At 67.2% G+C, this 111,244-nt stretch carries 112 protein-coding genes and 2 tRNA genes (2 of these 114 running past the window's edge); 79 read left to right on the forward strand and 35 right to left on the reverse strand.

The annotated features are described in order from the left end of the window. Positions 1–1,090, reverse strand: partial view of a nitrite/sulfite reductase gene (locus IQ782_RS00810; protein WP_194132715.1) — the 5' portion only. 575 nt of this gene lie to the left of the window's left edge; the window shows 1,090 of its 1,665 coding nt (coding positions 1–1,090); the start codon lies at positions 1,088–1,090; its stop codon lies off the left edge, out of view. A gap of 50 nt (positions 1,091–1,140) precedes the next feature. After that, positions 1,141–1,446 carry a DUF2849 domain-containing protein gene (locus IQ782_RS00815; protein ID WP_194132716.1) on the reverse strand — a complete coding sequence of 102 codons (306 nt, stop codon included), beginning with the start codon at positions 1,444–1,446 and terminating at the stop codon, positions 1,141–1,143. A gap of 152 nt (positions 1,447–1,598) precedes the next feature. Here IQ782_RS00815 and IQ782_RS00820 point away from each other — a divergent pair, with 152 nt between their 5' ends. The 3 genes from IQ782_RS00820 (at position 1,599) to IQ782_RS00830 (ending at position 2,887) form a co-directional block, all read left to right on the forward strand. Next, entirely contained in the window at positions 1,599–2,054 is a 456-nt protein-coding gene (locus IQ782_RS00820) for an Lrp/AsnC family transcriptional regulator (protein ID WP_194132717.1), read from the forward strand. Positions 2,055–2,062: 8 nt separating this feature from the next. Further along, positions 2,063–2,374, forward strand: coding sequence for an Rdx family protein (locus tag IQ782_RS00825; RefSeq protein WP_194132718.1), 312 nt, complete (start codon positions 2,063–2,065; stop codon positions 2,372–2,374). An 87-nt stretch (positions 2,375–2,461) separates the two neighbouring features. Further along, the gene (locus IQ782_RS00830) at positions 2,462–2,887 is read left to right on the forward strand and encodes an OsmC family protein (protein ID WP_194132719.1); all 426 of its coding nucleotides are present in this window, start codon (positions 2,462–2,464) and stop codon (positions 2,885–2,887) included. A 256-nt stretch (positions 2,888–3,143) separates the two neighbouring features. Here the strand turns inward: IQ782_RS00830 and IQ782_RS00835 are convergent, their stop codons facing one another. Both IQ782_RS00835 and IQ782_RS00840 read right to left on the reverse strand, forming a co-directional pair. Further along, entirely contained in the window at positions 3,144–4,619 is a 1,476-nt protein-coding gene (locus IQ782_RS00835) for a DEAD/DEAH box helicase (protein WP_194132720.1), read from the reverse strand. Between the two features lie 258 nt (positions 4,620–4,877). Then, positions 4,878–5,717, reverse strand: a complete 840-nt coding sequence (locus IQ782_RS00840) for an AAA family ATPase (RefSeq protein ID WP_194133187.1) — start codon at positions 5,715–5,717, stop codon at positions 4,878–4,880. A 269-nt stretch (positions 5,718–5,986) separates the two neighbouring features. Between IQ782_RS00840 and dksA the strand changes: the two genes are divergently transcribed. Next, positions 5,987–6,409, forward strand: coding sequence for an RNA polymerase-binding protein DksA (gene dksA, locus IQ782_RS00845; protein WP_092426498.1), 423 nt, complete (start codon positions 5,987–5,989; stop codon positions 6,407–6,409). Between the two features lie 106 nt (positions 6,410–6,515). Continuing rightward, positions 6,516–7,685: an FAD-dependent monooxygenase gene (locus IQ782_RS00850; RefSeq protein ID WP_194132721.1), complete on the forward strand. Its 1,170-nt coding sequence runs from the start codon at positions 6,516–6,518 to the stop codon at positions 7,683–7,685. Positions 7,686–7,689: 4 nt separating this feature from the next. Here IQ782_RS00850 and IQ782_RS00855 read toward each other — a convergent pair whose 3' ends face one another. Continuing rightward, a complete protein-coding gene (locus IQ782_RS00855; RefSeq protein WP_194132722.1) occupies positions 7,690–8,157 on the reverse strand; it encodes a CreA family protein in 468 nt (155 codons plus the stop codon). Between the two features lie 20 nt (positions 8,158–8,177). Beyond that, positions 8,178–8,660: a pyridoxamine 5'-phosphate oxidase family protein gene (locus IQ782_RS00860; protein WP_240989015.1), complete on the reverse strand. Its 483-nt coding sequence runs from the start codon at positions 8,658–8,660 to the stop codon at positions 8,178–8,180. Positions 8,661–8,820: 160 nt separating this feature from the next. Here IQ782_RS00860 and IQ782_RS00865 point away from each other — a divergent pair, with 160 nt between their 5' ends. The 33 genes from IQ782_RS00865 (at position 8,821) to IQ782_RS01025 (ending at position 40,612) form a co-directional block, all read left to right on the forward strand. After that, complete coding sequence (locus tag IQ782_RS00865) at positions 8,821–9,984, forward strand: isovaleryl-CoA dehydrogenase (protein WP_194132723.1); 1,164 nt, start codon at positions 8,821–8,823, stop codon at positions 9,982–9,984. 2 nt (positions 9,985–9,986) lie between these two features. Continuing rightward, entirely contained in the window at positions 9,987–10,292 is a 306-nt protein-coding gene (locus IQ782_RS00870; protein WP_194132724.1) for a hypothetical protein, read from the forward strand. A gap of 5 nt (positions 10,293–10,297) precedes the next feature. Further along, positions 10,298–11,899, forward strand: coding sequence for an AMP-binding protein (locus IQ782_RS00875; RefSeq protein WP_194133189.1), 1,602 nt, complete (start codon positions 10,298–10,300; stop codon positions 11,897–11,899). Continuing rightward, the gene (locus tag IQ782_RS00880; RefSeq protein ID WP_194132725.1) at positions 11,896–13,500 is read left to right on the forward strand and encodes a carboxyl transferase domain-containing protein; all 1,605 of its coding nucleotides are present in this window, start codon (positions 11,896–11,898) and stop codon (positions 13,498–13,500) included. Before IQ782_RS00875 ends, IQ782_RS00880 begins: the two co-directional genes overlap by 4 nt. A 156-nt stretch (positions 13,501–13,656) precedes the next feature. After that, the gene (locus IQ782_RS00885; protein WP_194132726.1) at positions 13,657–15,597 is read left to right on the forward strand and encodes an acetyl/propionyl/methylcrotonyl-CoA carboxylase subunit alpha; all 1,941 of its coding nucleotides are present in this window, start codon (positions 13,657–13,659) and stop codon (positions 15,595–15,597) included. After that, positions 15,594–16,256, forward strand: a complete 663-nt coding sequence (locus IQ782_RS00890) for a glutathione S-transferase family protein (protein ID WP_194132727.1) — start codon at positions 15,594–15,596, stop codon at positions 16,254–16,256. The genes IQ782_RS00885 and IQ782_RS00890 overlap by 4 nt, the downstream gene beginning before the upstream one ends. 75 nt (positions 16,257–16,331) lie before the next feature. Further along, the gene (locus IQ782_RS00895; protein WP_194132728.1) at positions 16,332–17,186 is read left to right on the forward strand and encodes a hydroxymethylglutaryl-CoA lyase; all 855 of its coding nucleotides are present in this window, start codon (positions 16,332–16,334) and stop codon (positions 17,184–17,186) included. A gap of 51 nt (positions 17,187–17,237) precedes the next feature. Then, positions 17,238–18,029 carry a crotonase/enoyl-CoA hydratase family protein gene (locus IQ782_RS00900; protein ID WP_194132729.1) on the forward strand — a complete coding sequence of 264 codons (792 nt, stop codon included), beginning with the start codon at positions 17,238–17,240 and terminating at the stop codon, positions 18,027–18,029. A 387-nt stretch (positions 18,030–18,416) separates the two neighbouring features. Then, the gene (locus IQ782_RS00905; protein WP_194132730.1) at positions 18,417–18,782 is read left to right on the forward strand and encodes an NADH-quinone oxidoreductase subunit A; all 366 of its coding nucleotides are present in this window, start codon (positions 18,417–18,419) and stop codon (positions 18,780–18,782) included. Further along, positions 18,773–19,306, forward strand: a complete 534-nt coding sequence (locus IQ782_RS00910; RefSeq protein WP_194132731.1) for a NuoB/complex I 20 kDa subunit family protein — start codon at positions 18,773–18,775, stop codon at positions 19,304–19,306. The genes IQ782_RS00905 and IQ782_RS00910 overlap by 10 nt, the downstream gene beginning before the upstream one ends. Positions 19,307–19,323: 17 nt before the next feature. Beyond that, complete coding sequence (locus IQ782_RS00915; protein ID WP_194132732.1) at positions 19,324–19,935, forward strand: NADH-quinone oxidoreductase subunit C; 612 nt, start codon at positions 19,324–19,326, stop codon at positions 19,933–19,935. Then, entirely contained in the window at positions 19,935–21,155 is a 1,221-nt protein-coding gene (locus IQ782_RS00920; protein ID WP_194132733.1) for an NADH-quinone oxidoreductase subunit D, read from the forward strand. Before IQ782_RS00915 ends, IQ782_RS00920 begins: the two co-directional genes overlap by 1 nt. Then, positions 21,152–21,499, forward strand: a complete 348-nt coding sequence (locus IQ782_RS00925) for a hypothetical protein (RefSeq protein WP_240989016.1) — start codon at positions 21,152–21,154, stop codon at positions 21,497–21,499. The genes IQ782_RS00920 and IQ782_RS00925 overlap by 4 nt, the downstream gene beginning before the upstream one ends. 93 nt (positions 21,500–21,592) lie before the next feature. Beyond that, on the forward strand, positions 21,593–22,741 hold the full coding sequence (gene nuoE, locus IQ782_RS00930; RefSeq protein ID WP_194132734.1) for an NADH-quinone oxidoreductase subunit NuoE: 1,149 nt from the start codon (positions 21,593–21,595) through the stop codon (positions 22,739–22,741). 27 nt (positions 22,742–22,768) lie between these two features. Then, complete coding sequence (locus tag IQ782_RS00935; RefSeq protein ID WP_194132735.1) at positions 22,769–23,491, forward strand: endonuclease; 723 nt, start codon at positions 22,769–22,771, stop codon at positions 23,489–23,491. 67 nt (positions 23,492–23,558) lie between these two features. After that, complete coding sequence (locus IQ782_RS00940) at positions 23,559–23,777, forward strand: DUF5337 domain-containing protein (RefSeq protein ID WP_194132736.1); 219 nt, start codon at positions 23,559–23,561, stop codon at positions 23,775–23,777. Between the two features lie 3 nt (positions 23,778–23,780). Then, a complete protein-coding gene (gene nuoF / locus IQ782_RS00945; RefSeq protein WP_194132737.1) occupies positions 23,781–25,076 on the forward strand; it encodes an NADH-quinone oxidoreductase subunit NuoF in 1,296 nt (431 codons plus the stop codon). Positions 25,077–25,089: 13 nt separating this feature from the next. Continuing rightward, positions 25,090–25,509 (forward strand): DUF5333 family protein, encoded by a 420-nt coding sequence (locus IQ782_RS00950; RefSeq protein ID WP_194132738.1) that lies wholly within the window; start codon positions 25,090–25,092, stop codon positions 25,507–25,509. 31 nt (positions 25,510–25,540) lie between these two features. After that, positions 25,541–25,864 (forward strand): hypothetical protein, encoded by a 324-nt coding sequence (locus tag IQ782_RS00955; RefSeq protein ID WP_194132739.1) that lies wholly within the window; start codon positions 25,541–25,543, stop codon positions 25,862–25,864. A 128-nt stretch (positions 25,865–25,992) separates the two neighbouring features. Further along, positions 25,993–26,406 (forward strand): DUF5333 domain-containing protein, encoded by a 414-nt coding sequence (locus IQ782_RS00960; RefSeq protein WP_194132740.1) that lies wholly within the window; start codon positions 25,993–25,995, stop codon positions 26,404–26,406. A gap of 85 nt (positions 26,407–26,491) precedes the next feature. Further along, positions 26,492–28,480, forward strand: coding sequence for an NADH-quinone oxidoreductase subunit NuoG (gene nuoG / locus IQ782_RS00965; protein ID WP_194132741.1), 1,989 nt, complete (start codon positions 26,492–26,494; stop codon positions 28,478–28,480). A gap of 3 nt (positions 28,481–28,483) precedes the next feature. Next, on the forward strand, positions 28,484–28,876 hold the full coding sequence (locus IQ782_RS00970; RefSeq protein ID WP_194132742.1) for a hypothetical protein: 393 nt from the start codon (positions 28,484–28,486) through the stop codon (positions 28,874–28,876). Between the two features lie 10 nt (positions 28,877–28,886). Continuing rightward, positions 28,887–29,924 (forward strand): NADH-quinone oxidoreductase subunit NuoH, encoded by a 1,038-nt coding sequence (gene nuoH / locus IQ782_RS00975; protein WP_194132743.1) that lies wholly within the window; start codon positions 28,887–28,889, stop codon positions 29,922–29,924. A 6-nt stretch (positions 29,925–29,930) separates the two neighbouring features. Next, the gene (gene nuoI, locus IQ782_RS00980) at positions 29,931–30,425 is read left to right on the forward strand and encodes an NADH-quinone oxidoreductase subunit NuoI (RefSeq protein ID WP_092426435.1); all 495 of its coding nucleotides are present in this window, start codon (positions 29,931–29,933) and stop codon (positions 30,423–30,425) included. A 112-nt stretch (positions 30,426–30,537) separates the two neighbouring features. Then, complete coding sequence (locus tag IQ782_RS00985) at positions 30,538–30,960, forward strand: carboxymuconolactone decarboxylase family protein (RefSeq protein ID WP_240989017.1); 423 nt, start codon at positions 30,538–30,540, stop codon at positions 30,958–30,960. Beyond that, the gene (locus tag IQ782_RS00990) at positions 30,957–31,565 is read left to right on the forward strand and encodes an NADH-quinone oxidoreductase subunit J (RefSeq protein ID WP_194132744.1); all 609 of its coding nucleotides are present in this window, start codon (positions 30,957–30,959) and stop codon (positions 31,563–31,565) included. The genes IQ782_RS00985 and IQ782_RS00990 overlap by 4 nt, the downstream gene beginning before the upstream one ends. A gap of 246 nt (positions 31,566–31,811) precedes the next feature. Continuing rightward, positions 31,812–32,117 (forward strand): NADH-quinone oxidoreductase subunit NuoK, encoded by a 306-nt coding sequence (gene nuoK / locus IQ782_RS00995; RefSeq protein ID WP_066100814.1) that lies wholly within the window; start codon positions 31,812–31,814, stop codon positions 32,115–32,117. 6 nt (positions 32,118–32,123) lie between these two features. Further along, positions 32,124–34,292, forward strand: coding sequence for an NADH-quinone oxidoreductase subunit L (gene nuoL / locus IQ782_RS01000; protein WP_194132745.1), 2,169 nt, complete (start codon positions 32,124–32,126; stop codon positions 34,290–34,292). Beyond that, positions 34,292–35,842 carry an NADH-quinone oxidoreductase subunit M gene (locus IQ782_RS01005; protein ID WP_194132746.1) on the forward strand — a complete coding sequence of 517 codons (1,551 nt, stop codon included), beginning with the start codon at positions 34,292–34,294 and terminating at the stop codon, positions 35,840–35,842. Before nuoL ends, IQ782_RS01005 begins: the two co-directional genes overlap by 1 nt. Positions 35,843–35,853: 11 nt before the next feature. After that, the gene (nuoN, locus tag IQ782_RS01010) at positions 35,854–37,296 is read left to right on the forward strand and encodes an NADH-quinone oxidoreductase subunit NuoN (protein WP_194132747.1); all 1,443 of its coding nucleotides are present in this window, start codon (positions 35,854–35,856) and stop codon (positions 37,294–37,296) included. A gap of 114 nt (positions 37,297–37,410) precedes the next feature. Then, positions 37,411–38,154, forward strand: a complete 744-nt coding sequence (locus IQ782_RS01015) for a biotin--[acetyl-CoA-carboxylase] ligase (protein WP_194132748.1) — start codon at positions 37,411–37,413, stop codon at positions 38,152–38,154. 11 nt (positions 38,155–38,165) lie between these two features. After that, positions 38,166–38,948 carry a type III pantothenate kinase gene (locus IQ782_RS01020; protein ID WP_095881222.1) on the forward strand — a complete coding sequence of 261 codons (783 nt, stop codon included), beginning with the start codon at positions 38,166–38,168 and terminating at the stop codon, positions 38,946–38,948. Then, positions 38,945–40,612: a ribonuclease J gene (locus IQ782_RS01025; RefSeq protein ID WP_194132749.1), complete on the forward strand. Its 1,668-nt coding sequence runs from the start codon at positions 38,945–38,947 to the stop codon at positions 40,610–40,612. The genes IQ782_RS01020 and IQ782_RS01025 overlap by 4 nt, the downstream gene beginning before the upstream one ends. 78 nt (positions 40,613–40,690) lie before the next feature. On the opposite strand, the gene IQ782_RS01030 is transcribed toward IQ782_RS01025, so the two are convergent. Further along, positions 40,691–41,866 (reverse strand): cytochrome P450, encoded by a 1,176-nt coding sequence (locus IQ782_RS01030; RefSeq protein ID WP_194133191.1) that lies wholly within the window; start codon positions 41,864–41,866, stop codon positions 40,691–40,693. Between the two features lie 78 nt (positions 41,867–41,944). On the opposite strand from IQ782_RS01030, the gene IQ782_RS01035 reads away from it, so the two are divergent. The 5 genes from IQ782_RS01035 (at position 41,945) to IQ782_RS01055 (ending at position 48,419) form a co-directional block, all read left to right on the forward strand. Further along, positions 41,945–43,723 carry a sensor histidine kinase gene (locus IQ782_RS01035; protein ID WP_194132750.1) on the forward strand — a complete coding sequence of 593 codons (1,779 nt, stop codon included), beginning with the start codon at positions 41,945–41,947 and terminating at the stop codon, positions 43,721–43,723. After that, positions 43,720–44,943, forward strand: a complete 1,224-nt coding sequence (locus IQ782_RS01040) for a sigma-54-dependent transcriptional regulator (protein WP_194132751.1) — start codon at positions 43,720–43,722, stop codon at positions 44,941–44,943. The genes IQ782_RS01035 and IQ782_RS01040 overlap by 4 nt, the downstream gene beginning before the upstream one ends. A gap of 294 nt (positions 44,944–45,237) precedes the next feature. After that, positions 45,238–46,242: a TRAP transporter substrate-binding protein gene (locus tag IQ782_RS01045; protein WP_194132752.1), complete on the forward strand. Its 1,005-nt coding sequence runs from the start codon at positions 45,238–45,240 to the stop codon at positions 46,240–46,242. Positions 46,243–46,347: 105 nt separating this feature from the next. Beyond that, the gene (locus tag IQ782_RS01050; protein WP_194132753.1) at positions 46,348–47,037 is read left to right on the forward strand and encodes a TRAP transporter small permease; all 690 of its coding nucleotides are present in this window, start codon (positions 46,348–46,350) and stop codon (positions 47,035–47,037) included. 5 nt (positions 47,038–47,042) lie between these two features. After that, positions 47,043–48,419, forward strand: a complete 1,377-nt coding sequence (locus IQ782_RS01055; RefSeq protein ID WP_194132754.1) for a TRAP transporter large permease — start codon at positions 47,043–47,045, stop codon at positions 48,417–48,419. A gap of 170 nt (positions 48,420–48,589) precedes the next feature. Here IQ782_RS01055 and tpiA read toward each other — a convergent pair whose 3' ends face one another. The 5 genes from tpiA to IQ782_RS01080 form a co-directional block, all read right to left on the reverse strand. Then, on the reverse strand, positions 48,590–49,330 hold the full coding sequence (tpiA, locus tag IQ782_RS01060) for a triose-phosphate isomerase (protein WP_194132755.1): 741 nt from the start codon (positions 49,328–49,330) through the stop codon (positions 48,590–48,592). A 142-nt stretch (positions 49,331–49,472) separates the two neighbouring features. Continuing rightward, positions 49,473–49,856 carry a HesB/IscA family protein gene (locus tag IQ782_RS01065; RefSeq protein ID WP_194132756.1) on the reverse strand — a complete coding sequence of 128 codons (384 nt, stop codon included), beginning with the start codon at positions 49,854–49,856 and terminating at the stop codon, positions 49,473–49,475. A 65-nt stretch (positions 49,857–49,921) separates the two neighbouring features. Continuing rightward, positions 49,922–51,583: a mechanosensitive ion channel family protein gene (locus IQ782_RS01070; RefSeq protein WP_194132757.1), complete on the reverse strand. Its 1,662-nt coding sequence runs from the start codon at positions 51,581–51,583 to the stop codon at positions 49,922–49,924. A 112-nt stretch (positions 51,584–51,695) separates the two neighbouring features. Then, on the reverse strand, positions 51,696–52,052 hold the full coding sequence (locus IQ782_RS01075) for an SUF system Fe-S cluster assembly protein (RefSeq protein WP_194132758.1): 357 nt from the start codon (positions 52,050–52,052) through the stop codon (positions 51,696–51,698). A gap of 85 nt (positions 52,053–52,137) precedes the next feature. Beyond that, on the reverse strand, positions 52,138–52,995 hold the full coding sequence (locus IQ782_RS01080; RefSeq protein WP_194132759.1) for a LytTR family DNA-binding domain-containing protein: 858 nt from the start codon (positions 52,993–52,995) through the stop codon (positions 52,138–52,140). Positions 52,996–53,545: 550 nt separating this feature from the next. On the opposite strand from IQ782_RS01080, the gene IQ782_RS01085 reads away from it, so the two are divergent. From IQ782_RS01085 to IQ782_RS01110, 6 genes are all read left to right on the forward strand, one after another. After that, positions 53,546–53,740 carry a hypothetical protein gene (locus IQ782_RS01085; protein WP_194132760.1) on the forward strand — a complete coding sequence of 65 codons (195 nt, stop codon included), beginning with the start codon at positions 53,546–53,548 and terminating at the stop codon, positions 53,738–53,740. A gap of 225 nt (positions 53,741–53,965) precedes the next feature. After that, positions 53,966–54,042, forward strand: a tRNA-Asp gene (locus IQ782_RS01090). A 34-nt stretch (positions 54,043–54,076) separates the two neighbouring features. After that, positions 54,077–54,153 (forward strand) — tRNA-Asp (locus IQ782_RS01095). Positions 54,154–54,415: 262 nt separating this feature from the next. Continuing rightward, the gene (gene obgE, locus IQ782_RS01100; RefSeq protein ID WP_194132761.1) at positions 54,416–55,447 is read left to right on the forward strand and encodes a GTPase ObgE; all 1,032 of its coding nucleotides are present in this window, start codon (positions 54,416–54,418) and stop codon (positions 55,445–55,447) included. Beyond that, positions 55,435–56,541 (forward strand): glutamate 5-kinase, encoded by a 1,107-nt coding sequence (proB, locus tag IQ782_RS01105; RefSeq protein ID WP_194132762.1) that lies wholly within the window; start codon positions 55,435–55,437, stop codon positions 56,539–56,541. The genes obgE and proB overlap by 13 nt, the downstream gene beginning before the upstream one ends. 203 nt (positions 56,542–56,744) lie before the next feature. After that, complete coding sequence (locus IQ782_RS01110; RefSeq protein ID WP_194132763.1) at positions 56,745–58,010, forward strand: glutamate-5-semialdehyde dehydrogenase; 1,266 nt, start codon at positions 56,745–56,747, stop codon at positions 58,008–58,010. Positions 58,011–58,013: 3 nt separating this feature from the next. Here IQ782_RS01110 and IQ782_RS01115 read toward each other — a convergent pair whose 3' ends face one another. Then, positions 58,014–58,619, reverse strand: coding sequence for a histidine phosphotransferase family protein (locus IQ782_RS01115; RefSeq protein WP_194132764.1), 606 nt, complete (start codon positions 58,617–58,619; stop codon positions 58,014–58,016). A 25-nt stretch (positions 58,620–58,644) separates the two neighbouring features. On the opposite strand from IQ782_RS01115, the gene IQ782_RS01120 reads away from it, so the two are divergent. The 3 genes from IQ782_RS01120 to olsA all read left to right on the forward strand — a co-directional run bounded on the left by IQ782_RS01120 (position 58,645) and on the right by olsA (position 60,553). Continuing rightward, on the forward strand, positions 58,645–58,827 hold the full coding sequence (locus IQ782_RS01120; RefSeq protein WP_194132765.1) for a DUF3553 domain-containing protein: 183 nt from the start codon (positions 58,645–58,647) through the stop codon (positions 58,825–58,827). Positions 58,828–58,958: 131 nt separating this feature from the next. After that, complete coding sequence (gene olsB / locus IQ782_RS01125) at positions 58,959–59,717, forward strand: L-ornithine N(alpha)-acyltransferase (RefSeq protein WP_194132766.1); 759 nt, start codon at positions 58,959–58,961, stop codon at positions 59,715–59,717. Beyond that, entirely contained in the window at positions 59,714–60,553 is an 840-nt protein-coding gene (gene olsA, locus IQ782_RS01130) for a lyso-ornithine lipid O-acyltransferase (protein WP_194132767.1), read from the forward strand. The genes olsB and olsA overlap by 4 nt, the downstream gene beginning before the upstream one ends. A 26-nt stretch (positions 60,554–60,579) precedes the next feature. Here olsA and IQ782_RS01135 read toward each other — a convergent pair whose 3' ends face one another. The 3 genes from IQ782_RS01135 to IQ782_RS01145 form a co-directional block, all read right to left on the reverse strand. Then, a complete protein-coding gene (locus IQ782_RS01135; protein ID WP_194132768.1) occupies positions 60,580–61,200 on the reverse strand; it encodes a thiamine phosphate synthase in 621 nt (206 codons plus the stop codon). 68 nt (positions 61,201–61,268) lie between these two features. Then, positions 61,269–61,598: a TfoX/Sxy family protein gene (locus IQ782_RS01140; protein WP_194132769.1), complete on the reverse strand. Its 330-nt coding sequence runs from the start codon at positions 61,596–61,598 to the stop codon at positions 61,269–61,271. Positions 61,599–61,684: 86 nt separating this feature from the next. Then, positions 61,685–62,200 carry a GNAT family N-acetyltransferase gene (locus IQ782_RS01145; RefSeq protein ID WP_194132770.1) on the reverse strand — a complete coding sequence of 172 codons (516 nt, stop codon included), beginning with the start codon at positions 62,198–62,200 and terminating at the stop codon, positions 61,685–61,687. A gap of 156 nt (positions 62,201–62,356) precedes the next feature. Here IQ782_RS01145 and IQ782_RS01150 point away from each other — a divergent pair, with 156 nt between their 5' ends. The 3 genes from IQ782_RS01150 to IQ782_RS01160 all read left to right on the forward strand — a co-directional run bounded on the left by IQ782_RS01150 (position 62,357) and on the right by IQ782_RS01160 (position 65,797). Beyond that, positions 62,357–63,100 carry an RNA methyltransferase gene (locus IQ782_RS01150; RefSeq protein ID WP_194132771.1) on the forward strand — a complete coding sequence of 248 codons (744 nt, stop codon included), beginning with the start codon at positions 62,357–62,359 and terminating at the stop codon, positions 63,098–63,100. An 80-nt stretch (positions 63,101–63,180) separates the two neighbouring features. After that, a complete protein-coding gene (ctaA, locus tag IQ782_RS01155; RefSeq protein ID WP_194132772.1) occupies positions 63,181–64,323 on the forward strand; it encodes a heme A synthase in 1,143 nt (380 codons plus the stop codon). A 1-nt stretch (position 64,324) separates the two neighbouring features. After that, positions 64,325–65,797, forward strand: coding sequence for a carboxypeptidase M32 (locus IQ782_RS01160; protein WP_194132773.1), 1,473 nt, complete (start codon positions 64,325–64,327; stop codon positions 65,795–65,797). Positions 65,798–65,876: 79 nt separating this feature from the next. Here IQ782_RS01160 and IQ782_RS01165 read toward each other — a convergent pair whose 3' ends face one another. From IQ782_RS01165 to IQ782_RS01185, 5 genes are all read right to left on the reverse strand, one after another. Next, positions 65,877–66,266 (reverse strand): hypothetical protein, encoded by a 390-nt coding sequence (locus tag IQ782_RS01165; protein ID WP_194132774.1) that lies wholly within the window; start codon positions 66,264–66,266, stop codon positions 65,877–65,879. A 119-nt stretch (positions 66,267–66,385) separates the two neighbouring features. Next, positions 66,386–67,246, reverse strand: coding sequence for a LysR family transcriptional regulator (locus tag IQ782_RS01170; RefSeq protein WP_194132775.1), 861 nt, complete (start codon positions 67,244–67,246; stop codon positions 66,386–66,388). A 289-nt stretch (positions 67,247–67,535) separates the two neighbouring features. Beyond that, the gene (gene purL, locus IQ782_RS01175) at positions 67,536–69,695 is read right to left on the reverse strand and encodes a phosphoribosylformylglycinamidine synthase subunit PurL (RefSeq protein ID WP_194132776.1); all 2,160 of its coding nucleotides are present in this window, start codon (positions 69,693–69,695) and stop codon (positions 67,536–67,538) included. A 64-nt stretch (positions 69,696–69,759) separates the two neighbouring features. Continuing rightward, the gene (locus IQ782_RS01180; protein ID WP_194132777.1) at positions 69,760–70,620 is read right to left on the reverse strand and encodes a class I SAM-dependent methyltransferase; all 861 of its coding nucleotides are present in this window, start codon (positions 70,618–70,620) and stop codon (positions 69,760–69,762) included. 270 nt (positions 70,621–70,890) lie between these two features. Further along, entirely contained in the window at positions 70,891–71,796 is a 906-nt protein-coding gene (locus IQ782_RS01185) for a LysR family transcriptional regulator (RefSeq protein ID WP_194132778.1), read from the reverse strand. Between the two features lie 165 nt (positions 71,797–71,961). Between IQ782_RS01185 and IQ782_RS01190 the strand changes: the two genes are divergently transcribed. From IQ782_RS01190 to map, 4 genes are all read left to right on the forward strand, one after another. Continuing rightward, the gene (locus IQ782_RS01190; protein ID WP_194132779.1) at positions 71,962–75,381 is read left to right on the forward strand and encodes an indolepyruvate ferredoxin oxidoreductase family protein; all 3,420 of its coding nucleotides are present in this window, start codon (positions 71,962–71,964) and stop codon (positions 75,379–75,381) included. A 262-nt stretch (positions 75,382–75,643) separates the two neighbouring features. Beyond that, positions 75,644–76,456: a glutamate racemase gene (murI, locus tag IQ782_RS01195; protein ID WP_194132780.1), complete on the forward strand. Its 813-nt coding sequence runs from the start codon at positions 75,644–75,646 to the stop codon at positions 76,454–76,456. Between the two features lie 194 nt (positions 76,457–76,650). After that, on the forward strand, positions 76,651–77,106 hold the full coding sequence (gene ccmE / locus IQ782_RS01200; protein ID WP_194132781.1) for a cytochrome c maturation protein CcmE: 456 nt from the start codon (positions 76,651–76,653) through the stop codon (positions 77,104–77,106). 165 nt (positions 77,107–77,271) lie between these two features. Then, the gene (map, locus tag IQ782_RS01205; protein WP_194132782.1) at positions 77,272–78,021 is read left to right on the forward strand and encodes a type I methionyl aminopeptidase; all 750 of its coding nucleotides are present in this window, start codon (positions 77,272–77,274) and stop codon (positions 78,019–78,021) included. 27 nt (positions 78,022–78,048) lie between these two features. Here the strand turns inward: map and IQ782_RS29610 are convergent, their stop codons facing one another. The 4 genes from IQ782_RS29610 to xth all read right to left on the reverse strand — a co-directional run bounded on the left by IQ782_RS29610 (position 78,049) and on the right by xth (position 80,200). After that, the gene (locus IQ782_RS29610; protein WP_194132783.1) at positions 78,049–78,549 is read right to left on the reverse strand and encodes a GNAT family N-acetyltransferase; all 501 of its coding nucleotides are present in this window, start codon (positions 78,547–78,549) and stop codon (positions 78,049–78,051) included. A 21-nt stretch (positions 78,550–78,570) separates the two neighbouring features. Further along, positions 78,571–78,936: a Grx4 family monothiol glutaredoxin gene (grxD, locus tag IQ782_RS01215; RefSeq protein ID WP_194132784.1), complete on the reverse strand. Its 366-nt coding sequence runs from the start codon at positions 78,934–78,936 to the stop codon at positions 78,571–78,573. Positions 78,937–79,014: 78 nt separating this feature from the next. Then, positions 79,015–79,257 (reverse strand): BolA/IbaG family iron-sulfur metabolism protein, encoded by a 243-nt coding sequence (locus IQ782_RS01220; RefSeq protein WP_164195384.1) that lies wholly within the window; start codon positions 79,255–79,257, stop codon positions 79,015–79,017. A gap of 133 nt (positions 79,258–79,390) precedes the next feature. Continuing rightward, positions 79,391–80,200 carry an exodeoxyribonuclease III gene (gene xth, locus IQ782_RS01225; protein WP_194132785.1) on the reverse strand — a complete coding sequence of 270 codons (810 nt, stop codon included), beginning with the start codon at positions 80,198–80,200 and terminating at the stop codon, positions 79,391–79,393. Between the two features lie 328 nt (positions 80,201–80,528). Here xth and IQ782_RS01230 point away from each other — a divergent pair, with 328 nt between their 5' ends. From IQ782_RS01230 to IQ782_RS01260, 7 genes are all read left to right on the forward strand, one after another. Beyond that, positions 80,529–80,876 (forward strand): DUF6749 family protein, encoded by a 348-nt coding sequence (locus IQ782_RS01230; RefSeq protein ID WP_194132786.1) that lies wholly within the window; start codon positions 80,529–80,531, stop codon positions 80,874–80,876. 89 nt (positions 80,877–80,965) lie between these two features. Then, the gene (locus IQ782_RS01235; RefSeq protein WP_194132787.1) at positions 80,966–82,039 is read left to right on the forward strand and encodes a DUF6902 family protein; all 1,074 of its coding nucleotides are present in this window, start codon (positions 80,966–80,968) and stop codon (positions 82,037–82,039) included. Beyond that, on the forward strand, positions 82,036–82,923 hold the full coding sequence (locus IQ782_RS01240) for a DMT family transporter (protein WP_194132788.1): 888 nt from the start codon (positions 82,036–82,038) through the stop codon (positions 82,921–82,923). The genes IQ782_RS01235 and IQ782_RS01240 overlap by 4 nt, the downstream gene beginning before the upstream one ends. 117 nt (positions 82,924–83,040) lie before the next feature. Beyond that, positions 83,041–85,716, forward strand: a complete 2,676-nt coding sequence (gene alaS, locus IQ782_RS01245) for an alanine--tRNA ligase (RefSeq protein ID WP_194132789.1) — start codon at positions 83,041–83,043, stop codon at positions 85,714–85,716. A 22-nt stretch (positions 85,717–85,738) separates the two neighbouring features. Continuing rightward, a complete protein-coding gene (locus IQ782_RS01250; protein WP_194132790.1) occupies positions 85,739–86,023 on the forward strand; it encodes a DUF1330 domain-containing protein in 285 nt (94 codons plus the stop codon). Further along, complete coding sequence (locus tag IQ782_RS01255) at positions 86,023–86,310, forward strand: DUF1330 domain-containing protein (protein ID WP_194132791.1); 288 nt, start codon at positions 86,023–86,025, stop codon at positions 86,308–86,310. Before IQ782_RS01250 ends, IQ782_RS01255 begins: the two co-directional genes overlap by 1 nt. A gap of 7 nt (positions 86,311–86,317) precedes the next feature. Next, entirely contained in the window at positions 86,318–86,668 is a 351-nt protein-coding gene (locus tag IQ782_RS01260) for a DMT family protein (RefSeq protein WP_194132792.1), read from the forward strand. A 145-nt stretch (positions 86,669–86,813) separates the two neighbouring features. Here IQ782_RS01260 and typA read toward each other — a convergent pair whose 3' ends face one another. Next, entirely contained in the window at positions 86,814–88,631 is a 1,818-nt protein-coding gene (gene typA, locus IQ782_RS01265) for a translational GTPase TypA (protein WP_194132793.1), read from the reverse strand. Positions 88,632–88,694: 63 nt separating this feature from the next. After that, positions 88,695–89,024 (reverse strand): SMR family transporter, encoded by a 330-nt coding sequence (locus IQ782_RS01270; RefSeq protein ID WP_194132794.1) that lies wholly within the window; start codon positions 89,022–89,024, stop codon positions 88,695–88,697. 156 nt (positions 89,025–89,180) lie between these two features. Between IQ782_RS01270 and IQ782_RS01275 the strand changes: the two genes are divergently transcribed. Further along, positions 89,181–89,804, forward strand: a complete 624-nt coding sequence (locus tag IQ782_RS01275; protein WP_194132795.1) for a hypothetical protein — start codon at positions 89,181–89,183, stop codon at positions 89,802–89,804. Continuing rightward, on the forward strand, positions 89,801–91,558 hold the full coding sequence (locus IQ782_RS01280) for a methyl-accepting chemotaxis protein (RefSeq protein WP_194132796.1): 1,758 nt from the start codon (positions 89,801–89,803) through the stop codon (positions 91,556–91,558). The genes IQ782_RS01275 and IQ782_RS01280 overlap by 4 nt, the downstream gene beginning before the upstream one ends. A 5-nt stretch (positions 91,559–91,563) precedes the next feature. Here the strand turns inward: IQ782_RS01280 and IQ782_RS01285 are convergent, their stop codons facing one another. The 6 genes from IQ782_RS01285 to IQ782_RS01310 all read right to left on the reverse strand — a co-directional run bounded on the left by IQ782_RS01285 (position 91,564) and on the right by IQ782_RS01310 (position 97,278). Beyond that, entirely contained in the window at positions 91,564–92,427 is an 864-nt protein-coding gene (locus IQ782_RS01285; protein ID WP_194132797.1) for an ATPase, read from the reverse strand. 53 nt (positions 92,428–92,480) lie between these two features. Then, positions 92,481–93,383 carry a DMT family transporter gene (locus IQ782_RS01290; protein ID WP_338092530.1) on the reverse strand — a complete coding sequence of 301 codons (903 nt, stop codon included), beginning with the start codon at positions 93,381–93,383 and terminating at the stop codon, positions 92,481–92,483. Next, positions 93,380–93,652, reverse strand: a complete 273-nt coding sequence (locus IQ782_RS01295; protein ID WP_194132798.1) for a putative quinol monooxygenase — start codon at positions 93,650–93,652, stop codon at positions 93,380–93,382. Before IQ782_RS01295 ends, IQ782_RS01290 begins: the two co-directional genes overlap by 4 nt. A gap of 256 nt (positions 93,653–93,908) precedes the next feature. Continuing rightward, a complete protein-coding gene (gene guaA, locus IQ782_RS01300; RefSeq protein ID WP_194132799.1) occupies positions 93,909–95,474 on the reverse strand; it encodes a glutamine-hydrolyzing GMP synthase in 1,566 nt (521 codons plus the stop codon). 92 nt (positions 95,475–95,566) lie between these two features. Next, entirely contained in the window at positions 95,567–96,508 is a 942-nt protein-coding gene (locus IQ782_RS01305; protein WP_194132800.1) for a delta-class carbonic anhydrase, read from the reverse strand. A gap of 86 nt (positions 96,509–96,594) precedes the next feature. Then, positions 96,595–97,278 (reverse strand): DUF2270 domain-containing protein, encoded by a 684-nt coding sequence (locus IQ782_RS01310; protein WP_194132801.1) that lies wholly within the window; start codon positions 97,276–97,278, stop codon positions 96,595–96,597. Between the two features lie 210 nt (positions 97,279–97,488). On the opposite strand from IQ782_RS01310, the gene IQ782_RS01315 reads away from it, so the two are divergent. Beyond that, complete coding sequence (locus IQ782_RS01315; protein WP_194132802.1) at positions 97,489–99,033, forward strand: trimethylamine methyltransferase family protein; 1,545 nt, start codon at positions 97,489–97,491, stop codon at positions 99,031–99,033. A 12-nt stretch (positions 99,034–99,045) separates the two neighbouring features. Here IQ782_RS01315 and IQ782_RS01320 read toward each other — a convergent pair whose 3' ends face one another. After that, positions 99,046–99,342 carry a DUF6477 family protein gene (locus IQ782_RS01320; RefSeq protein WP_194132803.1) on the reverse strand — a complete coding sequence of 99 codons (297 nt, stop codon included), beginning with the start codon at positions 99,340–99,342 and terminating at the stop codon, positions 99,046–99,048. 228 nt (positions 99,343–99,570) lie between these two features. On the opposite strand from IQ782_RS01320, the gene IQ782_RS01325 reads away from it, so the two are divergent. Beyond that, positions 99,571–100,695, forward strand: coding sequence for a DUF6456 domain-containing protein (locus IQ782_RS01325; protein ID WP_194132804.1), 1,125 nt, complete (start codon positions 99,571–99,573; stop codon positions 100,693–100,695). Positions 100,696–100,768: 73 nt separating this feature from the next. Here the strand turns inward: IQ782_RS01325 and IQ782_RS01330 are convergent, their stop codons facing one another. After that, positions 100,769–102,283: a catalase gene (locus IQ782_RS01330; protein WP_194132805.1), complete on the reverse strand. Its 1,515-nt coding sequence runs from the start codon at positions 102,281–102,283 to the stop codon at positions 100,769–100,771. 107 nt (positions 102,284–102,390) lie between these two features. On the opposite strand from IQ782_RS01330, the gene IQ782_RS01335 reads away from it, so the two are divergent. The 9 genes from IQ782_RS01335 to IQ782_RS01375 form a co-directional block, all read left to right on the forward strand. Then, positions 102,391–103,344 carry a LysR substrate-binding domain-containing protein gene (locus IQ782_RS01335; RefSeq protein WP_194132806.1) on the forward strand — a complete coding sequence of 318 codons (954 nt, stop codon included), beginning with the start codon at positions 102,391–102,393 and terminating at the stop codon, positions 103,342–103,344. A 663-nt stretch (positions 103,345–104,007) separates the two neighbouring features. Next, the gene (locus tag IQ782_RS01340) at positions 104,008–104,340 is read left to right on the forward strand and encodes a hypothetical protein (RefSeq protein WP_338092531.1); all 333 of its coding nucleotides are present in this window, start codon (positions 104,008–104,010) and stop codon (positions 104,338–104,340) included. 303 nt (positions 104,341–104,643) lie between these two features. Beyond that, the gene (locus tag IQ782_RS01345) at positions 104,644–106,212 is read left to right on the forward strand and encodes an arylsulfatase (protein WP_194132808.1); all 1,569 of its coding nucleotides are present in this window, start codon (positions 104,644–104,646) and stop codon (positions 106,210–106,212) included. 102 nt (positions 106,213–106,314) lie between these two features. Next, on the forward strand, positions 106,315–107,298 hold the full coding sequence (locus tag IQ782_RS01350) for an HAD family hydrolase (RefSeq protein ID WP_240989019.1): 984 nt from the start codon (positions 106,315–106,317) through the stop codon (positions 107,296–107,298). A gap of 24 nt (positions 107,299–107,322) precedes the next feature. Beyond that, the gene (locus IQ782_RS01355) at positions 107,323–108,327 is read left to right on the forward strand and encodes an AAA family ATPase (protein ID WP_194132809.1); all 1,005 of its coding nucleotides are present in this window, start codon (positions 107,323–107,325) and stop codon (positions 108,325–108,327) included. Between the two features lie 11 nt (positions 108,328–108,338). Next, the gene (locus IQ782_RS01360) at positions 108,339–109,316 is read left to right on the forward strand and encodes a DUF58 domain-containing protein (protein ID WP_194132810.1); all 978 of its coding nucleotides are present in this window, start codon (positions 108,339–108,341) and stop codon (positions 109,314–109,316) included. After that, positions 109,313–109,813 carry a DUF4381 domain-containing protein gene (locus tag IQ782_RS01365; RefSeq protein ID WP_194132811.1) on the forward strand — a complete coding sequence of 167 codons (501 nt, stop codon included), beginning with the start codon at positions 109,313–109,315 and terminating at the stop codon, positions 109,811–109,813. The genes IQ782_RS01360 and IQ782_RS01365 overlap by 4 nt, the downstream gene beginning before the upstream one ends. Further along, a complete protein-coding gene (locus IQ782_RS01370; protein ID WP_194132812.1) occupies positions 109,810–110,817 on the forward strand; it encodes a VWA domain-containing protein in 1,008 nt (335 codons plus the stop codon). Before IQ782_RS01365 ends, IQ782_RS01370 begins: the two co-directional genes overlap by 4 nt. Continuing rightward, positions 110,814–111,244, forward strand: the beginning of a protein-coding gene (locus tag IQ782_RS01375; protein WP_194132813.1) for a vWA domain-containing protein. Its footprint extends 1,159 nt past the window's final position; the window shows 431 of its 1,590 coding nt (coding positions 1–431); it begins with the start codon at positions 110,814–110,816; its stop codon lies off the right edge, out of view. The genes IQ782_RS01370 and IQ782_RS01375 overlap by 4 nt, the downstream gene beginning before the upstream one ends.

Below are 111,244 nucleotides of genomic sequence, written 5' to 3' on the forward strand. Positions count from 1 at the left end.
CGAAGCGCTCGGCGAGATCCGCCAGCACGCGCATCTGCTCGGCCGAGGCGTCGCCCGGCGTCTGGCCATGCGCCTTGAGCGAGACCTGCACGATGGCATAGCCCGGCGCCTTGTGCTCGGCGAGGTTGGTATCGGCCCAGGAGCGGAACACCGGGTCCGCGTCATAGGCGGCGGCGAAGTCGTCCTCGGGCGCATTGCGGAAGGCGGGCGCGGCGAAGCTTTCCTTGATCTCGGCGAAGAGGTCGAGGTCGGCACCGTTGAAGGCGGCCTTGGTCTCGGCGAAGCGGGCTTCGACAAGGCGCTGGATTTCCTCGATGCCGTGCTCGTGCACGGTGATCTTGATGCGTGCCTTGTACTTGTTGTCGCGGCGGCCAAGCAGGTTCCAGACCGAGACGGTGGCCTCGACGAAGGGCAGCAGGTCCGCCTGCGGCACGAAGTCCGACAGCACCTTGCCGATCATCGGGGTCCGGCCGAGGCCGCCACCGACGAGCACGCGGTAGCCGATCTGGCCGTCCTTCGAGACGATCTCGATGCCGATGTCATGCGCCTTGATCACCGCGCGGTCGTTCGGCGCGCCGGTGACGGCGATCTTGAACTTGCGCGGCAGGAACTGGAACTCGGGGTGGTCAGTGGACCACTGGCGCAGCAGCTCGGCCACCGGGCGCGGGTCGGCGATCTCGTCGGCGGCGGCGCCGGCGAAATGGTCCGCGGTCACGTTGCGGATGGTGTTGCCCGAGGTCTGGATGGCGTGCAGGTTCACCTCGGCCAGCGCGTCGAGCATGTCCGGCACATCCGAGAGCTTCGGCCAGTTGTACTGGATGTTCTGGCGGGTGGTGAAATGGCCGTAGCCCTTGTCCCACTTCTCGGCCAGCAGCGCCAGTTGGCGCATCTGCGCCGACGAGAGCGTGCCATAGGGGATTGCCACGCGCAGCATGTAGGCGTGCAACTGCAGGTAGAGACCGTTCATCAGGCGCAGCGGCTTGAATTCGTCCTCGGTCAGGTTGCCGGCGATGCGGCGCTCGACCTGGGCGCGGAACTGGCGGTTGCGTTCCTGGATGAAGGCGGTGTCGAACTCGGTGTAGCGGTACATCTGGGTCTCCTGCGTCTGGCCTGGTCGCTGCGTGGGGGAGGGGCGCCGGATCAGGCGTCGGCTTCGGCCTGCTTGCCGTGGAAGTAGTTCGAGGGGCCGGTGCGGCGGAACTCCTCGCGGAAGTGCGTGGGCTCGGCACCCTGGGTGCCCAGCTTGACGTCGGCGAGGTAGACGCCGACCGCCTCGGAGGGGCGGGCCTGCGCGTCGAGCAGGCGGATCTGCGCGATGGCCTCGTCGCTGAGGACCTCGGCCTTGGTCAGATCTCGCACCCAGCTGTCATCGGCTGCGAGATAGATCACGTCGCCTTCGATCAGCGCGTTGGCGGTGACGACCTTGGGCGTGAAGGGCTTCGGCATCGGGGTACACTCCGAGAGGGGGTTCGTTGCGGCTTAATATAGAATTTTGTCCCCCCTTGCGGCCAGAGGGGGAGAAATATAAGGACATCTGTTCCGGTCTGTGGTTAAGGATGGGGCGGACGTTCCAACGTGGACGAAAGGACGGAACAGCAATGACGATCGACGAGACCGACCGGAAAATCCTTCTGGAACTGCAGGAGGACGCGGGACGCTCGCTGGATGAGATTGCCCGCGCCGTAGGCTCCTCGAAGACCCCGGTGTGGAATCGCATCCGCAAGATGCGCGAGGCCGGGATCATTGGCCCGCAGGTGGTGATCCCCGATCCCGAGAAGCTGGGGTTCGAGGCCTGTTTCTTCGTGCTGATCCGCACCTCCGAGCACGAGGCCGACTGGCAGCGCAAGTTCCTGAAGGCGCTGCGCGAGCGGCCCGAGGTGATGGAGGCGCACCGCCTCGCCGGCGAGATCGACTACATCCTCAAGGTGCGGGTGAAGAATGCGCGCGCCTATGACGTCTTCTACCAGGCGTTGATTTCCGAGGTGAAGGTCTACAACGTGACGGCGCTGCTCTCGATGGAAGAGATCAAGAACACCAACGCGCTGCCGCTCTAGGGGGCCAGATGACCGACACGCCCGAACCGCCGAAGCCGCAGGTCTCGATCACCTATTGCACCGGCTGCAACTGGCTCCTGCGCGCCGGCTGGATGGCGCAGGAACTGCTGCAGACCTTCGGGCAGGAGCTCGGGGGCGTGACGCTGGTGCCCGGCTACGGCGGGGTCTACGAGATCTCGGTGGACGGCGTGCTGCTCTGGGAGCGTAAGCGCGACGGCGGCTTTCCCGAACCCAAGGTGATCAAGCAGCGCCTGCGCGACGTGATCGCGCCGGAGCGCGACCTTGGACATTCCGACCGGTCGACCGGTGCTGCCCCGTGAAGTTTTTCCGACAGACGTGACCTTGCGCCGTGCTGTGCTAGGTTCGCGATCAGAGCCCCACGCGGGCAGAAAGAGGAGACCCAAAAGATGATCAACAAGAGCGGATCGGCGAACTGGCAGGGCGGGCTGAAGGACGGGACGGGCACCGTCTCGACCGAGTCCGGCGTGCTGGACAAGCAGAACTACGGCTTCAACAAGCGCTTCGGCGATGAGGCGGGCACCAACCCCGAGGAGCTGATCGCCGCGGCCCATGCCAGCTGCTTCTCGATGGCGCTGAGCAATATCCTCGGCGACTACGACCTCAAGGCCGAGGACATCTCCACGGTCGCCACGGTGACGTTGGAGCAGGTCGATGGCGGCTTCGCGGTGACCAAGAGCCACCTCAAGATGACCGCCGTGATCCCCGGTGCCAGCGAGGAGACCTTCCTCGAGGCGGCGAACAAGGCCAAGGCGGGTTGCCCGATCTCCAAGCTGCTGAACGCCGAGATCACCCTGGACGCGACGCTGGCCTGACCCCGCGCGCCCGGAAGCGGGGGGCCAGCCCCCCGCACCCCCCGGGATATTTCTGCCTAGAAGAAAGGGCGGCGCGCGCCGCCCTTTCTTCTAGGCAGAAATATCCCCGCCGGAGGCAGGCCGGAGCATGCCGCTTCGAGGCCTGCGGCAGAGGCGGCTGCCCTGAAAATCAGGCCTGAAAATCAGCCTTGAAAATCAGCCCTGACGAAAAGAGCCGCCCCTTGGGGCGGCTCTTGCGTATCGGGATGCGGTGGCCTCAGCTGGCGCGGCGCTGCTCGAAGCTGAGGGCGATGAATTCGGGCATGTGATCGCCCATGCCCACCACGGTTGTCTCGCGGTCGCCCTTGCGGCCGCGGCCGCGGGACTTGTCGGTGGTGCGCGGCGCGCGGTCGCGCTCGGGCGAGACCTCTGCGACCTCGGCGGCGGGGGTGGGGGTGGGGGTGGGGGTCTCCACGGCGGCGGCTTCCTCGAGCTTGGGAGCGGCGGCGCTTTCGCCGCGCTCGCTGCGGCGCGACCGCGAGCGGCTGCGCTTGGCGGGCTTTTCCTCGTCCTGGGTCACCGGCGCGTCCGAGGCGGGGGTGCCGCGGATCGGCGAGTCGATGCGCGGAATCTCTTTCTGGATCAGCGTCTCGATCGCCTCGAAGTTCTTCTCGTCCTTCGGCACGATGATGGTGAAGGCCTTGCCGGTACGGCCGGCGCGGCCGGTGCGGCCAATGCGGTGCACGTAATCCTCGGCGTGGCTCGGCACGTCGAAGTTGAACACGTGGCTGACCGAAGGCACGTCGAGGCCGCGGGCGGCCACGTCCGAGGCGATCAGCAGCCGGACCGAGCCGTCGCGGAAGCCGTCGAGCGTGCGCATGCGCTGCGACTGATCGAGGTCACCGTGGATCGGCGCGGCGTTGTAGCCGTATTTCTTCAGCGACTTGGCGACGATATCCACGTCGACCTTGCGGTTGCAGAAGATGATCGCATTGGTGCAGGCATCGCCTTCCTTGTCGATCAGCGCGCGCAGCACGGCGCGTTTCTCGGAGGCTTCGCGGTCCTTGCGCGAGGGCTTGAAGAAGACCGCACCCTGCTCGATCGTTTCCGAGGCGGTGGCCTGGCGGGCCACCTCGACGCGCTCGGGGCCCGACAGGAAGGTGTTTGTGATGCGTTCGATCTCGGGCGCCATGGTGGCCGAGAAGAACAGCGTCTGGCGGGTGAAGGGGGTCAGCGAGAAGATCCGCTCGATGTCGGGGATGAAGCCCATGTCGAGCATGCGGTCGGCCTCGTCGACCACCATGATCTGCACGCCGGTGAGCAGCAGCTTGCCGCGCTCGAAATGGTCGAGCAGGCGGCCGGGGGTGGCGATCAGCACGTCGACGCCCTTGTCGATCAGCTGCTCCTGCTCCTTGAACGAGACGCCGCCGATCAGCAGCGCCTTGGTCAGCTTCAGGTGCTTGGTGTAGACGTCGAAATTCTCGGCGACCTGCGCCGCCAGTTCGCGCGTCGGGCAGAGCACCAGGCTGCGCGGCATCCGGGCGCGGGCCCGGCCGCGCGCCAGCAAGGTGATCATCGGCAGCGTGAAGGACGCGGTCTTGCCGGTGCCGGTCTGGGCGATGCCCAGCACGTCGCGGCCCTCGAGCGCGGGGGGAATGGCGCCTGCCTGGATCGGGGTGGGCGTCTCGTAGCCCGCCTCTTCGATGGCTTTCAGCACCTTGGGGTTCAGGTTCAGGTCGGTAAACTTGGTCATGTAGGTCCGATGCATTGCGGACACTGAAACTTGGCCCGCGCGTCTGAGGAAGGGCCCGGATGGCCCGAAAAAGCCGCCCGAGGGCAGCCATGATGCGGGCTTGTACCGGAAACAGGCGGGAAAGGTCAATCTGTAGGGGGTTTGCGCCTCAAAATCGACGGTTTCTGCCGGTTCTGCGGCGTCAGGGACACGGAATCGTGACGCTTTTGCAGCCGCTGGCGCAGGAATCTGTCGCGGCGGCAACCTGAGCGCGAAGACTCAGCGCTGGCGCCGGGCCATGAAGGCGAGCCGTTCGAAGAGGTGCACATCCTGCTCGTTCTTCAGCAAGGCACCGTGCAGCTTCGGCAGGGAGTCGGCACCGGCCTTGCGCAGGTCGGCGGCATCGAGGTCCTCGGCGAGCAGCAGTTTCAGCCAGTCCAGCACCTCGGAGGTCGAGGGCTTCTTCTTCAGGCCCGGTTGCTCGCGCAGCTCGTAGAACTGGGTCAGCGCCTCGGTCAGCAGGGCGGGCTTGATGCCGGGGTGGTGGACCTCGACGATGCGGCGCAGCGTGGCCTCGTCGGGGAAGCGGATGTAGTGGAAGAAGCAGCGGCGCAGGAAGGCGTCGGGCAGCTCCTTCTCGTTGTTCGAGGTGATGATCACGATCGGGCGCTGGCGCGCCTGCACGGTCTCGCCGGTCTCGTAGACGTGGAACTCCATGCAGTCGAGTTCCTGCAGCAGGTCGTTGGGAAACTCGATGTCGGCCTTGTCGATCTCGTCGATCAGCAGCACCACCTTGCCCGGCGCGTCGAAGGCCTGCCAGAGCTTGCCCTTGCGGATGTAGTTGCCGACGTCCCGCACGCGCGCCTCGCCGAGCTGGCTGTCGCGCAGGCGGCTCACGGCGTCATACTCGTAGAGGCCTTGCTGGGCGCGGGTGGTGGACTTGATCGACCATTCGATCATCGGCAGACCGAGCGCCTGCGACACCTGCCGCGCCAGTTCCGTCTTGCCGGTGCCGGGCTCTCCCTTGACCAGCAGCGGGCGCTCGAGGGTGATCGCGGCATTCACCGCCATGGTCAGATCCTCGGTGGCCACATAGGCCTCGGTTCCCTGGAAATTCAGGCTCCGCTGCTCGCTCATCGGCATTCCTCCGCTGCTGTCCAGAAAGGGATAGAGGGCCGCCAAGGCGGCTTCAAGCGGCCTTTGCGGGCGGTTCCGCAAAGCACTGTCATGCCGTGGCTACAAAATGGGCACCTGCCGAATATTCGTTCGGGGCCTATCCCATTGTGTAGTGACATCGGGGGGTGGGTGGGATAACAGCAGCCTCGCAAGGGGTGCCGGTTCCGGTCAGGATTTCCTCGCCGGACACCGGTTTTGAAGAGGGAGCAGAAATGAAGCCCGAGACTTTTCTGCCCGACGATTACCGTCCGGCCGAAGACGAACCTTTCATGAACGAGCGTCAGACGGAGTACTTCCGCCGCAAACTGCTCGCATGGAAAAACGACATTCTCGCCGAGAGCCGCGATACGATCGAGGCGCTGCAGGAAGCCACCCGGAACATTCCCGACGTGACCGACCGTGCCAGCGAAGAGACCGACCGGGCTCTGGAACTCCGTACCCGTGACCGCCAGCGTAAACTGGTCGCCAAGATCGACTCGGCGCTGCGCCGCATCGAGCAGGGCGAATACGGCTATTGCGAAGTGACCGGCGAGCCGATCAGCCTGAAGCGACTGGACGCGCGTCCGATCGCCACCATGAGCCTCGAGGCGCAGGAGCGCCACGAGCGCCGTGAGAAGGTTCATCGCGACGACTGAGCCCGTGGCCGCCGGTCGGCAGCCGGGGGCAAAGGCTTGACAAGACAGGACGCCGGGGCCAATTGCTCCGGCGTTTTCCTTTTTCGCCTTTTGCGGGAGCTGCAGGGTGCCGGGCAGGTCAGTCACCATCATCGGAGGAGGCATCGGCGGTTTTGCCGCGGCGCTGGCGCTGCGGCAGCGTGGCTTCGAGGTGCGTGTGCTGGAGCAGGCCGAGGCGATCTCCGAGGTCGGCGCAGGCTTGCAGATCAGCCCCAACGGGCTGCGGGTGATCGAGGCGCTCGGGCTTTCGGGCGCGCTGCGGGCCGGGGCCTGCCGGGCAGAGGCCGTGTCCTTGCGCGACCACCGACGCGGCACCGAGGTGCTGCGGCTCGACCTCGGGCGGTTGCCCGAGACGGCGGCCTATCATTTTGTCCATCGCGCCGACCTGATCGGACTGCTGTCGCAGGCGGCGCGCGAGGCGGGCGTGCAGGTGCGGCTGCTGCAAAAGCTTGCCGCGGTGCATCCGGGCGCGCCGGTGCAGCTGGAAATGGCGAATGGCGATTCCTGCTCGGCGGATCTGGTGATCGGGGCCGACGGTCTGCACTCGATCCTGCGGGGCGCCCTCAACGGCGTGGTCGCGCCGTTCTTCACCGGCCAGGTTGCCTGGCGTGCGGTGGTGCCGAACCTCTGCGGTCACCCGCCCGAGGCGCGCGTGCACATGGGGCCGGGGCGGCACCTGGTCAGCTACCCGCTGCGCGGTGGCAAGTCGGTGAACCTCGTCGCGGTCGAAGAGCGCCGCGGCTGGACCGAGGAGGGGTGGTCGCAGGTCGACGACCTCGCCAACCTGCGCGCCGCTTTTGCCGGATTCGGCGGCGACGTGCCACAGCTGCTTGCGGCAGCGGATCGTCCGGGCCTCTGGGGATTGTTCCGGCACCCGGTCGCGCGGCGCTGGCACGGCGAAGGCGTGGCGATCCTCGGTGACGCCGCGCATCCGACGCTGCCCTTCATGGCGCAGGGCGCGAACATGGCGCTGGAAGATGCCTGGGTGCTGGCGGCCTGCCTGTCGTCCATCGATGACCGCGATGCCGCGCTTGCCCGCTACCAGGCGCTGCGTCGCGAGCGCTGCGTGAAGGTCGTCGAAGCGGCCAACGGCAACGCCTGGAAATACCACCTGCGCAACCCGCTGGTGCGCGGCGTCGCGCATCTCGGCATGGGGCTGCTGGGCCGTCTCGCGCCAGACAGGATGCTGGGGCAGTTCGACTGGATCTACGGCTACGACGCGACGCGGCTCGCCTGATCAGTCATTTCTCTGCCCAGATGACCTCTGTGCCATAGAGCGGCACCGTCGAGAGCGACACCTTGGCCGACCCTTCTGTCAGCTCCGCCGCATGGGCGAGGTAGATCAAGGTCTGGTTCTTCTCGTCATAGATGCGCTTCACCCGCAACGACTTGAAGATGATCGAGCGCGACGTGCGGAAGACGTCTTCGCCATCCTTGTCGCGATCGATGTCGCCGATCACGATCGGCCCGGTCTGCTGGCAGGCGATCGAGGCGTTGGACGGGTCTTCGAACCAGTTGCCCTTGGACAGCCGGTCAAGCACGCCCCGGTCGAAATAGGCGATATGGCAGGTCACACCCTGCACCTTCGGATCGGCAATGGCCTCGATCTCGATATCATTGCCGACCCAGTCCACGCCCACCTCGCCGACCTGTTCCGCAAGTGTCATCGAGGGCAGCAGGCAGAGCAGCGCGAGGAGGGCGGGTTTCATGGCGAGTCTCCGGGTGGCGGTCAGAATACCACCCGACCATGCTCGCCCACGTCGGGCGTGTCATCCGTCATCTGCGCCTTGGCGATCTCGTAGAGGAAGCTGGCGCCGCCGTTGCTGACCCAGACCTCGCCCTCCTTGGGGGTCATCTTGACCAGCTGGACCGAGTCGTCGTCGCGCCCGTCCTTGAACCACGCGCCGGCCACGACGCTCCAAATCTCGTCGAGCTTCTTCTCGTCGTTCGTCAGCTCGGCGGTGCCGAAGACATTTGCGTAAAGATGCGCCTTGGGGTCGGCGATGTGGAAGCTCACCTCGCCACCGCTCTTTGCGGCGCGGGCCGCCGCCGAGCCCTTGGCGGTGATGAACCAGATCGCGTTTTCGTCCTTGTCCGCGTGGGGTGCCATCGGCACCGGGCGCTCGCCGTCCGCCGCCAGCAGGCCGGCGCGCACGTCCTTCAGCTGTTTCCAGAAATCGTGCTTGAGGTCGGTCATGTGATCCTTGGGCATGTCGTCTCTCCTTTTCTGTGTTTCACCGCATCAACGCCCGCTTCGCCGGGCCGTTCCTCGCGGTCACGGCAGGGTGACATGCCTTTGCTGTTGACGTCCGGCGGGCCGAGCGCTTAGATATGAACAAGTGTTCAATAACTGCCAGGGGAGGGGCGGTTTGATGTTCAACGCCGTGATGACGTTCGATCTGGGCGAAGACGTAAACGCGCTGCGCGAGATGGTGCACCGCTGGGCGCAGGAGCGGCTGAAGCCGATGGCGGCGCAGGTCGACCGGGAGAACGCCTTCCCCAACGAGCTGTGGCGCGAGATGGGTGAGCTGGGCCTTCTGGGCATCACGGTCCCCGAGGACTTCGGCGGAGCCGGCATGGGTTATCTGGCGCATGTCGTGGCGGTCGAAGAGATCGCCCGCGCCTCGGCCTCGGTCTCGCTGTCCTACGGCGCGCATTCCAACCTCTGCGTCAACCAGATCAAGCTGAACGGCTCGCCGGAACAGAAGGCGAAATATCTGCCGGGTCTGGTCTCCGGTGAACACGTTGGTGCGCTCGCCATGTCCGAGTCCAACGCCGGATCGGACGTGGTCAGCATGAAGCTGCGCGCCGAGAAGAAGAACGACCGCTTCATCCTCAATGGCAACAAGTACTGGATCACCAACGGGCCGGACGCCGACACGCTGGTGGTCTATGCCAAGACCGATCCCGACGCCGGGTCGAAGGGGATCACCGCCTTCCTCATCGAGAAAAGCATGACCGGCTTCTCGACCTCGCCGCATTTCGACAAGCTCGGGATGCGCGGCTCGAACACCGCCGAGCTGATCTTCGAGGACGTCGAAGTGCCCTTCGAGAACATCCTCGGCGAAGAGGGCAAGGGCGTGCGCGTGCTGATGTCGGGGCTCGACTACGAACGCGTGGTGCTCGCGGGCATCGGCACGGGCATCATGGCCGCCTGCCTCGACGAGGTCATGCCCTACATGGCCGAGCGCAAGCAGTTCGGCCAGCCGATCGGGTCGTTCCAGCTGATGCAGGGCAAGATCGCCGACATGTACACGGCGATGAACTCGGCCCGCGCCTATGTCTACGAGGTCGCCAAGGCCTGCGATCGCGGCGACGTCACCCGTCAGGACGCGGCGGCTTGCTGTCTCTACGCCTCGGAACAGGCGATGGTGCAGGCGCATCAGGCGGTGCAGGCGATGGGCGGCGCGGGCTTCCTCGCCGATGCGCCGGTGGCGCGGCTCTTCCGCGATGCCAAGCTGATGGAGATCGGCGCGGGCACCTCGGAGATCCGCCGCATGCTGGTGGGCCGCGAGTTGATGGCGGCGATGGGCTGATCATGCCATCCCGGCCGCTCTGGTATGCCCCGGCGCTGGCGCTTCTCGCGCTGGTGGCGCTGGCGGCCTACCGGGCCGGGATGCAGGCGGCGGAGCTGACGGAGACCGAGGCGATCGATGCCGCCGCCACGCTCTACGTCGAGACCGGCCCGGAGGGGGCCGCGAAAAGCGATTGCACGGGGCGCCCCGCCGAGGCGCCGGTCTGGATCGTGGTGACCTGCGCGCGGGAGGATCTGGCGCATGTCTACCAGATGGACCGGCTGGGGCGCATCCTTCACGCGCGGGTCAGGAGGGGGCCACAGACATGAACCCGATGTTGCCCGAGGGCACCTACGACGAGATGCGGGCGCGCTTCGACTGGCGTATCCCGGCGCGGCTGAACATGGCCGCGCAGGTCTGTGACGATTGGGCAGGGCTGGAGCCCGAGCGGGTGGCCATCCTCGAGCATGGCCGGGGGCCGGTGAGCTACGGCGCGCTCGCGCTGCTGTCGCGCCGTGTGCAGGCGGCGCTCGAGGCGCGCGGCGTGACGCGCGGCGACCGGGTGGGCGTGCTGCTCTCGCAATCGCCGCTCTGCGCCGCGGCTCATATCGCCGCCTGGCGCATGGGCGCGATCTCGGTGCCGCTGTTCAAGCTCTTCCGCGAGGACGCGCTGCGCTCGCGGCTCGGTGACAGCGGGGCGCGGGTTGTGGTGACCGACGAGGAGGGGGCGGCGATGCTGGCGCCCTTCGATCTGCAGGTCATCACCGACCTGCCTTCGGCGCCTTCCGATAGCCCCGTGGCCGACACCGGCCCCGAGGATCCGGCCATCCTCATCTACACCAGCGGCACCACCGGAAAGCCCAAGGGCGCGCTGCATGGACACCGGGTCCTGATGGGCCACCTGCCGGGCGTCGAGATGAGCCATGACCGGCTCGGCCAGCCCGGAGACGTGCTCTGGACCCCGGCGGACTGGGCGTGGATCGGTGGGCTCTTCGACGTAGCCATGCCCGCTCTTGCACTCGGCGTGCCCGTGGTGGCCGCGCGGATGGCCAAGTTCGAGGTTTCGCAATGCGTGAGTATCTGCGCGGAACACTCTGTCCGTAATGTGTTTTTCCCGCCCACCGCGCTGCGCATGCTGAAGGCGGCGGATGCCCGTATCCCGAACCTGCGATCGGTCGCCAGCGGCGGCGAGCCGCTCGGAGCCGAGATGCTCGCCTGGGGCCGCGACGCCTTCGAGCTCACGATCAACGAGTTCTACGGCCAGACCGAATGCAACATGGTTGCCAGTTCCGCGGGTAGGCTCTTCGAGCCGCATCCGGGCTGCATCGGCAAGCCTGTGCCCGGCCACGAGATCGCGGTAATCGATGATGCGGGCACGCCGACGGAGACCGAAGGCGACGTGGCGATCCGGCGCGGCTCGGGATCGATGATGCTGGAGTACTGGCGAAACCCGCAGGCCACGGCCGAGAAGTTCCGCGGCGACTGGCTGCTCACCGGCGATCGCGGCATCTGGGAAGGCGACTACCTGCGCTTCCTCGGGCGCGAGGATGACGTGATCTCCTCGGCCGGCTACCGCATCGGCCCGGCCGAGATCGAGGATTGCCTGATCACCCACCCGGCGGTGCTGACGGTCGGCGTGGTCGGCAAGCCCGACCCGCTCCGCACCGAGATCGTGAAGGCCTACGTGGTGTTGAAGGACGGCGTCGAGGCAGACGCGGAGACATTGAAGTCATGGGTGAAGGAGCGTCTCGCAACCTACTCCTGCCCAAGGGAAATATCATTTCTTGAGGCGCTGCCCATGACGGTTACCGGCAAGGTGATCCGCAAGGAGCTGAAAGCCCGTGCCACGGCCGAGGCCGAGCATGAGGCGCAAGGTGAGGCCCAAGGTCAGGCCAACGGTCAGGCACTGCACTCAAAGGTTCAGGAGGACACATGAAACTGAAGTCACAGGCCATCCCGTCCTCCGAGACGTTCCGCGCCAACCGCGCGGGCCATCTCGAGGCGCTGCGGGTCATCGAAGAGGCCGCCGCGCAGGCCGCCGCCGGCGGCGGCGACAGGGCCCGCGAGCGACATGTCTCGCGCGGCAAGATGCTGCCTCGCGAGCGTGTCGCCAACCTGCTGGATCCGGGCACGCCCTTCCTCGAGATCGGCGCCACGGCGGCGCATGGCATGTACGGCGGCGACGCGCCCTGCGCCGGGGTGATCGCCGGCATCGGCCGGGTCATGGGGCGCGAGGTCATGGTGGTCTGCAACGACGCCACGGTGAAGGGCGGCACCTACTACCCGCTGACCGTCAAGAAGCACCTGCGCGCGCAGGAGATCGCCGAGGAGAACCATCTGCCCTGCGTCTACCTCGTCGACAGCGGAGGCGCGAACCTGCCGAACCAGGACGAGGTCTTCCCCGACCGCGACCACTTCGGTCGCATCTTCTACAACCAGGCGCGGATGAGCGCCAAGAACATCCCGCAGATCGCCGTGGTGATGGGCTCGTGCACCGCGGGCGGCGCCTATGTGCCCGCCATGTCGGACGTGACGATCATCGTGAAGGAGCAGGGCACGATCTTCCTTGCCGGCCCGCCTCTGGTCAAGGCGGCGACGGGCGAGGTGGTCAGCGCCGAGGATCTCGGTGGCGGCGACGTGCACACGCGGCTCTCCGGCGTGGCGGACTATCTGGCGGAGGATGACGCCCACGCGCTGGCGCTCGCCCGCCGCGCGGTCGGTGGGCTCAACCGGGTGAAACCGGCGGGGGTGGAATGGCAATCGCCCGAAGCGCCTGCCTACGACCCCGAGGAGATTCTCGGCGTGGTGCCCGCCGACCTGCGCACCCCCTATGACATCCGCGAGGTCATCGCCCGGCTGGTCGACGGCTCGCGCTTCGACGAGTTCAAGCCGCGCTATGGCGAGACGCTGGTCACCGGCTTTGCGCATGTCGAGGGCTGCCCGGTGGGGATCATCGCCAACAACGGCGTGCTCTTCTCCGAGGCCGCGCAGAAGGGCGCGCATTTCGTCGAGCTCTGCTCGCAGCGCGGCATCCCGCTGGTTTTCCTGCAGAACATCACCGGCTTCATGGTCGGCCGGAAATACGAGAACGAGGGCATCGCCCGCCACGGCGCCAAGATGGTCACCGCCGTGGCGACCACCAACGTGCCGAAGATCACAATGCTGGTCGGCGGCTCCTTCGGGGCGGGCAACTACGGGATGGCGGGCCGCGCCTACCAGCCGCGCTTCCTCTGGAGCTGGCCGAACAGCCGTATCTCGGTGATGGGCGGGGCGCAGGCGGCGGGGGTGCTGGCGACCGTGAAGCGCGACGCCATCGAGCGGTCGGGCGGCAGCTGGTCGGAGGAGGAGGAAGCGGCCTTCAAGCAGCCCACCATCGACATGTTCGAGCAGCAGTCGCACCCGCTCTACGCCTCGGCCCGGCTCTGGGACGACGGCTGTGTCGATCCGCGCAAGTCGCGCGCCGTGCTGGCGCTGTCGCTGCGCGCGGCGCTGAACGCGCCGATCGAGGAGACGCGCTTCGGCGTGTTCCGCATGTGATGGGTGTCCGTTGGAAGAGAGGGGCGTCCGCCCCTGCAGGCGACGGGCCCGCACTCGGGGAGAACGGGGGCTCTGCCCCCATCGCCTGCGGCGATTCCCCCGGGATATTTGGACCTAGAAGAATGACGATGATGGGACGCGGAGACGGAGGCGGCGATGTTTGACACCCTGCTGATTGCCAACCGGGGCGAAATCGCCTGCCGGGTGATGCGCAGCGCAAGGGCGCTGGGGCTGCGGACGGTGGCGGTCTATTCCGACGCCGACGCCGGCGCGCGCCACGTGGCCGAGGCCGACCTTGCCGTCTGCATCGGCGGGGCGGCGCCGTCGGAGAGCTACCTGAGGGGCGCGCGCATCATCGAGGCGGCCCTGGCGACCGGGGCGGGGGCGATCCATCCCGGCTACGGCTTCCTGTCGGAGAACCCGGAGTTCGTCGAGGCGGTCGAGGCGGCGGGGCTGATCTTCGTCGGCCCCTCGGCCCCGGCGATCCGGGCCATGGGCCTCAAGGACGCGGCCAAGCGGTTGATGGATGCGGCCGGGGTTCCGGTGGTGCCGGGCTATCTTGGCGAGGACCAGGACCCGGCGCGGCTGGCGCGCGAGGCCGAGGCGATCGGCTACCCGGTGCTGATCAAGGCCGTGGCGGGCGGCGGCGGCAAGGGCATGCGGCTGGTCGAGGCGGCGGGAGATTTCGCCGCGGCGCTTGAAGGCGCCAAGGCCGAGGCGCGCGGTGCCTTCGGCAACGAGGCGGTGCTGATCGAGAAGTACATCACCGCGCCGCGACACATCGAGGTCCAGGTCTTCGGCGACGGCGAGAAGGCCGTGCATCTCTTCGAGCGCGACTGCTCGCTGCAGCGGCGCCACCAGAAGGTGATCGAGGAGGCGCCCGCGCCGGGCATGGGCGAGGAGATGCGCGCCGCCATGGGGGCCGCCGCCGTGCGCGCCGCCGAGGCGATCGGCTACAAGGGCGCGGGCACGGTGGAGTTCATCGTCGACGGCTCTCGGGGGCTGCGTCCCGACGGCTTCTGGTTCATGGAAATGAACACCCGGCTGCAGGTCGAGCACCCGGTGACCGAAGCGATCACCGGCGTCGATCTGGTGGAATGGCAGCTGCGCGTGGCGGGGGGCGAGCCGCTGCCGCTGGCGCAGGAGGAGCTTTCCATAAACGGCCATGCCTTCGAGGCGCGGCTCTACGCCGAGGACGTGCCGGCGGGGTTCCTGCCCGCGACGGGGCGGCTGGCGCATCTCGATTTTCCCCAGGATGTGCGCGCCGACAGCGGCGTGCGCTCGGGCGATGCGATCTCGCCGCATTACGATCCGATGATCGCCAAGCTGATCGTGCACGGGCCGACTCGCGCGGTGGCCCTGCGCCGGCTGGCGCAGGGGCTGCGGCACACGCGGGTGGCGGGGACGGTGACTAACCTCGCCTTCCTCGGGGCGCTGGCGGAGCACGCCGGATTTGCCGCGGGCGAGGTCGACACCGGGCTGATCGGCCGCGACCTCGCGGCACTGGTGGCGGTTCCCCAGGTGACGCCGCAGGTGGTGGCCGAAGCGGCGCTGGTGCTCGCCGGCCTCGACGGGGCCGCGGGATGGCAGACCGGCTTCACCCTCTGGGCACCGCTAGCGCGCTCGGTGCTGCTGCGCCGGGGCGAGGAGGAGCTGCCCTGCGTGCTGCGGGTGCGCGGCGCGGATCTGGTCGAGATCGACGTGCCCGGCGCGACGGTGCTGGCCGCGCGCTCGCAAGGACGCTGGAGCTTCGATGACCGGCCCGCCGCCGGGCATTTCCGCGAAGATGGCCACGTGACGGTCTTTGCCCATTACGGCGTGCGCTTCGACCTCGTCGAGCCGCTGGACCGGGCGGCGGAAGCGGGGGCGGGCGGCAACCTTGTCGAGGCACCGATGCCCGGCAAGGTGGTCGCGGTCTTTGCCGAGGCCGGGGCGCAGGTCGCCGCCGGCGACCGGCTGGCGCTGCTCGAGGCGATGAAGATGGAGCACACGCTGCGCGCCGCGCGCGACGGCATCGTCGCCGAGGTGCTGGTCGAGGCGGGGGCGCAGGTCGAGGCCGGGGCGGCGCTGATCCGGCTGGAGGAGGAGGAGGCATGATCCGCCTTCACCACGTGCCACAGTCGCGGTCGATGCGGGTGCTGTGGCTGCTGGAGGAGCTCGGGCTGCCCTATGAGCTGGTCACCGAACGCTTTGGCAAGTCGCTGCGGCGCGAGGACTATCTTGCCCGCTCGCCCGCGGGGCGGGTGCCCGCGCTCGAGATCGGCGGCGAGACCATGTTCGAGTCCGGCGCGATCCTCGAATACCTCTGCGAGCTATACCCGGAGAAGGGGCTTGGCCGGATGCGCGGCGAGGCGGAGCGGCGCGACTATCTCGTGTGGCTGCATTTCGCCGAGACCATGAGCCACCACTGCGCCGCGCTCACCCAGCAGCACCTGATGCTGCGCGAGGACCATATGCGCTCGCCGGTGATCATGCAGCTCGAGGCCGCGCGGCTCGGCAAGTGCTACGCGGCGATCGAGGCGCGGCTGGCGCAGAGCGGGGATCACCTGTTGCGCGGCTTCTCCGCGGCGGACGTCGCCGTGGGGCAGGCCGTCTACATCGGACGGCATTTCCGCAGCACCGAGGGGCTGGTGCGGCTCGGGGAGTGGTACGGTCGGATCACCGCACGCGATGGCTTTCGGCGGGCGCTGCCGGAGGAGGACCGGCGGATCTACGCGCGGGATTTCTACCCGGCCTGGGATCTTCCGGGCGCCTGAGCGGCGGCGCGTCCCTGGCAGGGGCCGGGATGTGCGTATTTGAAAAGAGAAGAAGGGTCGGGGAGAGGCGGGACGATGGGTGAATATGTCGAGATCTTCGAGGTGGGGCCGCGCGACGGTCTGCAGAACGAGGCGCGGCTGATCCCGGCGGCGGAGAAGATCGCGCTGGTCGATTGTCTCAGCCGGGCGGGGTTCCGGCGCATCGAATGCGCCAGTTTCGTCAGTCCCAAATGGGTGCCGCAGATGGCGACCTCCGCCGAGGTCATGGCCGGGATCCGCCGCGTGCCGGGGGTGCGCTACGCGGCGCTGACGCCCAACATGAAGGGGTTCGAGGCGGCGCTTGCGGCGGGGGCGGACGAGGTTGCGATCTTCGGCTCGGCCTCGGAGGGCTTCAGCCGCGCCAATATCAACGCCTCGATTGCCGAGAGCCTCGAGCGCTTTGCCCCGGTGGCCGAGGCGGCGCTTGCCGCGGGGCTGCCGGTGCGTGGCTATGTTTCCTGCGTGGTGGACTGCCCCTATGACGGGGCGGTGGCACCGGCGCAGGTGGCGCGGGTGGCGCGGGCGCTGCACGCGATGGGCTGCTACGAGATCTCGCTGGGCGACACGATCGGCCGGGCGACCCCCGAGGCGGTGACGGCGATGCTGGAGGCGGTGACAGGGGTGGTGCCCGCGGCGCAGCTTGCCGGGCATTTCCACGACACCGGCGGGCGCGCGCTCGACAATGTCGCGGCGGCGCTGGCCATGGGGCTGCGGGTCTTCGATGCGGCGGTCGGCGGGCTCGGCGGCTGCCCCTATGCCCCCGGCGCGGCGGGCAATGTCGCGACCGAGGCGGTGGCAGCGCGGCTGGCGGCGCTGGGATATGAGACCGGGCTCGACCGGACGGTGCTGGACGAGGCGGCCGCGATGGCCCGCAAGATGCGCAACGGATGAGCCGCGGGGCGGCAGAGGGATGAGCCGCGGGGCGGCAGAGGGAGAGATCACATGGCATTGATCGAGACACGCGTCGACGCGCGCGGCGTGGCGGAGCTGGTGCTGAACCGGCCCGAAAAGCACAACGCGCTCTCGGCGGAGATGATGACCGAGTTGGTGGCCGCGGCCGGGGCGCTCGCGGCGGAGGAGAGCGTGCGCGTGGTGGTGCTGGCGGCGGAGGGGGCGAGCTTCTGCGCCGGGGGCGACCTGGCGTGGATGCGCGCGCAGTTCGAGATGGACAGCGAGACGCGACGCCGCGAGTCCCGGCGCATCGCCGAGGCGCTCGGGGCGTTGGCGGCACTGCCGCAGCCGCTGATCGGCCGGGTGCAGGGCAACGCCTTCGGCGGCGGCATGGGGCTGATCTCGGTGTGCGACGTGGTGGTCGGGGTCGAGGGCGCGACCTTCGGCTTCACCGAGACCCGGCTCGGCCTGCTCCCCGCCAATATCGGCCCCTACGTGATCGCCCGCATGGGCGGCACCAAGGCGCGCGCGGTCTTCATGAGTGCGCGCCTCTTCGACGCGGAGGAGGCGCGGACGCTCGACTTGCTGAACCGGGTGGTTGCGCCCGAGGCGCTCGACGCGGCGGTGGAGGCCGAGATCGCGCCCTACCTCGCCTGCGCGCCCGGCGCGGTGCGCGAGAGCAAGGCCCTGCTGGCGGCGCTGGCAGGGCGGGTGACGGCGGCGCAGGTCGACATGGCGATCGACGCGCTGGCGGCGCGCTGGGACACCGCCGAGGCGCAGGCGGGCATTGCCGCCTTCTTCGACAAGCGCCCGGCACCCTGGGCATTGCCGCGGGCGGAGTGAGCCGGTCGGGCCGCGGTGCGCGGCCTGGCCCCCACATGCCGCTGCGCTGGCCGCGGCGCCCGGCTCCTGCCGCCACGGCAGGGGCCGCGACACCGCTAAGCGGCTCTCGGAGCTGTGAAGATGGTGCTTTCTTCGGCAGCGCGGCGCGGGTGAGTCTGCGGCGGTGCGCGGAATGTATGCAACGGTCCACGGAAAAAATGTCGAAACATCAGGGATTACCCGACGGAAGCTGGTTTATCTCATTGATGTGAAGGTATTTTCATCATTCGTGAATATCTTGGGCGGTTGTTGACCCGGCTCGCACTCGGCGATAAGTCACTCACAGCAAGGCAACAAAGCCATGGTCTCCGCACCGCTGAGCGGTGCGCCTCGCAAAGGAGCCACATCGTGGACGAGATGCTGCGGGAATATCTTCCCATCCTCGTATTTCTCGCCGTCGCCGTCGGCCTCGGTCTCGTGCTCATCCTGGCAGCCATCGTGCTGGCGGTGCGCAGCCCCGACCCCGAGAAGGTCTCCGCCTATGAGTGCGGGTTCAACGCCTTCGACGACGCGCGGATGAAGTTCGACGTCCGGTTCTACCTGGTCTCGATCCTCTTCATCATCTTCGACCTCGAGATCGCCTTCCTCTTCCCCTGGGCCACCGCGTTCAAGGATGTGAGCATGGTCGGCTTCTGGTCGATGATGGCCTTCCTCGCGGTGCTGACCGCGGGCTTTGCCTACGAATGGAAGAAAGGGGCGCTCGAATGGGAGTGATGACCGGGCTCAACACCGCCGGTGGCGACCGCGAGGTCGCGACACAGGCGCTGAATCGCGAGCTGCAGGACAAGGGCTTCCTGCTGACCACCGTCGATGACGTGATCAACTGGGCGCGCACCGGCAGCTTGCACTGGATGACCTTCGGTCTTGCCTGCTGCGCCGTCGAGATGATGCAGACCTCGATGCCGCGCTACGACCTCGAGCGCTTCGGCACCGCGCCGCGCGCCTCGCCGCGCCAGTCGGACCTGATGATCGTCGCCGGCACGCTGACCAACAAGATGGCCCCGGCGCTGCGCAAGGTCTACGACCAGATGCCCGAGCCGCGCTACGTGATCTCGATGGGATCCTGCGCCAACGGCGGCGGCTACTATCACTACAGCTATTCCGTGGTGCGCGGCTGCGACCGCGTGGTGCCGGTGGACGTCTACGTCCCGGGCTGCCCGCCGACCGCCGAGGCGCTGCTCTACGGGCTGATGGCCCTGCAGAAGAAAATCCGCCGCACCGGCACGATCGTGCGCTGAGCGCGGGAGGAGGAGCAATGACGCAAGCACTGAACGAGCTGGGCGGACACATCGAGGTCAAGCGCCCCGATTGCGTGATCGCCTGGGACGTCACCCATGGCGAGCTGAACGTGGACGTGGCCCCGTCGAACATCGCCGGGATGGTGGAGTTCCTCCGCGCCGACCCGACCTGCCGCTTCTCGACGCTGGTGGATATCACCGCGGTCGACTACCCGAACCGCCCCAAGCGCTTCGACGTGGTCTACCACTTCCTGTCGATGTACCAGAACCACCGCATCCGGCTGCGCGTCTCGGTGCGCGAGGACGAGATCGTGCCCTCGATCACCGCGCTGCACCCCTCGGCCAACTGGCTCGAGCGCGAGGTCTTCGACATGTTCGGCATCCTGTTCTCGGGCCACCCGGACCTGCGCCGCATCCTCACCGACTACGGCTTCCGCGGCCACCCCCTGCGCAAGGACTTCCCGACCACGGGCTATGTCGAGGTGCGCTACGACGAAGAGCTGAAGCGCGTCGTCTACGAGCCGGTGAAGCTGGTGCAGGAATACCGCCAGTTCGATTTCATGTCGCCCTGGGAGGGTGCGCAATACGTGCTGCCCGGCGATGAAAAGGCCGAGGAGGGGACGAAGTGATGGACGGCTCCAAAGGTTTCGAAGACGCCCTGTCGGGCGAGCAGAAGATCCGCAACTTCAACATCAACTTCGGCCCGCAGCACCCGGCGGCCCACGGCGTGCTGCGCCTCGTGCTCGAGCTTGACGGCGAGATCGTCGAGCGCTGCGATCCGCACATCGGCCTGCTGCACCGCGGCACCGAGAAGCTGATGGAAAGCCGTACCTATCTGCAGAACCTGCCGTATTTCGACCGGCTCGACTACGTCGGCACGATGAACCAGGAACACGCCTGGGTGCTGGCGATCGAGAAGCTCTGCAAGGTCGAAGTGCCGCGCCGGGCCCAGCTGATCCGCGTGCTCTACTGCGAGATCGGGCGCATCCTGAACCACCTGCTGAACGTGACCACGCAGGCCATGGACGTGGGCGCGCTGACGCCGCCGCTCTGGGGCTTCGAGGAACGCGAGAAGCTGATGGTCTTCTACGAGCGGGCCTGCGGCGCGCGCCTGCACGCGGCCTACTTCCGGCCCGGCGGCGTCCACCAGGATCTGCCGCCCGAGTTGATCGACGACATCATCGAATGGTGCGCGCAGTTCCCGGCCCGCCTGCAGGACATCGACGACCTGCTGACCGAGAACCGCATCTTCAAGCAGCGCAACGCCGACATCGGCGTGGTGACCGAGCAGGACATCCAGGAGCACGGCTTCTCTGGCGTCATGGTGCGCGGCTCCGGCCTTGCCTGGGACCTGCGCCGCGCGCAGCCCTACGAGTGCTACGACGAGTTCGACTTCAAGATTCCCGTCGGCAAGAACGGCGACTGCTACGACCGCTACCTCGTCCGCATGGCCGAGATGCGCGAGAGCGTGAAGATCATGGTTCAGGCCTGCGAGAAGCTGAAGCTGCCCGAGAACCAGGGTGAAGTGCTGTCGCGCGGCAAGATCGCGCCGCCGAAGCGCTCCGAGATGAAGACCTCGATGGAGGCGCTCATCCACCACTTCAAGCTCTACACCGAGGGCTTCCACGTCCCCGCGGGCGAGGTCTACGTGTCCGTCGAGGCGCCCAAGGGCGAGTTCGGCGTCTATCTCGTCGCCGACGGCAGCAACAAGCCCTATCGCGCCAAGCTGCGCGCGCCGGGCTTCCTGCACCTTCAGGCGATGGACTATCTTTGCAAGGGCCACCAGCTGGCCGACGTCGCGGCGATCCTCGGATCGCTCGATATCGTGTTCGGGGAGGTTGACCGATGATGATGATCCGTATTTCCGCCGCGCTTTCCGCGCTTGGACTTCTGTCCGCCTGCGCCATGCCGCCGAAGGGCACCGACGAGCAGGACCTGATGGCCTGGGACAGCGCCGTCGCCTCGATCGGCTGCGAGCTGGTGTCCGAGAGCGATTACCAGCCCGTCGAACTGCAGAGCGGGCTGAACCGCGCGCAGGTGCAGGAGATTGCCTCGTACAAGGTCAAGACCGAAGAGGCCGTGCCCACCGACACCGGCGGTGTGCGCCTGGTCACCGGCAGCTGCGCGCCCGCCACGGACATGACGGCAGAGCCGATGGCTGACGCCGAGGCCGCCGGGACAGCCGCGGGCTGACAGGATAGAGAGCGGCGGGGCACCGGCCCCGTCCCAATGCCGCGGCGGCGTCCTGCCCCCGGCCAACGACATGAACCGAAGGTCCGTTTGCCCATGCTGCGCCGTCTTCATCACGACCAACCTGAGAGCTTCGCTTTCACGCCTGCCAACATGGAGTGGGCCGAGGCGCAGATCAGCAAGTATCCCGCGGGCCGCCAGGCCAGCGCCATCATTCCGCTTCTCTGGCGCGCGCAGGAGCAGGAGGGCTGGCTGACCCGGCCGGCCATCGAACATGTCGCCGACATGCTGGGCATGGCCCACATCCGGGCGCTCGAGGTGGCGACCTTCTATTTCATGTTCCAGCTCCAGCCGGTGGGCACCGTGGCCCACGTGCAGATCTGCGGCACCACGTCCTGCATGATCTGCGGCGCTGGCGAACTGATGGAGGTCTGCAAGGCCAAGATCGCCGCCAAGCCGCATGAGGTCTCGGCGGACGGCAAGTTCTCCTGGGAAGAGGTCGAGTGCCTCGGCGCCTGCTCGAACGCGCCCATGGCGCAGATCGGCAAGGACTATTACGAGGATCTGACCGGCGAGAAGCTGGCCGAGATCCTCGACACCATGGCGGCAGGCAACGTGCCCACACCCGGCCCGCAGAACGGCCGCTTCGGCGCCGAGCCGCTGGGCGGTCCGGTGGTGCTGACCGAGGGCGCGGGCGAGGGCGAGAGGCTCAACGCCTCTGTCGCGCTGGCGACCGAGATCGGCGACACCATCAAGCGCATTGACGGAACCGAGGTGCCGCTGCGCGCGCCCTGGCGCGACCGCTCGGACGAGAAGGGCGATGCGACGCCCGACACCCACGCGCCGAAGCTGTCCGGGGGCGCGCCCGCCGACGAGACTGGCATCGACAAGCGCGAGGCGCCGGTCAAGTCGGCCGCCGCGGTCAAATCCGAACCCGCCGCCACCGAAGGCCGCAAGCCCGAGACGCTGGCGGCCCCGCTTGAGGGCGGCGCGGACAACCTCAAGATGATCAAAGGCGTTGGCCCCAAGCTCGAAGCGCTGCTGCACAGCCTCGGTTTCTTCCACTTCGCGCAGATCGGCTCCTGGACCGAGGAAGAACTCGCCTGGGTGGATGCCAACCTCGAAGGGTTCAAGGGGCGCGCGTCGCGTGACGCATGGGTTGCTCAGGCCAGGACGCTGGCCGAAGGTGGCGAAACGGAATTCTCTGCCCGCGTGGAGAAGGGCGAGGTTTACGACGACGACTGATCCAATGACATAGCCAGGGAGTGAGAGATGACCGACGTGACGATGCAGGACGGATGCACACGCAAGTGCTGGATATCAGCGGCCTTGATCGGCCTCGTCGTCGCGCTCTTCGCGCTGAGTGGGCACAAGGGGATCGTGGCGGCGCTGCTGCTGGGTCTGCTTGCAACCGGATTGCTCGGCGCGCTCTTTACCTGGATGGCCTGCGCACCGGTCCCCAGGCTCGGTGAACGGTCACCGACCTCGCGGCTGACCCCGGTGGTCGAAGGGGAGGTGCCCTCGGTTCCGGAGCATGCGCCGTCCGCGCCGGCCCCGCTGATGGCAGCCCCGGCTGCGTCAGAGGCGGCCAGGCCGGCAGCCTCCGAGGCACCGAAGCCCGAGCCGGTCGCGGCGAAGGTCGAGACACCGGCCGCGGAAAGGGCCAAGGAACCGGCCGTCGCACCCGCGGCGGCAGAGGAAACGGGGGGCTCGCAGCCCGTGGCGCTGGCACAGCCGCGCTCGGGAGCAGCGGACAACCTGAAGGAAATCAAGGGCGTGGGTCCCAAGCTCGAACAGCTGCTGCACGAGTTGGGCATCTACCATTTCGACCAGATCGCGGGCTGGAATGCCGCCGAGGTCGGCTGGATGGATGAAAACCTGAAAGGGTTCCGCGGCCGCGTCTCGCGCGACGACTGGGTCGGGCAGGCAAGGATACTCGCGGCGGGCGGGGAGACGGAGTTCTCCAAGCGCGTCGAGGATGGCGAAGTCTACTGACCCGCCGAGGGAATGATGCCGCCGCCGGTTGCGACCGGCGGTGCGCGAACGAGGGACCGGACCGAGGATGAGCGGACAGGATCAGCAGGGGCGGCAGGGGCGCATCATCGCGCTTGTCATCGCCGGAACCGGGCTGGCCTGGATCGCCGTCACGGTCGCGGGCGAGATGCTGGGGTGGACCCAGCGCACGAGGGCCCTTTTCGACCTGGCCGCGCTGGCCGGGTTCGGATGGGCGATGTGGATGATTTACGGGCTCTGGCGGTCACGCCGGACAGACAAGGACTGAGCGATGCTGAAGGACGAAGATCGGATCTTTACCAATCTCTACGGCATGCATGACCGCTCCCTCGCCGGGGCGAAGAAGCGTGGCCACTGGGACGGCACGGCCGGCATCATCGCCAAGGGCCGCGACTGGATCATCGACGAGATGAAGGCCTCGGGCCTGCGCGGCCGGGGCGGGGCGGGCTTCCCGACCGGTCTGAAGTGGTCCTTCATGCCCAAGGAAAGCGACGGTCGCCCGGCCTACCTGGTGATCAACGCCGACGAATCCGAACCCGCGACCTGCAAGGACCGCGAGATCATGCGCCACGATCCGCATACGCTGATCGAGGGTGCGCTGATCGCCTCCTTCGCCATGGGCGCCCATGCCTCCTACATCTACATCCGCGGCGAATACATCCGCGAGCGCGAGGCGCTGCAGGCGGCGATCGACGAATGCTACGACGCGGGCCTGCTCGGCAAGAACGCCGCCGGCTCGGGCTGGGATTTCGATCTCTACCTGCACCACGGCGCCGGCGCCTACATCTGCGGCGAGGAAACCGCGCTGCTCGAAAGCCTCGAGGGCAAGAAGGGCATGCCGCGGATGAAGCCGCCATTCCCGGCGGGCTCGGGGCTCTACGGCTGCCCGACCACGGTGAACAACGTCGAATCCATCGCCGTCTGCCCGACCATCCTGCGCCGCGGTGCGACCTGGTTCTCGTCCTTCGGGCGGCAGAACAACGCGGGCACGAAGCTCTTCGCCATCACCGGCCACGTCAACACGCCCTCGGTCTTCGAGGAGCAGATGTCGCTGCCCGTGCGCGAGCTGATCGAGAAGCACGGCGGCGGCGTCCGCGGCGGCTGGGACAATCTCAAGGCGATCATCCCCGGCGGCGCGTCCTGCCCGATCCTGCCCAAGGACAAGCTGGAAGACGCCATCATGGATTTCGACTGGATGCGTCAGAACCAGTCCTCCTTCGGCACCGGCTGCATGATCGTCATGGATCAAAGCACCGACGTGATCAAAGCGGTCTGGCGCCTGGCGAAGTTCTTCAAGCATGAAAGCTGCGGTCAGTGCACGCCGTGCCGCGAGGGCACCGGCTGGATGATGCGGGTCATGGACCGTCTGGTGTCGGGCGACGCGGAGGTCGAAGAGATCGACATGCTGCTCAACGTCACCAAACAGGTCGAGGGCCACACCATCTGCGCCCTCGGGGACGCCGCGGCCTGGCCGATCCAGGGTCTGATCCGGCATTTCCGCGAAGAGATCGAGGACCGCATCAAGGCCAAGCGCACCGGGCGCATGGGCGCGATGGCGGCAGAGTGATCCGGTGCGGGGTGTGACATTGCGTGGTTTGGTCGGTGTGACTGCGGCGCTCGCGGTGGCGGGCTGCTCGGCGACCGTGCCGGGGGCGATCTCCGGCGGCTCGACGGCCGCGCGCTGGGAACAGCGCGTGGTGACCATCTCGATGGCCGAACGCATCGCCGACGCCTGCCACGACGACGGCATCAACCTTGCGCCGTCGCCGTATGGCGGCGCGGTGCACCGCGCGACCGAGGAACTGGTGAGCCAGGGTGCCGATCGCGCCGAGCTCGAAGCCGCCTACCAGGCGCAGGATTTCGCGGCGCTGTCGGTGCAGATCGACGAGGCGCTGGCCCGCAAGGGTGCCGACAGAGCCCGCCCCGGCAGCCTGTGCCGCGTCGGGGCTGAAGAGATCGCGGCGGGATCCGACCTGGGCCTGACGCTGAAGAAGGGATGAACGAGTGAGGGATCTGGCAAAGAGAAGGCTGTTGCGCGCGGGACCCGTGCTGGCGCTGGCCGCGCTCGTCGCGAGCTGCGGACCGGGCAAGGACGACCCGGAGTTCGGCGGCATGCAGTTCCGCGGCTCGGCCAAGCCGGTCGGCGACGACCGCGCCAATTTCGTGGCCACGGTGAACAACGCGGCACGCGCGCCTTATTCGGCGGTGGATGCAGGGCTCTACGAGGGCACCAAGTATTGCGTCAACTACCTTGGCACGTCCGACATTGCCTGGGCGGTTGACCCCGAGGCACTGCGCGCGCAGCCGCGCCTGTCCGGAAGCGACCTTGTTCTGCGCGGGCGCTGCGTGGAATGAGAGAGACCGCGCTCATATCGGCGGGTTTTGCGGGCGGTTATTGCATAGCCGCCGGTCGCGCCCCCACATCCCTTGGCGAGGGAGTCCGTCTTTTGGCGGTCTCCGTCCTGCGTCAATGGAGTGAAGATATGAGCAAGTTCAGAACCACCGTCCTCGCCGCTGCACTGGGTATGGCCGCGCTGCCTGGCACCGCCATGGCCAAGCCGCCGCTCGGCGAGGTGCGCGAGATCCACGATGGTCTGATGGCCGTCGGCATCGCCGACGAGATCCGCAACCGTTGCGACGGGATCAGTGCCCGGATGCTGACGGCGATGGGCTATCTCAACACGCTGAAGAACCGGGCGCGCGCGCTCGGCTACAGCAACGAGGAAATCGAGGATTACGTGACCTCGAAGGCCGAGAAAAAGAAGATGCGCGCCGATGGCGAGGCCTATCTGGCCGCGCGCGGCGTCTCCGCGAAAGACACGGCGGCCCTGTGCCGCGTCGGCCGCGAGGAAATTGCACGGGGCAGCGCCATCGGCGCGCTCCTGAGGGAGAAATGATGCGACACGCGACGTGCATATCCCCCAGCGCCCTGCCGCAGGCGGCGGGAGCGTCGCGTGTGTCACCAGTCATGGGAAGATGCCAATGACCAACCTTCGTAAGATCATCATCGACGGCACCGAGCTTGAGGTGGACGGGGCGATGACCCTGATCCAGGCCTGTGAGGAAGCCGGCATCGAGGTGCCGCGCTTCTGCTATCACGAGCGCCTGTCGATCGCCGGCAACTGCCGCATGTGCCTTGTCGAGGTGGTCGGCGGCCCGCCCAAGCCTGCGGCCTCCTGCGCCATGCAGGTGCGCGACCTGCGGCCCGGGCCGGAAGGCCAGCCGCCGGTCGTCAAGACCAACTCGCCGATGGTCAAGAAGGCCCGCGAGGGGGTGATGGAGTTCCTGCTCATCAACCACCCGCTCGACTGCCCGATCTGCGACCAGGGCGGCGAATGCGACCTGCAGGACCAGGCCATGGCCTATGGCGTCGACTTCTCGCGCTTCCGCGAGCCGAAGCGCGCCGTCGAGGACCTGGACCTCGGGCCGCTGGTCGAGACGCACATGACCCGCTGCATCTCCTGCACCCGCTGCGTGCGCTTCACCACCGAGGTGGCGGGCATCACCCAGATGGGCCAGACCGGGCGCGGCGAGGATGCCGAGATCACCTCGTACCTGAACCAGACGCTCGATTCGAACCTGCAGGGCAACATCATCGACCTCTGCCCGGTGGGTGCGCTGGTCTCGAAACCCTACGCCTTCACCGCCCGTCCGTGGGAGCTGACCAAGACCGAATCCATCGACGTGATGGATGCGCTCGGTTCGAACATCCGCGTCGACACCAAGGGCCGCGAAGTCATGCGCTTCCTGCCGCGGAACAACGACGGCGTGAACGAGGAATGGCTGTCGGACAAGAGCCGCTTCGTCTGGGACGGCCTGCGCCGCCAGCGTCTCGACCGCCCGTACATCCGCACCAATGGCAAGCTGAAGCCCGCCACCTGGCCCGAGGCGCTTGCCGCCGTGGGCGCGGCGCTGAAGGGTGCCAAGAAGGTGGCCGGTCTTGTCGGGGACCTGGTTCCTGTCGAGGCGGCCTTCTCGCTCAAGCAGCTGGTCGAAGGGCTCGGCGGCTCGGTCGAATGCCGCACCGATGGCGCGCGCCTGCCGGTCGGCAACCGCTCGGCCTATGTGGGCAACGTGGCGGTGGAAGACATCGACACGGCGAAAGAGATCGTGCTGATCGGCACCAACCCGCGCGACGAGGCGCCGGTGCTGAACGCGCGCATCCGCAAGGCATGGATCGCCGGCGCCGAGGTCAAGCTGATCGGCGAGGCCGCCGACCTGACCTATGACGTGACCCATCTCGGCGGCGATCGCGCGGCTCTGGCCGATGCGAAGGTTTCCGAAGATGCCATCGTGATCGTGGGGCAGGGCGCCCTGCGCGAAGCGGACGGTCTGGCGGTTCTGGCCGCGGCCCAGGCGCTCACCGGCAAGCTGCTGGTGCTGCACACTGCCGCGTCCCGCGTCGGCGCGCTCGACGTGGGCGCGGTGACCGAGGGCGGTCTGGAAGCGGCGACCAAGGACGCCGATGTGATCTTCAACCTCGGCGCCGACGAGATCGAAATCGAGGCGGGTGCCTTCGTGATCTACCAGGGCTCGCACGGCGACCGCGGCGCACACCGCGCCGATGTCATCCTGCCGGGTGCCGCCTACACCGAGGAAAACGGCCTTTTCGTCAACACCGAGGGCCGGCCGCAGCTGGCCTTCCGTGCCGGGTTTGCGCCGGGCGAGGCGAAGGAGAACTGGGCGATCCTGCGGGCGCTCTCGGCCGAGGTCGGCAAGACCCTGCCGTGGGACAGCCTCGCGCAGCTCCGCCAGGCGCTGGTCGCCGCGGTGCCGCACCTGGCGCAGATCGACCTGGTGCCGGAGAACGAGTGGGTGGCGCTGGAGACCGACAAGCTGGGCGATGCGTCGTTCCGCAACGCGGTCAAGGACTTCTGGCTGAGCAACCCGATCGCCCGCGCCTCGGTGCTGATGGCCGAGCTTTCGGCAAACGCAAAGGCGCGCCGGACCGCGCCGCTGGCCGCCGAGTGATCCATGCGCGCGCGGATATCCCTTTCACTGGCGGCACTGGCCGCGCTCTGTGCCTGCGAGCAAGACTCGCAGGACCGGGCGCCGTTCGTGCCGTCCTACGAGGGGATCGAAACGCGGCTGCTGGACGGCGATCTGGTGAACTTCTTCGTGGCCATGCGCGGTGCGCGCGGCTCGGAGGATGTCGAGAACTACGCAGATTGCGCCGCGGCGCAATATGCGCTGATCCGGGGCTACGGATTTGCGCGACATCTGCGGACGAATGTATCGGAAGAGGGTGGCCTCTGGCGCGGAGATGCTGTTTACACCATCTCGGCGGCGCTGCCCCGCGGGCTCAAGACGATCGACGCGGAAGTCGTCGCGTCAGCCTGCACCGAGAACGGAATACCGATGGTGTGAGGGACACTTGATGGCAGACTTCTTCGCAACCCCCTTCGGCATCTTCATCCTTGTGCTCGCGCAAACCCTTGCGGTCGTGGCCTTCGTGATGATCTCGCTGTTGTTCCTGGTCTATGGCGACCGCAAGATCTGGGCCGCCGTCCAGATGCGGCGCGGCCCCAACGTCGTGGGGGTGTTCGGCATTCTCCAGTCGGTGGCGGACGCGTTCAAGTACATTCTCAAGGAAGTGGTGATCCCGGCGGGCTCTGACAAGAGCGTCTTCCTGCTCGCGCCGCTGATTTCCTTCGTCTGCGCGATGATCGCCTGGGCGGCCATCCCGTTCAACGACGGCTGGGTGCTGGCGGACATCAACGTGGCGATCCTCTACGTGATGGCGATCAGCTCGCTGGAAGTCTACGGCGTGATCATGGGGGGCTGGGCGTCGAACTCGAAGTACCCGTTCCTCGGCTCGCTCCGCTCGGCGGCGCAGATGATCTCCTACGAGGTGTCGATCGGTCTGATCATCATCGGCGTGATCATCTCCACCGGCTCGATGAACTTCGGCGACATCGTGCGCGCCCAGGACGGCAGCTTCGGCTTCTTCAACTGGTACTGGCTGCCGCACTTCCCGATGGTCTTCCTGTTCTTCATCTCGGCCCTGGCCGAGACCAACCGCCCGCCGTTCGACCTTCCCGAAGCGGAATCCGAACTGGTGGCCGGCTACCAGGTGGAATATTCCTCGACGCCCTTCCTGCTGTTCATGGCAGGTGAATACATCGCGATCTTCCTGATGTGCGCGCTGACCTCGCTGCTGTTCTTCGGCGGCTGGCTGTCGCCGATCCCCGGCCTGCCCGACGGCGTGCTGTGGATGGTCGCGAAGATGGCGTTCTTCTTCTTCATCTTCGCGATGGTGAAGGCGATCACCCCGCGCTACCGCTACGACCAGCTGATGCGCCTGGGCTGGAAGGTGTTCCTGCCGTTCAGCCTGTTCTGGGTGGTCTTCGTGTCCTTCGCGGCGAAATTCGGATGGTTCTGGGGCGTCTTCGCCCGCTGGACCACGGGAGGTTAAGCAACCATGGCATCGATCGATTACGGCCGGGCAGCCAAGTATTTCCTGCTGGCAGACTTCATCAAGGGCTTCCAGCTGGGCCTGCGCTACTTCTTCGCGCCCAAGCCCACGCTGAACTACCCGCATGAAAAGGGCTACCTGTCTCCGCGCTTCCGCGGCGAACACGCACTGCGCCGCTATCCCAACGGCGAAGAGCGCTGCATCGCCTGCAAGCTCTGCGAAGCGATCTGCCCGGCGCAGGCCATCACCATCGACGCCGAGCCGCGCGACGACGGCAGCCGCCGCACCACGCGCTACGACATCGACATGACGAAATGCATCTACTGCGGCTTCTGCCAAGAGGCGTGCCCTGTGGACGCGATCGTCGAGGGGCCGAACTTCGAGTTCTCGACCGAGACCCGCGAGGAGCTTTTCTACGACAAGGAGAAGCTGCTGGCGAACGGCGAGCGCTGGGAGGCCGAGATCGCCCGCAACCTGGAACTCGACGCCCCCTACCGCTGACACCCGACGCCTCGAAGGAAGCCATGACCGCCACCGCCGCCAGACCACTCCGCCAAGCCCTCCGCGCCGCCGCGCGGGGCCGGGCAGGGTGCGCGCAGACAGGAGCGCGGTCATGACCGATCCGAAGATGCCCTTCGACAAGACGCCCTTCGAGCTGATGATGACCCAGGCGCAGGAGATGGCGAAAGCCTTCAACCCCGCGCTGGAGAGCTTCGCGCCGAAGGAGTTCGAGAAGCTCTGGCCGACCATGCCCAAGGACATCATGGAGTTCTGGTTCGGCAAGGGCATGTCGAAGGACGGGCTCGACGCCAAGACCCGGCTGCTGCTGACGCTGGCCGGGCTGACCATGCAGGGCGCACAGGCCGACACGCCGGTGCGCATGACCGTGCGCCACCTCATGGAGGCCGGCGCCACGAAAGACGAGATCGCCGAGACCATCGCCCATATGTCGATGTTCGCCGGCATACCCGCCATGACCCGCGCCATGGAGCTTGCGCGCGAGGTGATGGAAGACAACAAGGATGACGCAAAATGACCGTGTTCGCCTTCTACCTCTTTTCGCTCTGCGCCATCGTGGGCGGGCTGTTCACGGTGATCGCCCGCAACCCGGTGCACTCGGTGCTCTGGCTGATCCTCGCCTTCCTCAGCTCGGCGGGGCTCTTCGTCCTGCTGGGTGCGGAATTCGTCGCGATGCTGCTGGTCATCGTCTACGTCGGTGCCGTGGCGGTGCTGTTCCTTTTCGTGGTGATGATGCTCGACGTCGATTTTGCCGAGCTGCGCGCGGGGATGGCGAAATACATGCCGCTGGCGCTGCTGATCGGCATCGTCATCCTGATGCAGCTCGGCATGGCCTTCGGCGGCTGGCAGGCTTCCGAACTGGCGTCGAGCCAGCTCTCGGCCCCGACGCCCGCGCCCGACGAGATGCAGAACACCGTCGCGCTCGGCGTGCTGCTCTATGACCGTTACTTCCTGCTGTTCCAGCTGGCGGGGCTGATCCTGCTGGTCGCGATGATCGGGGCGATCGTGCTGACGCTGCGCCACCGCACCAACGTCAAGCGCCAGAACGTGCTGGCGCAGATGTGGCGCGATCCGGCCAAGGCGATGGAGCTGAAGGACGTGAAGCCCGGACAGGGGCTCTGACGCCGCCGCGGCGTTGAATTCCGGGCCGGGTTTTCCCGGTCCCACCGCCGCCCCGATCCGTATCCGGGGCGCGTGACCGAACAAGGGCTCGAGGGAGAGCCCGTGAAGAACCAGGGCCCCGGCGAGAGGGGCAGGAAGAGGGACAGAGATGAGCATTGCCAGTTGGATAGCCATCTTCTCAGCGGGCATCCTCGTGCCCGTGCTGCTTGGGGTGCGTGAATCCGCCCGCCGGAAGGGAGATCGCTGATGATCGGACTTGAACATTACCTGACGGTGGCCGCCGTGCTGTTCGTCATCGGGATTTTCGGGATTTTCCTGAACCGGAAGAACGTGATCATCCTGCTGATGTCGATCGAACTCATCCTGCTTTCGGTGAACATCAACTTCGTCGCCTTCTCGTCCTTCCTGGGCGATCTCGCGGGGCAGGTCTTCACGCTCTTCGTGCTGACCGTGGCCGCCGCCGAGGCGGCGATCGGCCTGGCGATCCTCGTCTGCTTCTTCCGCAACCGCGGCTCCATCGCCGTGGAAGACGTCAACGTGATGAAAGGCTGACCGCCCATGGAGACGATCATTCTCTTCGCCCCGCTGCTGGGCGCGGTGCTGGCCGGGTTCGGCTGGCGCTTCATCGGCGAGAAGGGGGCCATGTGGGTGACCACCGGCCTGCTGTTCCTGGCCTGTCTGCTGTCGTGGATCGTGTTCCTCTTCCTCGGCGAGGCAGAGACCATCCCGCTGTTCCGCTTCATCGAGTCCGGCTCGCTGAGCACCGAATGGGCGATCCGTTCGGACCGGCTGACGGCGATCATGCTGATCGTGGTCACCACGGTCTCGGCGCTCGTGCACCTCTACAGCTTCGGCTACATGGCGCATGACCCGCAGTTCAAGCACGGCGAGAGCTACAAGCCGCGCTTCTTCGCCTACCTGTCGTTCTTCACCTTCGCGATGCTCGCGCTGGTGACCTCGGACAACCTGGTGCAGATGTTCTTCGGCTGGGAAGGCGTGGGCGTCGCGTCCTATCTGCTGATCGGCTTCTACTACAAGAAACCCTCGGCGGGCGCGGCGGCAATGAAGGCCTTCATCGTCAACCGGGTGGGTGACTTCGGTTTCCTGCTGGGCATCCTGGGCCTGTTCTTCCTGACGGATTCGATCCGCTTCGACGATATCTTCGCGGCGGCACCGCAGCTGGCGGAAACGCAGCTCACCTTCCTCTGGACCGACTGGAATGCCGCGAACCTGCTGGCCTTCCTGCTGTTCGTCGGCGCGATGGGCAAATCGGCGCAGCTCTTGCTGCACACCTGGCTGCCCGACGCGATGGAAGGTCCGACCCCGGTGTCGGCGCTGATCCACGCCGCGACCATGGTGACCGCCGGCGTCTTCCTTGTCTGCCGCATGTCGCCGCTGATGGAATACGCGCCCGAGGCGATGGCCTTTGTCACCTTCCTTGGTGCCACCACCGCCTTCTTCGCGGCGACGGTCGGCCTCGTGCAGAACGACATCAAGCGCGTGATCGCCTATTCGACCTGTTCGCAGCTCGGCTACATGTTCGTGGCGGCGGGCGTCGGCGTCTACTCGGCGGCGATGTTCCACCTGCTGACCCACGCCTTCTTCAAGGCGATGCTGTTCCTCGGCGCCGGCTCGGTCATCCACGCGATGCACCACGAGCAGGACATGCGGAACTACGGCGGGTTGCGCGGCAAGATCCCCTATACCTTCTGGGCGATGATGATCGGCACGCTGGCAATCACCGGCGTCGGCATCCCGCTGACCCACATCGGCTTTGCCGGTTTCCTGTCGAAGGACGCGATCATAGAGAGCGCCTGGGCAGGCACCGCGGGCGGCTATGCCTTCTGGATGCTGGTCATCGCGGCGCTTTTCACCTCGTTCTACTCGTGGCGCCTGATCTTCCTGACCTTCTACGGCCGTCCGCGCGGCGACAAGCACACGCATGAGCACGCGCATGAAAGCCCCAAGGTGATGACCATTCCGCTGGCGGTGCTCGCCGTGGGCGCGGTCTTTGCCGGTATGGTGTTCTACGGCCCGTTCTTCGGTGACCATGACAAGGTGAACCGCTTCTTCGGCATCCCCGCGCATCACGCGGAAGCCTCGGAAGCGGGGCATGGCGAAGCCGGGGGCGGCGAAGCGGCGACCGAAGAGCACGCGGCTGCCACCGAGGAGCACGGCGCGGAAACCGCCGTCGCGACCGAGGAGCATGGCACCGAGGCTGCCGCCGAGGAAGGCCACGCCGAGGCAGCGACGCATGTCGCGACCGGCATGGCCCCCGAGGGCGCGATCTTCATGGGCCCCGACAACCACGTCATGGACGAGGCGCACCACGCGCCGGTCTGGGTCAAGGTCTCGCCGTTCTTCGCCATGCTGATCGGCTTCGGGGTCGCGTATCTGTTCTACATCGTGAACCCGGCGCTGCCGAAGCGCCTCGCCGAGAACCAGCGTCCGCTCTACCTCTTCCTGCTGAACAAGTGGTATTTCGACGAGATTTACGACTTCATCTTCGTGCAGCCGGCCAAGGCGATCGGGCGCTTCTTCTGGAAGCGCGGTGACGGCAAGGTCATCGACGGCTCGATCAACGGCGTGGCGATGGGGATCATCCCCTTCTTCACCAAGCTCGCGGGCCGCGCGCAGTCCGGCTACATCTTCACCTACGCCTTCGCCATGGTGATCGGCATCGCCGTTCTCGTCACCTGGATGTCGATCCTCGGAGGGGCTCACTGATGGCCAACCTTCTTTCCATCGTCACCTTCCTGCCCGCGCTGGCGGCGCTGATCCTCGCGCTCTTCCTGCGCGGCGGCGACGCGGCCGCGGACCGGAACGCCAAGTGGCTCGCGATGATCGCCACCACGGCGACCTTCGTGATCTCGCTCTTCATCCTGTTCCAGTTCGACCCGGCCAACACCGGCTTCCAGATGCTGGAAGAGGGCAGCTGGATCATGGGGCTCAAGTACAAGATGGGCGTCGACGGCATCTCGGTGCTGTTCGTCATGCTCACCACCTTCATGATGCCGCTGACCATCCTCGCCTCCTGGGGCGTGAAGACCCGCGTCAAGGAGTACATGATCGCCTTCCTGCTGCTGGAAACGCTGATGCTCGGCGTGTTCATGGCGCTGGACCTGGTGCTCTTCTACCTGTTCTTCGAGGCGGGCCTCATTCCGATGTTCCTGATCATCGGCATCTGGGGCGGCAAGGAGCGCATCTACGCCTCCTTCAAGTTCTTCCTCTACACCTTCCTCGGCTCGGTGCTGATGCTGGTGGCGATCGTCGCGATGTATGCCGATGCCGGCACGCTCGATATCCCGACGCTGCTGACGCATGAGTTCTCGACGGCGGGCTTCTCGGTGCTCGGCATCCATATCGTCGGCGGCTTGCAGACGATGCTCTGGCTGGCCTTCTTCGCCTCCTTCGCGGTGAAGATGCCGATGTGGCCGGTGCACACCTGGCTGCCCGACGCGCACGTGCAGGCCCCCACCGCGGGCTCGGTGGTGCTGGCGGCGATCCTGCTGAAGATGGGCGGCTACGGCTTCCTGCGCTTCAGCCTGCCGATGTTCCCCGTGGGCTCTGAAGTTCTGGCGCCGCTGGTCTTCTGGATGTCGGCCATCGCCATCGTCTACACCTCGCTCGTCGCGCTGGTGCAGGAGGACATGAAGAAGCTGATCGCCTATTCGTCCGTCGCCCACATGGGCTACGTGACGCTGGGCATCTTCTCGGCCAACCAGCAGGGCGTCGATGGCGCGATCTTCCAGATGATCAGCCACGGCTTCGTCTCGGGCGCGCTCTTCCTCTGCGTCGGCGTGATCTACGACCGCATGCACACCCGCGAGATTGACGCCTACGGCGGCCTTGTGAACCGCATGCCGGCCTATGCGCTGATCTTCATGTTCTTCACCATGGCCAACGTCGGCTTGCCGGGCACCTCGGGCTTCATCGGTGAATTCCTGACGATGATGGGCATCTTCCAGGTCAACACCTGGGTCGCCGCCGTGGCCGCGACCGGTGTGATCCTCTCGGCGGGCTACGCGCTCTGGCTCTACCGCCGCGTGGTCTTCGGCGATCTCATCAAGGAAAGCCTGAAGACCATCCAGGACATGAACACCCGTGAACGCTGGACCTTCGCGCCGCTGGTCGTGATGACCCTGTGGCTCGGGGTCTACCCCGCCGCCGCGCTGGACATCATCGGCCCGTCGGTCGAGGCGCTGGTCAACCACTATGATACGGCCGTGGCGGCCGCCGATCTCGGCGGCAGCACCGTGGCCGAAGCGAACCACTGAGGGGGCGAGGCATGATCTCGGCTGATCTGAACACCATCCTTCCGGAGATCCTGCTGTCGGTCTACGCCATGCTGGCGTTGATCGGCGCGGTCTACACCGGCAAGGACAAGCTCGCCCCGGCACTGGTCTGGCTCACCGCCGCGGTGATGGCGATCCTCGCGCTGTGGATCGGCAGCGCCGGCGGCGGCACCAACCCGGCCTTCCACGGCATGTTCGTCGACGACGCCTTCTCGCGCTTCGCCAAGGTGGTGATCCTGATCGCCGCGGCCTGCGTGCTGGTGATGGGTCTCGGCTTCATGCAGAAGACCAAGATGCTGAAGTTCGAGTACCCGGTGCTGGTCGCGCTCTCGACCGTCGGCATGATGGTCATGGTCTCGGCGGGCGACCTGATGACGCTCTACATGGGGCTCGAGCTGATGTCGCTGGCGCTCTACGTGGTCGCTTCGCTGCGCCGCGACAGCGAGATGTCGACCGAGGCGGGCCTGAAGTACTTCGTGCTCGGCGCGCTCTCGTCGGGGATGCTGCTCTACGGTGCCTCGCTGACCTACGGCTTTGCCGGCACGACGCTGTTCTCGGGCATCATCAACGCCGCCTCCGAGGGTCACCTGTCGATCGGCCTGCTGATCGGCCTCGTGCTGATGATCTCGGGCTTCTCGTTCAAGGTTTCGGCGGTGCCGTTCCACATGTGGACGCCCGACGTCTACCAGGGCGCGCCGACCCCGGTCACCGCCTTCTTCGCCACCGCGCCGAAGGTTGCCGCCATGGCGCTCTTCGCCCGCGTGATGCATGACGCCTTCGGCGGGGCCGTCGCGGACTGGAGCCAGGTGGTCGCGCTCATCGCGGTGCTGTCGATGTTCCTCGGCTCGATCGCCGCCATCGGCCAGACCAACATCAAGCGCCTGATGGCCTATTCCTCGATCGCCCACATGGGCTACGCGCTGATCGGCCTTGCCGCCGGCACCGAGGCGGGCGTGCAGGCGATGCTGATCTACATGGTCATCTACGTGACGATGAACGTCGGCACCTTCGCCTTCATCATGTCGATGAGCAAGGACGGCCAGCCGGTCACCGACATCCGCGCGCTCGGCATGTACTCCAAGCGCGAGCCCGCCCGTGCGCTGGCCATGCTGGTGCTGCTGTTCAGCCTTGCCGGTGTGCCGCCGCTGCTGGGCTTCTTCGCCAAGCTGGGCGTCTGGCAGGCAGCCATCGCGCAGGACATGGTCTGGCTCGTCGTGGCCTCGGCCATCGCCTCGGCCATCGGTGCCTTCTACTATCTGCGGATCGTCTTCTACATGTACTTCGGTGAAGACCGCGAAGATGCGCTCGACGCCGGAGGCTCGCCGATCCTCTGGGGCTTCCTGGCGGTCTCGGCGCTGATCATGGTCGTGGGGGTGGTGAACCTCTTCGGCATCGAGGGGGCGGCTGCCGCCGCCGCGGCGACGCTTGTCAACTGAGGCCCGCCTCGGGTAGGAGCCTGCATGTGACGCGCCCCTGGCGCGTCACTTTTTTTCGCCCTCGGCGAAACCGCCTCCGGCGGGCGTATTTTCGGAACAATGAAAGGGTAGGGCATGTGGCCTGAAGGCTATGGGCGGCGCGTGTTGGCGGAGGTGGACAGCACCAATGCCGAGGCGGCGCGGATCGTGCCGGGCCTGACCGGCCCCGAGTGGATCCTTGGCCTGACCCAGGTGGCCGGGCGCGGCCGGCGCGGACGGCCCTGGACCATGCCCGCGGGGAATTTCGCCGGGACGCTGGTGCTGCCGGTCTCCGAGCCGCCGCAGGTGGTTGCGCTGCGCAGCTTCGTCGCCTCGCTGGCGCTCTACGAGGCGTTTGTCGCCGTCACTGGCCGGTCCGACATGCTGGCGCTGAAATGGCCCAACGACGTGCTGGTCAACGGCGGCAAGGTGGCGGGCATCCTGCTCGAGAGCCTCGGCCGCCACGCCGGGCGCGACTGGCTGGCGATCGGCATGGGGGTGAACCTTGCCGGGGCGCCGGACGTGGGCGAGGTCGAACCCGGCGCGCTGCGCCCGGTGTCGCTGCGGTCCGAGGCCGGGGTGCGGGTGACGCCCGAGGAGTTCCTGACCGTGCTCGCCGCCGCCTATGCCCGCGAGGAGGCGCGCTTCGTCGCGCTCGGCTTCGCCGGCCTGCGCGACGCCTGGCTGTCGCGCGCCGCGCGGCTTGGTGCGGTGATCACCGCGCGCACCGGCCGGCATGAGTTCACCGGCACCTTCGAAACGGTGGACGATGCCGGCAATCTTGTCCTAAGGACAGCCAGCGGCCGGCAGGCGATCGCCGCGGCAGACGTGTTTTTCTGAGGGGGCGGCCCATGCTTCTGGCCATCGACTGCGGCAATACCAACACCGTGTTCTCGATCTGGGACGGGGAGCGTTTCCTGGCGACCTGGCGCACCTCGACCGAGCACCAGCGCACCGCCGACCAGTATTACGTCTGGCTCTCGACGCTGATGGCCTTCCAGAAGATCGAGGCCGAGATCACCGACGTGATCGTCTCCTCGACCGTCCCGCGCGTGGTCTTCAACCTGCGTGTGCTGGCGGATCGCTATTTCAACACCCGAGCCATGGTGGTAGGCAAGCCCGAATGCGCGCTTCCCGTGGACGTGCGGGTGGACCTCGGCACCAATGTCGGGCCGGACCGCCTGGTGAACACGGTGGCGGGCTATGATCTTTACGGCGGCGATCTCATCGTCGTCGATTTCGGCACCGCGACAACCTTCGACGTGGTGGCGCAGGACGGCGCCTACGAGGGCGGGGTGATCGCACCGGGCGTGAACCTCAGCCTCGAGGCGCTGCACCAGGCCGCCGCCGCGCTGCCGCATGTGGACATCACCAAGCCACAGCGCGTGGTCGGAACAAACACCGTCGCCTGCATGCAGTCAGGCGTTTTCTGGGGCTATGTCGGCCTCGTCCGTGAAATCTGCGCGCGCATCAAGGCCGAACGTGACCGGCCGATGCGCGTCATCTCAACCGGCGGGCTGGCGCCGCTCTTCCAGCAATCCGAAGACCTCTTCGACGACTGGCGGGAGGATTTGACCATGCATGGTCTCACCGTCATCCACGCATACAATCTTGGCAGGAGCCAAAGTACATGAGCAGTGAACGCATCATCTATCTTCCCCTCGGGGGTGCCGGCGAGATCGGCATGAACGCCTATGTCTACGGCTACGGCAAGCCGGGCGAGGAGCGCCTGATCCTCGTCGACATCGGCGTCGCCTTCCCCGACATGGACACGACGCCCGGCGTCGACATCATCTTCGCCGACATCAGCTGGCTGAAGGAGAACCGCGATCGGCTGGAGGCGATCTTCATCACCCACGCCCACGAGGACCACGTCGGCGCCATCGGCCATACCTGGGAAAGCCTCGGCGTGCCGATCTTCGCGCGCGCCTTCACCGCCAACATCGCCCGCGGCAAGCTGGCGGAATACGGCCATTCGCCCGAGACCGTGACCACCGTCTCGCCCTGGCCCGAGACCACCAAGGCGGGTCCCTTCACCGTCGGCTTCCTGCCGATCTCGCACTCGATCCCGGAAAGCTCGGGGCTGGTCATCGACACGCCCGGCGGGCGGCTGGTGCACACCGGCGACTTCAAGCTCGACGCGAACCCGGTGGTGGGCGAGGCCTTCGATCCCGAGCTCTGGGCCGAGGTCTCGAAGGATGGCGTCAAGGCGCTGATCTGCGACTCGACCAACGTCTTCTCGCCCAACCCCGGCCGCAGCGAGATCACCGTCGGCCCCGAGATCGAGACGCTTGTGGCCAGTGCGCCGCAGATGGTCATTGCCACCACCTTCGCCTCGAACGTGGCGCGGGTGAAGACCCTGGCCGAGGCCGGCGAGCGCGCCGGGCGCTCGATCTGCCTGCTGGGGCGCGCCATGCGCCGGATGATCGAGGCGGCGGTCGAGACCGGCGTCATCGGCTCCTTCCCCAAGGTGATCTCGCCCGAGGACGCGACACAGATCCCGCGCGAGAACGTCATGCTGATCGTCACCGGCTCGCAGGGCGAGCGCCGGGCGGCCTCGGCGCAGCTGGCGCGCGGCAAGTACAACGGCATCGAGCTGAAGGAGGGCGACCTGTTCCTTTTCTCCTCGAAGACCATTCCGGGCAACGAGAAGGGCGTGATCCAGATCATGAACTCGCTGTCGGAGAAGGGCGTGGACATCGTCGATGACGATGGCGGCAAGTACCACGTCTCGGGCCATGCCAACCGCCCGGACCTCGAACGGATGCAGGACATCGTGAACCCGCAGATCGTCGTGCCGATGCACGGCGAGCACCGCCACCTGCGCGAGCACATGAAGCTGGCCGAGGGCCGGGGCCGCGCCGGGGTGCTGGCGATCAACGGCACGATGGTGGACCTGTCGGGGAACCAGCCCACGGTGGCGGGCTACGTCGAGACCGGCCGCACCTACCTTGACGGCTCGGTGCAGATCGGCGCGCTCGACGGCATCGTCCGCGACCGGATCCGGATGGCGCTGAACGGCCACGTGGTGGTGACGGTGATCCTCGACGAGGAAGACGAGCCGCTCGGCGAGCCCTGGTGCGAGCTGATGGGCCTGCCGGAGATCGGCCGCTCGAATGCGCCGCTGGTGGATATCCTGGAAGAAGACCTGAGCCAGTTCCTCGGGCGTGCCGGGGAGAAGACGCTGGGCGATGACGACAAGCTCGAGGAAGGCATGCGCCGCATCGTGCGCAACTCCTCGGTCAACGAGATCGGCAAGAAGCCCGAGGTGACGGTGGTGATCAGCCGCCTGTCGTGATCCTTCGAGGCCGGGACAAGAAAGGCGCGCCGCGAGAGCGGCGCGCCTGTTTCGTTGTCCGGCACGGGGGCGTCAGCGTCAGCGCGTGACGCGCAGTGCCTCGAGCCCGTGGAAGTGGTAGAGGTCCGCGTATTTCGGCGTGCCTGCCAGTGTCATTCCGGCCAGGCGCTCGAAAAGAATAGGGAGCGCGGTCACCAGTTCCAGCCGCGCCAGCGGCGCGCCGACGCAGAAGTGCAGACCGCCGCCGAAGCTGGTGTTCGTCACCGTGGCACGCGCCGGGTCGAAGCGTGCGGGCTCGGCCCAGACCGCCGGATCGCGGTTCGCCGCGCCGAGCATCAGTGCCACCTGTTCGCCGCGACGGAAGGTGTGGCCATAGGCCTCGACCTCCTCGTAGGCGTAGCGGGTGAACATGTGCAGCGGCGGATCGAAGCGCAGCACCTCCTCGACCGTGGCCGCGGCATTGCCGTCGGTGATGGTCACGCCTTGTTCCAGCAGCGTCTTGATGCCGTTGCCCATGGTGTGCACCGTCGCCTCGTGCCCGGCGTTGAGCAGCAGGATGCAGGTGGTGATCAGCTCGTCGGTCGAGAGCTTCTCGCCGCCTTCCTCGGCGGCGATGAGATGCGACAGGAGATCATCGCCGGGGCTCTTGCGGCGCTGGTTCACGTAGCCACGCAGGAAGTCCGAGAATTCCGTGGCGGCCGTGGCGGCGGCGAGTTCCATCGCCCTGTCGCGCCGCGCCTGGTACATGCCAACCATGTCCGCCGACCAGCGCAGCAACTGCGGGGCCATCTCCTCTGGCACGCCGAGCAGCCGCGCGATGACGATCACCGGGATCGGCTGGCAGAAGGCCGGGAGCAGGTCGATCTCGCCCTGCGCGGGCATCTCGTCGATCAGCCGCTGCGCCAGCGCGGCGATCTCCGGGCCAAGCGCGGCGATGCGGCGCGAGGTGAAGGCGCGCAGGACAAGGCCGCGCAGACGGGTGTGCCGGGGCGGTTCCAGCTCCAGCATGGAATGCGCTTCGACCGCGTAGAAGGGCACCTGGTGCGCAGGGATCTCGGGGGCCATCTCGGGCGGCACCTCGCGGCCGAAGCGACGGTCCTTCAGCAGGGCCGAAACCGCGCGGTGCGACACCGCGCAGGGCAGGGCGTAGTCTTCCCAGTAGGCGAGGTCACCGGCGGCGCGCATCTCGTCGTAGAACGGGTAGGGATCCTGCACGAAGGCGGGGTCGGTCGGGGAGCGGGAAAAGCGTTGCATGTGTCTCACTTCGGTCATCGCGTCCCCCTAGGCCACGCGCGCGCTTTCTTGGCAAGGGCGCTCTTGCTATGACAGGCCATGAGCTGGGACCTGCTGACCCGGAGCCGCGCCCTCTGGCTGGCGCTGACGCTCGCCTTCGTGGCCGCGCTGTCGGGCAGCGTGTGGCACTACGGCTACCTGCAGGCATTGGGACCTCTGGCAGCGCGCGGGCAGAGCGACCTTGACCTCGCTTCCGACCGCCTTGTCACCCAGTTGCAGCGGTTCCGCGAGTTTGCCGTGCTCACCGCGAGCCATCCCGCTCTGGAGGCGCTGCTCGAGGGTGCGCCGCGCGGCCCTGCGGACCAGATGCTGCAACGCGCGGCGGACCGCACCGGCGCGGTGAGCGCCTTCTACGTGGCGGGCTCGGGCGAGGTGTTGGCAAGCTCCGGCGCGCTGCTGCCCGAAGGGGTGGCCGGAAGCGCCTATTTCCGCCGCGCACTGACCGGCGCGCTCGGGGTGGCGCACGGCGAGGGACCGGGCGACGCCAAGCGCGCGTTCTTCTTTGCCGCGCCGAATTTCGCGCCCTCCGGCGAGGTGCGCGGGGCACTCGTCGTGATCGTCGATGCCGCGGTGCTGGAACGCGACTGGCGGGGCTCGCTGCCGGCGGTATTCTTCCTTGATGAAAGCGGTACGGTCTTCGTCACCAACCGCACCGAGCTTCTCGGTTGGCGGCGCGAGGGGGACTGGGCGATGGTGTCGCCGACAGGGCAGCTTCGCAGCACCGAGACCATGCTTCTTGGCGAGCACACCATCCTGTCGCAGAACTGGTCGCCCTACATTCCCGCGCGCGCCCTGCGCCGCAGCGTCGAACTGCCGGTGATCGGCATGACCGGAGTGTTGCTGATCGACGTGCGCCCGGCGCGGCGCTACGCGCTTCTGCAGGCGGCGACGGTTGCGGCGGGCGTGCTGTTTTTCATCGCCCTGCTGTGGTTCGCGCTGGAGCGGCGGCGGGCACTGGCGGCGATCAACCTCGCACTGGAAGAGCGGGTCACCGCCCGGACCCGCGATCTCGAAGAGGCGAATTTCGCGCTGCGGCGCGAGGTGGTCGAGCGGCAGGAGGCCGAGGCGGCGCTGAAACGGGCGCAGGCCGAGCTGGTGCAGGCCTCGAAGCTTACGGCGCTTGGCAAGATGAGCGCGGGGATCAGCCACGAGCTGAACCAGCCCTTGATGGCGATCCGCTCCTTTGCCGAGAACGGCACGGCCTTCCTCGAACGGGGCAGGCCCGAGCGGGCGGCAGAGAACTTCGGGCGAATCTCCGACATGGCGGGGCGCATGGGGCGGATCATCAAGAACCTTCGGGCCTTCGCCAAGTCCGAGCCGGGTCCGGCTCACCGGGTCGGGCTGGCCGCCGTCGTCGAGCAGGCGCTGGAGCTGATGCAGCGGCGGATCGAGAAAACCGGTGCCACCGTGGACTGGCAGCGCCCCGACCGCCCGGCCATCGTCCTGGGTGGCGAGGTGCGGCTGAGTCAGGTCGCGGTGAACCTGATCTCCAACGCGCTCGACGCGATGGAGGGACAGGACGTTCGCCGCCTGACGCTGCGGATGAGCCATGACGACGTGGCGGGCACGGTGCGCCTCACCGTCCGCGACACCGGTGCCGGCATCCGCGAGCCGGACCGCATCTTCGACCCCTTCTACTCGACCAAGGAGGTCGGCCCCGAGGAGGGGATGGGCCTTGGACTGTCGATCTCCTACGGGATCGTCGAAGGCTTCGGCGGCAAGCTGCGGGGCGAGAACCTGCCCGGCGGCGGGGCGCAGTTCACGCTCGACCTGCGGCAGGCCGGGGAGGACATCACACAGATGGAGAAACGCGCATGACGCGGCGAGTGCTTCTGGTGGACGATGATGCGGCGGTGCGCGAGGCGCTTGGCCAGACGCTGGAACTTGCCGATCTCGATGCGGTTACGGCGGGCAGCTTCGTCGAGTGCAAGGAGCTGATCGAGCCCGGCTTCGAGGGGGTCGTGGTCTCGGACATCCGGATGCCGGGACGGGATGGCTTCCACCTGCTCGACTACGCCCACCGGCAGGACCCCGAACTGCCTGTCATCCTGCTGACCGGCGAGGGCGACATCCCGATGGCGGTGCGGGCGATGGCGGCAGGGGCCTTCGACTTCCTCGAGAAGCCCTGCGCGCCCGGCGACCTGACGGCGGTGGTCGAGCGCGCGCTGCGCACCCGCACGCTGGTGCTCGAGAACCGGCGGCTGAAGGCACAGCTGGAGACCGGCGATGCGGCGGCGCGCATGCTCTTCGGCATCTCGCGCAAGGCCGACGGGCTGCGCGCGCGCTGCCGGGTCGCTGCGCGGGCGGGCACCGACGTGCTGATCAGCGGGGCGCCGGGCTCGGGCATCTCGAAAGTGGCCGAGGTGGTGCACCTGTGTTCGAACCGCTCTAAGGCGGCCTTCGAGAAGCGTTCGGCGGCAGGGCTGGGCCGCGCCACGCTCGCGGAGTTCTGGCGTGGCTGCGCCGGGGGCACGCTGTTTCTCGACGAGATCTGCCAGCTTCCCAAGGACAGCCAGCTGGCGCTGATCGACCTGCTCGACGAGGGCGGTGCGCGTCTCGTTGCAGGCACGGTGCGCGATCTGGCGCGCGAGGTCGAGAGCGGTGCTTTCTCGGCCGAGCTGTTCTATCGGCTCGAGGTCATGCAGATCCACATCCCGGCGCTGGCCGAGAGGCCCGAGGATATTCCCGTGCTGTTCCGGCACTACGTGGCGCAGGCCGCCGAACAGGCCGGGCTGGAGCCGCCGGAGATCACCGACGAGGTGGTTTCGGGGCTGATCGCCCGTGACTGGCCCGGCAACACCCGCGCGCTGATGTCGGCGGCGATGCGCTTCGCGCTGGGGCTGGGCGAGAGCGAGGACGCGGGCGAAGGGTTGGGTCTGGCCGAGCGGCTGGCACAGGTCGAGTGTTCGCTGCTGGTCGAGGCGCTGCGCCGCACGAACGGACAGGCCAGCGCTGCCGCGCAGGTGCTGAAACTGCCGCGCAAGACCTTTTACGACAAGCTGGCGAAATACGGCATTCGCGCAGAGGACTATCGCTGAGCACCCGAAACCGGCCCTTGCCGGGAAATTGGGCGGGACAAAAACTGTGCGGATTTCCGCACAGATTGCCCGCCCCGCCGTGCGAAAACTCGCACAGCGTCTGCCTGCGCCTTCTCAAGTGTTTCGGGAATTTTCAACAAGATATTGAAAATAAACAAAATATAAAAGTATCTCGGTAATCTAACAAAATCGTTGCGCGATTTTATGCCGGCCTGTCTCTTGATCCCCGGAGTGGCCGCGATGGGGAGCACCGGGGCCGCCAAGGACGGAAAACGGAAGTTCCGGGAGGATACCATGAAAAAGTTTCTGATGACCGCAGCCGCGGTGACCGCACTCGTGTCCGGCACCCAGGCCGCAACCGCTGCCTGCGATGCGGGCGAGATCGTCGTCAAGTTCAGCCATGTCACCAATACCGACAAGCACCCCAAGGGGATCGCGGCGCAGCTGTTCGCAGACCGCGTGAACGAGGAGATGGACGGCAAGGCCTGCGTCGAGGTCTTCCCGAACTCGACGCTCTACAACGATGACCAGGTGCTCGAGGCGATGCTGAACGGCGACGTCCAGATGGCCGCGCCCTCGCTGTCGAAGTTCGAGCAGTTCACCAAGGTGTTCCGCATCTTCGACCTGCCCTTCATGTTCGTGAACATGGAAGCGGTCGATGCGTTCCAGAACAGCGACACCGGCCAGGCGATGAAGGAATCCATGGTCCGCCGCGGCCTGCTGGGCCTTGGCTTCTGGCACAATGGCCTGACGCAATTCTCGGCCAACAAGCCGCTGATCTCGCCCGAGGACGCCAAGGGCCTGAAATTCCGCGTGCAGCCGTCGGAAGTGCTGAAGGCGAACATGGAACAGCTCGGCGCCTCGCCGCAGCCGATGGCCTTCTCGGAAGTCTACGGCGCGCTGCAGACCGGCGTGGTCGATGGTCAGGACAACACCTGGTCGAACATCTACGGCCAGAAGTTCTTCGAAGTGCAGGACGGCATCACCGAAACCAACCACGGCGTGCTTGACTACATGGTCGTGACCTCGGTCGACTGGTGGGAAAGCCTGCCCGAGGACGTGCGCACCCAGATGGGCCAGATCCTCGACGAGGTGACCTCCACCCGCAACGCCGCGATCGCCGAGGTCGATGCCGACAACCGTCAGGCGATCCTCGATGCCGGCGGCGTGATCCGCGAGCTGACCCCCGAGCAGCGCCAGGCCTGGGTCGACGCGATGAAGCCGGTCTGGGAGCGCTTCGAGGACGAGGTCGGCGCTGACAACATCGCCGCTGCGCAGGAGCTCAACGCGCAGTTCTGATCCGGCGCTGATGCCTTCGGCCCGGTCCTGCGCAGCGCGGGGCCGGGCCTTTTCACACCCGAATTCTCATCTTGGGGCAACCCATCCGGCATAGCGGGGGACAAGATGTCCAACACCACCCACGGCGGCTCGGCAGTCGGCCGCTTCGTCAACGAGCTGGAGGAAACGGCCATCGCCGTGATCCTCGGGCTGATGACGCTCCTCACCTTCGTCAACGTCGTCCTGCGCTACGGGTTCAACACCGGGGTGATCTGGGGGCTCGAGGCAGTCACCTTCCTCTTCGCCTGGCTGGTTCTCTTCGGGGTAAGCTACGCGGTCAAGGTCACCGCGCATCTCGGCGTCGATGCGGTCACCAGCCTGCTGCCGCCGACCCTTCGCCGCGTGCTGGCGCTGGTCGCCGCCGCCCTGTGCATCTTCTACGCCTTCCTGCTGATGAAGGGCGCCTGGGACTATTGGGCCAACTTCGCCAACCTGCCGCAGACCACCGGGCGTTGGCTGCCCACCGGCTTCGAGGAGATGAAACGCACCTCCTACCGCTCGTGGTACGAGGTCGTCGATATCCCGATGCCCGATTGGCTGCGCTTCATCGAGCCCTGGATCAACGAGGGCGAGCACTACGAGAAGCTGCCGCGCTTCATCCCCTATTTCATCCTGCCCTTCGGCATGGCGCTGCTGCTCTTCCGCTTCGTCCAGGCCGGGGTGCGCATCTGGACCGGCAAGCAGGACAGCCTGATCGTCAGCCACGAAGCCGAAGACGCCGTCGATGACGTCGCCCACCTGAACCGCGAGGACTGAGTCCGATGGAAGTGTTTCTGCTCTTTATCTGCATCATCGGACTGATGCTCGTCGGCCTGCCGATCGCGGTCTCGCTCGGCCTGTCGTCGATCATCTTCCTGCTGGCGCTCTCCGACACCTCGCTGGCCTCGGTGGCGCAGTCGATGTTCCAGGCCATGGCGGGCCATTACACGCTGCTGGCCATTCCCTTCTTCATCCTCGCGTCGTCCTTCATGTCGACCGGCGGCGTCGCGCGGCGGATCATCCGCTTCTCGATCTCGCTCGTGGGCCATTTCCACGGTGGCCTCGCCATCGCCGGGGTCTTCGCCTGCATGCTCTTCGCCGCGCTCTCGGGCTCGTCGCCCGCAACCGTGGTGGCGATCGGCTCGATCGTCATCGCCGGGATGCGGCAGGTGGGCTACTCCAAGGACTTCGCTGCGGGGGTGATCGCCAACGCGGGCACGCTCGGCATCCTCATCCCGCCGTCGATCGTGATGGTGGTCTATGCCTCGGCGACCGATGTCTCGGTTGGCCGGATGTTCCTCGCCGGCGTCATCCCCGGCCTGCTCGCGGGCACCATGCTGATGATCACCATCTATGCCATCGCCCGCGTGCGCGGCCTGCCCAAGGGCGAGTGGCACGGCTGGGGCGAGGTGCTGCGCTCGGGGCGTGACGCGATGTGGGGGCTCTTCCTCATCGTGATCATCCTCGGCGGCATCTACGGCGGCATCTTCACCCCGACCGAGGCGGCGGCGGTGGCAGCGGTCTACGCCTTCCTCATCGCCAACTTCGTCTACCGCGACATGGGCCCGCTCGCCGGCAAGGACGGCGCGCCGAACCTGCCGCTGATCCGCAAGCCGATCGCGCTGGTCACCGCCTTCTTCCACCGCGACACCCGCGACACGCTGTTCGAGGCGGGCAAGCTGACCATCACGCTGATGTTCATCATCGCCAACGCGCTGATCCTCAAGCACGTGCTGACCGACGAGCAGATCCCCCAGCGCATCGCTGGCATGATGCTCGATGCGGGCTTCGGGCCGATCATGTTCCTGGTGATCGTCAACGTGATCCTGCTGATCGGCGGCCAGTTCATGGAGCCCTCGGGCCTCATCGTGATCGTCGCGCCGCTGGTCTTCCCCATCGCCATCGAGCTGGGCATCGACCCCATCCACCTCGGCATCATCATGGTGGTGAACATGGAAATCGGCATGATCACCCCGCCTGTGGGCCTGAACCTCTTCGTCACCTCGGGCGTGGCAGGCATGTCGATGATGCGCGTGGTGAAGGCGGCGTTGCCCTTCCTCGCGGTGCTTTTCGTCTTCCTGATCATGGTGACCTACATCCCGTGGCTGTCTACATGGCTGCCGACCACCTTCATGGGGCCCGAGATCATCACCAACTGATCCGCCACGCACTCATGGACAAACAAAAGCGCGGCGCCCTCACATGGGGCGCCGCGTTTGCTTTGCAGGCAGGACCGCCTCCGGCGGGCGTATTTATCAAAGAGAAGAAGCAGGGGACGGTGCGCCACCCCCTGCTTCTTCTCTTTTCAAATACGCCGTGTCGCGCCGGTTCAGCTTGCGCTCAGCGCCTCTATGATCGGCACGAAATCCGCCGCCTTCAGGCTGGCGCCGCCGACCAGCGCGCCGTCGACGTTCGACACGGCGAAGATCTCGGCGGCATTTCCAGGCTTCACCGAGCCGCCGTAAAGCAGCCGGACCGAGCGGCCCACGCCTTCGCCGAAACGCTTTTCCAGACGCGCGCGCATGAAGTCATGCACCTCGCCGATCTGATCGGTGGTCGGCACCTTGCCGGTGCCGATTGCCCAGATCGGCTCGTAGGCGACCACGAGGTTGTGGCCGGTGGCGCCGTCGGGGATCGAACCCGCCAGCTGGCCGCCGATGATGTCGAGCGTGTTTGACGCCTCGCGCTCGGCGAGGCTCTCGCCGACGCAGACCACGGCGGTCAGCCCGGCATCCCAGGCGGCGCGGGTCTTGGCGCGGATCTCGTCGTCATGTTCGTCGTGGTCGGTGCGGCGCTCGGAATGGCCGAGGATCACGTAGCTCGCGCCCGCATCCTTCAACATCGGGGCGGAGATGTCACCGGTGTGGGCGCCCGACGCGTTGGCGTGGCAGTCCTGTCCGCCGATGGCGATGTCGCCCTTCAACGCAGCGGCCTGCGCCAGCAGCGTGGCAGGCGGGCAGATCAGCACCTCGGTGTCGCCACTGGCGGCGGGGGCCATCGCCTCGATTTGCTCGAGGGCGGCGGCCAGCCCGTTCATCTTCCAGTTTCCGGCGGCAAGTTTCCTGCGCATGGTCGCTCCTATCTTCGCATTCCGCGGGTATCATCGCGGCGCAGACCGTGGCGTCAAGCTCGGTTGCGCAATCAATGATCTAGGGGACTTACATAGGGCGCGCCTTCGCGAAGGGGAGCCGTGGCGCCGCGCGCTCCGGAACCTACTCGGCAGCGCGGCGCTCGGCCTCGAGTTCCTCGATGTCCTTGAACTTGATCGACTCGCCGCAGCCGCAGGCGTCGGCAACATTGGGGTTGTTGAACTTGAACCCCGATTCGAGCAGCGAGCTGTGGTAGTCGATCTCGGTGCCGAAGAGGAACATCTGCGCCATGGGAGCGATCAGCACCCGCGCCCCGTCCTGCTCGACCACCTCGTCATTGGCCTCGGGCGCGTCGACGAAGTCCATGGTGTATTCCATGCCCGCGCAGCCGCCCTTCTTCACGCCGATGCGCAGGCCGGCGCGGCCGTCGCGTTCCATCAGCTTGCGCACCTGGGTCACCGCCGCCGGGGTGATGGTGACCGCCTGTTTTCCGGGAATGCCGAACATCCGCGTCTCCTATGAGCTTTGTCCAGAATTTAAGGCCCGGAGGCGCGGGAAACAAGGGTGGCCGCTCAGGCGGCCTCGGCGGGGCGCGCATCGGGGAAGATCGGGGCTGCCGTGCTGTCCAGCTCCTGCGCCGCCGCCAGCAGGCGCTCGCGCGCCTCGCATTCCAGCGACCAGGCGATATTGGGATCGGGGCAGGGGATGAGAAACAGCACTTCCTGTCCGAAGACGTCGTGCCGCGCCACGTAGACGCCGCGCGATTCGGGGCGGTCGGCGATGCCTTCCATTTCGTCGAGAATCGCCTCGTAGCGGCTGCGCAGTTCATCCACCCGCGCACCATGCGACAGGCGAAGAACCACCTCCCGGATGAGGAAGTGCTCTTGCATGGTCCAATTTTCGAAGGGTTCGGCGACGAAATCCACCACCGGCACCACCAGCCGCTGCCCGGTCCAGACCCGCAGCTGCACATAGGTGAAATGGATGCGCTCGACCGAGCACAGGTGCCCGCGGAACAGCACCTTGTCGCCGATCCGCGCCGATTGGTTCAGCGCGATCTGCAGCGAGGCCATGATGTTGGTCAGCACGTTGCGCCCGGCGTAGGCGAGGATGATCGTGGCCGTCCCCGCCGAGGCCAGAAGCGAGATGCCGAGCGAGCGCATCACGCTGGCCTCGGAGATGACGATCCCGGCACCGACGAGCACCACCAGCACGATCACCGCGCGCCGCGCCGCCGAGACCCGGGTGGCAATGTTGCGGCGCTGCTCCTGGCCCTCGCCCATCTCGGCCAGTTCATCGCCGTCGAACTTGACCAGGCGGTTGAGGAACACGTCGGCGACGTTGATCACCAGCCAGAGCACGGTTGCAACGAAACCGAGGATGATCAGCGGCGAGAGAATCGTGTCGATCCGGCCCGAGAAGACGAACACATGGCGGGTCAGCAGCGACATGGTCAGGGTGACGACCGCCAGGGTGACCGGCCCGCGCAGCGCCACCAGCATGGAATAGGGCGCATCGCGCAGCGTGCGGTTCAGGCCGCGCGACATCAGGCCGTTGACGAAGACCCCGATCGCGCCGGTCAGAAGCAGGACCAGCGGCAGCGCCACCACCTCCCACCAGCGCAGCCCCCAGATGGCCCGCTCGCGCAGCGGGGCCGGCAGAAGTTGTTCCAGCTCGGTCGGTCCGTAGGCCTCGGCCAGCGCGGGGAGGGCCTGCACCGTCTGCCGCGAGACCAGCCAGACGGGCTCGCCGGTGGCGGGCTTCACCCGGTTGATGCGGATCGGCACCGGGCGGTCGCCGAGCTTGACGTACCACAGCAGCAGCGAGCGGCGCGGCTGGCCGGCCATCGGCGAATCCTTGGTGCGGGCGTCGACGCCGTCGGGCCGGTCGCGCAGGTCGTACCAGTCGACCATGATCTTGCGGTCCATCAGCGTGGCAAACTGCTGCGCCCGCTCGGGGCCGAGCTCGGCCTGTTCTCCGGGCTCTATGCTGGACAGGTCGAGCAGATGCGCCGCGCTTTCCCAGTCCTCGTCATCGGCGCGGAAGAGAAAGCTCTCGAGCGCCGAGCGCGGCGTGGTCCTGTCGATGTTCTGCGGGGCAGGGCCGAGGCCGGGGTTGACCATATCGACCTCGTACCAGCGGTCCAGCGCCTCGTCCTGCGCGCGGCCGGCGCCGGGAAGAACGAGCAGCAGCGCAAGCAGCGCAAGCGCGAGGAGGCGGGGCAGCGGGGTCATCGCCTGCCCAACGGGCGCGGCTGCGGATTGGTTCCGCGCGCCACGCGCGGGCAAAGAAAAAGCGCGCCACGGGGGGCGCGCTTCGCTTTGCGGGTTTCGGCCTGGCCGGGCCTTACATGAAGCCCAGTTCGAGCCGGGCCTCGTCGGACATCATGTCCATGCCCCAGGGCGGATCGAAGACCATGTCCACATCGACGTCCTTGACCCCCGGCACAGAGGCCACGGCGTCCTGCACCCAGCCCGGCATTTCGCCGGCCACCGGGCAGCCCGGCGCGGTCAGGGTCATGATCACCTTCACCTCGCCTTCGCCGGAAATCTCCACCGTGTAAATCAGGCCGAGATCGTAGATGTTCACCGGGATCTCCGGGTCGAACACCGTGCGGCAGGCGTCGACCACCGAGTCGTAAAGCGGATGGTCGGTGCTGGAGGGCGCGATCAGCGGGGCGCCTTCGAGCGGAGCGTCGGTCATGGCAGGTCCTTCCTCGGGGTTCCTGACCGAAGATATAGGAAAAGCGCGCGCCGGGGTAAAGGGCAGCGCAGCGTCCGGCCGAAGGTCAGTTGGCCGGTTCGGGGCCATGTGTCGCAAGCCAGCGCTCCACCTCGGCAAGGCGGCTGCGCGCTACTGGAACCGAGGCGCCGTTGCGCAGACGGATGATCGGCTTGCCGTCCCAGCTCTCCAGCCCTGCGACGGCCTGGCGCGCCACCCACCACGACCGGTGGGTCTGCACGCCATCCTCAGGGGTGGTCTGCGCCAGAACATCGGCGAGTCGCGTGCGAAGCGTGAGATTTCCGCCGGTCAGCGCCGCGCAGACGTGATGCTGGCGCGCTTCAAGGTAGATGATCTCGGCCAGCGGCACCGGCTGGGCCGCAAGCAGCAGCATCCGACCGCGGTCAGGTGCCTCGGCGGCGGCGGGCTGGGGGCCGGTGACTGGCGGTCCATCCCCTTGGGGCGACTCGGCGGCGGCCTCGCTTGGGGCGGGCGAGAAGACGAATCGCATGAAGATCGTCTCGAACATCCCGATGACCACGAGCAGGTAGAGCATCTTGGACAGCAGCAAGGGCCAGAGACAGACATCGAGCAGACTCTCCAGCCCGCGGTCCAGAAGCGACAGCGTTGGCGCCAGGGCCAGCAGAGAGACGATTGGCCAGTAGACGGGCCAGGGGGGCAGAGAGCGGCGCAACACGGCAATCCCCAGCATCAGCACAGTCTGGCTGACGAAATAGCAGGAGATTCCGAACAGCCAGGCCAGGACGTAGGCGGTCGGCGGTAGGCGGTCGCCAACCGCCGCGGGGTCGGCGGCCAGAAGCACGCCGAACACCATGACCAGATAGCGCCAGGTCCGCGGCAAGCGGAAGAGAAAGAGAAACTCCGCCGCGCAGAGCCGGATTGGCCTGCCCGCGACATCGATCAACCCGAGATCCTGAGCCAGAACTGTCTTCAAACCGTACCGCGTGCCTATCTATCTGCAAGAACGAGCCATTTCTGCCTTTGTCACACTCGGGACACAAGGCCGGGCCGGGCGCCGCAAGAGACCTGAAGCCGTGCTGCGCAAGGCACAGGGTGGAAGCCTCCGAAAAAATGGCTTTTTCTGGGCGCGACTCGTGGTACTCTGATGCTGGTCGGCGTCAGTTTCGCCTGCATTGGGCGTGGCAGCGCTTCGTCACACCGACGTTCGGGCGAGTCCGGGCAAGAGATGACAACTTTGGTGCCTGCCCGACAGCAGGCGCCTGCAAGTCCGGCGCGGCGGGCAGGGGGTGCCCGCTCCGGGAGATTCGACACAGCCGGGGAGCGCTCTGGCAGAGACGTCGCCGAATCGCCGCATGGCCGGGTTCCATGGCACAGGCGCGGCGGCCTATCTTGGCCGCGTGCCGTATTGGTTTCGATCGCGCCATGGGAGTGAGTGACAGGGGGATTGGGTAATGATTCATCAGGTTGAAGACAGCATTGTAGAAGATGGGGCAATGCAGGACGTGATCGCGATGGCGCATCAGATGCAGGGCAGCGGAGCGGTTTCCGAACTGCTGCGCCTGTCGGCCGCGCTGCTCGAGCATTGCGCCTATGAGCTTGCGCGAAGCGACCGGCGGGGCCAGGTCTCGCGGATCATCCTGATCTCGGCGGAGCTCGAGCGCATGGCGCGGGATGCCGCGATGCAGTAGCGCCCGTCCGGGCGCTGCCACTGCGGCTGCACTTTCCGTAAGGTCATGAAAAGCGTTTAGAAAACCTGAAAAATAAGGGCCACCGCGGCGGCCCGCGACCGCGTCCCGGCGCTTTTTTCGGGTGTGGCGGAAAAATCCGCGACTGCCCCTAGGAAAGCGCTTGACGCTGTCCGGCCCCCCGCCTAAAAGCGCCCCACGTTCGGGACACAGTCCAGACGGTAGCGAGCGGTTGTAGCTCAGTTGGTTAGAGTACCGGCCTGTCACGCCGGGGGTCGCGGGTTCGAGCCCCGTCAACCGCGCCACCGCTACCTTGGATTGATGACCGGCAGAAAAAGCGCGGTTGTAGCTCAGTTGGTTAGAGTACCGGCCTGTCACGCCGGGGGTCGCGGGTTCGAGCCCCGTCAACCGCGCCACTTTCTTCGGAACGCAGACGCCTCGCAGCCTCCGGGCCGCGCGGCGTTTCTGCTTTTGGGGTGTCCGTTTTTCGGCTGCCCGCGCCGGGAGGGCGGAACCGATGTCCGTGCCGTCCAGGTGAAGATAACTCTGGGGAGTCGCGCCGCGCGCGACGGGGGCAGCGCCCCTGTGACGCCCCGCCTGCAACTTGAGCCGCGCGCCGAGTCGCGCTAAACCCGCGCGAACCCTGCGCCGCGACGCCCCCTGACGGAAAGCCCGACCATGAAATTTCTCGATCTCTGCAAGGTCTACATCCGCTCCGGCCAGGGCGGCAAAGGCTGCGTCTCGTTCCGGCGCGAGAAATTCATCGAATACGGCGGGCCCGACGGCGGCGACGGCGGTGGCGGCGGCGATGTCTGGGCCGAGGCGGTGGACGGTCTCAACACGCTGATCGACTTCCGCTACCAGCAGCACTTCTTCGCCGGCAACGGCATTCCCGGCATGGGCCGCCAGCGCACCGGCGCCGATGGCGACGACATCGTGCTGCGGGTGCCCGTGGGCACCGAGATCCTCGACGAGGACGAGGAGACCGTGATCGCCGACCTGACCGAGCTCGGCCAGCGCGTGCTGCTCGCCAAGGGCGGCAACGGCGGTTGGGGCAACCTGCATTTCAAGACCTCGACCAACCAGGCGCCGCGCCGCGCCAACCCCGGCCAGCCGGGCGTCGAGCGCACCATCTGGCTGCGGCTGAAGCTGATCGCTGACGTCGGCCTCCTCGGCCTGCCCAACGCCGGCAAGTCAACCTTCCTCGCCGCGACCTCGAACGCCCGGCCGAAGATCGCCGACTACCCGTTCACCACGCTGCACCCGAACCTCGGGGTGGTGGGTGTCGACGGCAAGGAATTCGTCGTCGCCGACATCCCGGGGCTGATCGAGGGCGCACACGAAGGCCGCGGCCTCGGCGACCTCTTCCTCGGCCACGTCGAGCGCTGCGCCGTGCTGCTGCACCTCGTCGATGGCACTTCGGGCACGCTGCTCGAGGATTGGGAGACGATCATCAACGAGATCGAAGCCTATGGCGGCGGCCTCGCGGAAAAGCCGCGGGTCACCGTGCTCAACAAGATCGACGCCCTCGACGACGAGGAACGGGCCTTCCTGAAGGAAGAGCTCGAAGCCAAGACCGGCGGCAAGGTGCTGCTGATGTCCGGCGCGGCGGGCGAGGGCGTGACCGAGGTTCTGCGCGCGCTGCGCGCCCATATCGACGACAAGCGCCTGCGCGAGGCACCCGAGGAAGACACCACATGGCGACCCTGAGCGAGGCACGCCGCCTCGTTGTAAAGATCGGTTCGGCCCTCCTGGTCGACAAGCAGACCGGCGCGCTGCGCCAGGACTGGCTCAAGTCCATGGCGGCCGACGTCGCCCGCGTGAAGGCGCGCGGCGCCGACGTGGTGCTGGTCTCCTCGGGCTCGATCGCGCTTGGGCGCGGCATCCTGAAGCTGCCGCCCGTGGCGCTGCCGCTCGAACAGAGCCAGGCCGCCGCCGCCGTCGGGCAGATCCGCCTCGCCCGCGCCTGGGAAGAGGCGCTTGCCCCGCATGGCATCACCACGGCGCAGGTGCTGGTAACGCTCGAGGACTCCGCCTCGCGCCGCCGCTACCTCAACTCGCGCGCCACGATGGAAACGCTGATCGGCTTCGGCGCCGTGCCCATCGTGAACGAGAATGACACCGTCGCCACCGACGAGATCCGCTACGGCGACAACGACCGGCTGGCGGCCCAGGTCGCGGTGACGGTCGGGGCCGATCAGCTGATCCTGCTCTCGGATGTCGACGGGTTCTACACCGCCAACCCGGCGCAGGACCCGAAGGCCCGGCGCTACGACGTGATCCATCAGATCACCCCGGAAATCGAGGCCATGGCCGGCGACGCCGGCTCGGGCCTGTCCAAGGGCGGCATGAAGACCAAGCTCATGGCCGCGAAGACCGCCACCGGCGCGGGCTGCGCCATGGCGATCACCGAAGGCTCGGTGCTGAACCCGCTCACCGCGCTGGAAGCGGGGGCGAACGCCACCTGGTTCACCCCGCAGCTCGATCCGCATGCGGCGCGCAAGGGCTGGATCCTCGCGATGAAGCCCTGCGGCGTGCTGACCGTTGACGCCGGGGCCGCGCGGGCGCTCTCCGAGGGCCGCTCGCTGCTGCCGGTCGGCGTGACGCGGGCAGAGGGCGCTTTCGGCCGTGGCGATCCGGTGACGATCCGCGACGAGGCCGGGCGCGCGCTGGGACAGGGGCTGACCCGCTACACCGCCGAAGAGGCGCAGGCGATCATCGGCCACCACAGCTCGGAGATCGAACAGGTGCTGGGCTATCCCGGCCGCGCGGTGCTGATCCACCGCGACGACATGGCGCTCTGATCCCGGCTCGGCGCTGCCTGGGGCGTCGGTCAAGCGCGTATTTGAGAAGAGAAGAAGGGCAGCTGCTTCTTCTCTTTCAAAATACGCCGGGCGCGGCGCGCGCCCGAGGGCAGGACGTCCGAACGGGGCGCAATCCGCTCTGTATCCCCGCCGGACCCGGCGCTATAAGAAGGCTCCAAACCCCAAACCTAGGGTAAAGAGCGATGAAAGACCTGACAGACATCCACGCGACAATGATCGACCTCGGCCAGCGCGCCAAGGCCGCCGCCGCGGAGCTCGCCTTTACCCCACCAGAGCGCAAGACAGAGGCGCTGGAGGCCGCAGCCGATGCCGTCTGGGCGCGCCGCGCCGAGATCCTCGCCTCCAATGAAAAGGACATGCAGTTCGGCCGCGACAAGGGGCTCTCCGACGCGATGATGGACCGGCTGCTGCTCACCGAGGAGCGGCTCGCGGCGGTTGTGGAGGGCCTGCGTGCCATTGCGGCGCAGGAAGATCCGGTTGGCAAGGTGATCACCGAATGGGACCGGCCGAGCGGGCTGAAGATCAAGCGCGTGCGCACGCCGCTCGGTGTCATCGGGGTGATCTACGAATCCCGCCCCAATGTCACCGCCGATGCCGGGGCGCTCTGCCTCAAGGCGGGCAATGCGGTGATCCTGCGCGGCGGCTCGGAGAGCTTCCACAGCTCTGCGGCGATCCATGCCTGCCTCGTCGACGGGCTGCGCAAGGCCGGCCTTCCCGAGGATGCGGTCCAGCTTGTGCCGACGCGCGACCGCGCCGCGGTGCAGGAGCTGCTGACCATGACCGACTACGTCGACGTGATCGTGCCGCGCGGCGGCAAGGGGCTGGTCGGCCTCGTGCAGCGAGAGGCGCGGGTGCCGGTCTTCGCGCACCTCGAGGGCATCGTGCACATCTACATCGACAAGGCCGCGGACCCGGTCACCGCGCTCAAGGTGGTGCTCAACGCCAAGACCCGCCGCACCGGCATCTGCGGCGCGGCCGAATGCCTGCTGATCCACCGCGAGGCGGTGGACACCATCGGGCAGGGGGTCATCCGTGCGCTTCTCGACGCCGGCGTCGAGGTGCGCGGCGATGCGGGCCTGCAGCAGATTGCGGGCGTGGTGCCGGCCAAGGAGGACGACTGGGGGCGCGAATATCTCGACAAGATCATCGCCGCCAAGGTGGTCGCCGACGAGGAGGATGCCATTGCCCACATCCGGCGTCATGGCTCGCAGCACACCGATTGCATCCTGTCGCAGGACGAGGCGGCGGTCGAGACGTTCATCCAGCGCGTCGACAGCGCCATCGTGATGGTGAACTCCTCGACGCAGTTCGCCGATGGTGGCGAATTCGGCATGGGGGCGGAGATCGGCATCGCCACCGGCAAGATGCACGCCCGCGGACCGGTCGGGGCCGAGCAGCTCACCAGCTTCAAATACGTGGTGCGCTCGGATGGCGCGGTGCGCGGCTGAGGTTCAGCCGAGCTCGATGGTAACCGCGGCCTCGCCCGCGGTCACCGCAATGCCGCGGCCGCGGTCCTGGGCGAGCGCGGCCAGCAGCGGGAAATGCACCTGAGCGCCGGAAAGGGCCGGCAGCTTGCCGGGCCGGTCGAGCAGGGCCCAGAGCGCCGGCTCGCGGCTGACCCGTTTGCCGGTGCCGGTGATCCGCCAGCCCTGGTCCAGTTCCTCGATCTCGATCCGGCCGCCCATCGGAAGGGCGCTTTCGCAGCAGAGCGCCGAGAGCAGGGCCAGTTGCACCTCGGGGCGGGGCGCGTCGCTCTGGCGACGCCACTCGCAGCTGAGCCGGCCGCCCGCGCAATAGTCGCGCAGAAGCCGCGCGGCTTCGGACGGGCCGATCATCTGCTCCCCCTCGGCCAGGCCGAAGGCGACGCGGAACAGGCTGATCCGGGCGCGGGCGGCGCGGCAGCTGTCGTTGATCAACGCGAGCTCGGGTGTGTCGAGCGCCGACCCTGCGAGCGCCAGAAGCTCGAGCCCGTTGGCGATCGCCCCGACCGGGCTGACCAGATCGTGGCAGAGGCGCGAGGCTACCAGCGTTGCGAGTTTGGCGTTAAGCTGCTGCATCTAGGTCTCTTGGAAGGGGATGGACATGAACGATCTCAACGCTTTGCTGGAGCCTGGTATGCTTGTACAGCACCCCGACAAACCCGATTGGGGGATCGGGCAGGTGCAATCCAATATCGGCGGCCGCGTCACTGTCAACTTTCGGGAGCAGGGGAAAGTCGTGCTCGATGGGGAACGTGTGACCCTCCTGCCGGTGTTCGAGACATAGGGTTAGGGCGCAGACGTTTACGAATGGTTAACCAAGCTCTTGAAGCTCACACCGGGTGCCGGTTGTGGGTAAAAGCTGTTTTCCTTTGTGCCGTGCGGCATTAGAACCTCGGCAAGCAGCAGAGGACGGCCATGGCGCTGGACGACAGGAACTTGACGGTGCGGCTGGCGCGCACTGCCGACGAGATCGCGGCGGCGCAGCGGTTGCGCTACGAGGTGTTCATCGAGGAGCTCGGCGGGGGCGGCGTGCTGGTCGACCACGAGAACCGGCTGGAGCGGGACCGTTTCGATCCCTTCTTCGATCACCTGTTGCTGACCGATGCGCGCCGGGAGGGCGCGGTGGTCGGGGTCTACCGGCTGCTGCGCGACGACCAGGCCGAGGCGGCGGGCCAGTTCTACTCCGAGGATGAATACGACCTCGCGCCGCTGCGGGCCACGGGCCGGAGGCTGCTGGAACTGGGTCGGTCCTGCCTGCATCGCGACTATCGCGGCGGGCCGGGCGTGATGCTGATGTGGCAGGCGCTGTCCGAATATGTGGCCGAACACGGGATCGATATCCTCTTCGGCACGGCCTCGTTCCACGGCACCGACGTGCAGGCGCTGGCGCATCCGCTGTCGTTGCTGCACGAGCGCCACCTTGCGCCCGAGGAGCTGCGGGTGCGCAGCCGTGCCTTCCAGCCGATGGACCTGCTGCCCGAAGCCGAGATCGACCGGCGCCGTGCCGTGGTCGAGACCCCCTCGCTGATCAAGGGCTACCTTCGGCTCGGCGGCATGGTGGGTGAGGGTGCCTTCGTGGACCATGCCTTCAATACCACCGATGTCTGCCTTGTCATGGATACGCAAAGGCTGAATGAGCAAGCCGCGGCGCGGGTCCGGAGGGGGCGCGGGTGAGCGATCGCTCGGGGCCGACGTGGCGCGGCGCAGAGCCTCCGGCGGTGGCTCTGGAATGGGGCGACTACGTGCGCGCGGCGCTGCGCGGCCTGCCGATCGTCGTGCTTCTGCTGTGCGGAATCGTGGTGAAGCTGGCAGTGCTGCTGGTCGAGCGGCTGCTGCGGGGCGGGCGGCGGGTCTGGTCGCCTGCGGTGACGCAGGCGGTCTGCCGTCTGGTCTTCGTGATCCTCGGCATGCGCCACGTGGCGCGCGGCCCGCGGATGTCCGGGCCGGGGGCCTATGTGGCAAACCACTCGTCGTGGCTGGACATCTTCGCGCTCAACGCGCGGCGCAACGTGCTGTTCGTCTCGAAGGCGGAAGTGGCGGGCTGGCCGGGCATCGGATTGCTGGCGAAGCTCACGGGCACGGTCTTCATCAATCGCGACCGTCTCGAGGCGCGGGCCCAGCCGAAAGTCATCGAGGAGCGGTTGCTGGCCGGGGACAGGCTGCTGTTCTTCCCCGAAGGTACCTCGACGGATGGCGTTCGGGTTCTTCCTTTCAAAACAACGCTCTTTGAGGCGTTCCTATCGGAGGATCTAAGGTTCGAGATGCAGGTCCAGCCGGTGACGGTGATCTACCACGCGCCGCTGGGAGCAGCGCCCGCCTTCTATGGCTGGTGGGGGGACATGGCGCTGGGGCCGCATCTTGTGAAAGTGCTCGGCGCGCGGCGTCAGGGTCATGTGGAAGTGGTCTATCACGCGCCGCTGCGCGTCGCGGAGTTCGCCGATCGCAAGGCCCTGGCGCGGGCGGCGGAAGCGCGGCTCAGGTCCGCGCATCCGTCTGCAGGTGATGTCTGAAAAAGCCGTCGTAACGTGCTGAAAAATCAGCGCATTGCGTCGGTGAGCGCTTTCAGGGTAGCGGCCGGATCCTCGGTGTTCCAGATCTCTTCGCCGATGCTTATGAAGTCGGTCACCGGCGCGAGTTTGGCCACGAGTTCCGGGGTCAGGCCGCCTTCGGCGACGATCGGCACCTCGATCATTTGCGACCACCATTCGAAAAGCTCGAAATCGGCCAGCGTGCCATCCCCGAGGGCCTCGCCGCTGAGCGGGCCGAAGGCGACGTAATCCGCGCCTGCCTCGCCGGCGACCATGCCGTCATGGCGCGAGCTGCCGCAGAAGGTGCCGACGATGGCATCGGGGCCGAGGTCCTTGCGGGCCGCGCGCACCGAGCGCGAGCCGTCGGTCAGGTGCACGCCATCGAGCCCGAGGCGCTGCGCCAGCACCACGTGGGTGTCGATCACCAGTGCGATGTCGTAGCGATGCGCCAGGTCGCGCACCACGTCGGCGGCGCGCAGCAGCCGGTCCTCGTCGCGGGTGGCGAGCGAGAGCCGCATGCAGGCGATCTCGGCGGCATCGAGCACCGAGGAGAGCTTGTCCGGGAAGCTCGACAGGTCGAACTCCGGCGGGGTGACGAGATAGAGCTGAGGCTGGTCTGCTTCGGCCATGGCGCGGCTCCTGACTTGCGAATTGCGCTCCTATATCGTGCCTTTAGCGCGCACGGAAGGGGGCAGCGTCATTTCGGTGGCAGGCTGCGGACGAAGGTCAGGGCACGTTCGGTGAGCTGGGCGCGGATGACATCGTCGGCCATGGCCTCGGGCGCGGCTTCGACATAGCCGCCCATCCTTCGCTCGCCCATGATCGCGGGCGCGACGCCCGCCAGCGTCATGACCTCGTGCTGCGCCTGCTTGCCGACGCGGTAGAGCCCGCCCTCGGCGCGGAGGCCGCAAATCATGTTGCCGTCGAGCAGGAAGCACAGGGCCCCGAACATCCGCCGCTCGCTGAGGCCGGGCAGAGGGCCGATGTCGTTTCGGACGGTTTCGGCAAGGCCTTCGTCGTAGCTCATGCGCGGCGCTCCCCTGAGATGCTGCGCCAGCATATCCTTCGGATGCCTCCGGCGGGGATATTTTTGCCCAGAAGAAGCCTGAGCGGTCAGTGCCGGGGGAAGGCGAAGCGGAACACCTCGTTGGGATAGGCTTCTTCGCCGATGCGAAAATAGGTCCGGCCGATCCGCTCGAAGCCCTGGGCCTGGTAGAAGGCGGCGGCCGGGGTGTTCTCGGAGTTCGTCGCCAGCCAGACGGAGGGCGCGCCGAGCGCCAGCGCCGCGCCGAGACCGGCCTGCAGCAGATCGCGGCCGATGCCGTGACCCTGGTGGCGGGGCTGGACGTAGAGCGTGGAGATTTCCGTGTCCGAGCAGCCGGGGATCGGGCCGGGGGCGCCCTGCGTGAGGCGCAGGAACCCGTCGATGCCGTCCTCGTTCTGGTTGACGATGAAGCGCTCGTTGGGCTGGGTCATCCAATGCGCGAAATGCGCCCTGGTGAAGGTCTCGAGCGCGAAATCGGCGAACTGGGCGCTCACTCCGCGGCGGATATAGGTGCCGAGCCAGACCTCGATCGACAGGGCTGCGAGGGCGGAAGCATCGTCTGGTCTGGCGTCTCTGAGGGTCATGCGGGCTCCGCGTTCGGGGGTGCCCCCTCTTGGCAGCGCAGGCCGCGGGCGGCAAGTCCCGAGGGCCGGAGACGAGAAATCCGGGTCCATGGGTGTCGCTTTCTTGCTCTTCGGCCCGTGCGGGACTATGCGGGAGCCGGATTTACGGAGTTTGTCATGCCGAGCGAGACGAGGCAGCCCGCATTCGTGCTGGTGCGGCCGCAGATGGGCGAGAATATCGGGGCCGCGTCGCGGGCCATGTGGAATTTCGGGCTGGACCGGATGCGTCTGGTGAGCCCGCGCGACGGCTGGCCGAACCCTTCGGCCGTGGCCATGGCCTCGGGCGCGGGGCGGCTGCTTGACGAGGCGCATCTGGTCGAGACCACGGCACAGGCGGTCGAGGATTGCGATCTGGTGCTGGCCACCACCGCGCGGATGCGCGGGTTGACCAAGCCGGTCTATTCGCCCGAGCAGGCGATGAAGGTGGCACAGGAGCGCATCGCCGCGGGCGGCAAGGTCGCGGTGATGTTCGGCCCCGAGCGTGCCGGGCTGGAAAACTCCGACGTGGCTCTGGCCAATGCGCTGATCAACGTGCCGGTGAACCCCGAGTTTCCCTCGCTCAACCTCGCCCAATGCGTGCTGCTCTGCGCCTATGAATGGCAGCGGGCCTCGTCGCAGATCGAGGCGCTGCGGGTCGAGATGGCAGGGGCCGAATGGGCCAGCGGCATCGAGGTCGAGAAGCTGGCCGAGCACTACGAGGAGCGGCTGACCGAGGCGGGGTTCTTCTTCCCCGAGCACAAGGCCGAGAGCATGAAGCTCACGCTGCGCAACCTCTGGAGCCGCATGCCGCTGACCCGCGAGGACGTGAAGACCCTGCACGGGGTGATGCGCCAGATGGTGCGTTGGAAAGACCGCGGCTGACCCGCGCAGGTGGCTTGATGGCGGCTTGAAGGGGGGCGGGCGCGCCCCTATCGTCGCCGCGACGGATGTAGGAGAAGACCATGGCCGGAAACCGCAAGCTCTTCGAGGAGGTTGGGGCCGAGACCCCGAAGGCGGCCCCCACGGGCGGCATGATCGACAAGGGGCGCGGCGGCGCGCGCGGCGCGATCCGGGTCTGGCTGATGCTGCTCTTCGCGCTGGTGATGGCGATGATCGTGGTCGGCGGGCTGACCCGGCTGACCGACAGTGGCCTGTCGATCACCGAGTGGAAGCCGCTGCACGGGGCCATCCCGCCGCTGAGCGAGGCCGAATGGCAGGAAGAGTTCACCCTCTACCAGCAGATCCCGCAATACGAGCTGCTCAACAAGGGCATGACCCTGTCGGAGTTCAAGGGCATCTACTGGTGGGAATGGGGCCACCGGCAGCTTGGCCGGGTGATCGGCCTCGTCTGGGCGCTTGGCTTCCTCGTCTTCCTCGTGGCGCGGCAGATTCCCACCGGCTGGACCGGGCGGCTGCTGCTGCTCGGCGGGCTTGGCGGGCTGCAGGGCGCGGTGGGCTGGTGGATGGTGTCCTCGGGGCTGGTCGGCGAGATGACCGCCGTGGCCTCCTACCGGCTGGCGACGCATCTTGGCCTTGCCTTCATCATCCTCGGCTTCATCGCCTGGGACATCTTCCTCCTGGGGCGGCAGGAGCGCGAGCTGATGCAGGCGCGCCGCCTGCGCGAGCCGAAGCTCTTCTCCATGTCGACCGGCCTGCTGCACGCCGCCTTCCTGCAGATCCTGCTGGGCGCGTTGGTGGCCGGGATCGACGCGGGCCGCTCGTTCACCGACTGGCCGCTGATGGCGGGTGGCTTCTTCCCGCCGCAGCCTTTCGACCTGGTGCCGGTCTGGCGCAACTTCTTCGAGGATCCGGGGCTCGTGCAGTTCATGCACCGCATGATGGGCTATCTGGTGTTCATCTTCGGCGTGGTGGTCTGGCTGCGCGGCCGCAAGTCGGCCAATGCCGACACCCGCTTCCGCTTCAACGCGGTGATGGCCATGCTCTGCGTGCAGGTGGTTCTGGGCATCGCCACGGTGCTCTACATCGCGCCTTGGCACATCGCGATCACCCACCAGCTCGGGGCGGTGGTGCTCTGGGTGCTGATCCTGCGCGCGCGCTTCGGCGCGCAGTTCCCGAAACCGCAATCGATCCGCGAGGCCCGCTGAGATGAGCGCATTTGACGAGTTGATGGCGTTCCAGCGCGAGACCGGTGCGCTGGCGCAGGTGGCCGGGCGCCTTGGCTGGGACCAGGAAGCCGTCATGCCGCATGGTGCGGCAGAGCAGAGATCGGAAGAAATCGCGGCTCTGGAAGGCGTGCTGCACGCGCGGCGCACCGATCCGCGAGTCGGCGACTGGCTGGCGGCGATCGACACTGCCACGCTTGACGAGGTCGGGCAGGCGCAGCTGCGGCACATCACGCGCAGTTTCACCCGCGCTGGCCGAGTGCCGGGCAAGCTGGCGGCGGACTTGGCGCGGCTCACCAGCCGGGCGCACCGCATCTGGGCAGAGGCGCGGGCGGATGACAATTTCGCCGCCTTTGCCCCGGTGCTGAAGGAGGTCGTCGCGCTGAAGCGCGAGGAGGGGGCCGCGCTGGCCGATGGGGGGGATGTCTACGACGCGCTGCTCGACGACTACGAGCCCGGAGCGACTGCGCAGCAGCTCGCGGACATGTTCGGCGCGCTGCGTCCGAGGCTCGTTGCGCTGCGGCAGGCGATCCTCGAACGGCCGGCACCGAAGGCGCTCAAGGGCACTTTCGATGACGCGGCACAGATGCGGCTTGCGCAGACGCTGGCCGAGACCTTCGGTTACGACATGATGCGCGGCCGCATCGACAAGGCCGTGCACCCGTTCAGTTCGGGCAGCGGCGACGATGTGCGGATCACCACGCGCACCAACCCGCTCGACCCGTTCAACTGCATCTATTCGACCATCCACGAGACCGGCCATGCCGCCTACGAGCAGGCGATCGCTCCGGCCTACCGCTTCACGCCGCTCGGCGAGGGCGTGTCGATGGGCGTGCATGAGAGCCAAAGCCGGATCTACGAGAACCAGCTCGGCCGCTCACGCGCCTTCACCGGCTGGCTGCACGGGCAGATGGTGGCGCAATTCGGCGATCTGGGGCTGAGTGCCGAGGAGTTCTACGCAAGCGTCAACTCCGTGCAGAACAATTACATTCGTACGGAATCCGATGAGGTGCAGTACAACCTGCACGTTCTCCTGCGCTTCGATCTCGAGCGGGCGCTGATTTCGGGCGATTTGCCGGTGGACGAGCTTGAGGCCGCCTGGAACGAGCGCTTCGCGGCCGATTTCGGCTTCGCCGTGGACAAGCCCTCGGACGGGGTGCTGCAAGACGTGCATTGGTCGGCAGGGCTCTTCGGCTATTTCCCCACCTACAGCCTTGGAAACGTTTATGCGGGCTGCCTGCACAAGGCGCTGCGCCAGGCGGTCCCGGATCTCGACGCGCAGATGGCGGCGGGCGATCTCGGCGGCGCGACGGGCTGGCTGCGGGACAATGTGCAGCAGCACGGCGGGCTTTACGCGCCGCGCGATGTGATCGAGCGCGCCTGCGGGTTTGCGCCTTCGGAAGCGCCGCTGCTGGAGTATCTCGAAGCCAAGTTCGCCGCCCTCTACGGGCTCTGATATCCGAAACAGGACAAGATAAAAGCGGCCCCCGAGGGGGCCGCTTTTTGCCTTGTGTCCGTGAGTGATGGACGCGCGATCAAACGGGTTCCGGTTGAAGGTCCGCGTTCACGCTGAAGCGCCCTCCGCCGAAAATAATGAGCGGCAGGGCGAGGATGGCAACCAGAAGCGAGCTCTGGACAATCTGGGGGTCGGGCAGCAACTGGCCGCGCAGGATCACCTCGTGCACCGTGTAGAGCGCAGCGCCGAGCACCGCGAAGCTGCGGGTGCCGACGCCGAGGATCAGCCAGATCGCGATCGAGGCCAGGGCGATGCAGAAGAGCGAGGGTATCAGACCGGGCAGGCGCACTTCGAAGGCCCCGATGAGCGCGGGATCGTTGACGAAGATATCCAGCGCGATGGTATGGCCGAAAATCAAAGCCAAGGTCACGCGCAGGGCGCACTGAAGAGAAGGGATGATGCCGACCATGCTGCTGCTCGCTACGTCCGGAATCGAAGGTGTCCGGTTTTTAACATATTCAGAGTGTTACATTTGGTAGGCACAAAACCAAGCTGGAATTTTTCAAGTCTAACTTTGCGTAAACTCACCTAGAACTGCTCTTCCTTTTGCGGGGATAAGTTTTCAAGCTGCTCGAAACACTGGATAATCCAGTCGACTGCGCGCCGCATGCCGCTGTCCGAGCGGCGGCTCTCATGATAGAACAGCCAACATTCCAGCGTCTCTGGTGCGGCTTCGGGACGCAGCGGAACAAGCTCGGATGTCCTGCGCGCGAGAAGGTCTGGCAGCGGCCCGGCCATGCGCGTGCTTTGCATCAGCGCGTGAAGGCCGATGAAGTTGTCGACTGTGATCTTCGGCTCCTTGCCGAAGAGCGCGTGGGCCTGCCGGAGGATACGCGACCGGTTCAGGCTGGTGTTCAGCCCGGCCCAGTCGCCATCCGCGTCGGACTCCCTGAAGCGGTAGGGCCGGAAGCTCATCTCGCCGGCCTTGCGTGCAACGATGCGGCCCTGGTCGGGGCGTCCGAACTGCACCACAAGATCGTTCTCGCCAAGCCCCTCGCGTTGCTGCCGCTCCGTTACCGTGAGTTGCACGCCCGGCAGCATGTCAGCCTGCCGCCCGAGGCCCGGAAACAGCACAAGCGAGGCGATGATCGGCGAGGCCCCGAGGCTCAACGACACGGTGTCCACGTCGAGGCCGACGCCGTGGTTGTTCAAGGTGGACTTGAGCTGCCCGTCGAAGTTCTGCGCGACATTGATCAGCTCGCGCACGGCTTCGGACGGCCGCCAGCCATCCGAGGTTTTCACGAAAGCGGGCACACCCAAGGTCTCGGACAGGCGTTCGATCCTGCGCGAAACGGTCGCGGTATTGGTCCCGAGGAGCTTTGCCGCGGCTGTCATCGTGCCAGTTTTTGAAAGCGCGACGAGGAACCGGAGGTCGTCCCAATTGTTCATGGTATTCTATGTAACTCGGAATTCTGGGGCGTCGGATAAATCGGGCGTTTGCTGCCTGTGGTTGTATCGACGGTGGCTGACGCTCTTAATGGTGGTGTAATCTAATCTAGGACTTTGCCCGAGGCAGACAAGGTCCGGGGGAGCGCCGTTCCGAGGTGTTTTGTGTCAACATGACGCTGGGGAAGGGAAAACCGCCGCATCTGGCGAAGATGCGGCGGTTGGTCGGCGGGATGCTGCCGACAATAAGGGGTTTCCTGAGCCGGGTGGCGCCGAAGCGCACCCGGTCGCATCACCCGAAGTAGGAGCCGAAGCTGCCGCGGTAAGCGGTTGCAAGCTCTGCGAGAGGCGCTTCGCTGCTGCCGAAACGGACCGTCTCGCCGCTGAACTTGCCAACGGTGGCGATCTGCACACCGGCGGCGGAGGCCGCGGTCATCAGCGCCTCGGCGGCGTCGAAGTTGCAGGCGATCAGGTAGCGGCCCTGATCCTCGCCGAAAAGGGTCGGGGTGTCGGCCGCGTCGATGTGCACGCCAACGCCCGAGGCCTCCGCCATCTCGAAGGCGGCCATGGCAAGGCCACCATCCGACAGGTCGCAGCAGCTGCGGATCAGCTCGCGGTTGGCGAGGATGAACTCGCCATTGCGGCGCTCGGCCTCGAGATCGACCGCCGGGGCGTCGCCTTCCTCGCGGTTGAACACCTCTGCAAGCAGGGCGGACTGGCCGAGATGGCCCTTGGTCTCGCCGACGAGCAGCGCGACATGGCCTTCGCGGGCATAGCCGAGGATCGGCTCTTCGCCGGCGGCGATCAGGCCCACGGCGCCGATGGTCGGGGTTGGCAGGATCGGCTCGCCGTCGGTCTCGTTGTAGAGCGAGACGTTGCCCGAGACGATCGGCGTGTCGAGCGCGATGCAGGCCGCGCCGATGCCGTCGATGGCGCCGACGAACTGGCCCATGATCTCGGGCTTCTCGGGGTTGCCGAAGTTCATGTTGTCGGTGGTCGCCAGCGGGCGGGCGCCGACGGAGACGAGGTTGCGATAGGCTTCCGCCACCGCCTGCTTGCCGCCCTCGACCGGGTTGGCGCGCACGTAGCGCGGCGTCACGTCCGAGGTGAAGGCGAGCTTCTTGTCGGTGCCGTGCACGCGGATCACGCCGGCACCGAAGCCGGGGATGCGCACGGTGTCGGCCATGACCTGGCTGTCGTATTGCTCGTAGACCCATTCGCGCGAGCAGTAGTTCGGAGAGGAGATCAGCGCCTTCAGCCCGTCGATCGGATCGACGCCCGGCACATCGGCCAGCGGCTCGGCGGCGGGGGTGGCGACCCAGGGGCGGTCGTACTCGGGCGCGGTGCCCGACAGCGCCTTGAGCGGCAGGTCGGCTTTGACTTCACCGTTCAGCACGATGAGGAAGCGGTCCTCGGCGATGGTCTCGCCGACGATGGCGAAGTCGAGGTCCCACTTGTCGAAGACGGCCTTCGCCTCGGCTTCCTTCGCCGGGTCGAGCACCATGAGCATGCGCTCCTGGCTCTCCGAAAGCATCATCTCGTAGGCGGTCATGTTCTTTTCGCGCACCGGCACCTTCTCGAGGTCGAGGCGTACGCCGAGGTTGCCCTTGTCGCCCATTTCCACGGCCGAGCAGGTCAGACCCGCGGCACCCATGTCCTGGATCGAGATCACCGCGCCGGTCTGCATCAGCTCGAGGCAGGCTTCCATCAGGCGCTTTTCGGTGAAGGGATCGCCGACCTGAACGGTGGGGCGCTTCTCTTCGATGGTCTCGTCGAATTCCGCCGAGGCCATGGTCGCGCCGCCGACGCCGTCACGGCCGGTCTTGGCGCCGAGGTACACGACCGGGCGGCCAACGCCCGAGGCGGCGGAGTAGAAGATGCTGTCGGTGTCCGCGAGGCCGGCCGCGAAGGCGTTGACCAGGCAGTTGCCGTTGTAGGCGGGGTGGAAGCGGACTTCGCCGCCGACCGTCGGCACGCCGAAGCAGTTGCCGTAGCCGCCGACACCCTCGACAACGCCATGCACCAGCTGACGGGTCTTGGGGTGGTCCTTCTCGCCGAAGGAGAGCGCGTTCATCGCCGCGATGGGGCGGGCGCCCATGGTGAAGACGTCGCGCAGGATGCCGCCCACGCCCGTCGCCGCGCCCTGGTAGGGCTCGATGTAGGACGGGTGGTTGTGGCTTTCCATCTTGAAGATGACCGCCTGGCCGTCACCGATGTCCACAACGCCGGCGTTTTCGCCCGGGCCGCAGATGACCTGCGGACCCTTGGTCGGCAGCTTGCGCAGGTGGATCTTCGAGCTCTTGTAGGAGCAGTGCTCGTTCCACATGGCCGAGAAGATCCCCAGCTCGGTGAACGTCGGCTCGCGGCCGATGATCTGCAGGATCCGCTCGTATTCATCGGGTTTGATCCCGTGGGCGGCGATGAGCTCTTCGGTGATGGACGGTTCCTGCATCCTGACTCCCCTTAGCGTGGTTGAGGCGCTCTTTAAGGCAAGGGCGGCAAAGGGGGAAGAGGGGTCAAGGCCTTCGGGCTGTCACAAGGTTCATTCTTGCGGGCACTTCGGCCCCTTCGGCCGTCTCATAGGGGGCAAAGGCCGCATGAATGTCATCCTGAATGGCCTGCGCCTGCGTTTCGGTGGCGCCCTTGTCGCGCATGTGCCGCACCGCGGGGCCGATGCGCGTGGCGAGGACGGCGGCCTTCATGCCCTTGGGCAGCCGCAGCACGGCGTCCACCGTCTCTATTGATATATCGGAAAACCCCGCGCGGGAGAGAGTGCCGCGCACCCGCTCCGGATCGCGAAAGGCCATGGGGCCGGGCGCATCGGGATTGCCAGGGGCGGGCGGGCCGAGGTGATCCACCGCGGCCTTCATCGGCAGGTCGAACCACGGGTTCTCCTCGATTCCGCGCCAGCAGATGAACGCCAGGCGCCCGCCGGGCTTCAGGAACTGCAGGATATTGGCGAAGGCCGCATCGGGATCGTCAAAGAACATCACGCCCATGCGGGACAGGCACAGGTCCACGGGGGACAGGGGCCGCCAGACCTGCGCGTCGGTGTGAATGAAGTCGGGGCGGATGCCGTCAAGCGCCTCGGCCCTCGCTCGGGCCACCTCGAGCAGCGAGGTGGAGACATCAAGCCCCGTGACCCGTCCATCGGGTAGGACCGCCGCGGCAAGCGCAAGCGTGGTCGCGCCGGCGCCGCAGCCGATGTCGATGGCGGTTTCGCCCAGCCGGGGCGCAGCCGCCGCCAGCACAAGCTCGGAAAGGTTGGCGTGCAGCGTGTCGAGCTCGTCACGCATCGCCACCCAGTTGAGACCGGGGCCCTCGGTCCAGAAGGCCTGCTGGTCCAGGTTACCCGGAGAAATCTCGTCTGCCGCCATGCGAGGCTCCCTGTCAGCGTCGCTGTCACGGCGGGCAGGGTAGCGCAACAGGGGGGCGGACCCAAATGCGCAGGGGTTCCGGCAAAAAAAAGGCCGAGCACAAAGCTCGGCCGAAGTCCAACAGGGAGGTTGAAGATGATGCGCACGAGGGCGCTTCAAGCTTCGTGTGCTGAATATGTGATCAGTCTTGAGTCGATCAAGGGTCGAAACGGTCACAGTCGGACATTGCTGCCATGCATTGTTTGCATGGCGCCCAAATTTTGGGCGAAATCAATCGGCGCCCATCGCCTTCAGCTGCCGCCGATGCGCGAAGATCTCGTCCTGCACGAAGTCGCGGAAGGCTGTTACCCGCTTGGAATGACGCAATTCTTCGGGATAGGCGAGGAACACGGGCACCTCGTTGGACTCGACGTCGGGCAGCACCCGCACGACATGCGGGAAGTCCTCGATGATGTAGTCCGGAAGCACGCCGATGCCGAGATTCGCGATCACTGCCTGCAGCACGCCGAAGTAGTTGTTCACCGTGAGGCCCGTGCGGATGTCGTAGGAGAGCAGCTTCTGCACCAGCGCCTTGCCCGAAAGCACCTGCGCGGAGTTCGGATTCTGGCAGATCAGCCGGTGCGACGAGAGATCCTCGAGCGACTCGGGCAGGCCGTTCGCCTCGAGATAGGCGGGCGAGGCGTACATGCGCATGCGGATCGACATCAGCCGCTTGCGGATGAGGTCCGCCTGGCTCGGCTCCTTCATGCGGATCGCCACGTCGGCCTCGCGCATCGGCAGGTCGAGCACCCGTTCCTCGAGCATGAGGTCGATCTTCAGGTCGGGGTACTTCTCGTAGAGCTTGGTCAGGCGCGGCGCGAGCCAGAGCACGCCGAAGCCGTGGGTCGTGGTGACCTTCAGCTCGCCGAACACCTCTTCCTCGCTGTCGCGGATGCGCGCGGTGGCGCTGTCGATGCGTTTCACCATGGCGGCGGTGGCATCGAAGAGCAGCTCACCCTGCTCGGTGAGAATCAGTCCCCGCGCGTGGCGGTGGAACAGCGTCGTATCGAGCGCCTCTTCCAGCGCCCGGATTTGCCGAGACACGGCGGATTGCGACAGATGCAGCGCATCTCCCGCGTGTGTCAGGCTGCCCGCATCTGCGACAGCGTGAAAGATCCTGAGCTTATCCCAATCCATGGCGGCATCTTATTCAACTTTGGCGCCCTGTATACGACAGGAACGATTAACGGAAACACATCTTACCTGTGTGGCGGAAAATCACGAAAATTTCCCTATCCAGGTCAGAATGTGTGACCTATCATGGGGCAGAGCTGCAAGCACGATGAGCGAAGGGAGGCGCGCATGAGCAAGCAAGCAATTTCCCTGCAGGACAGGTTCGATCTAAACAAGAATTCCGTCCTTTTGAATGGCACACAGGCGCTGGTCCGCCTGATGTTGATGCAAAAAGAGCGCGATCGCGCCGCCGGGCTGAACACGGCGGGCTATGTGACGGGCTACCGAGGCTCGCCGCTGGGCGCTGTCGACATCCAGATGAAGCGCGCCGGCAAGCTGCTGGCCGAGAATGACATCCGTTTCCAGGAGGGGCTGAACGAGGATCTGGCGGCCACCGCGCTCTGGGGCAGCCAGCAGGCCGAGCTGCGCGGCGAGGGCAGGTACGACGGGGTCTTCGGCCTCTGGTACGGCAAGGGCCCCGGCGTCGACCGCTCGGGCGACGTGATGCGCCACGCCAACATGGCGGGCACCTCGCGGCACGGCGGCGTGCTCATGGCGATGGGTGACGATCACACCGGCGAAAGCTCGACGGTGCTGCACCAGTCCGAATGGGCGCTGGTCGATGCCTACATGCCCGTGGTCTCGCCCGCGGGCGTGCAGGAGGTGCTGGACTTCGGCATCTACGGCTTCGCGCTCTCGCGCTTCTCCGGCCTCTGGGTCGGGCTGAAGACGATGAAGGACACGGTCGAGGCCACCGCCGTGGTCGACGGCCGCCCGGACCGCATGTCGCTGGTCACACCGGAGTTCCTGATGCCCGAGGGCGGGCTCAACATCCGCCTCGGCGACACGCCGCACGCGCAGGAAGCGCGGATGATCGATTACAAGCGCTTCGCCGCCGAGGCCTTCTCGCGCGCGAACGGCATGGACAAGCGCGTCTGGGGCAAGCCCGGCGCCAAGATCGGCCTCGTCGCGGCGGGGAAGAACTGGCTCGACCTGCAACACGCCCTGTCGCTCCTAAACATCGACGAGGCTGAGGCCGAGCGGCTGGGGATCACCACCTACAAGGTGGGCCAGACCTTCCCGCTCGACATGAAGGGCTTCCACGACTGGGCCGAGGGGCTCGAGCTCATCGTCATCGTCGAGGAGAAGCGCAAGCTGATCGAGGTGCAGGTCAAGGAGGCGATCTTCGACGACCGCCGCGGCCGCCGGGTCTACGGCTGGTACAAGGGCGGGGCGGGCGGCATGCACCGCGAGGAGCTCTTCCCCACCCGCGGCGCGCTCGATCCTGTGTGGATCGCCCAGAAGCTCGGCGAGATCTTCGTCGAGGAGAGCCGCGGCACCGAGGGCATCAAGGCCGGGCTCACCGCGCTCGACGAGGCGCGCAAGGCCGACAACGCCCCCGATCTCGCGGCGCGGCTGCCCTACTTCTGCTCGGGCTGCCCGCACAATACGTCCACCAAGGTGCCCGAGGGCTCGCGCGCCTACGCCGGGATCGGCTGCCATTACATGGTGCAATGGATGGACCGCAGCACCACCGGCTTCACCCATATGGGCGGCGAAGGGGTGAACTGGGTCGGCGAGGCGCCCTTCTCCAAGCGCAGCCACGTCTTCCAGAACCTCGGCGACGGCACCTACAACCACTCCGGCTCGCTGGCGATCCGCGCCGCGCTCGCCGCGGGCACCAACATCACCTACAAGGTTCTCTACAACGACGCGGTCGCCATGACCGGCGGCCAGCCGAACGAGGGCGGGCTCACCGCCGACCGCATCGCGCGCGAGCTGAAGGCCATGGGCGTCGAGCATCTCGCCGTGGTCTACGACGAGAAGGAAGAGGTGAACTTCGATCTTTTCCCCGGCGGCATCGAGAAGTTCGAGCGCGCCGAGATGGACGCGGTGCAGAAGCGCTTCGAGAAGATCGGCGGCGTTTCGGTGATCCTCTACATCCAGACCTGCGCGGCCGAGAAGCGCCGCCGCCGCAAGAAGGGCACCTTCCCGGACCCCGACAAGCGGGTGTTCATCAACACCGATGTCTGCGAGGGCTGCGGCGATTGCGGCGTGCAGTCGAACTGCGTCTCGATCGTCCCCGCCGAGACCGAGCTTGGCCGCAAGCGCGCCATCGACCAGTCGAGCTGCAACAAGGACTATTCCTGCCTCAAGGGCTTCTGCCCCTCCTTCGTGACCCTTGAAGGCGCGAAGATGCGCAAGGGCGAGACCACCGATCTCGACCTGCCGCACCTGCCGCAGCCGCAGCTGCCGCAGATCGACAAGACCCACAACGTGGTGATCACCGGCGTCGGCGGCACCGGCGTGGTGACCGTGGGTGCCGTGCTGGCGCAGGCGGCGCAGATCGCCGGCATGGGCGCGGGCATGATGGAGATGGCCGGCCTCGCGCAGAAGGGCGGCGCGGTGCACATCCACCTGCGGCTGGCCAAGCGCCCCGAGGACATCTCGGCGGTGCGCGTGGCCACCGGCGAGGCCGATGCGCTGATCGGCGGCGACCTCGTGGTCAGCGCCGGGGCCAAGACACTGGGGCTGACGCGGCGCGGGCGCACCGGCGCGGTGGTCAACGGGCACGAGATCATCACCGGCGAGTTCACCCGCCAACCTGAGTTCCAGCTGCCCTTCGACCAGCTGCGCGTGGCGCTCGAGGCGCGGATGCAGGACCGGCTGGCGATCTTCGATGCAACCGAGCTGGCGCGCGTCACCATGGGCGACTCGATCTTCTCGAACATGATGATCCTCGGCGCGGCATGGCAGCAGGGTCTCCTTCCGCTGCCCCACGACGCCATCGAGGAGGCGATCCGCCTCAACGGTGCGGCGGTCGAACGCAACCTGCGCGCCTTCGAGATCGGCCGCTGGGCGGTGCTGCATTCCGCCGAGGCGGCGGCGCTGATCACCCCGAAGGTGACCCCGAAGCCGAAGTCGCTCGACGAGAAGATCGCCTTCCGCGCGGAGCATCTCGAGGTCTACCAGAACCGGCGGCTGGCGAAGAAATACCGCACCCTGCTCGACGGCATAGCCAACAAGCGCCTGCGCGAGGCGGTGGCCAGGGGCTATCACAAGCTGCTCGCCTACAAGGACGAATACGAGGTGGCGCGGATGCATCTCGAGACGCGCCGGAAGGCCGAGGAAACCTTCGAGCCCGGCTTCGAGATGAGCTTCCACCTCGCGCCGCCGATGCTGGCGAAAGTGGGTTCGGACGGTCGCCCGCAGAAGAAGACCTACGGCGAGTCCATGCTCAGGGTCTTCGGCCTGCTGGCGAAGCTGAAATGGCTGCGCGGCACCGCCCTCGACCCCTTCGGCCGCACGGCGGAGCGGAAGATGGAACGCGCGCTCATTGCGCAATACGAGCGCGACATGGCGGAGGTGCTGCCCAAGGTGACGCCCGGGACCCTCGAGGCCACCATCGCGCTCGCCGAGCTGCCGCTGCGGATCCGCGGCTACGGCCCGGTGAAGGAACAGGCCGAGCGCGCCGCCGCCAAGCGCCGCGAGGAGCTGCTCGCGACCATCCGCGCCGGCGGCACGCCCTTCGCCGAAGCGGCCGAATGACGGCCCCTGCAAGGGGGGGGGCGGACGGGCGCCCTCCCTGCCATTCTTCTAGGCGGAAATATCCCGGGGGTGCGGGGGCAGCGCCCCCGCGAGCCCGGCTGGTCCGGTGGCGCGCCGGCGCGAACGATGTCGTGACAGGCCCGCAGGGCGCGATGGATCTCGCTGCCAAAGCGCCGTAAGAGCGATGCCCAAGGCTTCCCCGGCGCGAGTCGGCGCGGAGCGGCACAGCAGGGCGGAACTCGTCCGGCAAGGAGGGCAGAGAATGGCGGTTGGTGTGTTCGATTCCGGGCTTGGTGGGCTCACGGTTCTCGACGCGGTCGCGAAGCGGCTGCCCGAGGTGCCGCTGGTCTATTACGGTGACAACCGGCACGCGCCCTACGGCGTGCGCGACGCGGATGACATCCACAAGCTGACCGTCGACGCGGTGCACCGCCTCTGGGACGCCGGCTGCGACCTGGTGATCCTCGCCTGCAACACCGCCTCGGCGGCGGCGCTGCGCCGGATGCAGGAAGGCGGGTTGCCGAAGGGCAAGCGCGTGCTCGGCGTCTTCGTGCCGCTGATCGAGGCGCTGACCGAGCGCCAATGGGGCGACAACTCGCCGCCGCGCGAGGTCGCGGTGCAGCATGTCGCGCTCTTTGCCACCCCCGCCACGGTGCGCAGCCGCGCCTTCCAGCGCGAGCTCGCGTTCCGCGCCATTGGCGTCGACGTCGAGGCCCAGGCCTGCGGCGGGCTGGTCGATGCGATCGAGGACGGCGACATGATCCTTGCCGAGGCGCTGGTGCGCAGCCACGTCGAGGCGCTCAAGCGCAAGATGCCCGAACCCCAGGCGGCGATCCTCGGGTGCACCCATTACCCGCTGATGCTCGAGGTCTTCCAGGAGGCCCTGGGCGAGGGGGTCGCGGTCTATTCGCAGGCCAACCTCGTGGCGGATTCGCTTGCCGACTACCTCCAGCGCCATCCCGACATGTACGGCAGCGGCACCGAGAGCCGTTTCCTGACCACCGGCGATCCGCGCAAGGTTTCGGTGCATGCGACGCAGTTCCTGAAGCGACCGCTGAGGTTCGAGAGCGTCTGAGAGACGGCCCAAGAGGGGCGCTGCCCCCACATGCGGGACAGAGCGGGGGCGCTGCCCCCGCGCCCCCGGGATATTTCGGCCCAGAAGAAAGACCGGGCGGGCGCGACGCGGTGACGCAATTTGATTTGGAGCCGTTCTCTCGGCGCCCTAGGGTGCCATATAGAAAGAACGGCATCCTTGCCGAGGAGAAGAAGATGGGTCTCAAATCGCTGAAGAAGCAGCGGCGCATCCAGATCGTGGCGCTGGCCGCGGTGGCGCTGGTCGTCTCGGCCGCGCTGATCGGCTACGCGATGCGCGACGGCATCAATTTCTTCCGCTCACCGAGCCAGGTGGTCGAGGCGCCGCCCTCGCCGAACGAGACCTTCCGCATCGGCGGGCTGGTGGAGGCGGGCTCGCTGGTGCGCGGCCAGGGGCATGAGATCAGCTTCTCGGTGACCGATGGCGGCGCCTCGGTGCCGGTGGTCTTCGAAGGCGTGCTGCCGGACCTTTTCGACGAGAACCAGGGCATGGTCGGCACCGGGCGCTACGTCGATGGCGTGTTCCGCGCCACAGAGATCCTCGCCAAGCACGACGAGACCTACATGCCGAAAGAGGTCATCGACGCGCTGAAGGAGCAGGGCGTCTACGAGGATCCCAACGCCGGGAGCTGACCGGCAGCGCCCGACTGCCAGCGGCGGCCCCGTTCCGGGCGCTGAGTGCCCATGCGGCGGAGTCACGCCCATCATGCGCCCTGCGCAGGGCGGCGCGGCGCGCTCGGCAGGGGACATCCGGCCTGTTCCGGGGTACTCTGCCCCTCCGGAAATCGGGAGTGGCAGATGACGATCACCGAGATGGAAGACCTCGACGGGCTGAAGGAGATCGGCCGGGTCGTCGCCAACACCCTGCAGGGCATGGTCCGGGCGATGGAGCCGGGCATGACGACCCGCGAGCTTGACCAGATCGGTCGCGAGATGCTCGAGCGCGAGGGCGCGGAATCGGCGCCGGAATCGACCTACGGCTTTCCGGGAGCCACTTGCATCAGCATCAACGAGGAGATTGCCCACGGCATTCCCGGCAGCCGGGTGATCAAGCGGGGCGACCTGGTGAACATCGACGTCTCGGCCTCGAAACTGGGGTTCTTCGCCGACACCGGGGCCACCTTCCGCGTCGATCCGGTGAAGGCGCCGCTCGACAAGCTTTGCCGCGACGGCAAGAAGGCGATGCAGATCGGCATCTCGCAGGTCGGCGCCGACCGGCCGCTGGCGGGCATCGGCGATGCCATCGGACGCTTCGCCGGCGAGAAGGGCTATACGCTGATCCGCAATCTCGCCAGCCATGGCGTCGGCCATTCGTTGCACGAGTATCCCGAGGAAATTCCCACCTGGCCGGTGCGCGGCGAGCGGCGGCGCATCACCAAGGGTCTGGTGCTGACCGTCGAGCCCTTCCTGTCGATGGGGGGGCTCTGGGCCAGCGAGGGCGAGGATGGCTGGACGCTCTACAGCGAGCCCTGCGCGCCGGTGGTGCAATACGAGCATACGGTGGTGGCAACCGAAAAGGGTGCCATCGTGGTCACCCAGCCGGGTTGATCCGGCCCGCGGTTCAGCGAAGCCGGCTCAGGGACGGCGTTCGAAGAAGCGCAGGTACGGCAGGGCGATCTCGGGGACCGGCTGGTAGGGGCCGCGCTCGGCAAAGCCCAGCTTGGCGTAGAGATGGCAGGCAGCGTCCAGTGTCTTCAAGGTGTCGAGCCGGAGCAGGGGCGCGCCGGCGGCGCGGGCGCGCCGTGCCAGCTCTTCGACCAGCAGCCCGGCGAGCCCGTGGCCGCGTGCCTCGGGGGCCACATAGACCCGCTTGATCTCGCTGCTGCCATCGGGCAGCCGCTGCGACATGGCGCAGCCGACGGGGGCACCTTCGATCCTGGCCAGAAGCACGGCGTCATGCTTGCCGGGCAGGGCGTCCAGCAGCTCGGTGTAGGCGGGATCGGGGTAGAACAGAGCCACCAGCGCCGGGGCGGCGGGGTGATGCGCGCGCAGGTCGTCGCGGTAGGCGAGACAGAGCGCGCGCACGGCGGCGAAATCCTCGGGACTCGCCGCCGTGTGGAGGGTGATCGCTGTCACTCGGTCGGATCCGGGGACGGATCAGGCGTTGGCTTCGCGGATCTTGTCGGCGGCATCCTTGTCATAGGTCACGCCGCTCTGCTCGAACAGCGCGTCGAGCTCGCCCGAGAGGGTCATCTCGGTGACGATGTCGCAGCCGCCGACGAATTCGCCCTTGATGTAGAGCTGCGGGATCGTCGGCCAGTCCGAGTAGTCCTTGATGCCCTGGCGGATGGTGTCATCGGCCAGCACGTTCACGTCGAGGTAATCAACGCCCATGTAGTTGAGCACGCCAGCGACGCGGCTGGAGAAGCCGCATTGCGGCATGGTCTTGGTGCCCTTCATGAAGAGCACCACGTCGTTGGCCTTGACCGTCTCTTCGATCCGGGTGGTTGCGTCGGTGGTCATCTCTGTCTCCTGTCTGCGCGCGCCGGTCGGTCGCGAGGCGCTGGCGCGCGGCCTGGATGGCTGTCTTTGGTAGGTGTCTTAGTCGGGGGCCTTGGTGGTGAGCGCCAGCGCGTGCAGCTCGCCGTGATTGCCGTCCATCTTGCCCTTCAGCGCCGCATAGACCGCGCGCTGCTGCTGGACGCGGTTCTGGCCGCGGAAACTCTCGTCGATGACCTCTGCGGCGTAGTGATTGCCGTCGCCTGCGAGGTCGGTGATGGTGATCTTGGCCTCGGGGAAGGCGGCGCGGATGAGCTGTTCGATCTCCGTCGCTTCTATTGCCATGTGGGCGGACTCCGCTGTCAGACTGTTCTACTCAGATGTAAGACGGGCACCGCGCCGGTGCAAGCGGGGCCCGTGGGCTCGGATCGGGGGCGTGGCGTCTCTGGGGCGTCCCTCGGGCGTCTCGGGCGGCGGCTCAGAGCGCCAGCTCGACCCAGACCGGCACGTGGTCCGACGGCTTGTCGCGGCCGCGGATGTCGCGGTCGATGCCGCAATCCACCATCAGGTCGGCGCAGGACGGCGTCATCAGCACGTGGTCGATGCGGATGCCGTTGTTCCGCTGCCACGCCCCGGCCTGGTAATCCCAGAAGGAATAGTGCCCCGGTCCCTGCACGCGGGCCCGGAACGCCTCGGTGAAGCCGAGGTTGAGAATGCGGCGGAAGGCGTCGCGGCTCTGCTGCAGATAGAGCGCGTCTTTCTCCCAGGCCTGCGGCTTGGCGGCGTCCTCGGCCTGCGGGATGATGTTGTAGTCGCCCGCCATCAGGGCAGGGGTCTCGTCGGCCAGAAGCTGCTGCGCGCGGGCATGCAGCCGGTCCATCCAATCCAGCTTGTAGCCGTATTTGCCATCGCGGATCGGCTGACCCTCGGCGTCGAACTCCACCGGGTTGCCGTTCGGCAGGTAGAGCCCGCAGAGGCGCACCGCCGCCGTCTCGCCCACGACCGTCGCCTCGATCCAGCGCGCCTGCTCGTCGCTGTCGTCGCCGGGCAGGCCGCGGCTGACGTCCTCGAGCGGGTGCTTGGAGAGGATCGCCACGCCATTGAAGCTCTTCATGCCGTGGGTTTCGACGTTGTAGCCGCGCTCCTCGAAAAGCTCGCGGGGGAAGGCCTCGTCGACCGACTTGATCTCCTGCAGCAGCGCGACATCCGGCTGCGCCTCGTCGAGCCAGTCCGCCAGCGCGCCGACGCGCGCCTTGATGCCGTTGATGTTGAAGGTGGCGATCTTCATCTGGTGCCCTCCGGAAGTTGCGCCAGCTATCGCGCAAAGCCGGCGGGGGGACAAGGCCGGCTGTTCCGATTCGCCGGCGATTCGGCCAGATCGCGGTGCGATTCGAGGTCAATTTCCGAATTTTGGTGACGCTAGGGAAACTATCCCCAGAAAATTATTTTCTGTGGGGAAGCGTGATTGTCGCGAATTGCGACCATATTGTAACTCATTGTTTCTGTGAAGAACTCCGGTATTAATCTACCTTAACAAGAAACCATATTGCCTGAAGCAATCATCGCAAGAAACCCTGAAGCACGTTTCCAGTGCCAATCCAACCAGGAGGTCTTCCATGACTGCTCAACTCAAGCACACCGTGACCGAGGAAGCTCAAGCCGCGACCGATTGCGATCTCTTCGGCGGCGAGGGCTGCGCGATGTTCACCTCGGGGGCCGCGCCGGCCGGGGCGCAGGCGCTGCTCGGCGAGGCTGTCGAGATGTTCACCTCCGGGGCTGCCCCGGCGGGCACCGCGATCGCCTCGGGCGAGGGCGCCGCGCTGTTCACTTCGGGGGCAGGCCCGGTGAGCGCGTCGCGGATCACCTCGGGCGAGGCGGTCGGGCTTTTCACCTCCGGGGCCGGGCCGCTGCGCTCGGAACTCGCCGCGGGGGAAGCCACCGCGCTCTTCACCTCGGGGGCCTGACGCCGCCTCGGGGCGGGTACCGACAGGGTGCCCGCCTGCCGGCTTTACCCTTCGCCCATCCGGGCCCCGCGCAGGAAAGGTCCGTCCGCATGTCCACTGTCGTCGCTCTCCGTCCGATGCCGCGGCTCGCCGCGCCCGACGTGCGCATCGCCGCGCTGGTTACCTGTTTCGCACGCCACCGCCGCAGCGAGGAGGACGTGTTCTGGCTGAAGGAGAATGCCGAGCTCCTGAACATCCTCGAATGCACCCGTGCGTCGGGCGGGGGCGGGATCGGTACGCAGGCGCTGCAGCCGCATGCGGGGTTCTACGCCACGGCCGAGGCACGGCTGGGCTTCTTTCCGCAGTATTACCGCTTCTTGCTGTCAATGGTGCTCGACCTCGAGGACCTCGGGATGGCCGGCGACACCGGGCTGCGCATGGCGCAGAGCATCCGCGACGCGGATCTGCCTGCGGCCGAGCTTTCGGATCTGCAACGCATGGAGGCGCGGCGGCTGCTGGCGCGGCGCGGCCTTGCCGGCCGCAAGGATACCGGCCTTGAGGACCGGCTGCGTGCCTTCTGCGCCCGCCCCGGCACCTTCGCGCTGCCGAACAAGAAAGCGGCCTATGAGCTCAGCCATATCGTCTTCTACCTCAGTGAATACGGGCGGCGCGATCCGCAGCTCGACGAGGCGGCGCGGACCAGCCTGCATTTCGCGGGAAATCTTGCCTATCTTGAACAGAATTCCGACCTGCTGGCTGAAGTCTGCATCGCGCTACGCTACGCGGGGGAGGTCCCGCCCGTGCTCTGGACCGGCTGGCTGAGCCGCGAGACGCATCTGTTCCGCGTCGCGTCGGGTCCGGATGGCCCGGTGCAGGACGGCTACCACGACTTTCTGGTCTGCAACTGGCAGCGCGCGGTGGCGGGGGAAGACCCTTTCCGCAAGCCGCTCGAAGCCGGGCACATGCGGTTCGACCGCGCCGCGAGCGAGGCTGCGCCGCTGCGCGAGCTGTCGCGGGCGCTCTATGCCATGCAGGGCGGTCGCTGCGCCGACTGGGGTGTGATGCGCCGCCGCATGGGCGCGGCGCTGTCGCCGATGGTGCGCGGCCTGCTGGACGAAATGGCGCTGGGCTCTGCGCATTTCGACGCCTTCTTCGAGGGCTTCGTCCGGGCCCGGCAGTCATGAGGACGTCGGGCGCGGCGCTGACCGGCGCGGGGCTCGTCGCGCTCTACACCGCGCTGATCGCCGCGGCGGACGGGATCACCAAGCTGATGTCGGGCGGCTATGCGGCCCCGCAGTTCTTTGCGCTGTCCTCGGCGCTGGTGCTTTGCCTTTCGGCCTGCGCCGCGGCCGGACAGGGCTCGGTGCGCGAGGGACTGAGCCTGCAAAGCCGGGGCACGATGGTGCTGCGCGCGCTGCTGACGGTGGTGGCGGCAATCGCCTTCTACATGGCATTCCGGCATCTGCCCTTTGCCGATGTGTTTGTCTTCATCGGGCTCATGCCGATCATCGCCGCCGCGCTTTCCGGTCCGGTGCTGGGAGAGCCGCTGCGCCCGGCGGCCTGGCTCGCGGTGGCGGCGGGGGCCTGCGGCCTGCTCTTCCTTGTGCCCGAGGGGCGCGCCGGGCTGGATGCCGGGCATCTCTGGGCGCTGCTCGCGGCGTTCGCCGGGACCGGCGCGATGGTCGCGGCCCGTGCCATCGCGCGGCGCGAGCGCAAGCCGCTGGCGCAGGTCTTCTGGCCCAATCTCGCGCTGGCGCTGGTCATGGGCGCGGCGCTGCCCTTCGTCTGGCAGCCGATGCCGCCCTCGGACTGGCTCTGGGTCGCGGGCTACGCGCTTTTGCTTTTCGGCGCGCGGCTCGTCTCGGTCGAGGCGCTGCGGCTGCTTCCGGCCTATGTGGCGACACCGCTGATGAACCTGCAATTCGTCTGGATGGTGGGGATCGGCGCGTTCGGCTTCGGCGAGCTGCCAAGCCTCGGCAGCATGCTGGGGGCGGCGCTGGTCATCGGCTCGGGCCTCTGGCTGGTCGCCGACGAGGCGATGCCGGGGCAGAGGGTGCGGCGGGCATAGCGGCTCTGGCTGCGCAACCGTCCTGCGGTCGCGCTTTTCGCGGGCGGCTTATGGACAGGGACCTTATGGGGATATACACCCGTCCGGAACCCGCAGACGAGGCGCAAGAGAACACCCATGCCCACGCTGAACGACATTCGCTCGACGTTTCTGAACTACTTCGCCAAGCAGGGCCACGAGATCGTGCCCTCGAGCCCGCTTGTCCCCCGCAACGACCCCACGCTGATGTTCACCAACTCCGGCATGGTGCAGTTCAAGAACTGCTTCACCGGGGTCGAGAGCCGTGACTACAAGCGCGCCACCACCGCACAGAAATGCGTGCGCGCCGGCGGCAAGCACAACGACCTCGACAACGTGGGCTACACCGCGCGGCACCACACCTTCTTCGAGATGCTCGGCAACTTCTCCTTCGGCGACTACTTCAAGGCCGAAGCGATCCCCTTTGCCTGGGACCTGGTGACCAAGCACTTCGACATCTCGCCCGAGCGCCTCTACACCACCGTCTATCACACCGATGACGAGGCCTACGAGCTGTGGAAGAAGATCGGCGTGCCGGAAAGCCGGATCATCCGCATCGCCACCTCGGACAACTTCTGGCAGATGGGGCCGACCGGCCCCTGCGGCCCCTGCACCGAGATCTTCTTCGACCATGGCGAAAAGTTCTGGGGTGGCCCTCCGGGCTCGCCCGAGGAGGACGGCGACCGCTTCATCGAGATCTGGAACGTCGTCTTCATGCAGAACGAGCAGTTCGAGGACGGCTCGATGCGCGCGCTCGACATGCAGTCGATCGACACCGGCATGGGCATCGAGCGGGTTGCGGCGCTGCTTCAGGGCACCAATGACAACTACGCCACCGACCTGATGCGCGCGCTGATCGAGGCGTCGGCCGACGCCACCAGCAGCGATCCCGACGGTCCCGGCAAGACCCACCACCGGGTGATCGCCGACCACCTGCGCTCGACCTCCTTCCTGATCGCCGACGGCGTGATGCCCTCGAACGACGGCCGCGGCTACGTGCTGCGCCGGATCATGCGCCGCGCCATGCGCCACGCGCACATGCTCGGTGCCAAGGATCCGGTGATGTACCGGCTCGTCCCGGCGCTGGTGCGCCAGATGGGCGCGGCCTATCCCGAGCTGCACCGCGCGCAGGCGCTGATCGAGGAGACGCTGAAGCTGGAGGAAACCCGCTTCAAGCAGACCCTCGACCGCGGCCTCAAGCTGCTCGACGACGAGCTGGTCGGCCTCGGCGAGGGCGCCAAGCTGCCCGGCGAGGCGGCCTTCAAGCTCTATGACACCTACGGCTTCCCGCTGGACCTCACGCAGGACGCCCTGCGCGAGCGCGGCCGCGAGGTCGACACCGAGGGCTTCGACAAGTCCATGGCCGAGCAGAAGGCCAAGGCCCGCGCGGCCTGGTCCGGCTCGGGCGAAGCGGCGGATCTCACCCTCTGGTACGACATCGCCGAAGAGAAGGGCGCGACCGACTTCCTCGGCTATGATGCCGAGACCGCCGAGGCCCAGATCCTCGCGCTGGTTAAGGACGGCGCCCTTGTCGACAAGCTGGCGGAAGGGGAAAGCGGCTGGGCCGTGCTGAACCAGACGCCCTTCTATGGCGAGAGCGGCGGCCAGGTCGGCGACAAGGGCTGGCTGCGCCGGCTCGAGGACGAGGACGACCAGGCCGAGGTCACCGACGCGCAGAAGCTGGCGGGCGGCAAGCTCACCGGCCATATGGTCACCGTGAAGTCGGGCACCTTCGCCAAGGGCGATGCGGTGGCCGTCGAGGTCGACCACAAGCGCCGCGGCAAGATCCGCGCCAACCACTCGGCGACCCACCTGCTGCACGAGGCGCTGCGCCGTGCGCTGGGCGATCACGTCGCGCAGCGCGGCTCGCTCAACGCGCCCGACCGCCTGCGTTTCGACTTCTCGCACACCAAGGCGCTGAGCGCCGCCGAGATCGCGCAGGTCGAGACCGAGGTAAACGCCTTCATCCGCCAGAACTCGGCGGTGAGCACGCGGATCATGACCCCCGACGACGCCCGCGCGCTCGGCGCCCAGGCGCTCTTCGGCGAGAAATACGGCGACGAGGTGCGCGTGGTCTCGATGGGCACGCTCTCGGGCTCGGGCAAGGGCTCGGACGGGCAGACCTATTCGCTCGAACTCTGCGGCGGCACCCATGTCGCCCAGACCGGTGACATCGGCATGTTCGCCCTGACCTCGGAATCCGCCTCCTCGGCCGGCGTTCGCCGCATCGAGGCACTGACCGGCGAGGCCGCCATGGCCGCGCTGCGCGGCCGCGACAAGGCGCTCTCGGGCATCGAGGGGCTGCTCAAGGCTTCGGGCGAAGAGGCGGTCACCCGCGTCGCCGCGCTGCTCGACGAGCGCCGCAAGCTCGAGAACGAGGTCGCCCAGCTGCGCCGCGAGCTCGCCATGTCCGGCGGCGCCGGGCAGGGCGGCGGTGCCGAGGCGCGCGAGGTGAACGGCATGAAGTTCGTTGGCCAGCTGCTCTCGGGCGTGCAGGGCAAGGACCTGCCGCCGCTGATCGACGAGCACAAGTCGCGGCTCGGCTCCGGCGTGGTGCTGTTGATCGCCGACACCGGCGACAAGGTGGCCGTGGCCGCGGGTGTGACCGAGGACCTCAAGGCCACCGTCTCGGCGGTGGATGTGGTCAAGGCGGCGGTGGCGGCGCTCGGCGGCAAGGGCGGCGGCGGCCGTCCCGACCTTGCCCAGGGCGGCGCCAGGGACGCCAGCGAAGCCGAGGCAGCCATCGCGGCGGCCGAGGCGGTGCTGGCAGGCTGATCAAAAGCTTAGGGAGGAGCTTATGACCGCTTACATGATCGCCCGCATCGAGGTCACCGACCCCGAGGACTATGCCGTCTATGCTGGCCAAACCGTTGCGCTCGCCGAGAAATTCGGCGGGCGTTTCCTTGTGAAGGGCGGCCCGCAGGCCTTCGTCGAAGGCACGGGGCCGGGCCGTCACGTGGTGGTGGAATTCCCCAGCCGCATCGCGGCCGAACGCTGGTACAACTCGCCCGAGTACCAGCGCATCCTGCCCATCGCCCTGCGCGCCTCGCTGCGCGACCTCGTCATCGTGGAAGGACTCTGATGCCCGCTCTCTGGATCGCCCATGTCACCGTCACGGACGAGGACGCCTACGGCAAATACGCCAAGCTCGCCGGTCCCGCGATCGCCAAGCACGGCGGGGCCTTCATCGCCCGCGGCGGGCGCTACGTGCAGCTCGAGGGCAGGGACCGCCCGCGCAACGTCGTGGCGAAATTCCCCTCGGTCGAGGCGGCCGAGGCCTGCTACCACTCGCCCGAGTACCAGGAGGCCCTGGGCCACGCCCGCGGCGCGTCCGAACGCGAGCTGCTGATCGTCGAGACCACCGAGTAAACCGGGATTGAGCCTCGCGCATCTGCTGCCGGTGCTGCTGCTGGTGGCCTCCAATCTCTTCATGACCATGGCCTGGTACGGGCATCTGCGCTTTCCCGGCGCGCCGCTCTGGGCCGTGGTCTTCATCAGCTGGGGCATCGCGCTGGTGGAATACTGGCTCGCGGTGCCGGCCAACCGGCTCGGCCACCGCGTCTATTCCGCCGCCGAGCTGAAAACCCTGCAGGAAGTCATCACGCTGGTGGTCTTCGCCGGCTTCTCGGCCTTCTGGCTGAAGGAGCCGCTGACGCTCAACCACGCGGTCGGCTTCGGTTTCATCGCCCTCGGCGCCTTCTTCATCTTCCGCGGCCCCTTCGGCTGAGCCGGGCCCGCCGGGCATGAAAAAAGCGCGGCCCCCGCAAGGGGACCGCGCTCGCAATTTCTTCTCTTTCCAAATACGCCGGGGGTCCGGGGGCAGAGCCCCCGCCTTTTCCCTGCGCGGGGGCAGGGCCCCCGCGTCCTGCGGTTTACTGGCTGCGCGACTGGCGCTTGCGCTCGTGCGGGTCGAGGTAGCGCTTGCGCAGGCGGATCGCGTTCGGCGTCACTTCCACCAGCTCGTCGTCGTTAATGTAGGCGATGGCCTCTTCCAGCGACAGGGTGATCGGCGTGGTCAGGCGGACCGCTTCGTCGGTGCCCGAGGCCCGCACGTTGGTCAGCTTCTTGCCCTTCAGCGGGTTCACTTCCAGGTCGTTGTCGCGGCTGTGCTCGCCGATGATCATGCCCTGGTAGACCGGCGCCTGCGCTCCGAGGAACATCTTGCCGCGGTCCTCGAGGTTCCACAGCGCATAGGCCACGGCCTCGCCGTTCTCCATCGAGATCAGCACGCCGGCGCGGCGGCCCTCGATGGCGCCCTTGTGCGGGGTCCAGCCATGGAAGGTGCGGTTCAGCACGCCGGTGCCGCGGGTGTCGGTGAGGAACTCGCCGTGGTAGCCGATCAGGCCGCGCGAGGGCACATGGGCCACGATGCGGGTCTTGCCGGCACCGGCGGGCTTCATCTCGACCAGCTCGCCCTTGCGCGGGCCGGTGATCTTCTCGATCACCGCGCCGGTGTATTCGTCATCCACGTCGATGGTGACTTCCTCGACCGGCTCCATGCGGGTGCCGCCATCATCTTTCATGATCACCTGCGGGCGCGAGATCGACAGCTCGAAGCCCTCGCGGCGCATGTTCTCGATGAGAACGCCCATCTGCAGTTCGCCGCGGCCCGAGACCTCGAAGGCCTCGCCACCGGGGGTGTCGGCGATCTTGATCGCCACGTTGCCCTCGGCTTCCTTCATCAGGCGCTCGCGGATGACGCGCGACTGCACCTTCTTGCCGTCGCGGCCGGCGAGCGGGCTGTCGTTGATGCCGAAGGTCACGGTGATGGTCGGCGGATCGATCGGCTGGGCGTCGAGCGGCTCGTCGACGGCCAGTGCGCAGATGGTGTCGGCCACGGTCGCCTTGGTCATGCCGGCGAGCGAGACGATGTCGCCCGCGAGGCCCTCGTCGATGTCCGCCTGCGCGAGGCCACGGAAGGCCTGCACGCGGGTGACGCGGAACTGTTCGATCTTCTGGCCGATGCGGCTGATCGCCTGCACGGTCTGGCCGACCTTGACGCGGCCGGACTCGATGCGGCCGGTCAGCAGGCGGCCGACGAAGGGGTCGGAGCCGAGCGTGGTGGCCAGCATGCGGAAGTCTTCGTCCTGGTGCTTGATCTGGCGCGGCGCGGGCACGTGGTCGACGATCAGGCGGAACAGCGCGTCGAGGTTCTTGCGCGGCCCGTCGAGCTCGGCATCGGCCCAGCCGTTGCGGCCCGAGGCGTACATGTGCGGGAAGTCGAGCTGGTCCTCGTCCGCGCCGAGCGAGGCGAAGAGGTCGAAGCACTCGTCGAGCGCGCGGTCGGGCTCGGCATCCGGCTTGTCGACCTTGTTCAGCACCACGATCGGGCGCAGGCCGAGGCGCAGCGCCTTCGAGGTCACGAACTTGGTCTGCGGCATCGGGCCCTCGGCCGCGTCCACCAGCAGCACCACGCCGTCCACCATGCTCAGGATGCGCTCGACCTCGCCGCCGAAGTCGGCGTGGCCGGGGGTGTCGACGATGTTGATGCGGGTGTTTTTCCACTCGACCGAGGTCGGCTTGGCGAAGATGGTGATGCCACGCTCGCGCTCGAGATCGTTGCTGTCCATGGCGCGCTCGGCCACGGCCTGGTTCTCGCGGAACGCGCCGGACTGTTTGAGCAGCTCGTCCACCAGCGTGGTCTTGCCATGGTCAACGTGGGCGATGATCGCGATATTGCGCAGGTCCATAGGAATGCCTTTGAAGGGAGGTTTGCGCGCGGGTTAGCCGGGGAAGGGGGAAATTGCCAGCACTTAATGCGGAGAGGCCCCGGAAAACAGGTGAATCACGAGGATCCCGGCAACAATCAGCCCCATTCCGAGGAGTGCCGCAAGGTCGAGCTTCTGCCCGAAGGCGACGAGCCCGATCACCGAGATGAAGACGATGCCCAGTCCGGACCACATCGCGTAGGCCAGTCCGACCGGCATGGCGCGCAGCACGATCGACAGCAGGTAGAAGGCGGCGGCATAGGCGATGACCACGATCAGCGAGGGCAGCGGACGGGTGAACTGCTGGCTGGCCTGCAGCGCGGCGGTGCCGATGGTCTCGGCCAGAACGGCAAGGGCGAGCGTTATGTAGGGCATTGCGAACTCCGGTGACGCTGCCGTCCTTCTCGCCTGTCCGCTGCGCGGCTGCAAGCCGGCGGCGCGGCATGACCGGCGCGAAGATCGGCGGCCTTAACTTGGCGTGAGGGAATCCCGGCTAGACGGGGGCAGAGGTCCCAATCGCGGAGGTGTCCAATGTTTTTCCGTACCGTCTCAGCCTGGTGCGGGCACCCTGTCGGTGCCCAGGGCGCGGCGCTGCACCTTGTGTCGGCGCTTCTGTTGATCCCGGCCTCAGGTGCGGGGGCCGAGCAGATCGCCCCGCCGCTGTTGGCGGTTGTCACGCAATACGTCACGCCCTTGATGGAGGATCCGGCGCTTGTCGCCGCGGTCCGCGACCAGAACGCGGTGACCGCCGGGTATGACGACGCGAAGATCGCCGAGCTGGATGCCCGCTGGATGTCCGAGATCGGCGCGTCCGAGATACCGACCATCGCACCGGTCTGGGAAAACCCGGTGGCCGACTTGCTGCGGGCTCAGGTCACCGCTTCGGGCGGGCTGATCCGCGAGATGTTCGTGATGGATGCGCGCGGGCTCAACGTTGCGGTGTCGAATTTGACCTCGGATTACTGGCAAGGCGACGAAGACAAGTTTCTTCAAACCTATGGCCGCGGCGCCGGAGCGATGCACGCCGGCGCCGTGGATTTCGACGAATCGAGCCAGATCTACATGCAGCAGATTTCCGTGACCCTGTCCGATCCGCAGAGCGGCGCGCCGATCGGCGCCCTGACCGTCGGGCTCGACGCGGAGATGCTGCCATGAAAATGCGACTTCCCCGGCTTGGCGCGGGCTTGCAAGGATCGCAGCTGCGGCGTGTCTCGGCTTCGGTTTTCACAAAGGTGGCGGGGCTGGTGATCGTCTCGACGCTGGTGGTGGCCTGCTTGCTGGCCTGGCAGGCCTGGCGGCTCAGCGACAAGGTGACCCAGACCGGCATCGCGGGCATGGCACGGCAATCGGTGAACGCGGCGGCGGCCACGCTGCTGCCGGCGCTGCGCTTCCGCGACGAGGCGCGAACCGTTGCGCTGCTCGAGGAGCAGCTGGGCAGCGGTGACGCGGATCTCCTCGGCGGCCTTGTCCTGGGCGCGGACGGGCAGATCCTCGCGGAGCTCGGCACCACCAGCGGGCAGCAGGCCGAGCTGGTTGCCATCGCGCAGGAGGCGCTGTCGAGCGGCGGGCGCGCGGGCACGGCGGGCGGCTATCTCGCCGCCGAGGCGGTGGTGCTCCAGGGGCAGGATGCGCCGCTCGGCGCGGTTGCCATGGCCTGGACGGACAGCGCGATGAAGCAGGTCGTCGAGCGTGACAAGACGGTCATGGTCGCGACAGCGGTGGGGGGGCTGGTGACGATGCTGCTGCTCGTCGTGCTGTGGCTGCGCCGCATCGTGCTCGGCCCGCTGACCGCACTTCAGAACGCGATGGCCCGCGTGGCGGCGGGCGACTATGAAGTGGATCTGCCGATGCAGTCTCGCCGCGACGAATTCGGCGAACTCGCACGGCACCTGGCCGATCTGACCGCAACGCTCGCGCGTGGACGCGAGGCGCAGGAGGCGCGGGGCCGCGCCCATGAGGCGCAGAACCGCGTGGTGCGCCATCTCAGCGATGCGCTTGATGCGCTGGCGGCGGGGTCACTGCACCACGCGATCGCCGAGGAATTTCCCGGCGAGTACGAGGAACTGCGCGGCAATTACAACCGAGCGGTCGAAAGTCTGCGCGCCACGATGACCGAGGTGAATTCCGGCGCGCTCAACATCCACAGCAGCGCCGAGGAGATCGCGCGCGCCTCTGACGACCTGTCGCGGCGGACCGAGACCCAGGCGGCGACGCTGGAAGAGACCGCGGCGGCGCTCGAAGAGATGCTGTCGCGGGTGCGGGAGGCGGCGCAATCGGCGAAGGATGCCGAGGGCAGCGTACAGACCGCCTCGAAGCTGGCAGATCAGAACGGCGAGGTCATGCGCTCGGCGATCGAGGCAATGGCCGGGATCGAGCGCAGCTCGCAGCAGATCAACGAGATCATCGGCGTGATCGACGACATCGCCTTCCAGACCAACCTTTTGGCGCTCAACGCGGGGGTCGAGGCGGCCCGCGCCGGGGCCTCGGGCAAGGGTTTCGCGGTGGTGGCCTCCGAGGTGCGCGCGCTGGCGCAGCGCAGCTCGGACGCGGCGCAGCAGATCAAGACGCTGATCAGCGGCTCGGCGGACCGGGTGCGGGATGGCGTGGAACTTGTCGAGCGCTCGGGCGAGGCGCTTGGCGAGGTGGTCGCGCAGGTGAGCCAGATCGCGACGCTGGTCGGAACGATTGCCGGGGTTGCCGCGGAGCAGGCGCAGGGCCTGAACGAGATCAACGTCGGGGTCAGCAATCTCGATCGGGTCACCCAGCAGAACGCCGCCATGGTCGAACAAAGCACCGCGGCGGCGCATATGCTGCGGGGTGACGCGGGGCGCCTGTCCGACCTCATGCGCGGCTTCAACGTCGGTGACGTGGCGCCGCAGCAAAGCGCGCGCGCGACGGCGGCTGCCTGAGGGGCTCAGGCCTTCGCGTCGATGGCGGCGGCGACCACTGCCACGAAATCCGCCTCGTCGCGCACCGTGGCCATGTCGGAAGCCTCGACTGTCACGCCCCAGTTCCGCGCCATGGCCTCGTAACGGGGCTGGCGATGCGCCAGCGCCTGCGCATAGGTCCAGCGGATGAAGGCGTCGGGATCCACCGTGGTTTCCGAGAGCCCTGTCTCGCCGAGATAGCGGCGCCATGCCGCCTCGAGAAACTCGGGTTGGTAGGACATCGGCTTCGGAGCGCGGTCGAAGCGCCGGATCAACTCTCCGGTATGGGCCTCGCTGCCGCGGATCCAGACCATCAACGCCTGGCGGGACAACTCGGTGAGGATCGGATCGCGGGGGTTTTCGGCGTCCACCCATTCGCAGATCGACCCGCCGGTGTCGCAGACGAAATGCGGATAGCCGTAGAGCTGCTGTGCCCGCTCGATGAAATAGCCGGTGTCCAGCAGCGCCTGTTCCTCGGCGCGGCGGAACTGCTCCTGGCGCAGCTTGTAGGTGTCAATCGGCAGGCCGCCCTTGGCCGGATCGCCCGGTTTGCCAAGATAGGCCGACACCGGCGTCAGATTCTCGAAGCTGAGGTTCGAGCCGATGTAGATCGAATCCGACAGCAGCATCTCGCGCAGGAAAGGGTTCTTCATCGCCTCTGCCTTGGCGTTGTCGGCGATGTATTCGCCCATGTAGCGCGTGCCGATACGGTAATCGATCGAGTAGTGGAACCAGTCGCCGGACTGCCGCAGCATTGACGAAACATGGGTCTTGCCGAGCCCCGACATGGCAAAAAGCACCACGTGCCTGCGCGCGGCATCACGCCAGTCTGCGGCGGTTTCATACAGCATGGATCGGCTCCTGGGTCATTCGCCCCGACAGGTACTTGCGGCCGCGACCGGCGTCAAACCCCGGCGCGGGCGGCGCGGGTTTCGCGCAGGATGTTGGCGTAATTGGCGGCAAAGATGATCGCCGCGCCCAGCAGCACCCAGGGGTCGAGCGGCTCGGCGTAGAGCAGCATTCCGACGATCGCGATGACCGGAAGACGGGTGAAGTCGATCGGCATGACCACCGAGGCGGGGGCAAGGCCAAGCGCCGTGGTCAGGCAGTAGTGCGCGCAAAGTCCGGCAAGGCCGATGACGATCACCCCCGGGACGGCCTCGGCCGAGGGCAGGGCGATGTCACCGTCGAAGCCGGCGCAGACGAGGCCCATGATCGCCTGCGTCAGGGTCAGCCAGAACAAAATGCAGAGCGTGCTGTCGGTGCGGGTGAGCTTGCGGGTGAAGATCGCCGAGCCAGCAAAGCCGATGGCGGCGCCGGCGGCGGCGAAAAGGCCGGGCGACAGCGTCTCGGGCGAGGGGCGGGTGACGATCAGGATGCCGAGGAAGCCGACCAGCGCCGCCAGCGTGCGCGGCCAGGTCAGCCGTTCACCCAGCACCAGCGGTGCCAGCAGCATGGCCCAGATGGGCCCGGTGAACTCCAGCGCGAAGACCTGGGCAAGCGGGATCATCGTGATCGCGTAGAACCACAGGTTCTGCCCGGTGAAGTGGCTGATATTACGGATAATATGCGTGCCGATGTGGCGCGTTGCCACGGACCTGCGCTTGCCCGTCAGCAGCACGATGCTGCTGATGATCGCCACGCCGAGCAGCGAGCGGTAGAGCATGATCTCGAAGGTGTCGAGCCCGCTGCTGACGTAGCGCCCGGCCACCGCCATCGCGCTGAACGAGACGATCGATCCGAGCATCCACAGCGCCGCCTTGGGCACGGCATTGGCTGCGGTCGGGACGGCGGGCGACGCGCTCACAGGTCGGCCACGTCGTAGTCGCGCGGCAGGTCGCCGGTGACGCGGAACCAGGCGCTGCCGCGGGTGCGGGTCTGATGCGCGTCGAAGGCGGCGCGATTCTGGAACAGTTCGGAGACCTCGAACACCCCGCTCTCGGTTTCGCGCAGCTCGAAATAGAGGCAGCCCTGCTCGGCGCGGGACAGGCGGATGTGCTCTTCCATCGCCGCGCGCACCTCGGCGCAGCGCTCGGCAGGGGCGGTCATGCGCCCGGTCAGCTGCACGGCGCTCATGCCGCGCTCCGGCTCGGCTGGATTTGGTTGACGCGGGCGGTGCGGCGGGGCTGCGCGAGAAGTCTGGGGGTCATGGTGTCCTCTTCGGAGCGGACACTGGCGCGCGGCGGCGGCACGGGCAAGGGGCAATCGGTCTTTGCCGGGTCAACGCTTGCGGGGGTGTGGCTTCGCTGCGGATCTGAAGCTTGCGCCTGCGCAAACGAAGAGAGGCCGGGATATCCCGGCCTCTCGAATGGTGTGGCAGCCTACTGCCAGATCATTCCCACTCGATCGTTCCCGGGGGCTTCGAGGTGATGTCGTAGGTGCAACGGTTGATGCCCTTCACCTCGTTGATGATCCGCGTCGCGGTCTCGCCGAGGAACTCGTGGGTGAACGGGTAGTAGTCCGCCGTCATGCCGTCGACCGAGGTCACCGCGCGCAGGGCGCAGGCGTAGTCGTAGGTGCGGCCGTCGCCCATCACGCCCACGGTGCGCACCGGCAGGATCGCCACGAAGGCCTGCCAGATCTCGTCGTAGAGACCGTGCTTGCGGATCTGGTCGATGTAGACCGCATCCGCCTTGCGCAGGATGTCGAGCTTCTCGCGGGTGATCTCGCCGGGGCAGCGGATCGCCAGACCCGGGCCGGGGAAGGGGTGGCGGCCGATGAAGCTGGCCGGCAGGCCAAGCTCGTGACCCAGCGCGCGCACCTCGTCCTTGAAGAGCTCGCGCAGCGGCTCGACCAGCTTGAGGCCCATCTTCTCGGGCAGGCCGCCGACGTTGTGGTGCGACTTGATGGTGACCGAGGGGCCACCCGAGAAGCTGACGCTCTCGATCACGTCGGGATAGAGCGTGCCCTGCGCGAGGAAGGTCGCATCCTCGATCTGGTCGGCGTATTTCTGGAACACGTCGATGAACAGCTTGCCGATGATCTTGCGCTTGGTCTCGGGGTCCGACACGCCCTCGAGCTCGCCGAGGAACAGGTCCTGCTCCTGCGCGTGGATCACCGAGAGGTTCATGTGGTCGCGGAACATCGCCACGACCTCGTCGGCCTCGTTGAGGCGCAGCAGGCCGTGATCGACGAAGACGCAGGTCAGCTGATCGCCGATCGCCTCGTGCAGCAGCGCCGCGGTGACCGAACTGTCGACGCCGCCCGAGAGGGCGCAGATCACCTTGGATGCGCCGACCTGCTCGCGGATCTTGCGCACCGCTTCCTCGCGGTAGGCGTCCATCGTCCAGTCGCCGGTGAAGCCGGCTTCGCGGATGAAATTCTCGTACAGGGTCTTGCCGTTCGGGGTGTGGTGCACCTCGGGGTGGAACTGCACGGCGTAGAATTTGCGGCTGACGTCGGCAGTGATCGCGAAGGGCGCGCCGGGGGAGGTCGCGTAGACCTCGAAGCCGGGGGCGATCTCCGAGACGTGGTCGCCGTGGCTCATCCACACCTGCTCGCGGCCCGAGCCGTCGAGGAACCAGCCCGACAGCAGGTCGAGGCGGTCTTCCTTCGGCGTCACATAGGCGCGGCCGAATTCGGCGGTGTGGCTCTGGCCGGCTTCGACCTTGCCGCCGAGGTCATGCATCATGACCTGCTGGCCGTAGCAGATGCCGAGGATCGGCACGCCGAGCTCATAGGCGGATTTGGGCGGGCGAGGCGAGCCCTCGCGCGTCACGCTGTCGGGGCCACCGGAGAAGACGATGGCCTTGGGGGCGAACTCCTTCAGGAACGCGTCGGTGACGTTCTGATAGGGGTGAATTTCGCAGTAGACATTCAGCTCGCGCAGGCGACGGGCGATGAGCTGCGTCACCTGGCTTCCGAAGTCGATGATAAGGAGGCGATCATGCTGGGTCATGCGGCTGCTTTAGGCGGGCCGGGCCTTGCGCGCAAGAGGCTGGGTGCAGCCGGGTGCAAATGCCGCGCTGGCCCGGTGTCCGCCCCTTGCGGTCACTCGATCTGGCTGAGCAGGGCGGGGGCGGTGACCAGCCGCCGCACGCCGTGGCTGTGGCTTTCCTCGAAGACGTTGCCCATTGCCGCCCAGGCGTCCAGCGTCGAAATGTCGAGCCGGGCGCAGCGCGGGCGCACGGACCAGGTGACCTGAAGCGGCGAGCAGACCTGCTGGCTGTAGCTCGGCCCGGTCGTCGAGCCGCGGAACACCACCGGCGTGCCGGTGCCGCTGGGCAAGTCCCGCGCCTGGTAGCGACCATTCCGCATGGTGCCAAGGTAGATGAAATCCCGGAAGTCGAGCGCATTGGCGTCGTTCACCACAAGGAAGACCTGCGATTCCACCCGCAGCTCGGGGTTGGAACAGGCCTCTGACAGGCAGGCGCCGAGACCGGGGCCGGGGGTCACGTCGCAGGAGGAATAGACCCAATGCACCTCGATCGTGTCGCCAGGCTCCACCCCTTCGAAACGGGCACCGCCGCTGGGACGCGACAGTTCGGCCGCACTCAGGCTGACCGAGCCCGCGCATTTGAAGCCGCCATGCTCGTCGGGACCGGCGTAGACCGAGAAGCCGGGGCCGAGATGCTCGGCATTGGTGTGTGTGTGGATGTTGCACAGGTTCAGCTCTTCGGGCGGTGGCGCAAGGCCGAAGCTGACCGGATTGCGCCCGAAGGGATTGCCGATGTCGCGCGGCGTTTGCGGGCCGAACCCCTGGCAGAGCGCGCCCGACTGGCTTTCGGGAGCGGCACCATGGGAGGTGGCTTGGGCACTTGCGGGCACCGCGCCGTGCCCGGCATCTCCATGGCCGCCGCCCGCGTCGCCACCCCCGCCATGGTCCGAGGCCCCGTGATCGGCGGGAGGATAGATGACCTTGTTCTCGGCAGCTGCGGGGGTGGCGAGAGTCAGTGCCGCAGCGAGGGGAAGAAGAATTGCGCGCGCCGTCATGGGTCACTCCTGCATGTCTGGCCGAACCGGGCCGGCTCCGCTGCGCCGATCTTGCCGTGCAGGTCTGAATCCGCGCTTAACCAGGGTCAGTAGATCGCGTCGGGCAGGGTCAGGTCGTGCTTGATCCGAGCCCGGCGGTCGGCGTGCAGGCTCCAGACCGCCAGCGCGGCGAAGGTGCCGGCGTAGAGCAGCCCGCCGAAGGCCATCGCCTCGCCTGGGATCGCCCCGACCGAGGCGCGCCGCATCGCCTCCTCGAAGCCCTGCACAGGCGTGGGATGGACGGTGATCTTGCCGAGAAAGGCCAGCAGTTGGATCAGCATGATCCACAGGTAGCTGCGCCGGATACGCCGCCCCATGGCGTGCAGGTAGGAAATGCCGAATTCGGGCCGCTCGTAATCGTCGCGCAGCTGCCGCGCCCAGTCTCGGTCGGTGTCTTGCGGCCGACCGAGCATCGGCCCGTAAAAATTCACCTCCATGCAGCGGAAGCGCCAGCGCCAGAGGTCGCAATAGCGGTAGCGCCGCGCCTCGAGCGTCAGGAAGAACAGGTTCGAGATGCCGACCAATACCAGCGGCAGAGGCGAGGCGTCGGGCGCGGCATAGGCGATCGACAGGGCCACCCCCAGCGTCACGACCGCCCAGTTGGTGGTGGTGTCGAGTCGGGTGCGCCAGACCGTGCAGCGGTAGACTTCGCTGCGATAGAGGTGGGCCAGGGCGCCGATTTCCGCACCATCCAGAGGCCGACCGCTGACTTCGAGTTGCACGTCTTTCATTTGCTCCCCCTTCTGGCCGACGCGAAATGAACCGGCGGAAGCGCTGCGTCCCCGAAAAGAGTCTAGACCGACACACATTAAGGAGGGCTTTAGGTCGCTTCTGTTCTGTAAAGATGTCGCATTTGGCCCTGATGGGGCGCAAACCCGTCGCATTCGGGGCGTTCCCTGGGGTAGGACTGGACGGGTGTGCGAGGAAACGGGAGAGGCGCCATGTCTGAGACAGAAACGCGGAAGAGGACACGCAGCGGTGGCGGAGCGGCTCGGCGGGCAGCCCGTGGCTCGGTCCGGCTCGAGACCGCCCGCTTCATCGAGCGCAATATCCCCAATTTCGACCTTCTGACCGAAGAGGCTCTGGAGATGATCGAGGCCGCCGCCGAGACGGTCCTCGAGGAGATCGGCGTCAATTTCGTCAACAACCCCGGCGCGCTGGCGCTGTGGCAGGAGGCCGGCGCCGAGATCGAGGGCGAGCGTGTGCGCATTCCGCGCGGTCTCGCGCGGCAGCTCTGCGGCCATGCGCCCTCGCGCATCACCCAGCACGCCCGCAACCCCGCGCGCAGCGTCGAGATTGGCGGCCGTTCGCTGGTGCTGGCGCCGGTCTATGGCCCGCCCTTCGTGCAGGATGCCGAGAAGGGGCGGCGCTATGGCACGATCGAGGACTTCCGCAACTTCGTGAAACTGGGGCAGATGTCGCGCTGGCTGCACCATTCGGGCGGCACGGTCTGCGAGCCTACCGACGTGGCGGTCACCAAGCGCCATCTCGACATGCTGCACGCCCATATGACCCTTTCGGACAAGCCCTTCATGGGCTCGGTGACCGAGCCGAGCCGGGCGCAGGACAGCGTGGACATGTGCGGCATCCTCTTCGGCGAGGACTTCGTGCAGAAGAACACCGTGATGACCTCGCTGATCAACATCAACTCGCCGCTGACCTTCGACGACACGATGATGGGCGCGCTCGAGGTCTACGCGCGCAACAATCAGGCCTGCATCGTCTCGCCCTTCATCGTCGGCGGCGCGATGGCGCCGGTCACGGTGGCGGGCACGCTGACGCAGGTGCTGGCCGAGGCGATGGCGGGCATCGCCTATGCCCAGCTGGTGCGGAAGGGAGCGCCGGTGATCTTCGGGGCCTTCGTCACCTCGATTGATATGAACTCCGGCGCGCCCACCTTCGGCACGCCCGAGGCCTCGCAGATCAGCTACGGTGCCGGGCAGCTGGCGCGGCGGCTGGGGCTGCCCTACCGCTCGGCCGGGGCCTTCTGCGGCTCGAAGCTGCCCGATGCGCAGGCGGCCTATGAAAGCGCCAACTCGCTCAACATGGGGTTGCAGGCGGGGGTGAACTTCATGCTGCACGCCTGCGGCTGGCTCGAGGGCGGGCTCGTGGCCTCCTACGAGAAGTTCGTGATGGATGCCGACCAGCTCGGTGCGCTGCACAAGATGGCGCAGGGCGTCAGCGTTGACGATGCGACGTTGGCGCTGGACGCGATCCGCGAGGTCGGGCCGGGCGGGCACTATCTGGGTTGCGCACACACGCAGGAGAATTTCCAGACCGCCTTCTGGCGCTCGGAGCTCTTCGACTACAAACCCTTCGAGACATGGTCGGAAGAGGGCGGCCGCGACACGATGCAGCTGGCCTCGGCGCGGGTGAAGGCGTTGCTCGAGAGCTATGAGCAGCCGCCGATGGATCCCGGTGTGAGCGAGGCGCTTTCAGACTACGTGGCGCGGCGCAAGCAGCAGATACCCGACGCGTTCGCCTGAGCTCGGGCGCGGTCAGACCGCGGTCCCCGCTGCGCTCTCGCGCAGCCGCGCCTCGCCGATGATCGCGGCGAGCACCTCGACATGGCGGGCCGCGGAATAGCTTGCGGCGCGGTCACGTCGGCTCGCGTCGAGATCCGCTTCCATGTCCAGAAGGCGCAGCAGCGCAGCTGCGTGGCGCGGTGGGCAACCCGGTCCCATCAGCCGCGGCAGATGCGCGTCGCGGCGGTAGTCGGCCGCGCCATAGCGTGCGGCCCGGACAAGCAGGCGTGGGCGGCGCAGCGCGCCGAGAAGGCTCTGAAGGTCCTGCATCGGATTGGCTCCCTGTCGATGACCAGGCACCGAGACTGACATAGCCAGACCGGATGTTGCTCGGGCGGAGGGGGCTGCGCGCGGCAGGTTTACCGATGTTTATAGATAATGGATAAGTCTATTAAATGACGAAAATCATTAACTTTTAGATAACTTTGAGGCGAGCAGTTTTCAGGTTCACTTCCGTCAGTCCCGCGACAGCGGGGCGCAACCTAGGGGACTTGTTCAATGATCCGAATCCACGAAACAGCGAAGAAATCCGGGCTTCCTGCCTGGGTGCCCGAGATGGCCCGCCTCTACCTGGCGCATACCGAGGACGGCGAGGCGATCCGTGCCCTTGCGCGGTCGGCGGGATGCCACGCGTCGACCGTGCTGCGGCAGGTTCGGCGGATGGAGAGCCTGCGGGACGACCCGCTGGTGGACGAGGCCCTGCGCCGGCTCGGGGCCGCGTGCGGCGGCCGTTCTGTCGCGTATGCCGAGGAGGTCGGAGAGATGAGACAGCCCCACAATCAGCCGCGGAGCGGCGAGGTGACGCCGGATGCGGCGACACTCTCGCGCGAGGCGCGACGGGTGCTGCGGCGCCTGTGCGAAAGTGGCGCGGTGCTGGCCGTGGCCGCCGAGATGGACAAGGCGGTGGTGGTCCGCGACACGGGCGAAGGAGGCTCGGCGCGCACCGCGGTGGTCGATGCGCCGGTGGCCGAGGCCATGGCGCTCAAGGGCTGGATCCGCTGCGACGCGCCGGGGCGCATCTCGCGCTATCGCATCACCCCGGCGGGACGTGGCGCTCTGGGCCGGCTGCTGGCCGAGCAGGAGAGCAGGCTGCGGGGCTTCGCCGAGGCTCAGGCCGGCTTCGACAGCGGCCGCGAGGCCGAGGCCGCGCTGGCGGAAGAGGACGCCGATCCGCGCGGACGCCGCCGCTTTGCCGTGACCGAAAGCCCGCTCGCGGCGCTGTCGCGGCGGCGCGACCGCGACGGGAAGCTCTTTCTCGATGAAAGGCTGGTGCGCGCCGGTGAGCGCCTGCGCGAGGACTTCGAACTGGCACAGATGGGGCCGCGCATGGCGCAGAACTGGGACCATTTCCTCACCGCCGGGGTACGTCCGGGGGCGGCTGACATGCCGCCGCATGGGTCGGATGCCGCACGGGCCCGCTTCACCGGTGCCCTGCGCGAGCTTGGGCCGGGGCTTGGCGACGTGGCGTTGCGCTGCTGCTGCTATCTCGAAGGGCTCGAAGAGACCGAGCGCAACATGGGCTGGGCGGCGCGCTCGGGCAAGGTGGTGCTGCGCATCGCGCTCGAGCGACTGCGCCGGCACTATGCGCAGCTGGAGAGCTCGGGCGGTGGGCTGATCGGATGAGGCCGTCCCGGCCCGCGCAGCGAGGGGCGAAGCCACCGGCTTCGCCCCGTTTGTTCGTCCCGGATGAACGCTGTTACTCGGCTGCGCGCACCGGCGTGTCGCCGGTCACCGGGATCCCGGGGTAGTCATCGATATTGCCGGTCTCGAGGTCCTTCGCAGCCTTGCGGACCCCGGCCTCATAGGCGGGGCTGACGCGGTTCAGAACGGCGTACCAGCGCTCCTTCACCGCCTCCGAGACCGGCGCCATGGCGCGCGCCATGTTCAGATGCAGTCGGGCGCGTTCATCGTCGCCGAGCACCTTCTCGTAGAGCGCGCGGGGCTGGACGTAGTCAGCGTCCTTGTCTTCCTGAGCATAGCGGTCGGCATCGCCCGAGATCTTCAGCGGCGGCTCCATCACCGAGGGGTCGGCCTTGGCCGATTCCTCGTACTGGTTCGGCTCGTAATAGGCATCGATATGGCCGGTCTTCGGCGGGAAGAACCGCATCGCGCCGTCCTTGTGGTAATGATGCACGGGGCATTTCGGCGCATTCGCGGGCAACGCATCGTAGTGGGTGCCAAGGCGATAGCGGTGCGCATCGGCATAGGCAAAGATGCGGCCCTGCAACATCTTGTCCGGCGAGTAGCCGATGCCGGGAACCTTGTTCGACGGCGAGAAGGCGGCGTTCTCGATCATCTGGAAATAATTGTCCGGGTTCTTGTTGAACTCGAGCATGCCCACCGGGATCAGCGGGAAATCGGCGTGCGGCCAGACCTTGGTCAGGTCGAAGGGGTTGAAATCAAGCTCTTCGGCCTGCGCCTCCGGCATCACCTGGATGTTCATCTCCCACTTGGGGAAATTGCCGTCATCGATGGCATTGTAGAGGTCTTCCTGGAAGCTCTCGCGGGTCTCGCCGACGATTTTCTCGGCCTGCTCGTTGGTGTAATTCGCGATCGGCTGCTGGCAGCGGAAGTGGAACTTCACCCAGAACCGCTCGCCCGCATCGTTCCAAAGCGAATAGGTGTGCGAGCCGTAGCCATGCATGTGCATCGGGTTCTTCGGAATGCCCCGGTCCGACATCAGGATGGTGACCTGATGCACCGATTCCGGCTGGCCGGCCCAGAAATCGAACATCGCCTCGGGCGAGCGCAGGTTGGTCTTGGGGTGGCGCTTCTGCGTGCGGATGAAGTCGGGAAACTTGAAGGCGTCGCGGATGAAGAAGATGGGGGTGTTGTTGCCCACCATGTCCCAGTTGCCTTCCTCGGTATAGAACTTCAGGGCAAAGCCGCGCACGTCCCGCTCGGCGTCCGCCGCGCCCTGTTCGCCCGCCACCGTGGACCAGCGCGACAGGATCTCGCAGCTGTTGCCGACCTTCGAGAAGAGCTGGGCGCGGGTGTAGCGGCTGATGTCATGTGTCACCGTGAAGGTGCCCTGCGCCCCCCAGCCCTTGGCGTGGACGACGCGTTCGGGAATGCGCTCGCGGTTCTGGTGGGCGAGCTTCTCGATGAGCTGGTAGTCCTCCAGCAGCACCGGGCCGCGCGGGCCGGCGGTGGCCGAGGTCTCGTTGCTCGGAACCGGCGCACCGGCGGATGTGGTCAGTCGCTTGCTCATGACGTCCTCCGTGGATCTGAGGCGAAAATGCCTTGCTGTCGGATCAACTAGAGGGGACGGCATAAGTTCCCAATTGCAGAATCCTGTTGCAGTGATAAGAATTTCTTATGTCTTTGACCCTCCGACAACTCAGCTATTTCCGGGCGCTCGCCGAGCAGCGCAACTTCCGGCGGGCGGCGGAATCCTGCAACGTTTCGCAACCGGCGCTCTCGGTGCAGATCCGCGAGCTCGAGGCCGCGCTGAACGGGCCGCTGGTCGAGCGGCAGGCCCGCGACGTGGTGCTGACGCCCTTCGGCCGCGAGGTGCTGGACAGCGCCGAGCGCATCCTCGCCGAAGTGGCGGGACTGGAACATGCGGCGCGGCGGCGGGGCGGGCTGACCGGCAAGCTGTCGCTGGGGGTGATCCCGACCATCGCGCCCTATTTCCTGCCCGAGGCGCTGGCTGCGCTCCGGGCCGAGGACATCTCGCTCGACGTCGAGGTGACCGAGACCAAGACCGAAACCCTGCTGGCGCGGCTTGCGGACGGGGCGCTCGACGCGGCGCTGGTCGCGCTGCCGATCGAGCAGGAGGGGATCGAGGTGCTGCCGCTCTTCGAGGACCGCTTCCTGCTCGCCGGCAGCGCCGCGCGGCTCGATCAGATCAGCCGTGTGTCCAGCCCCGAGGGGCTGGCGGAAAGCCAGCTGCTGCTGCTCGAGGATGGGCATTGCCTGACCGACCAGGCGCTGGCGGTCTGCGGGCGTGGCAGGGGAAACGCGCGGATCAACATGGGCGCGACCTCGCTCTCGACGCTGTCGCGGCTGGTGGCGGCGGGGTTCGGGCTGACGCTCATGCCGGAGGTGGCCGCGCTGACCGAACTGCGCGCCTCGCCGGGGATGCGCCTGCGCCGCTTCGCCGAGCCCGAGCCGGCGCGGATCATTGCCCTGGCGCGGCGCGCGTCGAGCCACCGCGAGGGCTGGTTCACCGAACTGGCGGACGTTCTTCAGACTGTGGGCGAGGGCTTGGTCGCACAGGTGCGGCAAAGCGACGAGGTCGGCAGCGCTGCGGGGCGAACTGCGGGGTGAGCAGGGCCTCTGCAAGCAACGAGGGCCGGCTGCACGTATGAAGCCGCGCAGCGGGCTGCGCGGCTTCCTGGTCCCTAGGCGGAACTTCCACCCCGGCCGTGATCGCTGGGGAGACGAGGGTGCCATGGGCGGGCAGAACCGTTTCAGGACTTTAGGATTGGAGCCTTGGGACGCGGCTCCCTTCCTGGGAGACCCGGCGTTGAGGGAAATTTAACGCCGAGCCGTAAAGACGCTTGGTCGACCGAGCGGGACTCGTAACAACTGATGATTCTAAATGACGTCAGACTGGTAACAGGGGCAGAATACAGGCTTTGTTCGGCACGCCTATCCTCGATTTTGAGTGTTTCAGGGTGGTAACAGAAGACCTTGCTGCGGTGCCGCAAGGTAATGCGTGGAAAACATGGGCTAAATCTTGCCGATCTCGTGGCGGACCCTTGCTTGTCGCAAACGCAGTGTTTCCAAAAAGTGAACTCAGGGCTGCGATCTGTCGTCGATACTTGCGCAAAAGGGGCAGGGCGCGCGCGCTTTGACATCTCCGATGCCGCCTGTGTCCCGAGGTTATGCTCGTGCCGGAGACTTGCCTTGATCCGAAACCTCTCAATCGCGGTTCTGGTCTGCCTTTGTGCCGCGCAGGTTCAGGCGCAGGCGCAAGCAAAGGCAAAGGTGGGGTTTCCTCAAGGCACCTTCGGCACGGTGCTCAGCGGTTCGGTCACCGGCCACGGCTTCCTGGACTACCAGCTGGATGCGCGGGAGGGGCAGGCGCTCACCTTCGCCTTGACGGTGACCCGAACCGACGGCGACGGCACGGCCTATCTCAACGTGCTGCCACCCGGCAGTACGGGGGCGGCGATCTATGTCGGGTCGATGGACGAGGATGGCACAGAAACCGTCTCTCTGCCCGAGGATGGGACCTACACGCTCCGGGTCTACCTCATGGGCAACGACAGGGACGCGGGTAAGACGGTCGGCTTCGATCTCGATGTCTCGATCCGCTAGGCGCAGGGCGATCCGCAGCGAAGGGCGGATCGGCCGAGCAATTCTGGAAGGAGTGTAATATTTTGATGAAACGCAATGACATGGTTGATTTTACTTTGGGGTAGTCTGATACTTCCCGCATGAGGCGAGCGTTTCTTGTTGTGACCGCCTCCATTTAACTGTGTTGCGCCCGGAATTCGGTCGGCCGTTTTGATTTGGTCGCCAAGTCGCACGAAAGCAAGGACCGGTCGCCCCACGCGCTCGGGGCATGTCGGGCAGAATAAGTGGTTCGAATTTTACCCCCAATTTTCTAGGGAGATTTTCATGAAACGGACACTGTTGACGACCGTGGTCGTCGGTTCCGCATTGGCTTTCGGGCCAGCGGCCTGGGCGCAGGACGGCACCGCAGAAAAGCCGAACATTCTGGTGATCTTCGGGGATGACATCGGCCAGACCAACCTCTCGACCTACAGCTTCGGCCTGATGGGCTACACCACGCCAAACATCGACCGGATCGCCAATGAGGGCGCCAAGTTCACGGATTACTACGCCGAGCAGAGCTGCACCGCCGGCCGCTCGACCTTCCTCACCGGCCAGTCGACGCTGCGCACCGGCCTGTCGAAGGTGGGCCTTCCGGGGGCCAACGCCGGGCTTCAGGCCAAGGACGCGACGCTTGCCTCGGCGCTCAAGGACCTGGGCTATGCCACCGGCCAGTTCGGCAAGAACCACATGGGCGACCGGGACGAGTTCCTGCCCACCGCGCATGGCTTCGACGAGTTCTTCGGCAACCTCTACCACCTCAACGCCGAGGAAGAGCCCGAGCAGTTCAACTATCCGAAGGACCCGGAGTTCCGCGAGCGCTTCGGTCCGCGCGGCGTGCTGCACTCTTACGCCGACGGCGAGATCGAGGACACTGGCCCGCTCACCCGCAAGCGCATGGAGACGGTGGACGAGGAAACCGCCGCCGGGGCCATCGACTTCATGAAGCGCGCGGTGGAATCGGGCACGCCCTTCTTCACCTGGTACAACACCACGCGGATGCACTACAAAACCCACGTCCGCGCCGAGAACCGGAGCGAGCCGGGGCTGACCGCACCGACCGAATACGCCGACGGCATGGTCGAGAATGACGGGGTGGTCGGCTCGGTGCTCGACGCGCTCGACGAGCTGGGCGTCGCCGACAACACCATCGTCGTCTACACCACCGACAACGGGCCGCACCAGAACACCTGGCCCGATGCCGGCACCACGCCGTTCCGCTCGGAAAAGAACACCAACTGGGAAGGCGCCTACCGCGTGCCCGCGCTGATCCGCTGGCCCGGCGTCATCGAGCCCGGCACGGTCTACACCGACATCTTCTCGGGTCTTGACTGGTTCCCGACCCTGATGGCCGCCGTTGGCGACACCGACATCAAGGAGCGCCTGCTTGCCGGCACCACGATCGACGGCAAGGAGTACAAGAACTACCTCGACGGCTACAACCAGCTCGACTACCTCACCGGCAAGACCGAGGAGGGCGCGCGCGACGAGTTCTTCTATCTCAACGACGACGGCGAGATCGTCGGCCTGCGCTACGAGAACTGGAAGGTGGTCTTCAAGGAGCAGCGCATGAAGGGCACCATGGCCGTCTGGGCCGAACCCTTCACCGAACTGCGCGTGCCCAAGATGTTCGACCTGCGTGCCGACCCCTACGAGCGGGCCGACATCACATCGAACACCTATTGGGACTGGCTGAGCGATCACGCCTACCTCGTCGCCCCGGCGTCGATGGAGATCGCCAAGTTCTTCGAGACCTTCAAGGAGTTCCCGCCGTCGCAGCGGCCGGACAGCTTCTCGATCGACCAGATCCAGGAAGAGCTGAACAACAGTCTCAGCAGCCTCGGCAGCCAGTAGGCGCCGCCGTCATCGGGGAGGGCCGCCAGCGCGGCCCTCTCGCTCCATTCAAGATTGCAGCCGGACCGCGCCAGGCGCTCTTCCGGCAAAGGGATTGTCCTCATGATGCATCCGAGATTTCTCGCGGGCGTCGCAGCCGTGGCGCTTCTCGCCGCTGGCTCCGCCCTTGCCGACCCGCTGCCCTCGTGGAACGACACCGGGGCCAAGCAGGCGATCATCGATTTCGTCGACGGCGTGACCGACCCCTCTTCGGACAGTTTCGTCCCCGAGGAGGACCGCATCGCCGCCTTCGACAACGACGGCACGCTCTGGACCGAGCAGCCGGTGTATTTCCAGGCGCTCTACGCGCTCGACGTGCTGCAGGAGAAGGCCAAGGCCGATCCCGGCATCCTCACCACGCCCGCGCTCGAGGCCGGCGCCAAGGGCGACGTGGGCGGCATCCTCGCGACCGGCATGGAGGGGCTCTTGGAAGTGGTCAACGTCTCGCACTCCGGCCTGACCGTGGACGAGTTCCAGGCCGACGCGCTCGACTGGCTCACGAACTACACCCATCCGACGACGAAGAAGCCTTATGTCGAAATGGTTTACCAGCCGATGCTCGAGCTGTTGAGCTACCTGCGCGACGAGGGGTTCACCACCTATATCGTCTCGGGCGGGGGCATCGACTTCATCCGCGCCTTCGCCGAGGACACCTATGGCATTCCGCCGTGGCAGGTGGTCGGCACAGAGGGCAACACCGCCTACGAAGTGGTCGACGGGCTGCCGATGCTGACCAAGAACGGCGGCGTCACCTTCATCGACGACAAGGAGGGCAAGCCGGTCGGCATTGCCCGCCACATCGGCCGCAAGCCGATCTTCGCCGCGGGCAACTCGGATGGTGATTTCGCCATGCTCGAATACACCACCTCGGGCGAGGGGCCGTCCTTCGGCCTGCTGGTGCATCACACCGATGCGGCGCGCGAGTTCGCCTATGACCGCGAGGGGCACATCGGCACCCTGAACCGCGGGCTCGACGAGGGGCCGGGTCTTGGCTGGACCATCGTCGACATGGCGCAGGACTGGGCCAAGGTATTCCCCACCGAGTGACGTGCGCTGAAAGGTAAGGGCGGTATGGAAGGCATGACCGAAAGCGGTGCGCGGGCGCAGATCGAGGCGCTGCGCGCCCGTATGGGCGAGGCGATCATCGGCCAGCGCGAGGTGATCGAGCGGCTGCTGATCGGCCTCTTGGCCAATGGCAACCTGCTGGTCGAGGGGCTGCCGGGGCTGGCCAAGACTCGCGCGATCAAGGCTTTGGCGCGCAACCTCGAATGCGACTTCAGCCGCATCCAGTTCACCCCCGACCTGCTGCCCTCGGACGTCACCGGCACCGAGGTCTACTACCAGGGCGAGGGCGGCGGCGAGTTCCGTTTCGAGGCCGGGCCGATCTTTGCCAACCTCGTGCTGGCCGACGAGATCAACCGCGCCCCGGCCAAGGTGCAGGCGGCGCTTTTGGAGGCGATGGAAGAGCGGCAGGTGACCGTGGCGGGCACCACCCACAAGATGGAGCCGCTGTTCATGGTCATGGCGACGCAGAACCCCATCGAGCAGGAGGGCACCTATCCGCTGCCCGAGGCGCAGATGGACCGGTTCCTGATGCATGTGAACATCACCTATCCGCCGGTCGAGGACGAGGTCGAGGTGATCCGCCTCGTGCGCGCCGAGGAGATCGCCGCGCAGGGCGGGACCGGCAAGGCGGCAGGCGGGGCACCGGCCCCGATCCCGCAGGAGGCGGTCTTTGCCGCCCGCCGCGAGATCGCCGCGCTGCGCGTTGCGCCCGAGATGGAGCGCTACATCGCCGATCTGGTCAATGCCACCCGCGTGCCCGCAGAGTTCGGCGACGACCTGAAACGCTGGATCGAAGTGGGCGCCAGCCCGCGCGCCTCGCTGGCGCTCGACAAATGCGGTCGCACCCACGCCTGGCTCGCCGGCCGCGACTACGTCGACCCCGAGGACATCCGCGCCGTGGTGCCCGACGTGCTGCGCCATCGCCTCGGCCTTTCCTACGAGGCGCAGGGCGAAGGCATCAGCCCCGACGCGGTGGTCGCCGAGATCGTCCGGCAGGTGGCGCTGCCCTGAGGGGGGACACGATGAAGGACCGCGCCGCCCGCATCCGCACCGGCACCCTGCGCAAGGCTCCGCAGGTCACGGATGATCCGCGCATCCACACCGATCTTGCCTATCTGCGCAGCCTCGAAGGGCCGGCGCGGGGCCTCAGCTTCCTGCCGCGCCAGCCGGCGCAGTCGGTGCTCAACGGCCGCCACGCCTCTCGGCTGCGCGGGCGCGGGCTCAACTTCGAGGAGTTGCGCGACTACCTGCCCGGCGACGACATCCGCGCCATCGACTGGAAAGTTACCGCCCGGACGGGAAAACCGCATGTCCGCGTGATGACCGAGGAACGTGACCGCCCGGCGCTGATCGTCGTCGACCAGCGCATGTCGATGTTCTTCGGCACCCGCCGCGCGATGAAATCCGTCACCGCTGCCGAGGCCGCGGCGATGACCGCCTTCCGCATCCTCGATCAGGGCGACCGGGTTGGGGGCATCGTCTTCGGGGATGAACTTCTGGCCGAGGTCCGCCCGCAGCGCAGCCGCGCCGCGCTCAATCGGTTTCTCACCGCGCTGGCCGAGGCAAACCATCTGCTGCACGCCGAGGCGCCCAATGTCGCCCCCATCGGCCTGACCGAGGTGCTGCGCGCCGTGGCGCGGATCGCCAGCCGCAACCATCTGATCATCGTGCTCAGCGACTTCGACGGCATCGACGCCGAGACCGACCGCATCGTCTCGGGGCTGGCCCGCCACAATGACCTGATCCTCGTGCCGGTGACCGATCCCAGCGCCGGCGAGATTCCCGCGGGGCTGAAGCTCATCGTCACGGATGGCGAGTTGCAGGCCGAGATCGACACAGCCGTGCCCGGCACCCGCAAGGGGCTCGTCGAGATGTCGAAGGGGCGGCTGGGAGAGGTGCTCGACTGGCAGCGCCGCTTCGGGGTGTCGATCCTGCCGCTCTCGGCGGGAGAGGAGACGCTGCCGCAGATGCGCCGCCTGCTGGGGCTCGGCCCGCGATGAACGAGGAGGAGCCGCAGGCCGAAACCCTGATCACGCTGGTCAACCAGTTGATCGAGCCCGAGGCGCCGCCGCCGGTGCCGCTGACGCCGCAGACATGGGGCTGGGCGGCGCTGGGGCTGATCCTGCTGGCGCTGGCGCTCTGGGGGCTGTGGCGCTGGTATCGATACCACGCGGCCAATGCCTATCGACGCGCGGCGCTGGCCGAGCTGGCCGCCACCGACACAACCGCCGCGCTCGCCGCCATCCTCCGCCGCGCCGCGCTGGCGGCCTATCCCCGTGCCGAGGTCGCCTCGCTGACCGGGAATGACTGGACGGCCTTTCTGTCGCGCACGGGCAAGGGGGCCTTCCCCGAAGCGGCGGGGGAGGAGCTGCGCCGTGCGCCCTACCGCGACCCGCAGGCCGCGCCTTCGCCCGCGCTGCGTCACGCCGCGCTGCGCTGGCTGAAGACCCATCGCGCTGCGCCCGCCGGCACCCGGACCGCGGAGGCGCGCGCATGATCTCGCTCGCCGCGCCCTGGCTCCTGCTGCTCCTGCCGCTGCCGCTGCTCGTCCGCTGGCTGGTGCCACCCCACCGCGAGCGCGAGAGCGCGCTGCGCTTCCCGTTCTTCCGGCGCATGGCCGAGGCCGCGGGGGCCGAGCCGCGCGCCGGGGCGGTAGTGCTGTCGCGCCCGATGGTCTCGGCGATCACCGCCGCGCTCTGCTGGGGGCTGGTGGTGCTCGCGCTGGCCCGGCCCGAGCGCGTTGGTGCGCCGATCACCATCGAGACCGCGGCGCGCGACGTGGTTCTGGCGATCGACATCTCGGGCTCGATGGACGCCAGGGATTTCGCCACGTCCGACGGGGAGCGGATCCAGCGCCTCGCCGGGGTGCGGCAGGTGGTGCGGGCGTTCGTTGCCGGCCGCGAGGGCGATCGCATGGCGCTGATCGTCTTCGGCACGGCGGCCTATCTGCAGGCGCCGCTGACTGACGATCTGACCACGATCACCGAGCTTCTGGACCGCACCGAAGTGGGCATGGCCGGGCCGCACACGGCCTTTGGGGACGCCATCGGTCTGGCCATCCGCACCTTCGAGGCCAGCGACATCGACCAGCGGCTGCTGATCCTGCTTTCCGACGGCTCGGATACGGCCAGCCGCATGAGCCCGGTGAATGCCGCCGAGATCGCCGCCGACCGCGGCGTCGAGATCTTCGCCATCGGGGTCGGCGACCCCGAAGCCACGGGGGAAAATCGCGTCGACCTTGCGGCGCTGCAAGCCGTGGCCGAGCGCACCCGCGGCCAGTACTTCTTTGCCGAGGACGCGGCGGCGCTCGAGGCGGTCTACGCCCGCATCGATCAGCTGGCCCCGCGCGAGACCGAAACCCTGTCGTTCCGTCCGCGCCTGTCGCTGAGCTGGATCCCTCTGGGGCTGGCGTCGCTGCTCGGGCTGGCCTCGGTGGTGTGGCTGCAACTGCGCGGGCGCGCGCGGCGTCGCGGCGCGCGCCCGGCGGAGGAGGCAGCATGAGCGATCTGCCACTCTATCTCGAGGCCTTTCACTTCCTGCGTCCGCTCTGGCTGCTGCTGATCCCTCTCGTGCTGCTGATGTGGTGGTGGGTGCGCCGCCCGGCGCGGCGCAGCGCGATGTCCACCGAGGGAATTGCCCCGCATCTGCGCGAGGCGCTGACCGTGGGCCGTGCACAGCGCCGCCGCCTCACGCCGATCGACAGCACCGCCGCGATCCTGATCCTCGGGGCGCTCGGCGCGGCGGGGCCGAGCTGGTCGCGCCAGCCTGATCCCTTTGCCGCGCAGTCGGCGCCCGCGGTGATCGTGCTGGCGGTGACCCCCGGCATGGAGGCGACCGACCTGCCGCCCTCGCGGCTCGAGCGCGGCAAGCAGAAGATCCGCGATTTCCTCGAACTGCGCGCCGGCGCGCGCACGGCGCTGGTGGCCTA

It is taken from the genome of Salipiger mangrovisoli, assembly GCF_015223355.1.
Lineage (GTDB): Bacteria > Pseudomonadota > Alphaproteobacteria > Rhodobacterales > Rhodobacteraceae > Salipiger > Salipiger mangrovisoli.

Bases quoted from the DNA above. Each gene is read 5' to 3' on its own strand.
- IQ782_RS00815 (WP_194132716.1), bottom strand. From the start codon at position 1,446: ATGCCGAAGCCCTTCACGCCCAAGGTCGTCACCGCCAACGCGCTGATC.
- IQ782_RS00820 (WP_194132717.1), top strand. From the start codon at position 1,599: ATGACGATCGACGAGACCGACCGGAAAATCCTTCTGGAACTGCAGGAG.
- IQ782_RS00825 (WP_194132718.1), top strand. From the start codon at position 2,063: ATGACCGACACGCCCGAACCGCCGAAGCCGCAGGTCTCGATCACCTAT.
- IQ782_RS00830 (WP_194132719.1), top strand. From the start codon at position 2,462: ATGATCAACAAGAGCGGATCGGCGAACTGGCAGGGCGGGCTGAAGGAC.
- IQ782_RS00835 (WP_194132720.1), bottom strand. From the start codon at position 4,619: ATGACCAAGTTTACCGACCTGAACCTGAACCCCAAGGTGCTGAAAGCC.
- dksA (WP_092426498.1), top strand. From the start codon at position 5,987: ATGAAGCCCGAGACTTTTCTGCCCGACGATTACCGTCCGGCCGAAGAC.
- IQ782_RS00855 (WP_194132722.1), bottom strand. From the start codon at position 8,157: ATGAAACCCGCCCTCCTCGCGCTGCTCTGCCTGCTGCCCTCGATGACA.
- IQ782_RS00860 (WP_240989015.1), bottom strand. From the start codon at position 8,660: ATGCCCAAGGATCACATGACCGACCTCAAGCACGATTTCTGGAAACAG.
- IQ782_RS00865 (WP_194132723.1), top strand. From the start codon at position 8,821: ATGTTCAACGCCGTGATGACGTTCGATCTGGGCGAAGACGTAAACGCG.
- IQ782_RS00870 (WP_194132724.1), top strand. From the start codon at position 9,987: ATGCCATCCCGGCCGCTCTGGTATGCCCCGGCGCTGGCGCTTCTCGCG.
- IQ782_RS00875 (WP_194133189.1), top strand. From the start codon at position 10,298: ATGTTGCCCGAGGGCACCTACGACGAGATGCGGGCGCGCTTCGACTGG.
- IQ782_RS00880 (WP_194132725.1), top strand. From the start codon at position 11,896: ATGAAACTGAAGTCACAGGCCATCCCGTCCTCCGAGACGTTCCGCGCC.
- IQ782_RS00885 (WP_194132726.1), top strand. From the start codon at position 13,657: ATGTTTGACACCCTGCTGATTGCCAACCGGGGCGAAATCGCCTGCCGG.
- IQ782_RS00890 (WP_194132727.1), top strand. From the start codon at position 15,594: ATGATCCGCCTTCACCACGTGCCACAGTCGCGGTCGATGCGGGTGCTG.
- IQ782_RS00895 (WP_194132728.1), top strand. From the start codon at position 16,332: ATGGGTGAATATGTCGAGATCTTCGAGGTGGGGCCGCGCGACGGTCTG.
- IQ782_RS00900 (WP_194132729.1), top strand. From the start codon at position 17,238: ATGGCATTGATCGAGACACGCGTCGACGCGCGCGGCGTGGCGGAGCTG.
- IQ782_RS00910 (WP_194132731.1), top strand. From the start codon at position 18,773: ATGGGAGTGATGACCGGGCTCAACACCGCCGGTGGCGACCGCGAGGTC.
- IQ782_RS00915 (WP_194132732.1), top strand. From the start codon at position 19,324: ATGACGCAAGCACTGAACGAGCTGGGCGGACACATCGAGGTCAAGCGC.
- IQ782_RS00920 (WP_194132733.1), top strand. From the start codon at position 19,935: ATGGACGGCTCCAAAGGTTTCGAAGACGCCCTGTCGGGCGAGCAGAAG.
- IQ782_RS00925 (WP_240989016.1), top strand. From the start codon at position 21,152: ATGATGATGATCCGTATTTCCGCCGCGCTTTCCGCGCTTGGACTTCTG.
- nuoE (WP_194132734.1), top strand. From the start codon at position 21,593: ATGCTGCGCCGTCTTCATCACGACCAACCTGAGAGCTTCGCTTTCACG.
- IQ782_RS00935 (WP_194132735.1), top strand. From the start codon at position 22,769: ATGACCGACGTGACGATGCAGGACGGATGCACACGCAAGTGCTGGATA.
- IQ782_RS00940 (WP_194132736.1), top strand. From the start codon at position 23,559: ATGAGCGGACAGGATCAGCAGGGGCGGCAGGGGCGCATCATCGCGCTT.
- nuoF (WP_194132737.1), top strand. From the start codon at position 23,781: ATGCTGAAGGACGAAGATCGGATCTTTACCAATCTCTACGGCATGCAT.
- IQ782_RS00960 (WP_194132740.1), top strand. From the start codon at position 25,993: ATGAGCAAGTTCAGAACCACCGTCCTCGCCGCTGCACTGGGTATGGCC.
- nuoG (WP_194132741.1), top strand. From the start codon at position 26,492: ATGACCAACCTTCGTAAGATCATCATCGACGGCACCGAGCTTGAGGTG.
- IQ782_RS00970 (WP_194132742.1), top strand. From the start codon at position 28,484: ATGCGCGCGCGGATATCCCTTTCACTGGCGGCACTGGCCGCGCTCTGT.
- nuoH (WP_194132743.1), top strand. From the start codon at position 28,887: ATGGCAGACTTCTTCGCAACCCCCTTCGGCATCTTCATCCTTGTGCTC.
- nuoI (WP_092426435.1), top strand. From the start codon at position 29,931: ATGGCATCGATCGATTACGGCCGGGCAGCCAAGTATTTCCTGCTGGCA.
- IQ782_RS00985 (WP_240989017.1), top strand. From the start codon at position 30,538: ATGACCGATCCGAAGATGCCCTTCGACAAGACGCCCTTCGAGCTGATG.
- IQ782_RS00990 (WP_194132744.1), top strand. From the start codon at position 30,957: ATGACCGTGTTCGCCTTCTACCTCTTTTCGCTCTGCGCCATCGTGGGC.
- nuoK (WP_066100814.1), top strand. From the start codon at position 31,812: ATGATCGGACTTGAACATTACCTGACGGTGGCCGCCGTGCTGTTCGTC.
- nuoL (WP_194132745.1), top strand. From the start codon at position 32,124: ATGGAGACGATCATTCTCTTCGCCCCGCTGCTGGGCGCGGTGCTGGCC.
- IQ782_RS01005 (WP_194132746.1), top strand. From the start codon at position 34,292: ATGGCCAACCTTCTTTCCATCGTCACCTTCCTGCCCGCGCTGGCGGCG.
- nuoN (WP_194132747.1), top strand. From the start codon at position 35,854: ATGATCTCGGCTGATCTGAACACCATCCTTCCGGAGATCCTGCTGTCG.
- IQ782_RS01015 (WP_194132748.1), top strand. From the start codon at position 37,411: ATGTGGCCTGAAGGCTATGGGCGGCGCGTGTTGGCGGAGGTGGACAGC.
- IQ782_RS01020 (WP_095881222.1), top strand. From the start codon at position 38,166: ATGCTTCTGGCCATCGACTGCGGCAATACCAACACCGTGTTCTCGATC.
- IQ782_RS01025 (WP_194132749.1), top strand. From the start codon at position 38,945: ATGAGCAGTGAACGCATCATCTATCTTCCCCTCGGGGGTGCCGGCGAG.
- IQ782_RS01030 (WP_194133191.1), bottom strand. From the start codon at position 41,866: ATGCAACGCTTTTCCCGCTCCCCGACCGACCCCGCCTTCGTGCAGGAT.
- IQ782_RS01035 (WP_194132750.1), top strand. From the start codon at position 41,945: ATGAGCTGGGACCTGCTGACCCGGAGCCGCGCCCTCTGGCTGGCGCTG.
- IQ782_RS01040 (WP_194132751.1), top strand. From the start codon at position 43,720: ATGACGCGGCGAGTGCTTCTGGTGGACGATGATGCGGCGGTGCGCGAG.
- IQ782_RS01045 (WP_194132752.1), top strand. From the start codon at position 45,238: ATGAAAAAGTTTCTGATGACCGCAGCCGCGGTGACCGCACTCGTGTCC.
- IQ782_RS01050 (WP_194132753.1), top strand. From the start codon at position 46,348: ATGTCCAACACCACCCACGGCGGCTCGGCAGTCGGCCGCTTCGTCAAC.
- IQ782_RS01055 (WP_194132754.1), top strand. From the start codon at position 47,043: ATGGAAGTGTTTCTGCTCTTTATCTGCATCATCGGACTGATGCTCGTC.
- tpiA (WP_194132755.1), bottom strand. From the start codon at position 49,330: ATGCGCAGGAAACTTGCCGCCGGAAACTGGAAGATGAACGGGCTGGCC.
- IQ782_RS01065 (WP_194132756.1), bottom strand. From the start codon at position 49,856: ATGTTCGGCATTCCCGGAAAACAGGCGGTCACCATCACCCCGGCGGCG.
- IQ782_RS01070 (WP_194132757.1), bottom strand. From the start codon at position 51,583: ATGACCCCGCTGCCCCGCCTCCTCGCGCTTGCGCTGCTTGCGCTGCTG.
- IQ782_RS01075 (WP_194132758.1), bottom strand. From the start codon at position 52,052: ATGACCGACGCTCCGCTCGAAGGCGCCCCGCTGATCGCGCCCTCCAGC.
- IQ782_RS01085 (WP_194132760.1), top strand. From the start codon at position 53,546: ATGCAGGACGTGATCGCGATGGCGCATCAGATGCAGGGCAGCGGAGCG.
- obgE (WP_194132761.1), top strand. From the start codon at position 54,416: ATGAAATTTCTCGATCTCTGCAAGGTCTACATCCGCTCCGGCCAGGGC.
- proB (WP_194132762.1), top strand. From the start codon at position 55,435: ATGGCGACCCTGAGCGAGGCACGCCGCCTCGTTGTAAAGATCGGTTCG.
- IQ782_RS01110 (WP_194132763.1), top strand. From the start codon at position 56,745: ATGAAAGACCTGACAGACATCCACGCGACAATGATCGACCTCGGCCAG.
- IQ782_RS01115 (WP_194132764.1), bottom strand. From the start codon at position 58,619: ATGCAGCAGCTTAACGCCAAACTCGCAACGCTGGTAGCCTCGCGCCTC.
- IQ782_RS01120 (WP_194132765.1), top strand. From the start codon at position 58,645: ATGAACGATCTCAACGCTTTGCTGGAGCCTGGTATGCTTGTACAGCAC.
- olsB (WP_194132766.1), top strand. From the start codon at position 58,959: ATGGCGCTGGACGACAGGAACTTGACGGTGCGGCTGGCGCGCACTGCC.
- IQ782_RS01135 (WP_194132768.1), bottom strand. From the start codon at position 61,200: ATGGCCGAAGCAGACCAGCCTCAGCTCTATCTCGTCACCCCGCCGGAG.
- IQ782_RS01140 (WP_194132769.1), bottom strand. From the start codon at position 61,598: ATGAGCTACGACGAAGGCCTTGCCGAAACCGTCCGAAACGACATCGGC.
- IQ782_RS01145 (WP_194132770.1), bottom strand. From the start codon at position 62,200: ATGACCCTCAGAGACGCCAGACCAGACGATGCTTCCGCCCTCGCAGCC.
- IQ782_RS01150 (WP_194132771.1), top strand. From the start codon at position 62,357: ATGCCGAGCGAGACGAGGCAGCCCGCATTCGTGCTGGTGCGGCCGCAG.
- ctaA (WP_194132772.1), top strand. From the start codon at position 63,181: ATGGCCGGAAACCGCAAGCTCTTCGAGGAGGTTGGGGCCGAGACCCCG.
- IQ782_RS01160 (WP_194132773.1), top strand. From the start codon at position 64,325: ATGAGCGCATTTGACGAGTTGATGGCGTTCCAGCGCGAGACCGGTGCG.
- IQ782_RS01165 (WP_194132774.1), bottom strand. From the start codon at position 66,266: ATGGTCGGCATCATCCCTTCTCTTCAGTGCGCCCTGCGCGTGACCTTG.
- IQ782_RS01170 (WP_194132775.1), bottom strand. From the start codon at position 67,246: ATGAACAATTGGGACGACCTCCGGTTCCTCGTCGCGCTTTCAAAAACT.
- purL (WP_194132776.1), bottom strand. From the start codon at position 69,695: ATGCAGGAACCGTCCATCACCGAAGAGCTCATCGCCGCCCACGGGATC.
- IQ782_RS01180 (WP_194132777.1), bottom strand. From the start codon at position 70,620: ATGGCGGCAGACGAGATTTCTCCGGGTAACCTGGACCAGCAGGCCTTC.
- IQ782_RS01185 (WP_194132778.1), bottom strand. From the start codon at position 71,796: ATGGATTGGGATAAGCTCAGGATCTTTCACGCTGTCGCAGATGCGGGC.
- IQ782_RS01190 (WP_194132779.1), top strand. From the start codon at position 71,962: ATGAGCAAGCAAGCAATTTCCCTGCAGGACAGGTTCGATCTAAACAAG.
- murI (WP_194132780.1), top strand. From the start codon at position 75,644: ATGGCGGTTGGTGTGTTCGATTCCGGGCTTGGTGGGCTCACGGTTCTC.
- ccmE (WP_194132781.1), top strand. From the start codon at position 76,651: ATGGGTCTCAAATCGCTGAAGAAGCAGCGGCGCATCCAGATCGTGGCG.
- map (WP_194132782.1), top strand. From the start codon at position 77,272: ATGACGATCACCGAGATGGAAGACCTCGACGGGCTGAAGGAGATCGGC.
- grxD (WP_194132784.1), bottom strand. From the start codon at position 78,936: ATGACCACCGACGCAACCACCCGGATCGAAGAGACGGTCAAGGCCAAC.
- IQ782_RS01220 (WP_164195384.1), bottom strand. From the start codon at position 79,257: ATGGCAATAGAAGCGACGGAGATCGAACAGCTCATCCGCGCCGCCTTC.
- xth (WP_194132785.1), bottom strand. From the start codon at position 80,200: ATGAAGATCGCCACCTTCAACATCAACGGCATCAAGGCGCGCGTCGGC.
- IQ782_RS01230 (WP_194132786.1), top strand. From the start codon at position 80,529: ATGACTGCTCAACTCAAGCACACCGTGACCGAGGAAGCTCAAGCCGCG.
- IQ782_RS01235 (WP_194132787.1), top strand. From the start codon at position 80,966: ATGTCCACTGTCGTCGCTCTCCGTCCGATGCCGCGGCTCGCCGCGCCC.
- IQ782_RS01240 (WP_194132788.1), top strand. From the start codon at position 82,036: ATGAGGACGTCGGGCGCGGCGCTGACCGGCGCGGGGCTCGTCGCGCTC.
- alaS (WP_194132789.1), top strand. From the start codon at position 83,041: ATGCCCACGCTGAACGACATTCGCTCGACGTTTCTGAACTACTTCGCC.
- IQ782_RS01250 (WP_194132790.1), top strand. From the start codon at position 85,739: ATGACCGCTTACATGATCGCCCGCATCGAGGTCACCGACCCCGAGGAC.
- IQ782_RS01255 (WP_194132791.1), top strand. From the start codon at position 86,023: ATGCCCGCTCTCTGGATCGCCCATGTCACCGTCACGGACGAGGACGCC.
- typA (WP_194132793.1), bottom strand. From the start codon at position 88,631: ATGGACCTGCGCAATATCGCGATCATCGCCCACGTTGACCATGGCAAG.
- IQ782_RS01270 (WP_194132794.1), bottom strand. From the start codon at position 89,024: ATGCCCTACATAACGCTCGCCCTTGCCGTTCTGGCCGAGACCATCGGC.
- IQ782_RS01275 (WP_194132795.1), top strand. From the start codon at position 89,181: ATGTTTTTCCGTACCGTCTCAGCCTGGTGCGGGCACCCTGTCGGTGCC.
- IQ782_RS01280 (WP_194132796.1), top strand. From the start codon at position 89,801: ATGAAAATGCGACTTCCCCGGCTTGGCGCGGGCTTGCAAGGATCGCAG.
- IQ782_RS01285 (WP_194132797.1), bottom strand. From the start codon at position 92,427: ATGCTGTATGAAACCGCCGCAGACTGGCGTGATGCCGCGCGCAGGCAC.
- IQ782_RS01295 (WP_194132798.1), bottom strand. From the start codon at position 93,652: ATGAGCGCCGTGCAGCTGACCGGGCGCATGACCGCCCCTGCCGAGCGC.
- guaA (WP_194132799.1), bottom strand. From the start codon at position 95,474: ATGACCCAGCATGATCGCCTCCTTATCATCGACTTCGGAAGCCAGGTG.
- IQ782_RS01305 (WP_194132800.1), bottom strand. From the start codon at position 96,508: ATGACGGCGCGCGCAATTCTTCTTCCCCTCGCTGCGGCACTGACTCTC.
- IQ782_RS01310 (WP_194132801.1), bottom strand. From the start codon at position 97,278: ATGAAAGACGTGCAACTCGAAGTCAGCGGTCGGCCTCTGGATGGTGCG.
- IQ782_RS01315 (WP_194132802.1), top strand. From the start codon at position 97,489: ATGTCTGAGACAGAAACGCGGAAGAGGACACGCAGCGGTGGCGGAGCG.
- IQ782_RS01320 (WP_194132803.1), bottom strand. From the start codon at position 99,342: ATGCAGGACCTTCAGAGCCTTCTCGGCGCGCTGCGCCGCCCACGCCTG.
- IQ782_RS01325 (WP_194132804.1), top strand. From the start codon at position 99,571: ATGATCCGAATCCACGAAACAGCGAAGAAATCCGGGCTTCCTGCCTGG.
- IQ782_RS01330 (WP_194132805.1), bottom strand. From the start codon at position 102,283: ATGAGCAAGCGACTGACCACATCCGCCGGTGCGCCGGTTCCGAGCAAC.
- IQ782_RS01335 (WP_194132806.1), top strand. From the start codon at position 102,391: ATGTCTTTGACCCTCCGACAACTCAGCTATTTCCGGGCGCTCGCCGAG.
- IQ782_RS01345 (WP_194132808.1), top strand. From the start codon at position 104,644: ATGAAACGGACACTGTTGACGACCGTGGTCGTCGGTTCCGCATTGGCT.
- IQ782_RS01350 (WP_240989019.1), top strand. From the start codon at position 106,315: ATGATGCATCCGAGATTTCTCGCGGGCGTCGCAGCCGTGGCGCTTCTC.
- IQ782_RS01355 (WP_194132809.1), top strand. From the start codon at position 107,323: ATGGAAGGCATGACCGAAAGCGGTGCGCGGGCGCAGATCGAGGCGCTG.
- IQ782_RS01360 (WP_194132810.1), top strand. From the start codon at position 108,339: ATGAAGGACCGCGCCGCCCGCATCCGCACCGGCACCCTGCGCAAGGCT.
- IQ782_RS01365 (WP_194132811.1), top strand. From the start codon at position 109,313: ATGAACGAGGAGGAGCCGCAGGCCGAAACCCTGATCACGCTGGTCAAC.
- IQ782_RS01370 (WP_194132812.1), top strand. From the start codon at position 109,810: ATGATCTCGCTCGCCGCGCCCTGGCTCCTGCTGCTCCTGCCGCTGCCG.